Consider the following 98,995-nt stretch of genomic DNA (forward strand, 5'->3'; position numbering starts at 1 on the left):
TATATATCTCCGGGTTGAATAAAATTCAGAAGTAATGCTGGAACTGGGAATATTGATTCCAAAGGTCCAGGTAGAAGAAGTACCGAGGGGATTATATGTATAAACGGAGCATATTACAATATCTTTTAAAGTACTGGATTCGCGTTTAAAAATAATATGTTTTTTATTTTTAACCCCTTCTATTAGTTCTTTACTTCCGGTAGTTTCTTCTACAAACTTTCCGTTGTACACATCTTTCTTACTTCCAATAACCATCCCATTTGAAATGTAAACACTTAGATAACCTTCTCCTGCAACCTCAACACTTGAAACAATTTTTTGTATCATTTGCAATTCTTCTGTGTTGAGTTTTTTCTGAATCAGGTCTGTTTCAATTTTTTTGATAAGGTTTTCTTTTTGCCCTACTTCTTTATGCGTATGGAAATAATTATCTAATAGAAAAGAAGCGTTGGCTGCTGTTTGTTTCGAGAAAAGACGGATATATTCATCGGTGGCCCTATTCAAACGAAAACTGATAATACCAATGATAGATGCAAACATAAGGCTAATAGCCAGTGCAATGAAAATAAAAACCTTCGTCTGAAACTTCATTTTAGGGAGAAAGTATATTCAAGATTTAAAATTTGTAAATCGGAAAATTTATATCAGTAAAAAAATTATCTTCTATAAACCTGTTTGATTAATGTATTCACCTGCATTTACACTCAGAGAATGTCAGGTAAAAGCATTGATATCAAAATCTGCAAAATCTCTAAGCAGGATAACCTTATACTGCAAAGCTATTTTATTTTCTGGATCCAGACTGGTTAAGTCCTCCAACACTTCTTTAGCATTTCCTTTATCATCCAGTATATAGTAAAGTTCCAGTAAATTACTCAGATTTTTGATCATATCCGGAGAACGAAGGCGTATCCTTTCTCCCAATTCCAGTGCTTTCTCCAGATAACCTGTTTTTCTATAGGAATAGGAAATTGCATAAATATAGTCCAGCTCACCTGGAAAATTTTGCAAATACTCCTCTCCATACTCGACAACTTTTTCATAATTCGATAAGTATAAACAGGTATACATCAGATTTTTGAGTAGAATTTCATTTCCCGGATTTGATAAATAAGACATTTCCAATATATCAAGACAGGATTCCCAGTCCTTTTTCTCCCTGGCTTCTGCATATTCATCCCACATTAAGATTGAATTAGCGGAATTATCTACAATATCTTCAAGAGGTTGGTATTGAATTCTTAGAAGAGAAAAATCATCTATTAACTCTCCCTTCAAGACTATATTTTCAAACACCTTTTCTAACTTACCCTCCGAACGTTCTAAGATATGTAAAAAGGTGTTTCTATCTTTATTATAAATTTTTCTTGTTCCAACTATATCGGTTAATATTTTATCTTTTCCATCTGAACCAAAAAATAGAACTTCCCCCGGTTTCATTTTATATGTATTTATTTGTATTTTTTTAGAATTTAAACCAGGAATTCCCAGCTTTTTATTGCGATATTTAGGAAATATATACTCAGCTTTTCCTTTAATATAAGAAGTTGGTTCAGGGTATTCAGAGAAAACATAATAAATATATCCGCTTTTCTCTTCAATAATACCCAGAGTACAACTAACTCTTAATAATGAATTTAATTTGAGTGTAAAAGAATTTAGTTTTATATACAAAATCTCAAGATATTTTTCCGGATATAACTCATTCTCTTTTTGTTTGAGTTCTTCCATAAAAATCTTATATATCGATGAAATGATAATTGCAGCACCGGCTCCCTGCAAGGAACGACCGAGAGGATCCACACAAAAAAATAAAAGCATATTCTTTTCTTTTAGTTTTATTTTTTCTGTCAAAATCAGATCCCCACCCAGTTCAATTTGCTTTTGCCGACGGGGAAATTTATATTTCTGTAATACTTTCTTTTCTAATTGAAGAGATGAAAAGTCAGGAAGCGGAGGATTTAATTCTGAATAGAAACGAGATATAATAAAATGCTCTCTCTGTTGTTTTCTTATAAGCTTACGATGTTCTTTTAATAGTTTATAAAAATCATCTGAATTTTCTTTTTTACGTGTATTTGACGTTTTCAACTGAGTACTCAAGGAAAACTGTTTTTCACTCATTCGTATAGCCATATCATTAAAAGAAGAAAGTAAAATACCCAGTTCATCCTCCTTTCCATTTTTTATAGCTACATCAAAATTACCGGAATGTATAGAATTTAAACCATTTAAAAGTGGAGAAAGTCTTTTTATCAGAGTGAAATGAAGAAAGGCTTTACTTGAATAATAAATTAAGACAATAGAAGCTAAAAGTATATAGATAAAATAGTTAGAGCATTCATTAATATAGGCTCGATAGCTAATATAATAATAACCTGCCTCATAGACAATTCCATTCTCTGTATCAATTTTCAAAAAACAAATATAGTGTTGAGATTTTTCATCAAGGGAACTTCTGTAGAATGGCTTTCCTTCAAATCTGATAGCCTGAATATAGGAGAGAATTTCTTCCTTCAAAACCTCTCCTTCTGAAGAGCTTTCAGCAAGATGTTTTTTGAGAATATTTTGAATGCTCTGAATATTTTCTATCGGTAATTCTAAAAACTTGGCAAAGGTCTGTCGAAACGAAATAGCTTCCATCTTTTCAATGCGATAACGAAAAGGCTTTAAACTCGTTTCAAGTATTTCTAATTGTTTAATTACTTTCTCTTTATTTATTTCTATCTTTTCCGGGTTCGTAAAAAGCTTCTGTATAAGGTAATATTTATAAGCAGCAAATTCCTTAGGAGTATTGTTGAATAATTCCAACTTATCAAAATCATTTTCATGACTTAAGCTATCAAGAATCTTTTGAATATAAAAAGAAAAGCGGAGTTCTCGTTTTGGATTCGTTTTTCCAGGAAAAGGATCTTCATCCTCTTCTCCATTTAAGGAAGTATTAAGAGAGTCATCCGAGAGATTATATCCATATATATATTCAATATTTTCCGGCAGACTTATTTTCCTGGATATTTCATCGAAATTACGATTATAGAGTAATTCAAACTGAGATTCGTGATCAATATAATGAAATTGATATACGATTCGAAGCAAAAGCATCACCGTAAAAATCAATGCCGTACAAATCCTATCTATATAAGAAATTCTCTCTTCTGTAGATTCAGTAAAAAATACGAGAAGAAGGATAGTTCCTATAAAGCTTAAGACTTCAAAAATTTTAAGAAAAACAATCCTATCAATAATCCACTCACGACTGAGAAGATTGGCTACTGCCGGTACCAGGCTTACAATGAGAATAGAGAATAGAATACCACTTAAGGCCAATCGAGTTCCGTTATTATTCAGTATAATTCGAATAATACCCGTAATAAAAATAAACCCGAGTAAAAACAAAATCAGAATTCCAAGTTTCTGATAGGAATCATTCAGATTATATTCCCAAAAATGTACTGTAAAATCATAAAAGAGAGAAGAACTTCTAAATTCCCTGAAAAGGATAATAGAAGTAGCAATAGATAAGGCCCAACCCATAAACAGAACAAATTTAGGAAAAAGGGAATTGTTTTTCTCAGGATAGTGCAAGAAAAATAATATAATATGAATCCCTGCAGGAAGAGGAATTAAAGCTCCAATCAAACGAAATATGGAGCTATTCGGATTATACAGACTCGAACTTAAAAAGTAGCTGAGCGGTAATAAAGAAAAGAATCCGACTGCAAGAGCCAGGTGGGTTGTAGCTGTTGATTTTTTCTTTATTGTGATAAGGTAAAGAAACGTAATAAGAAATACGAGACTTGTAAATAAAGATCCAAATGAGATAGGTGAAAAGTATATATCTTTCAGTAGTTCCATTGTAAAGTATAGGTATTAATTTAGTTCTTTTCCTATATACATCTCACCTGAAAATAAATTCAAGTAATAAAATATAGTTTTTATGGATGGCACTGTTATGTGCCCTCCTATGCCAGTGATAACTCTTAAAACGTGTATTAAAATAGACTTATCTATTAAAGAAAAGCAAGCTGCAAGAGCCTGTAGCTTCATTATCAGACAGGCTCTTATATTTGCTGTGCCAGATAATTGGGGAGACCAATATCATTGATGAGTTGTTGTTGAGTCTCAATCCAATCGATATGTTCTTCTTCCGCTATAAGAATGGTCTCTAATAGCTCTCTGCTAGCATTATCATGGTGTTTAGTACAGATTTCGATTCCCTTGTTTAACCTTTCCACAGCAGCAAGTTCTACATCCAGATCAAATTTTAGCATCTCCGGGAAAGTTTTCCCTACATTGATTTTCATATAACGCTGCATGTCCGGGACGCCTTCTAAAAAGAGAATTCTATCGATTACAACATCAGCATGTTTCATTTCTTCAATAGATTCACCTTTTAAAAAACTGGCTAATTTATTATAGCCCCAATTTTTTGTCATTTTTGAGTGAATAAAATACTGATTAATAGCTGTTAATTCAGCAGCCAGAACATCTCCTAAAATCTGAATGATTTCTTCGTTTCCTTTCATTAAAATCTCCTTTGCTTATACCTTTTCTATACTATAATTAGAATCAACCGATTTTATAAAGAAGAGTAATTTTGTATAAAAAAATCCTTCTAAGAACGTTCCCGAAAAAAAGACTGAAACTCTTTTTTATAGCTTCTCTGAATATTTTCTATAAGTTCTTTTTTTCCCGCTAATAGGCCATTTAAAACAACAGGAGGGTAAGAATTAAATAGAATAGAATCAAAACTTGTCAGTTCAAGTGCTTTCATTCCAGCGGCTTCTAAAAGACCTACTCCGGCGCAGATATCCCATTCATTTTTTGGATACACCGAAAAAACCAGATCGCATTTACCGGCAGCCAGAAGACCTAATTTATAAGCTACTGAACCTACCGGTTGAATGTAAAATAACTCATTCACCAGTGGAAGTTTTTGAAATATACCTTCTTTAGATTCTGAGAACGAAACCATACAAACCGGTTTTTTCTTTGGTTCATCTGAATTTTTCGAAAAGTGAAGGGGGATAGAACCATTCGGAAAGGGTTGTTTAAGTACTCGGTAAAAAACACCTTCGTTTTGAATCCCACAAATAAGCTCTCCTGTTGCCGGATTGAAAATGACCCCTAATACAGAACGGCGGTCTTCAACCAGGGCTATGCTAATGGCAAACTCGGGATTTTTCGTAACAAATTCCCTGGTTCCATCTATGGGATCGATAATCCAGACCCGCTTCGCATGGAGTCTATCCTCAATATCAGCGGATTCTTCTGAAAGTATAGCATCATCCGGATAATTCTGATGTATAAAGTTGGATAGAATCGAATTCGCTTTTAGATCGGCCTCTGTAAGGGGATCCCCTTCCTTTTTCCAATTGACATGAAAATCTGAATTATAGATTTTCATCACTTCTTCAGCAGCTTCAAAAACTTTAGGTAAAAGCCGGTCTAAAACATTTTTATATATGGATTGCATTTTCAATCCTCAGAGGAATTTTTTTATAATAAAAAAAGGGTGGTTTTAAACCCCACCCTTCTTGACTCATTCTTAGTCGGTGCCATCCGGTTTTTTGGATTTATCACTGGCCGGAGTATTTCCGCTGTTTCCGGGTGCAGAATCACTACTTCCGGATCCCTGATCACCACTGGAGAAAGTTTGCTCCTGTTCTTGCTTATCTACCTGGGCTTGCCTTTCCATTTCTTTATCAGAAGGTTTCAGATAAACTCTTTCATCCACCGGATCTTGCAGAAACAGTTCCGGGTTGGTTGCAAAGTTATAGAAAATAAGATATGTCTGGGCTCCGTCACCTTTTGTACTGAAACTTAAATAATAGTTATAGGTTCCTTTTTCCTGTTCAAAAGTAATATCTTTCATGCCGAGTCCCTTTAAAAGAGCTTCTCTTTCTTTTGCAACATACTTTTTTGTAAAAGAAGAATTAATTGCACTCAGAACATTTTTCTCGAGGGTCATTTCTCTGTATTGTCTGGATGCGATCGAATTACTTCTGTATTCTTCTACCTTGTTGAAGTCGTTAATTACACCTAACTTTCTATCAGCCAGAAGAGATGTTGCAATTAAAAGGCCAGCTGAAGCCAATAAAACACTTTTAAAATTCATAATACACAACCTGTCATTCGAAATTTTGTACCATTATCGGATTTAGGTTTTAAAAGAAAACTTTATTTTCTTCCCTGATTGAGAATGGAGCATTTTCCTAATTTTCTTTTTTCAGTATCTCTCCAGGGTTTCTTTCTATCGACAGGATACTTTGCTCTACAAGCGGAAAAAATAAGAATTTCTTCTATACTGACAATTTACATCGATTTTATTCGTTTCACGACAAATATTTAGTTGACTTCTGAGCTTTAAGTAGTAAAAAAATTTCTCATATAAAAGGTGAATATGGACCTGAAACTTAGTGAAATAAAGATTCCTCCTCTACCTACAGTAACAATAAAAGTTATGTTATTTGACATAACCGATCCGGCCAACGGAATTCATGAATTAGAAAAGCTCATCAATCCGGATAAAGGAATAACTTCAGAGCTTCTTAGAATTGCAAACTCAGCGTTCTATGGTCGCTCCGGTTCTGTAAAAAATTTGAGAGATGCCATTACTTTGATGGGTATTAAAACCGTGAAAAACCTGGTAATCCTGCAAAGTACTAAAAATATTGCTGCGAGGTTAAAGGGGGATGTCTATAAAACCCACCTGCAAATTTTGTCGATTCTTACTGCTTTAATTGCATTTGACCTTGGAACTCCTCTCGGTTTTAAAAAAACTCGCGAAGATCTGTTTCTTTGTGGCCTTTTACACAAGATAGGGATGACGATTCTAGCGGTGAATTATCCCAAAGAATACCAGGAACTATTAAAGGATTCAGAAAGTGGAGATAAAACACTTCTCGCCCTGGAAACCGAAAAATTAGGGATAAACTTCATTGAATTATCTCTGAAAGTTTTTGAATTCTGGAAGATCCCTCAAATGCTGGCAGATGTGGTAGCAGCTCAAACCTTTTCAAAAGAAGAAATTTCTAAAGTCAGCGATAACGATCGCCTGGTTCGATTAGCCGATATTTTAGCAAGAAAAATGTTAAGTCTTCATGTCAGTCCTGAAATAGAAGAGTTGGAACTCGCTCTCTTTAAACATTATGAAGCACCGGAAGAGCTAATAAACCTATTCCACACAGATTACTTTGAAAACATACAGGATCACCCTTTCTTCGAATTAGCCACCTGATGCAATTAGGTGAGTTTTTAATTGAAGACAGGCTGGAAAAATACCGACTAACAGCTAACTGTAATCTGGGAGAAAGTGGTTTGCGCAATTTTACGCTTTCTCAGCTTTTACGGGATCTCGAAATGGAAGCCTCCGAACTCGAGCCTCTATCCCTGAATGACTCCCCGAACCGGGGAAGAGAGGATTTGCGGGAAGCCGTCGCTGAACTTTATCCGGGCATCACAAAGAATGAAGTTTTGATTACTACAGGAACAGGAGAGGCTTTGTTCATCCTATTCCACTTATTGTTAAAAAAACAGGATATTGTTCGGATTTTTTTACCGGCTTTCCAGGCCTTATACGAGGTTCCCAAAATGCTCGGAGCCAGAATTCAAGGAGTCGATGCAAGCTATTTAGATATAGAAAAATTGTTATCCGAAGAGGCAAGATTGTATATCATCAACCACCCCCATAATCCGAGCGGTCAGATTTTAGATGGAAAGGCAGAAGAAAGAATTAATCGAATAAAAAATCAAAAGAATCAGGCTTTTTTCCTTTTTGATGAACACTACAGATTTCTCGACTATCAAAAAGATCTGGGTTTTTCAGGAGCTTCCCCGGCAGCAAATTGTTTTTCTACCGGTTCCATTACCAAGTGCTTCGGAGTGATGGGTTTGAAAATTGGCTGGTTGATTGCTTCTGAAGAAATCATTGAGAAAGCTCGCTCCTTTAAAGATTACCTGTCTCATACGGTAAGTCCGATATCAGAGTATCTGAGTCTGATGGTTTTGAGAAAAAGACAGAAATTAATAATACCCATAAAAAAAAGGATCACTACGAATCTTTCTTTTTTTTCAGAGCGGGTTCGAGAAATCCCTTCTATTGCTGAATTTATCCCTCCGGGAGGCGGGCTGGTTGCCTTCCCCCGCTTGCAGGAAGGTATTTTATCAGAAAATTATGCTGATGAACTCCTAAAGAATTGCGGTGTTTTTACCTTACCCGGTGCAAATTTTGAAAGAGAAGGATTTCTTCGAATAGGTTTTGGTGAAGAGGAAGAAAGGTTTCAGAGTGGAATTGAGCGCTGGATTGACTGGGAAAAAAAGCGAAGAATTTAAGTCAATTGCAGTTGGGAATCAATGGCTTTCTTTAGAGAATCTGTTGGATAAGGTTTGGTAATATAATCTACAAACTCTGTCTTTTTAGCCCTTTCATAGGTTAAATTATCATCAGAAGCCGTTACATAAATAATCGGAACTTTTAGTTGCTCATGAATTTTCTGGGTAACCTCGATACCATCCATATCATCGGCAAGAAAAATATCCATAAGAATCAAATCAGGTTTGGATTCTAAAGCAAACTCTACCGCTTCCCGTCCGTTCGCAATTATTTCGAGTACTTCGTATCCCCATTTTCGAATGAGATGTTTCATCTGAAGAGCAATGATGGCTTCATCTTCCACAATTAAGACTCTTTTCGCTTCCATCGTTCTTTCTCCTTTTCCAGCATTTTAAAATGAAACAAATAAGATGTTCCCCTATTCCTACTCAAAAAGCAATTGGCATTTAGTTGCCTGGTGAGAGTTTTAATAATCTCGGTACCCAGTCCACCCGGCCCGGACCATTCCAGGCCGATACCATTATCATAAATCCTGAGATGAAAACCTTTCCCTGAACGATAAAACTCCAGGCCTATCATTCCTTTATCTCTATTTCGAAATCCATGTATTAGAGAGTTAGAAATAATCTCGTTTACCAGCATACCACAGGGCATTGCCGTTTCAAGGTTTAAAACTATATCTTTAACATTAAAGTTGAGTTCTAACTGAAAATTTTTAGGCGCATAGTTAATTTGGAGTTGTGAAATAATGTCTTGTAAATACGCTTTGACGTTTATATTTTTAAAATTTTCACTTTGATACATTTTCTGGTGTAATATTCCCATAGTCTGTATCCGGGAGTTAATAGTCTCTAAATTTTTCCTGGTTTCCTTATGATTTGTGAAATAAGATTGCATTCCTATCATCGAAGATATGATTTGCAGGTTATTCTTGACCCGATGATGAATCTCAGCGAGTAGTATCTCTTTTTCTTCAAGACTGGAACGAAGTTTTTCTTCAGCCTGCCTTTCTTCAGTAATATCGTTAAAGGTAACAGCAAAATATCCCAACTCCGGCGAAAAAGCCTTAACCGAATAGTGCTTATTTAGTGCTTTAGAGTAGTTTTTCAGTTCGACCGGTTTTCCGCTCAAAGCTACTTTTCCGTATTCTTCCACCCAATATTTTTCAGAACCGGGTAATACCTCGTATAAAGTTCTATTTATTATAGTAGCTTTTTCCAATCCGGTTAGCTTTTCAAAGGCAGGATTAATATCGAGAAAAAGATAATCATCAGGCTTTCCGGTTTTATCTGTAATGATTTTGTGGTAGGCAAAGCCCGAGTTCATATTTTCAAAGAGTTGCCGATATTTTGTTTCACTTTTATTTAAGCTGTTGTAGGCATCAGAAAGCTCTATTCCCATGTGATTAAACTGGAAAATAAGCCTTGAGATTTCATCATTATAAGTATCTTCTAAAAATGTATTTTTTTTTTGACTGGCAAAGTCTTTCATGGCCTGTTCGAGACCGGAAATCCTTTTGACTATCAGGTAATTTAGACTGAGACCCAGACCCAGAATAGCAAGAATCGACACAAGAGTAAAAATTTGGAAATTCATTAAAATCACATTCTTACTTTCACTTAAAGGTAATTTTAAATCATAAAAAAAGAAAAGGAATCCGTCTTTATTTACCCGGATACTCGTTTCTTGCAAGGGAAGGCTTATCGGCAAACAAAACCAGGCTTTGCCTTCCTTTTTCAGAAAAAGCGATTGGATTTTCTGTTCTGTTTGGGTTTGAAAGAAGAGTTTCTGAATATCATTTTTGTGTGCCTCTAAAGAAGGATCTATCTGAAAGAGGGATTGATTTTCCCAATCAGATTTGGTTCCTGCCAGAATTTTTCCATCCTGGTTCAGATATAATACGTATTTCAGATCAATATTCGAGCCAAAGGAGAGAAGGAAGGATTGCACTACATCTAACCTGTCTTTTAGAATCCAATTTTCCACTAAGGATTGAAAGCGGGAAAGTTCCTCTGTTTTATTTTCCTGAAATTGATTAAAGAACTGAGTTTCGCTCAGATGTGTATAAAAAATGTAAAAAACCAGGCTACTGATACTGATAAAAAGAAAAAGCACAAGGGGAATACTTATACGCAGTGAGTTGATCTTTTTTAACATTCTCACTATCATCTGAACCCCTTATACATCAATTTATTTTATAAGTATTGCCCTCGGAAATGCCGGGCAGGATTGAACACAAATTCCGCAGCCGGTACAGGAACGAGAGAAAGAGGGTTTCCCATCTTTAAATTTAATAATATCTTCTAAGGGGCAGGATTGCAAGCAAATATCACAGGAAGCTTCCGGATTCTCGCTATTTAAGCAAAAAGAAAAAAGAGAAACCGCCTGCCCAAATTTTGGTGTTTCTTTTTTCTTGAAGGGTTTCAAAGCTTTTGGTTTGCAGGAAGTAATACAGGGCCAGTCTTTACACATCAGACAGGGATTATGATTGAGATCCATGTAAGGAATGCTTTTTCCATATCTATTTTCAAAAACCGGGAATATGGCATTGTACGGACAATGATGAATACAATCTCCACAACCGGTACAGGTCTCTTTGAAGGCTTTTTTCCCTTCGATAGCTCCCGGAGGCAATTTCAGTTTCTTATTAATGGGTTTATCTTCTATTACCTCCGGCATTTGCATCATTTCAGCGCCCATATCATCCAGAGGTTTCATGGTTTTACCAACTTCCCCCTTGATATCTTCCACAATTTCATTTGTCTCTTTTACAACTTTACCGATCAGTTTGCCGAGACCTTTTATAAACTCTTTTCTATCCATTATCCCTGAACTCTTTGGATGTCGGCTCCGATATTTCGTAACCTGCTGTCGATATCCTGAAACCCCCTATCTATTTGTCCAATATTATAAATACAACTTTCTCCCTCCGCACAGAGCGAGGCGATAAGCATAGCCATCCCGGCTCGAATATCCGGGCTATTGACCTTATTTCCGTACAATCTCGAAGGCCCCACTACCACGGCCCTATGGGGATCGCAAAGAATTATCTGGGCTCCCATGGAAATGAGATTATCTACAAAGAAAAGTCTGGATTCAAACATCTTTTCATGAATAAGAACGGTTCCCTTGCACTGGGTTGCCGTTACCAGGGCTACAGAGGTCATATCCGCCGGAAAACCCGGCCAGGGGGCATCATCAATTTTTGGAACAGCACCATGATAATCAGGGGTAATACTCATCTCCTGATCGGAAGGAACCAGTATTCCTCCTTCCACCGGTCTTATTTCAATTCCGAGACGGGAATATACCATACGTATCATACGAATATCTTCGAGGTTCACATCTTCTATAATAAGCTCTCCCCGACAAACAGCGGCCAGACTGATGAAACTTCCAACTTCGAGGTAGTCGGAACCCAGACGGTGAGAAGAATCAGGTGGATGCAAAGAACTCACACCTTCAATACTGAGAATATTGGAACCTATTCCGGAAATTTTTGCTCCGCAGGAGTTTAAAAAATTACAGAGTCCCTGAACATGGGGTTCAGAAGCTGCATTTCTCAGAATAGTCGTTCCTTCTGCCAGGCAGGCTGCCATGACTGCGTTTTCGGTAGCAGTTACAGAAGCTTCATCCAGCAGAATATCGGTGCCGAAAAGACGCTTAGCTCGAATTTCATAGCCATCCGGAAAAACTTCCACCTGGGCACCCAGAGCTTCAAGAGCCAGCAAATGTGTATCCATACGTCTTCGTCCAATTTTATCTCCACCGGGTCTCGGTAAAAAAACTCGACCTTCCTTTGCTAAGATGGGACCGGCCAGAGTAACCGCTCCCCTTAAGCGACTACAGAGCTCACCGGGAAGATCGGAGGGAAGCGTAGCGGGAACAGTGAAAAGAAAAGAACCATTGCCTTCGTCTTCTACCTGTATTCCTAAAACTTTCAGGACATCGATTAACATTAAAACATCCTGTATATAGGGTAAATTTTGCAGACGAACCTGCCCGTGCAAAAGGCAGATAGCTCCTAAGAGGGGAAGAGCTTCGTTTTTATTCCCCTGTGGTCGTATTCTTCCATGGATGGGATTTCTACCGCTAATTTTAAAATAGGCTGAACTCATGGGATTCAGCCTGACTTTTGTGATTAGATTTTCAATAGCAATTTCAGAAGCTTGAAAATAATTTCATCGGCTTAAAACCTATCATCATCTTCCGAATTCGAGCTCCGTTTTTCCATTTCAAGTTTTGGCTCTCCCAGCAATTTTACAAAGTCACTTTCTCTCGGAAAATGGAATAGCATAACGAGAACTCCCAGAAGAATGGCACCCAGATGATCCTGCCTGCCGGTCATAAAGAACACGACTGCATTTAGCATACAGGCTCCTTCGATAAGTGCTCCCTGTATGATTTTTAGGGTCTGATAAACACCGGCTTGCTTGGAAGCTTCCAGTTGTTTCTGATACTCTAAAGACTTAAGTAAAAGCTTTGGAAGAACAAAGCTGAGTCCTATACTAACAAAAAGCATAGCATAAGCAATGAGATTTAAAATCTCATTGCTCTGGGGTTTTTTTTCTATAACAAAAAAAACTCCGGTAAGCATCAAGACTCCCATGATTAGAGCGGCATAAATAATTTTTATTGTTTGAGGTACCATGTTGTAAAAACTCCTTAATTTCTATTAGTCAGGGATTATTTTTTGTAAATAAGCTTTTCTTTCCTTCTCCGGAAATTTTTCAATGGCATAACGAAGCATGGTCCTCGGCATCTTTGAATACCATTTTTTTAAAAAGGCTTCTTCTTCAGCTTTGTCATTTTTCCCAATTTCTCTAAGCATCCAACCTACAGCTTTGTGGATCAAATCTTCTTTGTCTTCTAATAGAAGTTCCGCAATAGCTAAAGCATCGCTGTAGTCGTTTTGCTTTATAAAATAAAAACAGGACATCATGGCTATTCTTCTCTCCCAAAGACTTTTGGATCTGGCAAGTTTATAGAGTATATCCCGCTTCTTATCAAAGAGGTACGCACCCACAATATAGTGAGCAGAAGAATCAACCAGGTCCCAGTTGTTGATATGCTCTGTATGTTTCAAATAGAAATGATATATTTCTTTTTTCTTACTCTCTTCAGCCTTAGTATATTGTAATACGAGAATAAACAGAGCTAGCTGCCTTTCTTCGTGTAGAGAAGAATTGAGAAGTTTTTGAATTTCCAAGAGAGGAAGAGTCTTATACAATTTGGCTTCCTTTCTTAAATCGGGAACCGGAATTCCTAAAAAAATATCACCTTCCCCGTATTCACCCTTAGCGGTTTTGAAATATTTTTGCAGATCCTTCGCTTTTTTTGGATTGGCCAGTTGCTTCAACTTTTTTTGGATTTCTTTTGCATTCACGGGTTTTGTCCTCTTTTGTATAAGAGGAGATTATATAGAAAAATGAGCAAGTAGTTTTCATAAGAGCAGATATAATAAAGGAAGGGTAATAAAGCCCAAAATAATTCCATAACCCACAAGAGAAGCTGCAAGACCGGGTGATAAATTGTAAAGCATAGCCAGGGCTCCTGCTGAAACCATAGGCGGCATCCCGGCTTCAAAAATAGAAACCAGGGCAGCTTTCCCTTTGAAACCAAATAGCTTACAAAAACTGAGGGCAACAAGAGGAGCCAGGATAAGTTTTATAAAAAGACCCGTTCCTATAAAACCAAGTTGACTCTTATTCGGACGTAGTTCCAATTGAAAACCCACAGCTATCATAACCAGGGGAATTAAGGTGGAGGATAAGTTTTTAAGAATCGATTGAAAAATAGCAGGATACGAGAACGGTTTTAGAACGAAGGCCAGGCATAAAAAAATCAGGGGAGGAAAACTGAGGATCTTTAAAAGAACTTGTTTCAGGGAAAGATTACTTGGTGAATTAGAATATACAGATATGATAATACTTCCGTAAGTAGAGAGAAGCAAAAAAGAGCCGAGCTGGTCGTAAAGTAAAACATAGGGAATGGCATCCTTACCGAAGAAGGATTCCACCATCGGAATTCCCAAGAAAGACGTGTTACCGAGAGGTATAAGTAAAAGCATACAGGCTGTGACTTTTCTTTCCCATTTTCGTATTTTAGAAATAATATATATACTTATAACACTAAGACCGAGCATGAAATAGGGCATAAAAATGGGAATCCAGAGTTCGGAGGAAAAATGCAACTCCTGGATTTTATAAAGAATCAGGGCCGGAAGAGAAATGTAAATTACAAAAAGGTTCAGAACTTTCGCCGTGTTTTCCGGGAAAAACGAATTTTTTCTGATTAGAACTCCAATAAAGAGTAAGAAGATGATATAAAAAAAGTTTTCCATTAAAAGCTTAAACCTGTTGAAAAATAATTCTTCTGCAGAAAGAAAAGTGTGTTCTTATTAGTGTTTATATAGGACATGGTAGAGTAAATCTGAATTTGGTGCCCTGATTTACTTTACTCTCAATGAATACTTTCCCCTCATGTCCTTCAATGATACTTTTTACGATTGCCAGTCCCAATCCGTGAGAACTTTCATTGCCGGTAGGTAAAACACTGGACTTGTTAAAATAGTGGAATATTTTACTAAGATCTTTTTCAGGAATTCCCTGCCCTTCATCTATTATTTCTGTTAGTAATAAATTATTTTCTTTATATATGTTTATTCTTATGCTTGTATTATTGTGAGAAAATTTAACGGCATTACTTAAAAGATTATCTATTACCTGCTCGATTTTCCCCTTGTCCAGCAATATATAGAATTCATCTCTAAAAAAATTTGACTGTATGACTATATTCTTTTTATTTGCATAATACTCACAAAGAGAAATTCTCTGCTTTATAATAGAAATATAATCGATTCGAACTTTAGTTAGAGTCATCTTACCACTTTCAATTGTAGTAACATCTAATAGATTATTTAATAATTCTAACATACCTGTACTTGTTTCAAATATAAGATTAATCAAGTTTTTGTTCTCTCCGGAAAGTTCCTCGAGTAATATTTTAGTTACTCCATTAATTGAACCTAATGGATTCCGTAAGTCGTGTGCGGCGATGCTTAGTATTCGATTCTTCTGTTCATTAGCTTTATATAATTCTTCATTTTGTTTCAATAGTTTATTCTTGAGAACTAAATGTTCTGTGATATCATAAGAGATCCCTACTAAAGCATTAATTTTTTCATCGGAATATAATGGAATTTTTATTGACCAATAATGTCTGGCAATTCCGTCTCGAGAAATAAAAACTTCTTCACCTTCTTGTTTATCTCCTGATTCAAAAACTTTCAGATCCATATTATTAAAATGCTTCGCTGCTTCTGAAGATAAAAAATTAGAATCTTTTCGACCAATTAACTGTTCCCGGGATAAACCAAAAAGTTCCGCTGTAACCCTGTTCGCATATAAATAGGTGAGTTCCCTATCTTTTACATAAACATATAAAGGAGCATTATCCAAAACAGCATGAATTAGGTCATTCGTTTCTTCTAACTTTTTCTCCATATTTTTCCTTTCGGTAATATCTGTTGAAATTCCGCAAAGTCCGATTACATTTCCTTTCGAATCCAATAAAGGCTCTTTTACTGTCCAATAGACACGTTTTTCTCCACTGGCCTTTATAAAATTAATTTCTTCCCTTTCTATCTTTGTACCTGTATCCAATACAATTTTGTCGTTCGTTTTTAACTCATGAAATTCTTGCAAATCAAAATATTCTTCGTCTGAAGTTCCTATGATCTGAGATAGCGATTTACCAAAAAGCTCACAAACCAGTTTATTTGCATAGGTATAATTTCCCTTTTTATCTTTTGTAAAAATATAAGCACCAACATGATCTAATATGGCACACAAATTATGAATTTGAGTCTCTAATTCATTTATCTTCTCAAGCATTACTCTTAGCCCCCGTCAGATATAAGGATATTTCTTATTTCGGATCATGAAAAAGAATCCTTATGGAATTAATTTATCCAATGGTAAAGGATCTACTCGACATTTCTTTTAAAATTTATTTTTTTTCCATTCATCCCCCTATACTACCATCTATCCCAATAAATTTGAACCTTACGTCAGGATGTGTTAGGCTAAAAGTATGAAGCGGGAGGGGATTTTCTTCCTGCGGAAAAAGTAAACAAACTGAAATAACCGGAGAAAGAAAATGAAAACTTTAAAATTAAAACTTATCACCCTGATGGCCTTTGGACTGTTCTTTGCAAGTTCTATCTCAGCCGGGACTATCTACGTTTTTGTTCATGGCAAATCAAGCAAGAACCATAACGGAACCAGCACTACCGATGTAAACAGCTACTGGGGTTCTTCTGCTAACACAGTAAGCGGAACCAAATACTTTGTAGGCTATGACGGAACCACAGACCCCCGCACATACGGAACAGCAAGAGCTCAAACCAACCTTACAACCGTCATGAACCAGAGATGTAAAGGTGCTGATACCTGCAAAATTATCTGCCACAGTGCCGGCTGCTATGCCACTGAATACTGGTTAGATAAGTTAGGCGGAAGTGCTTCCAGCAAAGGTTACAAGATTTCCGGAGTTACCGCTCTCGCTGCGGCTTCCGGTGGTTCTGAACTGGCCAGTGCTCTGAACGGAGTTACCTTTGGCTATGCCGGTAATGCAATGGATAGAGCTCTGATAGTAAATACTGCCCGTTCTTCCTTCAATCATAACGATACAGCCAGTGTAACAGTTTCTCATGTTCCCGGTTATAAAGGAATGGCCGGAGCTTCTGCTATCCTTCCCGGAGAAGATGATTACGCTGTAGCCTACCACTCCTCCTGTGCATATAATACCGCCGGTGGCTTAAGCAAGTGTCAGAGTTCTTTAACTCAGTATGAAGGAATCTGGCCTTTTGGTTCTAACAAAACTTACAAACAATTTACCGGACATACAAGAGCTCCTTCTGTAGGTTCTGCCGGTCTTTATGAAAACCATGGTGAACTTACTAACGATGGTTGGAGATAAGATAAGCAAAGGATAATAAAGAGAAGAAAAAGGTGAAGTAGAAATACTTCACCTTTTTTATGTACAAAAGCTTTCTATTGAAACATGCATTTGGTTTTAACAAATTTTTCCTTGCGAAAATAAGCAAATCATACTAAAATAGAATGATGAAACGACTCTTCACCTGTCTTTTTCTATTCACTCTCATCAGCTTTCCACTCTTTTCCGGGGATAATCAAAGCACAAAGGAAGAAAAGCCCAATACCTTTACCTATAAACCCTTCGAGACCAATGCGAAGGGCATGGCTATCGTGCCGGCCAAGAAGTTAGGTGTCTGGAACCAGTCGGTTCGGGTGGCACTCGTGGTGGGAGTCAGTGCCTATCCGAGTACCAGCGGGCTATCGAGTCTGAAGTTTGGTGCCGGTGATTCCAAGCAGATGGCCGAGGTTCTCCGTCAGGTGGGGAAATTCGGCGAAGGGAATATTATAGTTCTCAATGATGATTTAGGACAGACCGATGCCTCCCTTAAGCCTACGAAGGAAAATATCCTTCGGGCTTTCAAGACACTCGTAGACAAGAGACCGGAGGTCTTTCTTTTCTACTTTTCCGGTCACGGCTTCGAGATAAACAACGAAAACGTAGTGGCTCCCTTAGATGCTCTCATGGGCAAGGCTTCGGATACTCCTCAGAACGTTTTAAACGTAACAAAAGAAATCATTGAGAAAGCGACCCTGAAAGATGTACGCCAGACTATGGTTTTTTTAGATGCCTGTAGGGAAACTCTTCGAGCCGGCAAGGCCGGTGGGGGGAAGTCTTTCTCAGCTGACTTCTTGCCAAAGAGTGTGAAGGAAGGACAGGGTGTGGGAGTCCTTGTTGGCACCAATCCCGGTGGCTATTCTTATGAAGACCCGGATCTGGGTGGTGGAGTATTTACGCACTTTTTGATTAAGGGTATTTCCGGTGAGGTGCAGAACCGGGGCGGAGAATACGTGACCTTTAATGACCTCAAGACCTACGTGGAAGAGAAGATGAAGTTCTATACCCGGAACACGAAAGACCGTCACGAACAGATTCCTTACTTCAAGGGAGATTTGACGGGGGATTTTCTGATTGCTGTGGGAAGACCCGATAAAACTTTCCGGGTAGTATCGAGAAAGTTTCGGAATTCGGTGGGTCTTGCCATTGATGCCAAGGTTTTACTCGATGGCCAAAACCGTATGCAGAGACTTTCTTTTCACAGTATCACCGAGGGAGGCGAGATTCTACCCAATAACCTCGATGGCATCTCCTATATGATTTACGAACACAGCAAAGATACATTTGTCTCGAAGCAGTTCAATGCGGAAGGTGAATTAGAGTTTGTGCATGGAGTGAAGAAGACCGAAAAAGGCTGGGAAATCAAACGTGTGTATCAGGCCGATGAATCCGGTCTGATTCGAAATGCGGTTTTTTCTGAAGATAAAGATAAGCAGAGTGGCATCCTTTACCAGAGATTGGAGTTTGACTTTAACGGTAACCCCATCCTGAACGAGTACCAGGGAAAATTTATCAAATCTCCCGATGGAGTTTTTATTCCGGGACCCTTAGAAGATAAGGAAGGCATTTCCCGCATCGTGCAAAACTTTGATTTATTATCAAATAAGACCTTAGAGGAATACTATAATGCTTCGCGAGAACTAAAGCCCAATAAATTTGGAATCGCCCGCTCAGTCTATGCCTATGATTCCTACGGCAACCCCCTACTCGTTTCCTATTTGAATGAGAAATCAAGAAGGGCTGAAAATGAATATGGAATTTCTAATATTTCGTATGTATATGATTATACTATAAACTCTATGGGTATACTCCTACAAAAAGAAAGCTTTGATAAGTCAGAGAAACTAAAGTCCGGAAAAGAAGGGATCTCCAGATTCGTATACAAGTATAATAAGGCCTGTCTGGAAAAGGAACGAAAACAGAGGGGAGGTTTTGATACTCATTACAAGGAATGGGGATTGGACAGAAAAGATGTAGGACTTCGTGGAAAAAGAGAGTGTCTCGAATCGGAGGAATATTTTGAAACAGAAGACAAAAGAAGAGCGAGAGATAAAAGAATCGCCAGCCGTAAATATAGTTATAACCAGGAAGGCTACCTTATCGGGGAAGCCTATGAATCGGTGCTTTCTGAGCCAACACCGGTTCAACAGGGTATCAGTCAGGTAAAATATACCTACAACGAAAACTGCCTTCTTCTTACGAAACCTACAGATAAATGTAGCTTCTTAGATACTCCCTGTATGGAAAAGGAAAGAAAAGAAGATACTACCTGTATTCAAAAGATAGAATATTTCGGAGAACTGAAAGATGCTCCCGCTTCCGACCAGTACGGAGTCGCTGTTTATGAATATGAGTATGATAAGAATTGCTTACTAAAGGAAAAAAAGCAGAGTTGGAAAAATAACGAAACTTTAACTTCCTGTCGCAAACTGACAAAAGCCCTCTCTGCCGGTGGCAAAGAAACCACTCCTACTATCGAACCCTATACCTATACCCAATACGATGAGAGGGGAGATGTAACTCTCAAAGAGTATTACGATAAAGACGGAAAACTAAAAGAGGATGAAAATGGCATCGCACGCTATGTTTTCCGGTACGATGAGAGGGGAAACTTAACTCTCATCGAGTATTACGATAAAAATGGAAAGCTCAAAGAGGATTGGCGAGGCATTGCACGCTTTTTCTACAGGTACAATGAAAGGGGAAAGCAAACTCTCACCGAGTATTACGATAAGGATGGAAAACTAAAGGAGGATGGAGATGGCACCGCAAGCTCTGTCTACCAATACGATGAGAGGGGAAATAATACTCTTACTGAGTATTATGACAAAGGCGGGAAACTCAAAGGGGATAGTTTCGGCATCGCACGCTATGTCTACAGATACGATGAAAGGGGTAACAGAACTCTTGAAGAATATTACGATAAAGAGGGAAAGCTGAAGGAAGATAATGATGGAATTGCACGCTATGTTTACAGGTACGATGAAAGGGGTAACAGAACTCTTGAAGAATCTTACGATAAAGACGGAAAGCTGAAAGAGAAATATGGCATCGCACGCTTTGTCTACAGGTACAATGAAAGAGGAAATAAAACTCTCACCGAGTATTACGATAAGGATGGAAAACTAAAGGAGGATGGAGATGGCATCGCACGCTTTGTCTACCGATACGAAGAGAAGGGAAATAAAACCCTCGAAGAGTATTACGATAAAGACGGAAAGCTTAAAGAGGATAGGGATGGCATCGCGCGCAAAGTCTACAGGTACAATGAGAAAGGAAACCTAACTCTCACCGAGTATTACGATAAAGAGGGAAAACTTAAAGAAGATAGTTCTGGCATCGCACGCAAGGTTTACAGGTACGATGAGAAGGGAAATAAAACTCTCGAAGAGTATTACGATAAAGAGGGAAAACTTAAAGAAGATAGTGAAGGGATTGCACGCAAAGTCTACGGGTACAATGAGAGGAGATACACGACTCTCGAAGAGAATTACGATAAAGACGGAAACCTAAAAGAGAATGAAGATGGCATTGCAGGCTATGTTTACAGGCACGATGAGAGGGGAAGTCTAACTCTCATCGAGTATTACGATAAAGAGAGAAAGTTGAAGGAAGATAAATATAGTGGCATTGCACGCAAAGTCTACAAATACGATGAGAAGGGAAATAAAACTCTCGAAGAGAATTATGGTAAAGAGGGAAAGCTGAAAGGGGAACATCGTTATGGTATCGCACGCAAAATATTCCAATATGATGAAAAAGAAATCTTCGAGCTGTGTTTCAATGAAGAGGAGATAGAAGTTAGTCAAAATGGACGTAACATAGATAAACCAGGTAGGTTCTGGTTTTCTCCTGAGCAAAACTATGTGTTTCAGGAAAACCTGGAAAAAGCTTTCGAGGAAAGGTGGGTTTCCCGGCCAGAGAGCAAGCACAGAACTGAAGAGGCTCAAGCTGAGGGCAACAGTGAAGATTCAAAACAATCTCCCCCGAAAAAGGATAAAGATATGGTCAAGGAAAAGATTGAATACTACGTTGTCACCGGGGGAGAACACCATATCTATTTTGACTACGAATGGCAGGGCAAGAAACGAAAAGTCGATGTGGTGACAGATAAGTTCTATAGGCCGGTCAAGCTGGTGTTTAGGGATTAGAGGTTGGCTGTTGGCTGTTAGCGGTTAGCGGTCTGTAATGATACAGAAAAAGGTTTTCGCAATAATAACCAATATTATAGTCTAATGTAAAAAGGATAAAAAATGAGTAATGTACAGGTTTCAATTCCGGATAGCATGGATTTTGTTATGGATAATTTCATCAAAGCGGGTATTTTTCCTTCAAAGGAAGAAATGCTTCTTGCTGCTTTATCTAAATTTGTTCAAAAGAATCAAATAGAATTATTAGATTACTTTGCAAATCAAGATATTGATTGGGCTTTAAAAGAAAAGGAATCGATTTGAAAATTATCGTAAGTGATTCTGGCCCCATTATTCACCTGAACGAAGTTAATGCATTGGAAATGATTGTAAATATGGGTGAAATTTTTATTCCACTCGCTGTAGCAAAGGAAGTAGAAAGACATAAGGTATCACTGCCTGATGAATTTACAATTATCGAACTGGGTCCTGAAGAGCTGGAAGAATCCAAAAAATACATGACCTATGGAAATATTCATATCGGAGAATCTGAAGCTATTATTCTTGCGAGGCAATTAAAAGCCGATCTCTTTCTAACAGATGATGCTTCAGCAAGACTTTTTGCAGAAACAAAAGTTCTAAATGCTAGAGGCTCTCTTGGTGTAGTCTTATGGAACTTAGTTCACAAAAAAATAACTAAAGAAAACGCAAAACAAACATTAATTGGATTGAAACAAAGTTCTTTATGGGTATCTGATAAAGTATTTCAACGGGCATTATCTATAATAGATGGATTATAATTAAGATCTCCTACTACGTCGTCACCGGGGGAGAACACCATATCTATTTTGACTACGAATGGCAGGGTAAGAAACGAAAGGTCGATGTGGTGACAGACAAGTTCTATAGGCCGGTTAAATTAGTGTTTAGGGATTAGGGGTTAGGGATTAGCTGTTGGCTGTTAACGGTCAGCTGTTGGCTAATGCTTCACCTTCTTTATGTACCAAGAGTTACTCGATACTGCATCTCAGGCAGCCCTCTCAAATACAGATTCAATTCCCCGGCTAAAATGTAGTGCTTCCAACACATGCTCTTCCCGGATATATTCACTTGCATCCATATCGGCTATCGTACGGCTTAGTTTACGAATTTTATTCATTTTACGTATTCCTATCTCCATAGACTTTTCCAAATTCTCCCAGACTCTCAGAGCTTTCTTATCTACAGTGAAATAATCAAGACATTCTTTTCCACTCATAAGACCGTTAAAAGCCTTTGCTGAATAATTAAAGCGAATGTTTTGAATCTCTTTTGCAGCACAAATTGTCTGAAAAATCTCAGCCAAATCGACTTCTACTTTCTTACCGGTTGCTGCTGTATAACTCATCTCAACCTGCAAATCTATCCTGTCTAAAAAAGGGCCTGAAAAACGAGATAGATACCTCTGAATTCTTGTTGCCGAACAAAGACAATTTTTCTCATTATTTCCAAAATAACCACAGGGACAGGGATTACTGGCAGCAATCAGCATAAAAGATGCAGGATACGTATAGTGTCCGTTTACACGGCTTATAGTTACCTTTCCTTCCTCTAAAGGTTCTCTGAGTGCCTGTAAAACTCCGGGGCTGAACTCTCCTAATTCATCCAGAAATAAAATTCCATTATGGGCAAGACTTACCTCTCCCATGCGTATGTCTCTTCCTCCTCCTACCATGGAGATGTCAGAGGCCGTGTGATGAGGGCTTCGAAAGGGTCGAGTAAATTCAAAAGCACTTTCCTTCGACATCAGTTCCATTTTAGACTTCACCCGTAATAGATCTAAAAACTCAGCTTCGTTCAGGGGGGGCTGCAATTCAGAGGACAATCTGGCCAGCATAGTTTTCCCGGTACCCGGACTTCCCAAAAAAAGAATATGGTGCTTTCCCGAAAGAGCAATACTCAAAGCCCGAAGTCCCAAAAGTTGCTTTTCAAATAAGAAAAATTTTCCCGGCTTTCGCTCTTCTTGCCTTGGTGTATAGTCAATGACATAGCTCTCTTTTTGTTTTGTAAAAATTTTTTCAAGCTCTAAAATATGAGAAATTGGAAATATATTAATATCTTTAACAAAGGAGGCCTCTAACTTATTTTCCTCAGGAATCACAACATTTTTTATTATGCTATCTTTGAGGTTTATCAAGATATTTATCAATCCTTTCATGGGACGAATACTTCCATCCAGACCCAGTTCCCCTAAAAATAAATATTCTTCCAGATTAATACTGACCTCGACAAATTTCCCCGCAACTAAAATTCCGGCACAAATCGGTAAATCAAACCAACTTCCCTCCTTTCGAACACCGGCAGGAGAAAGATTCACCAGTATCCGTTGCATAGGAAATTCAAATCCACTATTTTCCATCGCTACCCGGATTCTATCCGTAGATTCTTTAATACAGGTTGCTGCAAGTCCTATAATTGTAAACGTAGGAATCCCACGACGAATATTAACCTCCACCCCGGTTATTGCAGAGTGTATACCCTCGAGATTTGCACTAAATAAGTAAGTATTCATTTCCATTAGCTCCTACTATATAAGGTTTGAAAAATGCAACTTGGAACAAAAATTTTTATATTTTTTTAAAGAGGAAGTGGATATTCGGGATAATTATTACGATTTTTTTATAAGTCCTCCCTTTTTTCTCTGACACTCCAGGGGGCCGTCTAAATTTTAAAAGGATAAGGTTTTTGTATCTTTTTTTCTTGCATAAATAATGCTTAGTAAGCATTATTAGGAAATATAATGGATTTTGCCTTTGTGAATAGAAAAGAAGAATCATTAGTATGAAGTGACTTACTCAGCAATTCAAAAACAATGACCTATCAGGAATATTATAAAAAGTTAATCTACTGCTTCACGTAGCTTCTTAAAGCCAACGATTAAATATCTATAAATTGCAGGATTTAATAAGCTCATATTCGTTTTCATTTTTTAAATTTCTTTTTTGAGTGAGAAAATATCTGTTCCTCGCTCATACTGCCGTCCTTTTCAGGTTTAAAAACCTCACTCATTTCATTGAAAGCTTGAGCAGAACGATATTTTTCCAATTCACTTTGCTTACTCTTTAACAAGTATAATTTTATCTAAATTATTGAAAAAGTTCCAGGCCTTCTGGACAAAATACAGGAATGCCAAAATCACACTAATAAAAAAAGTAATTTACGGAAAAACCAATCAGGTTATTTTATAATCAGGTAGTATCCGCTCAAAAAATCAGGGAGAAATTTCCTTGACTACCGATTTAAACCGGTAGTCAGTAGAGTGTCCCGGAAAAATTGAGTGAATACATCAGGTATTAAAATGGAAAGTGTAATAAACCTCGAACTGGCCAAAATTGCCAGCCTTACCCATAATGCAGTCGTGATTACCGATAAAAATAGAAAGATCCGATGGGTAAATACAGGTTTCACAAGGCTCAGCGGTTATAGCCTCGAAGAAGTCTACGGAAAAACTCCTAAAGAGTTTTTACACGGTCCTCAAACCGATGATACTTTATTATACCACATTCACCAAAAATTGGCAAAAGGTGAAGGTGTAGAAAATATTGAACTTTTAAACTATACCAAAAACAAACAGCCCTATTGGATAAACCTGGAGATAAAACCCATCTTTAATGAAAATAAAGAAATCTACCAGTACATGGCTATAATCATCGATATAACCAATCAAAAAAATACCTTAAATGCAGTAAGTGCATATAAAAAGGCCCTGGAACAATCAGCCATCGTTTTTTATTCAGATATAGAGGGTTTTATTACAGAAGCCAATGAAAAATACTTCTCCTACTTCGGACTTCCCAACTTGAAAAAATGCAATTTTCGTTGTAAGTCTCTCTGGGAAGAAAAATCAGAAAGACCCGTCTATGATTCCATGCTTCCGATTCTAATGAAAGGAAATGTATGGAAAAATAAAATCCAAGTTTTTACATCCAAAGAAGAAGAGTGTTGGTGGGATATTACAATTATTCCATTTTTAGATGATGAGCTAAAACCCTTTCAATTTCTCCATATCTGCTTTGATATAAGTCTTCAACAGAAATTTAACAGAGAGCAAGAAAAAGCCTTTCGAAAAGAAAAGGAACTTAGTGAACTCAAGTCCAGCTTTATCACCACGGTTTCACATGAATTTCGCACTCCCCTGACTGTCATACAAAGTAGTATTGAATTAATAAATGATATGGTAGTCACAAAAACAGAAGAAGATAAACAGATATATGCAAACCTCCAATCCAAAATTAAAACAGCGCTAACGCGTATGGAAAATCTTTTGGATGATATTGGCTTTTTAGGAGACATCAAAGATAGTAATATAAAATTTAATCCTCAGAAAATAAATTTCCCGGCTTACATACATAATATATTAAATAAATACTATAAAACTCATCCATTGGGAAGTAAAATTCAACTACAGGTCAAAAATGGAATTCCCCAAATAAGTATAGACCCATTTTTATTCAGCCATATTGTCATTAATTTACTTAATAACGCCATAAAATACACATCCTCAGGAAAACCTCCGGAGATCATCATTGAAGAAAGAAATAATAAATTGATTTTCATAATCCAGGACTATGGAATCGGCATTCCCGAAGACGAAATAAAAAAAATATTTGATAATTTTTACAGAGCAAAAAATTCTAATCAGTATAGTGGTAATGGTATAGGTCTTTCGATCGTCAAAGAAATGGTGCGATTACATAACGGGAAAATTACCTGTAAGTCTAAACTCGGGGATGGTAGTTTATTTATTATTAAGCTACCGATAAAATAATATGGTTTCAATATTAGTATTAGAAGATGAAGAAGCTTTAAAAGAGGTTATTACGATCCTTTTAAGCCGTGCTGGTTACAAAGTAGAAGCAGCTTCTAATGGTATTGAAGGCTTAGAAGTTCTGGAAAATTTCAAGCCGGATCTCATTATTTCCGATATCATGATGCCGGAAATGGATGGCTACAGTTTTTTAGAAAAGATTCGGCAGAGTGAAGAATTCAAAAATATTCCCTTTATCTTCTTAAGTGCCAAAACAGAAAAAGCGGATATTCGAAAAGGTATGAATCTCAACGCAGATGATTACTTAACCAAACCCTTTATGAAACAGGATATGTTAGATGCCATAGATGCAAAATTGAAACGAGCATCCCAATCAGAATCAAGAATCAAACAAGAACTGGAAAAATTCGAAAAAATGGCTTTTGACGCTTTAGATAAGAAAAAAAATGAACAAGAAAACTCTATAGAATTTTATAAAGAACTAAAAACCTTACAGGATACCTTATATTCCAAAAATGAAATAATAGATAAATTACGTTTTATAAACTCCCACCATCTCAGGGCGAGTCTCAGTAATATTTCAGGTCTTTTACAACTTATAAATCATGACTTATATAAAGATGCAAATCCCTATCTGAATGATATCCAACAAACAGCTAATGAGCTGGATAGTATCATAAAAGATATTTCAGAAATTTTATCTGAAGAAAATATAAGCGATTTTATTATAAAAGAAAAACAGAAAAAAACAATTTCCCAGATAATGGTAGTCGATGATGATCCCTTATCTATTCTTATATTAGAATCTACTTTAAATTGCTTTAATAAAAATTGGGTTGTACAGTCTTATTCTGATTCAAAAGAAGCTTTATCTTTCCTCAAAAAGTCTCCTAAAAAACCGGACATTCTTTTTTTAGATATCAACATGCCCGGACTAAATGCCTGGGACTTTCTGGAACATATTAAAGGAGACAATAACCAGTATTCAGTCTATATTGTAAGTTCTTCGGTTGATTCAGGAGATATAAAAAAAGCACATTCTTTTTCCTGTGTCATGGGCTATATTACAAAACCTGTATCTGAAGAAAAACTTCAAGATATTCTATTACAAGTAGATTAAATACAAGTATTAAATCTACTTAGAAATATTAAAGAATATGAATATAAAAATATTAGTTATCGGTAGCGGGGCAGTTGGAAGTTTCTATGGCGGGATCTTAAACCGTTTGGATAATTGCAATGTAAGTGTTCTTTGTCGTTCTGATTATTCACATATCCGGCAATATGGTATAGACATTAAAAGTCCCTGGGGCGATTTTCATTTTCAACCCGAACATGTGCTACAGGAAGGCGAAGGTAAGCATCTTTCCTTTGATTATCTGCTCATCTCCCATAAAGTACTTCCTGATATTGATTTAACAGGGCTCTATTCACCTTATTTAAAAAAAGAAACTGCTCTTTTCTTATTACAGAATGGAATCGGCATAGAAAAAAAAGTTCAGGAACTCTTTTCGGAAAATGAAATTATCAGTGGACTGGCTTTCACCTGCATCAACCGTATAAAACCCGGTTTGATTCACCATATTGACTATGGCCATATAAACATTGGTTCTTATCCACACGGAAAAACAAAGAGTTCCAAAAGACTCGCTGGACTTTTCCAAAAAACAAAAGTTCCCTGTGAATTATCTGAAGATATCCTCTTCTCACGCTGGAAAAAGCTGGTCTGGAATGCACCTTTTAACCCAATTTCAGTTTTAAGCGGAGGGATGAATACCAGAGAGATACTGAAAGACCCGGTAAGCCGTCAACTGGTGCGAGAAATCATGGAGGAAGTCTGCCTTATTGCAGAAAAAGAAGGTCATAGACAGGCCAATGAACTGATAGATAATTATCTAGACATGACCTTAAAAATGGAGCCCTATAAAACCAGTATGCTTCTGGATTATGAATCTAATCGAGAAATGGAAGTAGAAGCTATTCTCGGAAACCTTCTCGATATTGCCAGGCAGCACAATCAGAAACTTCCCCATAGTTTCAGTTTATACACCCTTCTTCGTGCTTTAAATAAAAAAAATATTGCCAACTAAAAAGCTTTTCTATATCCTTTTTCAAAAAGGATATATAGGGTGCCTGCATTAGAAAAACTCCTGATTTGCTCTCTTTCTCTCTTTGGAGGCTATTTTTTATATAAACGAAATCAATCGAGCTATAAATTCTTTTTCTTTATCGATTCATTTCTTTACGGTATCATCTTTGCTTCCTGTTTGCTTCTATTTAATTCTCTTATAGAACCCTACATCAATCTTTCTTTTCGGTATATAGGCTTTTTCCAGGCAGCACTGCCCGAAAAACTCTGTGCTTATATCTACCTTTACATATTCATAAAAAAGAAAGATATTCGGGATATTCCTGCCTTAATCAATGTCGCAATTTTTTTTGCTTCCGGTTTTGCTTTCTTAGAAAATATTATTTATGCTTATGCCATTTCTTCCTCTGTTATTTTCATGCGTCTATTTAGTTCGGTTATAGTACATATTGCCACCTGTAGCCTGATTGCTTACTTCATGGGCCAGTACCATCTACATTCCTTTAAAGCAGAGCGAATCTTATATCTTCTCCTCGCTTTTTTCATTCCTTTTTTCTTTCACGCAGCTTACGATACACTTTTAATTTCGGGAGGAAATTCCACTTATCTCATCGCTCTTGAACTGGCAGGTTTAATTGTATTAATAGAATATACAATTGCTCATTCTCATTATTTTCCAAGCCGGGATGAACTCCTTCAAAAGAAAATTTTCTTTGATGATTGGAAAATTCTTCAAAAACAACCTCAGTATGAACGCTGGATTTTGAAATCTATGAAAAAACGAAATGAAGATTTCACTCCGCTTTTCCGTTTTCACATGAGCCATGCCCGCTGGCTTTTATTTTTAATCACACTCTTCACGAGCATTTCAGCTGCAACTTTTCAAAATGAGGTGACCAGTTCTCTGGGACTACATCTTTCCCGAGAAGAACTCATTACCTTACTTATACTATACCCCGCGCTTGTTTGCTTACAACTTTTCCTGAATGGTTCAATTAACCCGGAATATTTTCGTTATAGCCGAATCAGCATTCCGGTTATGTCCGAAGTACAATTTCTATATCCCAAATTAAAAACTCATGTACTTTCAACCGATATAAACCCCTTAAACTCTTTTTTTATAACCTTTGAACCCCTTCCCATACAGGAGGAAATTACATTTCGCTGCGTTTACTCTGAGCGAATATCACCTCCTATTCGTGCCAAAATCACCTGGCAAAATCATGAGGATATAAGTCTTCCTTTTGGAACCCTTGTACATATTCAAAAACCGGATCTGAAAATTATCCGCTTTCTATTCAGATACGCTCTATTCAAATTAAGAAAAGGACTTATCTTTAACTTAAAAATACCGGGTTTTGAAAACATTCGCAAGTTCTTTGTAAAAACCAGTACGGTAATGGAGTCACTTGAATACATTGAAAAAGGAACCGTACTCTTTAATGAGGGGGAATCCGGGGAAACTTTTTATCTTTTAAAGAAAGGGGAAATTGAAATCTTTAAAACCCTCGAATCCGGGGAAAAAGTTATTATGGCGAGAGTGAAACCCGGAGAAATTTTTGGAGAAATGGCCATACTCGGCAATCAACCCAGAGCTGCCGGTGCCATCTGTAAAGAAGATTCCGTTTTGGCTGTTGCCAGTCGTAATAATTTAGAAGGTCTTTTGCAGGGAAATCCGGATTTTGCTTATAAACTCATGCAAACCCTGGCCAGTAGAATTCGAAATTCAGAGAAAATCCTATCCTCAAAAATAGAAGAACTTGAGCTTAAAACACTGAAATATGATTTTCTAAAAAATGAAGAAGTAAAACTCAAAGATAAGCTTTTTCAACTTTTATCGTCTTTCTCCTCAGACTTTCTCCTGCTGGATAAGGAGGGGAGAATTCTTCATAAATCGACTTCCTTTATAGAATCTTATCCTCAGGTGCCTGAAAAAGCCGAGAGATTTGAAGAAATATACACTCTTTTTTACAAAAAAGACCTGAGAGCTGAGCTGTGGAAAGATTTAAAAAAGCAGAAACTTTTGAGATTACCCCTAAAATCCAGAAATAAATCAGCAAAATATCTACATCTTAGATTAGAAACATTTGAAAGTATGGATATTACATTTTTTTTATTGCATCTGGAAAAAAATAATTTATAATCCTTTTTTTTCGTCTATACTTGAGGAGAGAGAAATCTGGAGGAAAATATAGCTATGAAAAAGTTACTTATTTCTATTTTACTTGTTTTTTTGACTGTGCAGTGTGCTAAAAAGAAGAAGATACCCGTACCTTTAGCCAGTGTGCTTGAAAGCACAGAAGAACAAGTTACATCAAGTGGTAGTTCTACCACCCCCTCAAATGACAATGCCAGTGGAGGGAGGGCCAGTCAAACCGATCCGGGAATAACAGAATCCAATCCGGTAATAATTGATCCATCTACTACAATTACCGGAAGCAATAAAGAGGAATATAAAGTAGAGCCTTCGTCTGGAGGTCAATCCAACACAGGAGAAGTGATCATTTCTAAAAAAGTAGAAAATGAAAATACTTCTTCCGGAGACAATAACAACAATACTTCTTCCGGAGACAATAACAACAATACTTCTTCCGGAGACAATAACAACAATACTTCTTCCGGAGACAATAACAACAATACTTCTTCCGGGGATAATAATACAACATCTAATGAAGACAAGAGCCCTGGCAGTTCCGGTTTAAAATCTAAAGATATCAGCGTAAATGTTCTTGTAGATACTTCCTCATCAGACACCTTTGCATACGAAACCTATAAGACTTATAAAGTTGATTCCAGCGTTCTGGATAAGGACGGAAATATACTGAGCGGAATCCTTGTAACCATTACAGAAACAAATTCGAATGGAGAAAAAGTAATTCTTTTCCAACAGGTAAGCGATGAAAATGGTAAAGTAAGCGGTTCTATCAACGTCAGCACTTCCACTTCACAGGTTGAAGTATATGTGAGTCTGGGTAATGATAGCTCTAATTCGACACCGGTTCCTTTGGAAATTAATGGAACACTCAGTAATTGCAGTTCGGATAAAGACAAAGGACACGGAAACGATGCCGATGGGATCGATGAAGATAATCCCGGGAAAAGTACCGGAGTCAACGAAAATGGAATGGAGAACCGTAAAGCTGATGAACATCGCAAACAAAAAGAAGATTCTTCCTGTACCGTTAAAAAGTCGATTAGCACAATCGGGAATATTACAATTTCTGCAAAAAAGAAACAACTAAATACCGTTTATAGTGATAGTGATAGTGATGGAGACGGAGTAAGTGATAAGCTGGATGCTTATCCCGATGATCCGAAAAGAGTAACAAAGTTACGTTTTCCTTCATCCGGGGTAAATACAGTTGCTTTTGAAGACCTGTATCCCAGTGCCGGTGATGCAGATTTAAATGATTATGTAATTCAATTTTATAACGAAGAAGATTTAAATGCAAAAGGAGAAGTCGTTGAAATTCGCGGTTTCTATCAACATGTAGCCCGCGGAGCGGGTTATGTCCATACCTTAAATCTAAGACTACCGGAAGGAACAGATATAAGCTATGAAACCACCATCACAGATGCAAGCGGAAGTAATGTAAGAACCGGTATAAACCGTTTCTATCCAAATGCCTCTCAAATTCAAGATGGACTCTTGATATTAGATAAAAGCAATACAACAATTCCTTCTTCAAATTCTTATTCAGGTCAGATTTTCAACCCAGGCCATATCGCCAGTGTTAAAATTAACTTTAATACACCCGTAAGCCGTGCTGCTCTTGGAAACGCACCTTATGATCTATTTATAAAGATTCTTAGTAAAAAAGTAGATAATAAATATCCGGTTCTTGCTCCAAAGTCTCTGAGTGCAGATGCTTCTTATTACGAAGTTCATTTTCCGGGAAAATACTTTAATGCAGAAAAGGCCGACTTATATCTCGACTCAAAAGGCTTTCCCTGGGCTATTATGGTTCCAGGAATCTGGGCATGGCCTTTTGAAAAACAGGACATCAGAAATAGCAGTGTAAGTGGTTATCCCAAGTTTACTGTCTGGGCAGAAAGTAAAGGGACACTGGAAAAAGAATGGTATAAAGAATTTATCGCCGATAAAGTTTTTCCTGTAGATACAGAGAAAAGCGGTCTACTTGCATTTTTAAACGCAGGAAGTCCCGGAATGAGTGTAAGCATTTCCTTAATTTCTTTAATAGTACTTGCAAGCTTCATGCTGTATATGAAAAATAAGTTTCTCTCTAACAATCAAAAGATTTAAGATCTATAGGAATGTTATTCAAGTCTCCTCCTCTTTGAATAACATTCCTTTTTTCTAATCTACCGCAGATTCTTTTTCGACACCATATTTTAAAGCATATTCGCACTGTGTTATATATTTTTTTGTGGTTTCATCTTCAGCATATTCCTTTAAAATTTCCTGGAATATTTTTTTAGCTCCCTCGTAATCTCCGGCATGATATAAAACAATAGCATTCTCAAAACGGCTTTTGGTTTCTTTCATCATCTCCTTTTTCTCATTTGAATAATAATCAAATAATTCAATGATAAAAACTTCCTTCACCTTCCCTTTCACTTTCACATTTCCCAAAAAACGATAATTATATTTTTCCGTATCGCCTAACTTGATAAATGCTTTTTCACTAATAATAATAGGAGCCGAATATAGCTTTGTTAAACTCTCTAACCTGGAAGCAAGATTTACACTATCTGAAATAACAGTACCTTCCATCCTTTCATTTTCTCCAATAGTTCCTAACATTAGATTTCCAGTATGTATTCCAATTCCAACGGCAATAGGACTGTAACCAACTTTTTCCCTTTCTTTATTATAAGTTTGAATAGAAAGCTGCATTTCAATAGCAGCATCAATTGCATCTTCCACGCTATACGGAAAAAGAGCCATTATGGCATCACCAATGTATTTATCCACAAAACCATTATGTTTCCTAACAATAGGTCCCATTCTCTTGAAATAGGAGTTGATAAAATTGAAATTCTCTTCCGGGTTCATCTGTTCGGAAAGAGTAGTAAAGGAACGTATATCCGAAAACAATATGGTCATTTCCTTCTGAACCTGATCTCCTAATTTAATGTCGAGTATACTCTCTTTCTCTAAAAATTTTACAACTTCCATAGGTACAAATTTTTGATACGCTTGGATATAACTATTTTTCAAGGAATCTGCTGCCTCAATACTTTCTACCATGGTATTAAATGCATTTGCCAGCTTGCCCAGTTCATCTCCGGATTCCAATTGAATCCTATGACTAAACTTTCCTTCACTAAATAATTTTACAGCTTCTGATAGAGAATTTATAGGTCTCGTAAATAAGATAGAAGTAATAATCGTAAAAATTAAGGTTATAAAAAATACTCCAAGCCCTAAGAGTATGGCAAAATATTGAATTTCCTCTACAGGTTGATACAAATGTTTTTTATTAAAATCTAATACAACCATTCCGATTCTTACTAATTTTTCTTCATCTAAATATACGGGATAACTGAATCTCAAAAGTCTTTTCTTCTCGAGCTTAATTTCTTCTAGCTTACTCTCATCAATTTTTTTAAAATAATCAACCTCTTCCATTGAAATATTTTTTCCCATATGCACGTCTTTCATCTCTACTACATATTTGCCGTATACATTAATTATATATATATTATCCAGGGCTTTAATCTTTGATTGTTTAAGGCGTTGAATTAAATTAGCTGTATTCTGATAAGTTGCATCCAGAAATAATTCATCTCTCGCTATAGTTACAAGGTTAGAAGCAATGTTCGTACAAACATCAAGAGTTTTATTTAAAATTATCTCCTGGCTTTTATTTATCATAAAATAAGATATAGGTAAAGTACCCAAAAGAAGAACAACAGAAATAAGAAGAATAAGTTTATAAAATATTCTCATCAAAATATCCTATTTCTTTTCCCAGCTATCCTTCCAAAGTTTACACTTTTCATTCAAATCAGACTTGCAATCCATTAAACGTTCATAAGCCTCTTGTTTTAAAGTCGATGAATGCAAATATTCTCTTGCTTCTTTATTTGCCGGTTCTACTAAAAGTACATTATTAAAAATAACAATAGCTTCTGTATATTTCCTATGTTTATATTTTTCGATTCCCTTACCAACATAGCTTTTCAATTTTTTCTTTTCAGTACTAATCAGGATTGAATACTGCTCTTTTGCTTTTTGATTTCCCGGATAAATTTTTAAAGCTTCCTTGTATGCCTTGATTGCCAGATAAGGCTCATTGCGAGACTGATACTGCATACCTTTTTTCCTAACATATTCACTTTTTTCAAAAACAGAACTATCTATCTTTTCCTGAATATTCTTCAAATTCGGATTCAAACTAAGAATTTTCTTATAAACAGAAATTGCATTTTGATAGTCATTCTTTTTTCGATAATCTTCAGCTCTAAGTAACATACTATTAATTTCATTAGAAGTTTGCAAATTTATTATTTTATTATAATATTCATATGCTATTGTATCGTTCGGATATAATCTTATTACATTTTCAAAAACAGCTCGTGATGAAGTATATTTTTTCTTATTATATAGATTTATAGCAAATGCTAATAATCTCTCCTTTTTTTCTCTGTCCTGAACCTCTTTAGAAATAAGAATACCGGAAGCCTCGATATATGCCTTATTTAGATAAAGAAATGGATTCTGAGGTGAAATAATAGGACCCGAACTACATGAAAGCTCCTTTCCTATGACTTTATTAGCAAATTCTCCAGCATGAATTCCTACATTTGTATAATTCGGTGCTAATGCAAAACTGGCACCCAGATCAGCAAGCCCGGGATAATATGTCATAAGAATAATCCCTTTCTTTTTACAAAACTCAGAGACTTGCTCAAAAGTATCTTTATCATAGAGTGTATCAAAGACCATATAAAAAGCATCTGCATCTTTTTCGATCTCTTTTAACTTTGACTCGACTTCCATGCGATGTTTAATCTTAATTACTTTTAGATCTAAATTCATCCAGATATCGTAATACTTACCTTCTCTTGCAAAATAAGCTCCCTTTTCATCCATATAAAAAGAATATACTTTTTTTGCAGAAGGTTTAATTCGCTTCAATACATCGAAAAAATACTGAATAGAAACATCGGATGTAAATCCACAAACATTCCCCTTATGAACTTCAAGAGAATGCGGATAGTTCTGAATTATAAACAATATAGGAATATCATTTATAAATTTTCTTGTTTCTTCTGTTGCCGTATTACCTATTGTAATTATTATACCTGCTGCATTTTTTCTCAATCGATTAAAAAAAGCTGATTTATCCTCTATAGAACTAATAAAAAATATTTCCGAAGGAGACTGTAAGGAATACTCCAGACCCGATAAGGTTTTCATATAAATCGAATGGTTCGAACTTAAGATAATAGGGATTTTTTTTGACCCTTCCGGGCTCAGAACAAAAGTTGGGATAAGAAAAAATATCGAAACTAAATATTTAAAAACCCTCTGCATCTTTTATAACCTGTAAGATAATCGCAAATAAACTTCTCTTCGCGGTTGCGGGTGATAGGGACTGACAAACCCTTCAGGGTTAGATACCATAGGTTGTAGTTCATCTATAGGTCTTGTAGCACTACCGGCCTGTCGCCCCACTCCCATATATTCTTTATTGAAAAGATTTCGAATAATCAACTTTGATATAAGCCCTTGAATACCAAATAGATTGTGATAAGCCAATGTAAGGTTGACAAGAGTATAAGAAGCGAGATAAGAATCTGGCTTTCCTTCCGTAACATAAGGATATTTTGTAAAACTATAATCGTATGGTTGAAAATAACGATTGGTGGAAGGAGCCTTTCGCTTACCCACCCAGTTCATTCGTAAATTCATACTTACTTTACCTAATAGTATATAATATATTCCTATATTAGCTTTTCTTGCTGCTATATTATCTATTTCATAACCATCATTAAGGGTTCGAATGTTATTTATTTTTCCGCTCAGGGGATCCACATCCACTTCAAATAGACCTTCTCTCTTTCTTTTTCCTGTATAAGTATAGTTAGTAAAAAAAGATAGATATCGGTAAGGCTTCCAATCTAATTCAAAAGACGTTCCATATATATGAGTATTTGCAAGGTTTTGATAATAACTGGCTTTCTGGCTTTCCGAACCTATCAGGTAAGTTCCATCATTCGGATTGGGAGCCTCATTTATTTGACCGATTAACTGGCTGAAAAAATATCCTCCTTTAAATGTTATATTTGTAAAAGGTTTATAACTCAATTCCGTTTCATAGGTTTTTATCTTTTGTGGTTTTAAAAATTCGTTTCCTCGAAATTCATCATACAACTGAAAGACTGTAGGAGCTTTAAAAGCTTCTCCATATAAAAGTTTAAAATATATGTTTTTTATAGGGTTACCAACAAGTCCTGAACGAGCTGTCCACACATAACCATAGTCGGTATCATAATCTCTCCTGATACCGATAGTAATACCATATTGATTATCATAAAATTTCTGTTCATCTTGTATATAAAAGGCAGCATTTGTAGAATAAAACATTGCAGCAACAGAAGATTTTAAGCCTCGACTATCCCAGCTTTTTTCCACGATTGTGGAACGTAAATTCTGTCTCTTTCCTAAAGAAATTCCTCCCAACTCATCCCCTGAAGCCGCACGTATCACTCTTTCCAATTGCATTCCCCAGATCAAATGGTTTGAGTTTGAAAGATCATAATTAAATTGCTCTTGATAACCCGAAAGATAGCTTTGAGCGTGATATTCTTTAACTTTATCCGGTACCGGTGGGTATTGAACTCCGTTGATTACAGGAGTTTCAACACTCTGGTAACGATAGGTATACACAAAACCGGTATCCGGATGAATATTCGTATTTCTTGTATATAATTTTATAAGAGAACTAAATTTTCTTCCGACATTAAAACCATAATCTATATGGAAAAAGTATCCGTTATGCCTTTTGGTATAAGGGATATCATCTGTATTCGTAAAATATTCATAAGAAGGAACGTAGCTACCCAGACCTTCAGTCAAATCCCAGATAGTAAAACCAAAATTAAACTCTTCCTTTTGGATAGCTCCTCTGATAAATACATTTTCTTTATCAGTTTTAAAGCCATCTTTTATTTTTTTTCTTACTCCCCCCGGATACCTATCATTCTCAACACTGGGTTCAGAACCACCAAATTTTCCATAATCATTTATCTGAACCTTATCCGGTTCATAATTATTGTTAAAATAATTCCCGGGATCCGGCCTGCCCTTACCTCCATCTCCTGGTGTTTCCATGTATCGTCCTGCTAACCTAAGATTTAAACCATTCGAAAAGCGGTAGGAAAAAAAAGATTCTATCAGTTTTGTTTGAAAAGAACCATAATCAATATGAGTTTCTGAGAATATTTTAGAAGAAGAATTTTCCTTATATATATCTTTTGAGCGTTTCGTAATAATATTAATTAAGCCGGCATAGGCATTGGCTCCGTAAAGAGCAGAACCCGGACCCAGAATAATTTCGATTCTTTTCACATCTATCAGGCTTATATCATATTGCATATGCCTCATCCAACCATTTCCGATGTCATTCTGGATGATACCATCTTCCATGATTAAAATCTGGGTCTGCCCTACATCTCCAATACCACGTAAAATTACATCAGTTGTATATTCCCCGGAATCATAAAAAGTGGAAAAGTCAAACCCATTTACATCCTGCAAAACTTCCGTCAAAGTTCTGTAGGCCCTTTCTTCTATTGTTTTGGCATCAATCACGATTACTTTTGCCGGAGACTCTTCGATAGCCTGCTGCCTTCGTGAAGCAGTAATAACCTGGTTTTCCTCAAGCAAACGATAGGCTTCTTTCTTTTCTTTATTTCTGTCTACATCAATTAGCTTTTCTTTTTTACCACTGCTTACCGGGCGGTTTAAATAATGTTCAATAATATTATAGGTAAGCTTTTCTCTTTTCGGGTTCACTTTTAAAGAAACCTCAAGTCGCTTTGCAAATTCTTCTAACCTTTCCTCTTCCTCGAACTCTTCCGGTTTCAACTCAATTCCCTCGATCAGTTCAAAATCAATTTCCTGAGAAATAGCGTCTATAATCTCCTTATTTTTTGGGTGATATATTTGTGCATATATATCCGGAGGAAAAGATTCATTTGTTTTATAGGATATATCAATTATTAGATAATTTTGATTCTCCTCAGTATCCTTGGTTTCGACTCCAAGTGCTTCGTTTCGAAACTGTATATTATAGTCTTTTAATATACCTTCCAGTTTCTGTTTTATTCTGGTTTCAAGAAGCCTGTTAGAAGCCGAATGAAAAGGTCGAAAGTGAATGAGTAAATCTTTTTTATCTGAAGCCTGCAAGAAAGAAGTGATAAATAACATAAAACTGATATACAGACATCTTTTTAGAAGAGATCTACACAAAACATGAACCTTCAATGAATAAGCTTAAATTTGTATTTAGCAGGATACGAATAAAGACTTAAATAGAAAGCATTTTTTCTTTGATAGATCAAATTTTTACGTAAAAAAGGCGAACTAAAAAAGCTCGCCAATTTTCAAAAATCATGAATTTATCTGGAAAGAATATTCGCGGTAATAGTGGCAGCCGGTGCAACTTCCCCATTGCCTGTCCAGGCAGCTATTGAACTGGAATGACCGCTAATCGGTGCGATACTGCTTCCATTTAAAATATTCAAAGCTCCAACTCCGGTATTGGTAAAGTCTCCTCCATCATCAGTATTTTTACGGACAGAATCTGCCGCAAAGGTGGTATTCTTTTCGTAAGTAGCAAAAATACCCTCCGGATCTGTCAGACCGCTGGTATTCTCCTGTCCAACCAAATCATTGACAGTTCCGTTTACAGCAAAATAAACGGGGTTTTTAATTCCGGTTATGGCCTGAATAGACTTAATCTGGGTCTGGGCATTGGTGTTTGAAGAAAGGGCAGCGCAGGACTGATAAGTTGTAAGAGCAGAACTTAAAGTCGCCTGGTTAGATGTATTGGCTAAAGAAGTACCGCAGGCTAAATTTAAGCACTGTAACATATTACTTGCACTAGAGCAAGTCGAAACAGAAGTCGCTTCCATTTTCTTTAAAAATCCATCGGTAAAAAGTTCTCCGAGACTCCAATTCTGTGCATCTGCAAAAGGAGTAGAACTCAGAGTTTCCGTACTTAAAGGAAGGATCACCTTTACGATACCTTTATTAGTTACAGAAGAACCAATTGCTTTATAAATATAGGTTCTTTTACTTGCACTTCCCCAATTGGTTGTATCGCTTGTATTGTCTTCCATAAAGGGCATCTTAATTCCGATATACTCGATAGCTCCATCAATATTCACAAGACCATTACTATCTTCTGTCATATAAGCTACTGCATTTCCCTTGTTATTCAGAGCATAGACAACATCCGGTAAATTGGCAATGTGAAGCAATGTCGTTTTTAAAGAACTTGTTATATCTTTTTTGAATTCGGCCCGAACCAGGGTGAATTCCGTTTTGCCACTCGGTACATGACGGAAAAATAATATACCATCTGTCACAGTACTCCCTGTTTTTAAGAATTCGAATTCTAATTGTTTTACATCCCCGGCTTTTAGTTCGGTGATAGTGGAAGATGTATTTTGTTTCCACCAGATTTCAAGCTTTTTACCACCACTTCCGAAATTTGTGCTATTTGAAATACGAATCACTTTTCCATTAGTCACATTATAGTTCGGATCCGTTGTATCGTTTTTTTCTGTAGTGCTAAATACAACCGTATTATTACTGCTAAGAAGCTTTGAAATTGCAGTACTATCCAAAATCTTTACAAAAACGTCTCCGATCTTCACAATATCACTTACTGCTTTAACAGAAGCCCGAACCGGTGAGTAAACTTTTTTCAATACAGTTAAAGCTTCTGTATCGGTAATGACCGTTCGTTCACTGGTGGCGGTCGTGATACTCGAACCGGTCAAAACACTGGGTATTACCACAAGAGAACCCGAACTCTGGGTTCCGGATGTTGTAGTAGAATTACCGGCAGATAGCAGGGCCAGTGCTGCCACGTTTTTATCTTTATCCTTATCCTCTTTCTTACAGAAAAGAACCAGGCTAAAAATCAATATAAACCAAAAAAACCTTTTAAAAAATTGTTTCATCTCTTTACTCCAAGTTACCTATAAAACTATAACACTTAGAATCCTTTTTTTTGTCTATCAAAATATACTCGTTTTTTTGATATTTGATTCGACAAAAAACTTTAAGATAAGATATCGTTGATTAGTATAAACTTTTATGAACCTGCTCAAACCAATAGAAATCAATCAAAGTCTGAGTTTGAAAGACTATCTTTCCATACCTTTTCTAACAGCCCCAATTCAAGAACTTATAGAAGATGCCAGACAAAAAAAAGACCCTCTCCATAATAGAACTATCTGGATGATAAGTCAATCTGACAGAGGAGAGGGAGTCTCCGAACTTTTATCCCGCAAGGTCTGCTTATTTAAAGATTTAGGCTTTCATGTGCGCTGGCTATCCATCTCAGAAGAAAATAAAGATTTCTTAGCCCTCAACAACCGACTTAGAAACCTCATCTACGGTAGAAATGAAAATACGATACAGGAAAGTGAAAGAATTTTATATGAAAGCATTAACCTAAAAATCGCAAAAGAGTTAAGTCTTCTTTTTAAGCAAAACGATATACTTATTATCCATGATACGGCTGCTATGGCTACACCACATTTCATATCAAAAAAATACCAGATTAAGTTTATCTGGCGATGTCATGCAGGAACTGATATAGAAAATGAATTCACACGAAACGCCTGGGAATTCTTAAAACCTTATTCTGAACATTATAATACAACTATCTTTTCAGCTCCTGAATACATTCCTTACTATTTTTCAGGTCGGGCTCAAATCATAAGTCCTTCAATAGACCCCTTAAGCCATAAAAACCGAGACTTAAGCATTCATAAACTTATCGGAATTCTTTGTAATGCAGGTCTAAGTGTAGCCCATAACCCTATTATCACTCCTGAATTTAACAATATCGCTTTACGCCTACAAAAAAATAGAACTTATGCACCGGCAAAATTTCCTGATGAAATAGGCCTTCTTTATAGACCTATTATAAGCCAGATTTCTCGTTGGGAAAAAATGAAAGGATTTCTTCCCCTTCTGGAAGCTTTTAAAATATTAAAACAGGAATACAGGGATAAAGCTCAAACAGAACGTCAACAAAAGCGAATAGACTTTGTTCGAATGGTGCTTGCCGGACCGGCACCGGAAGAAACACCTGATAGACCCATTTCAAGTTCATTTTTAAAGGAAGTAGAAGATAGTTATCTTACCTTACCCGAAGATATACAAAGAGATATTGCCATCATAAAACTTCCCCTGCAATCTGTAAAAGAAAATGCTTTAATGATCAATGCCTTACAGCGTTGCAGTACCCTGGTAGTGCAAAATTCACTTCAAGAAGCATTTGGATTAACCTGTACAGAAGCTATGTGGAAGTCTACTCCCGTCCTTGTCTCAAATAGCTGTGGTTTACGACAACAGGTAAGGGATAAATTAGATGGCTGGGTTCTAAACCGTGCTGACGACCCAAAAGAAATAGCAAAAGCTTTCTATCATATTTTGGACAATCCTAAAGAAAGAGAACGTCTGGCTCTTTCCGCACAAAAAAGAGTCATGGAAGAATTTTTAATCTTCACCAACCTCCGCAAATGGTTACGCACGTTCTCTTTACTATCATCCGAAACTCAAACGTAATTTAGCTTTTCCCAAAACCAAAGAAGCGCTGAATCTTCTGTTGTAAACTTTCCTGCATCTGGTTCTGCTTGTCCATCTTGGAAGCAAGGTGCTGATCCTTTTCCGATTCGGTTTTCATCTTACGGCTGATAAGAACCTCACTTAAATGCTGCATTACCTCCGGTTCTTTTTCGATGAGTGGAGCTATATCTTCCTTGGTAATCTGGTATAGATACGTGTCTGTTCCTGAAACAATACTCGCAGTTCTCGCTTCCCCGGTTAAGAGAGACATTTCTCCAAAAAAGTTTCCGGCACCGAGTCTCGCGACCTCTATAGTATTGCCTTCACCCACATCGACTATCACTCTCACCATTCCTTCTACAATCACAAACATAGAATTGCCGGCTTCTCCCTGTTGCACAATGGTTTTATTCGGTCTATAGTTAAGCTTGTGCATTCTTTCACTCAGGTATTTCTTAGATTCATCGGAGAAAGGATGGAAGATATCAATCTCTTCCAGAAGCACGATAGGTCTGGTAGCAGCTTCTTCTCCCCTGGCCTTCACTCCTTTAAACATGTGAAGTTCCTGTCTCTGAATGGCCGGCATAATCCCGGCTCGATTCAAATGTGACCAGACCCGTTTCCAGACCACTTCTTCGTGAGCATATCTTTTTCCGTAGTCGTCCAGTATAAAATACACCCCATATTTGGCTGACCATTCGGTAAAACCTTTAAAACGAGTGTAAGGAATAGCCCCTTTTGCAATCACTGTAGTGGAAAGCACGGCGTCCATTAAAATCTTTTGGACTCTTTCCGGTGTATGAGAAGGATCTACATGCACAAAAAACCATAATTCAAACTGTGTATCCGGATAATTAAAGTTCTTCACCACCGATTCAGAAGCAATAGCGTTCGGTATGCTTAAAACGTTATTATCTCGTGTTTTTATCCGGGTAGTTCTCCAGGTAATGTCAATGACCTTACCTTCATCATAACTGCCCATTTGAATCCAATCTCCGACGTTAAACGGGCTCTCCATGTTAATCGCAATTCCGGAAAAGATATTGGAAATGTTAATCTGGATAGCGAGACCTATAATCATGGCAATTACACCGGAAGTTGCCAGTAAGCTGGTAAGCTTTTGATCAAAAACATAGGCAATAATTCCAAAAAAAGCGAGGACATAGATAAGAAAGGAAATAAGCCTTCTGACCACCGTAGGAATTTTTCTACCCGTATTTTCCTGTAGTGGAGTCCAGATAAAGCGATTAATGGCCCAATTCAAAAAGATAGCCGGAACGAGCCACCAGAGAATGTCAAAAATTGTGACCATCACCTGAAGCTTGTTTATACTGGTTTTTTCTACAAATAAATCGACCAGAACCACTTCGGCACAGAGAATCAAGAAAAATGTAAAGCATACCTGTAAAAACCAGGTTACAAAACTTAAGTTTCGTAAAATAGCATTTCGTTTCGAAAGAACCGGAAAGGAAACCACGACAATAAAACTCATCCCCAGTAAATAGGGAGCCAGAAAATTCGGAATACTCGATTTCATACTGATCTGACTTTTCTTAATACGAAGAGCCGAGTTAAATTTGGAATACTCCACCTTTCCGCCCGACACATTGAGATAGCGGGGAACTCCGAGAGAGTCTTCCTCCGAAACATCCTGATAGAACCAGACCCTATCAATTTCCCAATCCGGGTTACTTAATACCTGGCTTTTTTGCAATCTATCCGTGAGATCTTCTGAATGTGCAAATCCCATTCCTAAAACATCTGTTACATAGATCAGGTTATTACGACTTAATTTACGGTGTCGAAAACTCAAACCCAGAACGTGTTGACCCATAGCATGACGACCGGGAAGAGAATCCAGTTTAAAAGTTCCCTTAACGTGATATAAACGATAAATAATTCTATCCTGTCTTTCTTCTTCGAGGGGAGCACCGAGGTTAATGGCTTCCAGGGCATTTGTAAAAATAATATCTTCCGGTTTTATATCTTCCTGGAATCGAAACCAGAGAAAGAAATCCATAAAGAAACTACCCTTACCCGGGTTTAACTCACTCAACTTGTTCATCTTAATCCCGGTATACACCACATTGGTCTTATACATATAACGGTTATCAATGTGCAGGATAAGCCCATCTTTTAAGGAGCGTTCTATATCTGAAAGCTCAAAGAGGTTACGAACCGATTTCAACTGGGTCAAAGCAGAGATTACACTTTTATTCTTATAAACACCTATGGAAACCGGTTTGGGTGCATCTCCATTGGCATCAAAGTAATTAAAGCCCGTGACTCCTTCCACAGAATTTTCAATACTGTTCATACCGGAAAGATAATCACGTATTCTCTTTCTATCTTCTTTCAGATTTTCTAATTTTCCGGAAATCCCGGCCTGCTCAATAGCGTGCATTAAAACAAGAGCTGAATCATAAGCAAAAGCAGAAAGCCAGTCCGGCTCTTTTCCATAGGCCTTTCCAAAATTATCATAGAATTCGAGAGCTTTTTCGGAAGCTGTATCGAAGATAAGAGGAGTCGTTGTGAAAATATCCGATACACTGGCAATCGTATCGGAAAACGCTGAAGAATTTCCGGGAAAAACTTCAGAAGCAAAAGAATCGGGAGTAATGATGGGGTTTTTGATTCCCTTTTCACGAAGAAGTTTTATAAAGATAACCGCTTCCTTTCCGTGCATAGCAAGAAAAATAGTGCCCTCACGTTTGAATCGGGTAAAGTCTTTCACTATCGTCTGGATTTTTTCATCCAGAGCGGGATCCTTAATTGCAAAACTCCATTTTTGTTGAAGAAATACTCCGAGTTCTCTGGAAGTTTCAGCAAAGACCTGAGAAAGATACTTTCCATAAGGTAAATCTTCTTCTATGATAAACACTTTCTTTTGTTGAAGTATCCGCCTCGAGTAATTGGCCAAAAAGCGTCCCTGTAAATTATCATTAAATACAGTTCGAAAATACCAGTCCCTTCCCTTTGTAACACTTACATTCGTAGAGGCCGGGGTAATGGCCGGAATAAAATTCTTTTCGTATACATCTCCCCCGGCTAAAGAACAGGTACTAAAGCGGTGACCGATAACAGCGAGAGCTTTCCCGTCCCTGACCAGTTGTTCGGCTACAGCACGGGCTTTATCGTCTTTATCTTCATCATTGTAGATATCGAGTTCGACCCGCATACCCTTAATCCCACCCCGTCGGTTAATATTATTAATATGCAAAAGAATGGCATCCCGCATATAGGAACCGGCACGGGTATTTTCATTTCCCATGAATGCAATATGAATTGTCCGGGAACTCTGGTTGGGTATATACAGGTATAAAAGGTATAAAATAAAGGCAGCAAAAATAACGACTGTTAAGTGCTTTTTCTTCAAGCAGGAAACCCTCCCCTGAATTAAAGTACCAAAGAAAAGGATAAGCCTTTTTAGAGAAGAAATTTTTTACATATAAGCCCTTTCAAAATAAATCCTTGTTAGATATCTTTATGATGAGGTACTGGTTTTAGGACAGGTGACTATGAAAAAAAAGCTCTCCATTCAAAATCAGATACTACTCGCAATGCTCATCGGCCCGGCTTTAGGCCTCGTTTTAAGCTATCTCGGATACTCCTCCCTCTCTAATAACTGGATAAAGCCTTTCGGAGACATTTTCATAAACCTTCTAAAACTCATCGCCATTCCCCTCGTTCTGGTTTCTGTTACCAATGCCATCGCCAGCTTTCGGGATGACCCCCAGAATCTTACCCGCAAAGGTTTAAAAACCCTCGGCATCTACATGTTCACAACCATTTCAGCCGTGAGTATAGGTCTATTAATTGCCAACGTAACCAAACCGGGCAGTAAGGTTTCACCGGAAATTAAAATTCTGCTTCGAGAGAAGTTTGAGAAAAAATACGAAGAAAAGGCCAAAACAGCCGAGGAAGTAAAAAAACAGAGTCCCATTCAACCAATTGTAGACATGTTTCCCTCCAATATCTTCAGTTCTCTAGCAGATACCAAGAACATGCTACAGGTAATCACCTTCGCCATTCTCTTAGGACTCGCCATCATGTTTACCGATCCCAAATACGCAGACCCGGTAAAAGATTTGTTTCACGGTTTAAACGAAGTTTTAATCACTATGGTAGACCTCATAATGAAACTCGCTCCTTACGGAGTATTCGCCCTGCTCTGCTCTCTTGTCACAGAAATAGGTGGAGACAACCCGATTATGGCCATCAAAATTCTCGCTGCCCTCGGATACTATTCTCTCATAGTAGTTCTGGGGCTTGGCATTATGATATTTTTATTCTATCCTCTCATGATAAAAATTGTAGCGGGCTATGATCCAAAGAAATTCTTCAAAGGCATGATACCTGCCATGACCACAGCTTTTTACACCAGTTCCAGTGCTGCCACACTATCAGTCACCATGAAGTGTGTAAAAGAAAACCTCGGAATATCCAAGAAAACTGCCGACACAGTCCTTCCCCTCGGTGCCACCATCAATATGGACGGAACCAGTCTCTACCAGGCAGTTGCCGCCCTATTTATTGCCCAGGCCTATAACCTCGATTTGAGTATTACCCAGCAACTGGGAATCCTCGCCACTGCAACCCTCGCATCTATAGGTGCCGCTGCCGTTCCCGGCGCCGGAATCGTAATGCTGGTAATAGTGTTGGAACAGGCACAGGTTCCTACAGAAGGAATTGCCCTCATTTTTGCTGTAGATAGGATCCTCGACATGTGCCGAACCATGGTAAATGTAACGGGGGATGCCAGCGTCTGCATTCTTGTTGATAAAAAATAATTCCAACCTATCCCCCATACCTTAGCAAAGATACCTTAAAAATAAAACTTCCCCCTTTCCTGCGCAATTAACCTAACCCCCGCCTTCCCCATTTCGACAGGCTCAATGACCGGGGAAGGAGCCGCTTCGCGAAGATGCTCTATTTTTTCCTCAGTAGTCGAAGTACGTTCACAGAGCCCGCCGGCTGAGCGATGACGTAAGTCTGAGCCGAAGCCAAGGTAGGGGTAAAAGGTTTTTTTTTACAAAACCGTAAAAAAAATAAAAGTTAGTATTGACATAATTTTAAATAGAGTCCTTTTATTGACAAAGTGCTCTCTAGTTTGTGTATTTCCAGATCCATACATTAGAGAATAACAATATTCTATTCTTACTAAAAAAAGGGGATTTTCATGATTAGAAAGATCAGTGTATTTCTTTCTCTATCCATTATTGGACTTGTCCTTGGCACTTCCCTGTCTGCCAAGCCAAGGGTTATAATTGGTGCAGGTTTGCAGTTCGACCCGAACTCTCTGGGTGGAACTTTCGTAAAAGATGGTCTTGATTCCGGTGTTACTAAAAAAGACGATTATGGTAACTATGCAGGTGTTCAAAAAATCTTTATTGCAGAAAACAAGTTACAGACCCTCGAAAACCTAACCGGAGGAATGTTCAACTATAAAACAAACGGACCGATGACAGCTGGAAGCTTAACACTCGGTTTTGAAAATGATTTATACGATGAAGGTAAAAATGGCGGTTTCTTTTACAGGGTAGGACTGAACTTATCGACCGTAGTAAGTGGCGGACACAAGACAGCTACTTTCATGGGATATAAGTGGTATGACGCTCGCTGGTTCTACAAATCTATGGTGATTCCGGCCTTCTTAGGTATTAAATTAGATGCCGGTCCAGGAAGTTTCTACATGGCTCCCGGTGTTCATTGGTACAAAGCTGAATGGCAGGTAAAAGGAACTATCGACGGTTATGGCATTGAACAGGCTACCGGCGGTATGTCCAAAAAACTTCCTGTAGTAGGAGATGCAATGAATCCTTCTGCTTACAATGAAGACGCTAAATTTGATGGAAGTGGAATGGGCTTTAGCTGGTTAATCGGGGTTCAAACCAAGATTACTGACAGTGGTTATGCGTTCTTTGAACTGGAAACCCACTCTTCTTACACCATTGGAAATGCAGGAACCAAGTCTGCCGGTGGTATGGCCGGACTTAGCCCAATGCCTGCTTATCCCGTAACTGTAGGTGGAACTGTTTACCGTTTCGGTTACAAACACGAGCTTTAATCTGGAGGAATCTAATTTATGAAAAGAATAAAACAATTATTATTAATTTCGATCCTGGGAATTTCCTTAAGCCTCGGGACTGTAGGTTGTAAAAAAGAACAGTGGGGAGGCGACGCCATGACCGGTGCCCTCATGGCATCTATGGTAAAAGGTCTCGCTACCGGAAACTGCTTAATCAGCATTAACGCCGCCGGCCTCTGGAATGGAACAGTTGTTCAAAAGGCTATTGCTTCCGGTGCTTCCGGTACTACAGATAGTGCTAATACATTTGATAAAGTTGACTATCAGAATGCCACCGGCAAAACCCTGACTGACACAGAATGGGGACTTGTTTCCTACAATGAGAAATACGATGCTTTCATGAATCCGGTAGATGCTTCAAAATTCACTGTGGAAACTAGAAATAAAATTTTAAAATACGGTCATGGTGCTACTTTGGCTGGTGTTTATCTAAGTGGACCTGCAACGGTTTGTAAAGCAGATGCTACTACAGCAGGAGCCACCTTAAAAGCCGCTGCTGATGCGGTTCTGGCAAAATTAACAGATGCTGAAAAAACAGATTTAGATGATTTCTTTAAAACAACAACAACATTTGCATCTACCGGTACAGCAGGCGTGGGAGCAGCTTTATCCGCTGTAGTAGCAGGTGCTTGCTCTGCCACTCTCTCCAGTCTTCTAAGTGGTGGTCTTACAGCTCTGCATATAAATTACACACAATATTTATCCTCCAGTGCCGCTGCTGTAAGGTTTTCAAAAGGTTCCGGGATTGCAGCCTGTGCACAAATTCCTAAAGCCAGTTGTAGCTTTGGAGGTTTAACTACAGCCAATCGATTAGCAGATGTAAAAAATGCTATCGCGGTTACCCAAACCTTAAAAGCAAATAAGGACTGTCCGGCTTATAATGGAAACCTTTACAAAGGAGTTCTCTCTAACCTGATTAAAGGTCTACCTACCGATGCTACAACTGAGAATGCGGAATTAGCAAAATCCGGTTTAGGACTTGCTATGAACGGTGCCGGAAATACAGGAGAACTCGCAGGATTTTCAAAATCAACCGATCTGTATAGTATGTCTGGTACTCTACAAACAGTAACAACGACAACAAATAGTGTATTGGCATCATCAGCCTATCCAAAATTTGGCTCTCTTGTAAGTATGGGCTTTGGTTCTCTTCATCCGATGAAAGAAGGAAATACAGCTTACAATACAGATTCCGCCAGTACAAGCGCACTTCTGGCAACCGGTGGTTCTAATATCGCGGTAACTTCTGTAGACTCCTGTGTAGCTCTCGGATTATCAGAAGGACCCTATCCAAACGCAAAACAGGGAAGTAGAAAGCCCCTTGCAGAACCCAGAGAAATTGCTTACCAATTTAGCACAAACGGTCAAGCTTCTACTGCTTATGCAAAAATCGCTTCTAGTTCAGCAGTATTTCTTACAACTGTAACCACTTCCACTGCAGGAACTGATGTAACTTCATCGGAAGTACTCATTAATGGAATGTCGGTTAAAGTAAACTTTACAACTCCCGCAGCAGATGGAAGCATGAATTCTAAATCAATTGTTGTTGATGGACAAACAGCAGTAGCAGGAAAGATAACTTTAAATACTTCATCGGGAGAAAAACTAACTTTCACCGTTGATCCTATTACTTATTCAACAGCTACTACAAGCTATCAGGTTGTCGTTAGAGTATCAGCAGATACTTCAACCACATTTCTTGCAGCAGATGGAACAGCTTTTCCTGGAAAAATAACTGGTGGATACCCAATGATACCCAGTGGTAGTGATATGATTGCCTGTAACAGCTCATTCAGAGAAAAAAGTCCGGTTTCAGCAGCTTTAGCCAACGCACAGTACAACGGAGACCAAAAGCTTCCTGTTGACATCTCAAGCACAGGTGCAGATAGCGGCAAATCCAGCCTTCTTTCCCTCTGTGTATACGGAAACGATACTACAGCTAACACCACCCTTGGAACTGTATTATCTACAGCTCTGGGAGGCTATGTTAGCACCGGTACATCTCCCGATCCAGTTCAAGCTTGTTCAGAACTGGCAAAAGCAGCGGCTTCCAGTTTTGCTGAGGTAACCAAGTAAAAAAAAACAGTATCTAGAATTTTTTCCTTTACCACTGCCGGGTGCAGTGGTAAGGTAGAAAACAATTTACGTTCTCATTTCTGAGATTCTCCTATTATCTCCACAGCCGGGCTTCTCCTCCCGGTTTTTTTTTGTCCTTCGGCTACGCTCACCCTTCGGCTCACTGCGTTCGCTCAGGGGTCGCTGCTATCACATACGCCGGCTGAGAGAGTGTAACGAGCCGAAGCCAAGCACCGGCTGGATGAAGCCTAATAAAAAACTTGCATTTTTTTGATTTTATCCGGAATATTGATATATGATTTCCTGGGAAAGTATATTAAACCTATCAAAGCAGATTGAAGAACTGTTCTTTCCTGAAAAAATTATTTTATTTGGTTCCTATGCCTATGGAGTTCCAACAGAACATTCAGATGTTGATATTCTTGTAATCTTACCTTTTAAAGGCAAAAACTTTCGAAAGTCTTTAGAGATTTATCAAAAAGTAGATGTCGATTTCTCTGTAGATATAATTGCTCGAAACCCGGAAGACACAGCAATGAGATATAAATATGGTGATCCCTTGATTCATCAGGCACTTGATAATGGTAAGGTTCTATATGAACGTCATAGTTAAGGTCGAGCATACTCATAATTTAGTAAGCTTGCAAAACACTTTATTATCCTTAAATCCTGCTTTTATTTTTGAGATAAATCATTTAAAATTTCTTTCAAGAGCAGCAGTAGACTTTAGATATCCGGGAGAAAATGCAGATCAAGAAGAAGCCGATGAAGCTTTAATGTATTGCATGAGTCTAAGAGAGAAATTAAAAGCTTCATTAGGAAATGAATACTTTATATTCAAATAAATACTTGCTAATGAACTCATCCGCTTGCTGTCCTTCGGCTGGGGTCAGGGGTCGCTATGCGATAGCTCGTACCGAAGCACGCCATCTCTTTACCTATAAGTTTTTTACCTATCCCCCTCAATCCCCCTTTCCTAATTCGCTTTGCTTCGGACTCAGGCTAAGGTCTCGCTCAGCAAAAGTCGCAGGAAAGGGGGAAGTTTGATTTTTAAGGTATCCTTGCAATGTTTGATAACCAGGAAAAATAGAGCATCTTCGCGAAGCACTATTTCCCCAGCCGGTGAAATAGATACTTACCCCAAAAAAAAACTTGCATTTTAGGCCTAAAACTTATATTTTGCTTAGCATACACATGAAGATACCCCAGAATGCTCATGTCCCTAAAGACAAGTTAAATAAATACCTATTGGTTCCTAAAAAAGAAAATGACAAATCGAAATTTCTGTCACAGGCTGGTTTTTCCCTTCAAAATCCGGAAGAGCTTGAAAAAGCTTTAAGAAAACATATAGAGGAACATGATGCAATCCCGGATAAAGAAAATGAATATGGAGAATTTTATACAGTTAAAGGGGATTTAGAAGGTTCGAATGGAACTTTTTTAAAAATAATTTCTATCTGGCTGAAAAGAAGAGTAGATCAAATCTTTAGCTTTATTACCTTAAAACCATGGAAACATTAATACACTCATTTGAACTCTATACAAAAGTATCTCTCAATCAGGACTTTCCGGAGTATAACTTGAAAGCTGGAGATGTTGCCACTTTAATCGACTTTGTCCCCCACCCTGAAAACAAAGAAGAAGGAGTTGTTCTTGAAATATTTAATACTCTCGGAGAATCACTTAACGTAGTTTCTATCCCTATATCCTCTATCGACTCCCTCAAAGAAGATGAAATTTTTTCTGTAAGAAAATATTCGTAGGCCCTTCGGCTGGGGTCAGGGGTCGGTATGTTTTTTTTGCTTTACAATTTAATCCCGGAGCATCAACCTTAACACTTGCTTATTATGGAGACAAAATATTATCACGAACTACTCAAAGTCGTAGAAGCACAGGATCTGGGTGCCATGCACTTTAAGATCATCGACGAACAAATTCTCTTCCAAGACGAAAAGGGGGATTTTGTCCTTACCTGCATTTCTCCGGATAAGGAATACAATGAACACCATTTGGAACTTCTGCCGGAAATGGCACCGTATCAGCTTATCGAAGGAAGGATAATATACATGGGAGCACCAAGCTTTAGACACCAACAGATTTCAAGCAACTTGCATTATTTCATTAAAGATTTTCTTATGAAAAATCCTATTGGAGAGGTTTGCTATTCTCCCTGCGATGTCCGTCTGGATGAGAAAAATATAGTGCAGCCGGATTTACTCTTCATCTCCATTCGTAGATGCAATATTATTGAGAAAATGATTATGGGTGCTCCAGATTTTGTTATCGAAATACTTTCTCCGAGTAATACCAATTATGACAAGAAGCACAAGTTGGGTTTATATGGTCGTTTTCTTGTACAGGAATACTGGATTGTTCACCCGGAAGAAGAATGGATAGAAGTCTATCATAACAAAGCAGGTTTTCTGTTCAAACAACAGACCGCCCGTGCGGGTGATACCATCAATAGTAAAGTAATAGAAGGCTTTTCTCTGGATTTAAGCCGGGTGTTTTAGTCCTTCGGCTATGGTTGCTGCCCTTCGAACTCTATGTAAAATTTTGTCAACCAGTTTTAAAATTTTTTGGATGAATTGAGACAAAGTTTTTAATATAGGGTTTGTTTGATTTAATAAGAGCTATAATTATTTTTAATAATTTATTTCCTATGTTATTAAGAACCAGTTTTTTGTTTTTTCCTTCCGCCACTTTCCTTAGAAAATATTTTTCCATGTTTTTATCATACTTTCTGGAAGCCATAGAAACTAAATATATTACTCGTCGCAAGTTACCCGGCCCGATTCCGCTGGAAGAAGTTTTTCGTCTTATTGATTTTCCACTTTCATATTGCAATGGTACAATACCCATATAAGAAGCAAGCTTCCTGTAATCCAAATGTTCTTTGAAACCATTAGTAGTTACTAATAAATAATATGTAAAAATATTTCCCACTCCGGGAATAGTCTTGATATTGTCCATTGTCTGTTTCAGTTCCGGTTCTGATTCAATTAGAGTTTTTATTTTATCTTCAATTTTACTTATCATATTCTTACAGTTTAAAATCATTTCTTCATATATCATCATCGCTTCATTGACCTGGTAATGTTTCTTTTTTAATGCTTTCAGTGCATTCGTATTACTTGTTTTTTGTTTGGTTATTTATTCCCTCTGTACAAGCAAAACACTGATTTCTTCAAGAATTTCACTATTAGGAGTCCATTTAGTAAGTTCATCTAAAAATCTGAAAGCATATTCTGCTATCTTCCTACTATCTACCTCATCAGTTTTATGTTGTGATATTTCAAAAACCCTTTTGACTTTTAAAGGATTTTCTACAGCAATAAAAAAACCTAAACCAGAAAAATAATAAGCTAATTGTTCCCCATATACACCTGTTGCTTCCATACAAATAACTGAATTTTTATTTGTAATTTTAGGACTTGCTTTCTTGAAATCTTTGATTAGCAATAAATATCCATCAGGGTTATTGTTATAATTTCCCAATGATATATACGTTTCCTCTTTCTTTGAATAATAAGAAACAGTAATAAATTCAGAAGAGATATCGATCCCAATAAAATACTTTACATTTTTCATCATCTGTATCCTCTTAAAGTAACATGTATTTTAAGTGCCGAACCGGTGTGATTGAACTTTGCCCATAATTAATGAGTTCTAAACTCAAAAGCTCTATTTAGTTTTATCACATACAGAAATGGGGCCTTATTCGAAGGATGGATTTAATATCCTGGCTCGCTGATAGGCTTCTTCCATTTCTGGTTCGGTGCTACTTTTTCAGAAAAAGAAATCCTTAAAAAATAGCCACTTATTTACTAATGGGCTCTCTGCGTTCGCTCAGGGGTCGCTATGCGATAGCGCGTTGAAGTACGCTCAGGGGTCGCTGCAATCAGATGCGCTGGCTGAGCGATGACGTAAGTCTGAGCCGAAGCCAAGCTCAGGGGTCGCAAGCGATAGCTAAGCCATTATGATAGTTCAGTCTATAACAATTTCTTGAATACTATATCAAAGGTTTTTACAATTTCTTTAACTGATTTTGGTTCTATCGGTTGATGCAGCTTTGGATTTTCTAAAGGATGCACATGCCATCCGGTTCTACTATCTTTATCCAGACCCCATATTCTTTCATTGGAAAATAGCAAGGTAAACGAAAGTGAAAAATTATATTTCCTATCCATTTCCGTAAACCGGACTTCTAATCTATAACTTTTTTTTAATGAGATTTTACCCTTAATGGATACTTCATTGACTTTGAAAAATGAAATACTTTCTACATAGTCATAAATCGATAGGGACTCTCTTAATTCTAACTCAAATTGCTGGATGTCCATTGTTCTTTTAAAAAGGTAAAATGATTAATTGCCGCTATTGCAGCTTCCCAATCTAAAAATTCTTCTTTTTTATCCCAATCAATTCCATCCCATTCGTTATATTGAGTATCCTGGTATTCCTGAAAACTCATTCCCTTGGAGATTTCCATTTGCTTATCAATTATCTTCCAATAGCTAAGTTTTATTTCAATATACTCCTGTATAAGTTTTGAGATGGAATTCTCCAGATCCGTGTCTCCGGTAAGTTTTTCAAGTTGAGTTTTAATTTTATCTGAAATCATAAACAAAGTTCCAATGGATAATAACTAAATATAACAGAAAGCTCATTTACTGTCAAGAAAGAAGTTAAGATTGATAAACTCATCCGTATACCGTCCGGCTGGACGAAGCCAGCCGGTGAAATAGATACTTACCCCAAAAAAAAACTTGCATTTTAGGTCTATAACTTATATTTTGCTTAGCATACACATGAAGATACCACAGAATGCTCATGTCCCTAAAGACAAGTTAAATAAATACCTATTGGTTCCTAAAAAAGAAAATGACAAATCAAATCTTTAGCTTTATTACCTTAAAACCATGGAAACATTAATACACTCATTTGAACTCTATACAAAAGTATCTCTCAATCAGGACTTTCCGGAGTATAACTTGAAAGCTGGAGATGTTGCCACTTTAATCGACTTTGTCCCCCACCCTGAAAACAAAGAAGAAGGAGTTGTTCTTGAAATATTTAATACTCTCGGAGAATCACTTAACGTAGTTTCTATCCCTATATCCTCTATCGACTCCCTCAAAGAAGATGAAATTTTTTCTGTAAGAAAATATTCGTAAGCCCTTCGGCTGGGGTCAGGGGTCGCCCTTTTCTCCAGCCGGATGGTTTAGCGTCCGGCTGAAAAAGGTATGTTTTTTTTGCTTTACAATTTAATCCCGGAGCATCAACCTTAACACTTGCTTATTATGGAGACAAAATATTATCACGAACTACTCAAAGTCGTAGAAGCACAGGATCTGGGTGCCATGCACTTTAAGATCATCGACGAACAAATTCTCTTCCAAGACGAAAAGGGGGATTTTGTCATTACCTGCATTTCACCGGATAAAGACTACAATGAACACCATTTGGAACTTCTGCCGGAAATGGCACCGTATCAGCTTATCGAAGGAAAAATAATTTTTATGCAATCACCTACAGACAACCACCAGAGAGTTTTAGGAAATCTTCATTATTTTGTAAAGGACTATCTGATGAAAAATCCAATAGGCGAGGTTCGCTTTGCTCCGCTCGATGTTCGTCTGGATGAGAAAAATGTAGTGCAGCCGGATTTACTCTTCATCTCCATTCGTCGTGTTAGTATCATCGAAAAAAAAATCATGGGTGCTCCAGATTTTGTTATCGAAATACTTTCTCCGAGTAATGCCAATTATGACAAGAAGCACAAGTTGGGTTTATATGGTCGTTTTCTTGTACAGGAATACTGGATTGTTCACCCGGAAGAAGAATGGATAGAAGTCTATCATAATAAAGCAGGCTTCCTATTCAAACAACAGACCGCCCGTGCGGGTGATACCATCAATAGTAAAGTAATAGAAGGCTTTTCTTTGGATTTAAGCCGGGTGTTTTAGTCCTTCGGCTATGGTTGCACCCTTCGGCTTTTTTTCGGTTACTGTCCTTCGACTCATTTCATTCGCTCAGGAGCTGCAAGCGTAGCGCGCCGAAGTACGCTCAGGGGTCGCTATGCGCTGGCTGAGCGATGACGTAAGTCTGAGCCGAAGCCAAGCACCGGCTGGACGCACAGGCTTATCTACTCCAGAGAAATAGTCCTACAACAAGTAAAATGGAAACAATCAAAGGAACTGAGGTAAACCAGATGTTCCAGAGTTTTCGAGCTTCCTGTTCATCTTTTGGATTCTGAGTATGTTTCTTACTATATTCATGAAAATGAGTATGACAGTTCGGGCATAGTTCGACTGTATTCCCCTGATTACCAAAAATACTCCTGGGTAGGATATGATGCTCATGTACATAAAAGTATACTCCGCATTTTTTACAATTTCCCTTTTTTGCTTCTCTCATTTTTCCCCCTAACTCACTCAGGAATTATTCTAAAATGAATATCATGCTTATCGATCTCTTCTGTATAAAACACCGGAATGAAATCGAGCTCGTATTTCTCAGGCGTTTTTCTTTCCATCCTTTCCAGACATTCATATACCGGGGGGAGCTTGCGGACATCAGCTCGAAGCAGGTATTCTAACATGAGTCTGTCCCATTCGAGTTTTGATAGGTTTTCCTGTGAAAGAGGCTTGGACACATAGATACTGAGTCCCACAGAATTCTTTTCCTCACTATAATCTGCTGATACTAAAACTTCACTTTCTTCAGAAGGATATAGCTTTAAAAGCTCTTCCTCAAGTTTGGATAACTGCTCGGACTTGAAACCCCGACAAACCTTTGTAAAGATTTGTGCCAGTTTTTGAAGGCTGATGATTGTATTCATATTTTCCATGACTATCCAAACTCCAGAGAACTAAACTATATCTTTATGTAGTTTCTTGCAAGTTCTTTTTGCCCTTCGGCTTTTTTTCGGTTGCTGTCCTTCGACTCATTTCATTCGCTCAGGAGCCGCAAGCGTAGCGCGCCGAAGCACGCTCAGGGGTCGCTATGCGCTGGCTGACAGGCTGTGTGAAAAGGGCTTTTTTCACTTATCAATTTATTTCATTTGGTCTATAACTGCATTATATTAAATAGAATTTATTGCTTAAATTACTTTCCACACAGTCTGTGAGCGATGACGTAAGTCTGAGCCGAAGCCAAGCACCGGCTGAAAAGCAGCAAAGCAACTCATAGATTTCAAAACCTAAATAATTTTCTTATTTACAAAACTAGTATTTTGTCCAAAATAAGGGTATGACACCTGAACTATTACTGGAGAAAGTAGCTAATTTACCTGCATTTGCCCAGCAGGAACTATTTGATTTTGTCGATTTTCTTTCTATACGGTATCTTAAAAAAAAAGAATCTAATATCTCTGTTACTTCGGAAGGTGAGCGTTTCATTGATAAAAGATTAGAACTTCTGGAAAAGAATCAGGAAAATTTAATATCCTGGGATTCCTTGAAAGAAAAACTGAAAGATAAATATGACTGGAAAATTTAATTATAAAATATTACTTTCTCCTGAAGCTGAAATGGATATTGAGGAAGCTGTAGAATGGTATGAGAATCAAAAAGAAACCTTAGGTTTAGAATTTGCAATGGATTTTGAAAACGCATTAAAATTCTTATACAGCAATCCAAAATTATATGCTATTATTTATAAAGAAGTAAGAAATGTATTATTAAAGAAGTTTCCATACGCAATATTTTATGTTATAAAAGAAGAAAAGAAGGAAGTCCAGATCTTTGCTGTTGTTCATGAGAAAAGAAATCCAGAAGTCTGGAAATTTCGTTTAGAACTTATAGATTAAAGCACCCTTCGGCTTTTTTTCGGTTACTGTCCTTCGACTCATTTCATTCGCTCAGGAGCCGCAAGCGAAGCGCGTCGAAGTACGCTCAGGGCGGCGCCCTTTTCCCCAGCCGGATGGTTTAGCGTCCGGCTGAAAAAGGCATGTTTTTTTTGCTTTACAAACGCTTATGCCCGGGTTCATCTAAGATATTATGCAAAAGGCTTTAACCATCGCTGACTTACATAAGCTCTACGAAGAAGATGAGCACCTCTGGTATTTCGAAAATGCAAAACTTATCAGGGAAGGTAAAGTTGATTTTCTGGACTTTGAGCATATCGCGGAGGTTTTGGAGGACATGGGAAAACGAGATTATAGAGAAGTATTCAGTCGAATGAAAGTTCTTCTCGTTCACTTACTTAAATGGATATTTCAAAAGGAATACAGAAGCAAAAGTTGGAACCTAACAATGATTGAACAACGAGACATTCTGAACTTTGAATTCCAACACAGCCAAAATTTGGAAAAATATGGTAAGGAAAACTTTCAGGAAATCTATAGTAAAGCGAGAAAACAGGCTTCAGTAGAAACAGGACTTCCGATAGATACATTCCCGAAAGAACCACCCTTTACTTTCAATGAAGTCCTCAACGAGGACTACCTGCCGGATTAAGAATTAATATCCCACCTTTTTCCCCAGCCGGATAGTTTAGCATCCGGCTGAAAAGCAGCAAAGCACCCAATTAACGAAAAGCTTACAGCTACAGTACTAAGGATTAGGGATTGCTTGTCTATGTATAGTGTCAAGTTTTTCAGCTAATCCTATAAGAAGTCCTTCTGTTCCACGAATGTAGCAAAGCCGATAAATGTTTTCGTAGTTGACTACCTCTCCAAGTACTTCGGCACCATGTTTCATAAGTCTGAGCAGCAATTCGTCAAGATTATCAACTCTAAACATAATACGAAGATACCCAAGCGAATTTACTGGAGCGGTCCTATGGTCAGCTACAGTTTTAGGAATGAGAAACTGCGAAAGTTCAAGTCGGCTGTGTCCATCTGGAGTAACCATCATAGCAATCTCTACTGACTGATTCCCAAGTCCTGTTACACGCCCTGCCCATTCGCCTTCAACCATCATTCGTCCTTCAAGTTTTAGCCCGATTTCTGAGAAAAAGGAGATTGCTTTGTCGATAGACTCCACAACGATGCCAACGTTGTTCATTTCTATTAATTTACTTTTTGTCATATCTTTTCCCTTCACATGCTTGATTTTTTTGTCCATAATATTATCTTTAAAAAATTAAATTTATTTTCAAATTGCGTATAACGTCCATAATATAAGTAAAGTTGCACAGAATCATCCCTGGTACAATTCCATTTTTCCATTATAAAATTGGAGAAATAAAAAAATAGCACTATAGAGCTTATTTTGATAAGTAGTGTATCTTAAATAATACGGTTCCGCAGGGATCGGACATTTCGAGTTTGTATTCATCTTCTTTTATATAACCATATTCATCTTCAACAAAAGGTGCTTCTCCTGTCATTCGATTCAGTTTCAATGCAGAGTCACATCTTTTTGAGCCTCTTGTTTTAATACGTACCGCAGGTGAAAGACTTATTTGGGATACTATATTTCCCTCTTTATCATATTTCAGGTTTATATCGATTCTTTTTATGGTTCCATCCTTTCTTACATTTGTATCATATACCACATATACATCGGATGTTTTGCAATCAAAACGGAAACCGGAATGACCATCATTATAAGTTTTTGTTACAAGTGCTTTTTTGCAGGCATAGAGTATTTTCGTATTATGGCTTATTTTGATATTAACATCCGGGTGTTTATACGAATAATCGCAGCCCGAACTAAGACTTAGTAAAAGTAGAAGAAAGAAAATCCTGATTATATACATATTCTAATTTGAAGAGCAGGATGGCTTTTTGGCAAACCTTTTTGTGAGTGATAAAAATCCGGAGTTTTTTTATCGCAGACTCTTCCAGCAACCGGAAAAATGAGGGCTTGTACTAATTGTAAATTATTCGTTTGACAGTATTCGAAAAATAATTCTCTTTTGCAAAATGAGACTTTTCCTGATACTTTTATTCCTGATTCCAGCCTCTTTCTTATTGGCAGAAACCTCTTCCCTGAAAGCTGATTTAAATGGGGATGCAAAACCGGATGTGGTAGAGATCTTTCAAAAAGCTGAGCAATCTTTCTTAAAAATAAACCAGACAGAAATTTTGCTAAAACAGGGTTCTGAATCTATAGAAATTATTGATATTCAAAAAAAAGACAAAAGAAAAGAAGTGAAAGTCCATGTCGGGGAAGGACTGGATAATGATCCCTATGAAATTTATAGTTATGATGGAAAAAACATTTATCAAATAGGAACCATTTTTTCTCCCCAATACTCCGGTAATGGGATCCTATATTCGAATGAATGGATGGGCTTCTGGTCAAAGAAAGTTAAATATACCCTGAATCCGGATAAGAAAACTCTAATGCAGGCTCCACAGGAATTATTTTCTGTAAATGTTAAGGCAAGGATAAAAGAGAGTTTCCCTATCTATCAAAAGCAAAATTCGAAAACAAGAATAGCTTATCTTCGCAAAGGAAGTCAGATAGAAATTTTTGCAGCCTATACGGATGGCCTAAAAGAAGAAAATTATCTTTACCTCATTCGTTCTTCTGAAGGTCTCATTGGCTGGATTGAAGCAAAGGATATTCGGGATAAAATGGAGGATATTCCCTGGGCAGGCTAGGAATAAATGGTATACCCTAAAAAAAGCCATGAGATTTGAAACCAATGCTTCTTTTCCTTCCCAAAAAACATTAAGGCTACTCTGTCATAAAAAATTTGTCTTGAAATTAATTTGAATGTACATAAATTGTATTCGTATTTTTTACTAACTGCGTTCGATAATAATAAACTTTTAATTTGACAACGCGTTCATTTTTCCATATACTAATAAAATCGGTAATTATAGGGACCGGGCAATTTTAATAAGAAAAGGATTAAAAAATGAAAAGACAGGGAACCGCATTAGCAGGTATCATTTTTCTTTTATTCTACAGCAATCTTCAGGCTGGAAATTACAGTGATGTTTATGGAGCCCATGCGAGAGCAAATGGAATGGGAAATGCAGTATCTTCTTTTGTAGACGATTCTTCAGCGGTCAATTATAATGTTGCCGGCCTGGGAAGAGTTTCGAGGGGAGAACTCTTAAAAGCGATTATTGAAACCAAAACTGCGAGTCCGAATCCGGAACCTGCACCGGAAGGAGCAAGTGAACCCTCTCCGGAAACAGGTGCTACTCCTGTGGAAACGGATGCAGGTATTGTAGAAAATTTTAAAAGTGATTTTAAGAATTTTCATAAAGGAGCTTTTACCTTCGTTCCCTCACTTCGTCCGACAAAACCCTTACATGAGCTTCATTTTATGGCAAATTACGCCAAACCGAGGATGACAACCAGTGCTCCTTATAACCAGGACCTGGCGAAAACAGCAGATGATTATGCTTCCATTAGTCTGGCTATAAACCTGAATTCGATTTATAATATCAAGCGAAACATACGCTTTGGTCTGAGTATCCAGGCTCCTCTTTCCGGGAATTTGATGGTCATCAATGATTTAAACCCAACTGTACACCGTTACCTGCAATACGGGATGACAAATCAAAAACCCACTATTATGGGAGGTCTTGGGATCGAGCTATGGAAAGACAGGTTATTCGCCGGAGTTGGTTTTAATGCCCTCGCCAAGGGAAGCGGTGCCATGCTCTTAAAAGATGTTCCGATTTCTCCGGATACAGTTACTCCGGATCAACAGGCGGTTATTGAAATCAAGCCTCTGGTGACGCCAACATACGGATTGCAGTTCTCCTATGGAAAGTTAAATTTAGGTGTAGCCTATCGCCGGGAAGTGGCAATGGCAGTTGATAGGCTCAGTGCCCGTGCACAAACTACGATTTTATCTATTCAATTAGATATGGATGTAGCCCTGCTTCAATTTTTTTCGCCCAGGATGTGGACTTATGGAATTGCATACAAGGCCAGCGACAGACTCCTATTATCCTTTGACCTCAATCGTGAGCTCTGGAGTGGTTATAGACTTTCGAGGGCAAAATCTACTTATTCGGAAACTCTATATTTAAATGATACAACCAATTACCGGGCCGGTGTTGAATACGGTCTTTTAAAAAGTTTAAAACTCAGGATGGGTTATACAAAACGTCCTACACCCGTTCCGGATAGTCCCGGGAGAAATAACTGGATGGATTTTGACCGCCTGATTGCCACAGGTGGATTATCTTATTTTTTATTTCCATCTGAAAGCGGAATTTTGTCAAATCTTGTAAACCCTGTTGTATTCGATCTGGTTGTGGAATACCAAAAAATGCACGGGAGGCATGTTTATAAGTATGAAGCAACGGATAAAAACCCTAACTACTCCTCCGGAGGGAATGCCTGGCATTTTGGTGCTTCGGTTTCAATGTTTTATTGACAGAAAAGATTTTTCAGGTAAAATGGGGTAGTATTACAGAGAATAATACTATCTATATACGTAACTTTTATAGGATCTGTATAGTCAGATAGTTTATACAGGTATATGATAGAAATTACCAAAGGAGTTGATGATGAAAAAAGGATTCGTGGTGCTACTGTGCGTATTCATTTTTACCGGGCCTCTTTTTTCCCGAGAAAGTGTGTATGTTACCAGTCCGGCCGCAAAAATAATGACTGCTCCCAAGATTTCCGGAAAGGGTACACCGGTAACAAAGGGAACTAAATTGGATGTTCTGGCCAAAGAGGGTTTGTTTTATAAAGTAAATTTTGAAGGACAGACCGGTTATATACCCTCTATGTTTGTTTCCCAAAATGCTCCTGCCAAGAAAAAAATAGACCTTGCCGGGCTCAAGGACAAGAATGCTGATAACCCGAGAAGAAGAGCTTCTTCTTACGCTGAAACGGCTTCTGCCAGAGGTCTAACTGCATCTGAAAAAATTCGAGCTCGTGGCGATGCAAATGATTACGATTATGATTCGGTCAAGTGGATGGAAGAGCAATCCAGTAAAATTGAAGAAAGTGAAACAGAGCTATTTACGCAAAATATTCAATAAATTTTATAGTGAGTAAAAGATTGAACCGGATGCTTTCTTTTACTCTCCTCTTTTTATTATAAGCTATATTCCTGGTTCTTACATTGTTTTATTGACAATAATAAAAAAACTGGAATAATAGAAATAAACAGGGAGTTGGAATGTAATATATAATTGTAACTTTTTTTTCAATTAAGAAGTCACAATATATGAGTAGATTAGAAGGAGTTTTAATCATGAAAAGAGTTTTAGTGGTAGTGTTTGCTATCTTATTTGTAGGTTCATTGTATGCCCGTGAGAGTGTTTATGTAATTAGCCCTTCCGCCAAGTTAATGGCTGAACCTAAAATCGCGGGTGCCGGTACTTCTCTGGAAAGAGGAGCAAAATTATCAGTTCTGGCAAAAGAAGGCATGTTTTATAAAGTCAGTCACAACGGAAAAACAGGCTATGTAGCGAAAGTGTTTACATCCAGTCAGGCACCTGCCAAAGAAAAAGCGAGTGTAAATGTTGCTGATTCCGGCTCTCAAACTCCGAGTGCCAGAAAAAGAGCTTCCGGCTTTAGTGAAACGGCTTCTGCGAGGGGTTTAACCGCTACTGAAGAAGCAAGAATTCATGGCTCGGCTAAGGATTATGATTTCATGTCTGTAAACTGGCTTGACGAACAATCAGATAAAATTAATTCAAGCGATACAAACGAATTTACCAGAACTATAAAATAAAAAGAGTGTAAACTTGAGAAAATTTAAATTTATTTTACTGGCAGTAGTTCTTTTCACAGGTTTTAGTTTCTGTTCTTCTTCCGAGGAAAAGGAAGGTTCTCCTGATGAGGCCGTTGTAACCGACGAATTAAAACAGGAAGTGAAAATTGGAAAAGCACTGGCTGCCCGCCTTGTAAAGAAATATGGAATTGTTAAGAATGAAGGTGTTACCCGCTATCTTAACTTAATGGCCAATAGCCTGGGATCCGTTTCCCAAAGACCTAACCTGAAAATGCGTGTGGGAATCCTCGATACCGATGAAGTAAATGCCTTTGCCTGTGGAGGAGGATACGTCCTCGTTACAAAAGGAACTTTAAAAAGGATGAAAAACGAAGCTGAGTTGGCTTTTGTAATGGCACACGAGATGGCGCACATGGTACTCGGTCACTCAGTTAAAGTAAAAAAACAGGGTGGCTTTGTAGAATTCATTGCCAACTTCCTCGGTGGTGGTGGTGCCCTTATGAATATGGCTATAGAACAGGCTTCTGCAGAAATGGAAAAACAGCTTCTGGAAACCGGTCGTTCTAAAGAATACGAATTAGCCGCGGACAGGGATGGACTCATTTTAGCTTCCATTTCTATGACTTATGACTATTCAGCAGGAATTGAATACATTAAACGTTCCGGAGCAGCAGCCTCAAAAGAAGATGAACTGAGAAATAAAACTCACCCTCCCTATTCAGAAAGGGTGGCTCAAATGGAAGGACTCGTGAAAGAACAGGGCCTACCTAAAAGTGGGAAGTTCAACGATGCTCGTTTTCAAAGAGAAATGGCTACTTTATTCAGTGACTCAAGTTCCAAGTAATTTTATTAGACCTTGAAACCAGGTAAGCCTTCATTTTTTCCGGGAAGTAAGCGAGTCACCAACGGCTCGCCTGCAATTTAAAGAAAACTCCTGACTTTTTGAAGGAATACTGTGTTGTCTCAAGGTCTTCTTCTAAATAAGAGGCTTGCTTTTTGAAAATACACAAATATGATTACATTCCAGAACCTGTTCTTATAGGAGAAAGCCTTTATAAGATAGTTCTTCCCCAGCCTTTTTATGCACCGAATAATATCTATCTTATCCTGGATAAAGAACCGGCTCTTATCGATACAGGTTTTATCCTGAGTCTCGGTCAACTCCAAAAAGCTTTATTGAAAATCGGATTGTCTTTACGGGATATTCATCATATTTTTTATACCCACAACCACATTGACCATATCAGTGCAGCACTCAGTCTTCGCAATTATACAAAAGCGAAGCTTTACGGAATGTCGGGAATGTCTACTTTTATCGGCCATTATATTGATCACCTGCACAGGTTTCAAAGAGGAGAAATTCGTCTTTTTTATAAGGCACTCTCTTCTATGGAAGAACGAAAGAAAAAAGTGCAAAAAATTAATAATGCCTGGAAACCCTTTTACTCAGCTTATGAAAAAGATAAAAAAACAAATCCTATTTTAAAAATGGATGTGGAACTGGTGGAAGGAGATGTCATAAACATTGGAGAGAGAGAAATTGGTTTTATCCATACACCCGGACACAATCTCTGGCACTTAAGTCCATACATACTGGGAGAAGGGATTTATTTCACAGGAGATATTGTATTAGAAAACATTTCTTCTATATATGCAGAGATAGACGGTAATTTGAATGAGTATCATAACTCTTTAAATAGGCTTTTAAAACTACCCATTAAAAGACTTCTTCCCGGTCATGGAGAAGAACCCAAGGATCCCAAACGTTCGATTAAGCTTCTTTCCAAAACTCTGCACATACTCGAACGAGGCGTCAGCAGGCGCTTACGTGAGGGTGGAGAATATGATCTGAACGAATTAGCCTGCCTTTCTATGGGAGAGAAGGTAAAGAATAGTCCTTATTTTGTTGTAGCTCTTGCCATTATGCACTCTATCGTTCAAAAACTTATCCAGATAGGTTCTGTTCAAATAAACGAAGTTGACCCTCCCTATGAAAAATATTTCTGGACAGGGTCAATGCAGGATTCAGGAACTTAAGACTTCAAAATAACTTTCCGAATATTGAACTATTAACTTTGCCTTGGCCGGATAACGTTCCAATTCCCTCGGATTCACTATCTTTCGAGCATTCAAGAAATCTCGTTTGGAAGCATTAATGAAGTCGGCCAGTTTTGCACGTTTGGTATAACTTCCATCCCTCATTCCTATCACGCAAATTTTTGCTGCAATAGATGGTTCCATAGCCTTATCTGGATTCTCGACAAGGTCGACTCCCAGTTTCTGTGACCATTCGGCATAATTTGCACGACCGGTTATCTGGACATAGCCACGTCCTTTAAACCTGGCTCCATCACCGGAAGCTTCATCTCCATTCCCGATAATGTTGGCATAAGCCGCATTGGCTCTCTCATCGGAAACTTTTTCCAGCATCAGGTTACCCATATTGGATTCTCTTCTTACAGTACCCAGAACATAGGCGATTTGCCCCGGGTCCGTTACTCCATGAGCTTTACAGGCATTTAGAAGAATTTTTATATGCCCCTTGGATTCTCGAAGTTGAGACGGCATAAAACGGTCGTTATTAGATGTATGATTTTTAGAAGTAGCGTCAACCAGTCGATTCACCAGATCGTCACTAACTACTGTTATTGGTTTATATGATGGTACTGCCATGTTTCCCCCTGTTTTAAGATAGTAAAGCTTCGTAATAGGCTTCTGCAAATTTTACAATCTGTTGATTTTTTCCATTGAGACTTTTATCTTCATTACTTTCCATCCATTTATTCGCATTAGCAAAGTCTCTTTTTGAGCCATTTATATAATCGGCAAGAGTTCCTTTTGAACCAGAAATACTTCCTTCTTTTATGCCCAATATCATAATTTTAGCAGCAATTCGTAGCTCGGCCGCCAGTTCGGGTTTCGTGATGAAATCAAAACCCAACCTTTTACCCCATTTCTCGTAGTCCGACTTGCCATTTAAGCGAATAAATCCTCTTCCCCTGTAACGATAGGCATCACCACTTTCTTGCTCACCATTACCTGATTTACCGGATCTATTTTTATTAGCTTCCTCTTCGGTTATGCTTTCCGTCATCTGATTTCCCAGAAGAGAGGTTCCGTGAGCGATTGCAATAAAAAAAGCTTTCTGAGCTGAATCAGTAATTCCAGCTCCTTCCATTGTATCCAATAAAACTTCAAGGCATTGTTTGGCCCGGGATTGCTGAGAAGCATTGGTAATGTATTTCTTACTTACAGAAAATAATTTTTCAATTGGTGAATTTCCATCATCTCCATCATCATTCAAGTTGGGAATATTGGGTGTAGGTACTGCCATTCCGTGTTCCTTATCTATTACTTTGCTATACAACCTCTTCTTCATGCACTATAGTACGAAAAAGGATATAATTAGGTAAATAATCATACAGGCAAAAATTTTTCAATATTATTCTCTAGAAGGATCGTTTCATTGCCTGTTTTTGAACAAACCAGCTTTTTAAATGAATTTCTACCCTGGCCAAAAACTCTTCCTTAATAAAAGGTTTGGTTAAATAGTCAGTGGCTCCTGATTTGAATATTTCCAGGATTTCAGCCTTGTCTGTAGCAGCCGTGAGAATGATGATAGGCAAACTTTTCAGTTTTTGAATTACCCGTAATCGTCGGCAAAGTTCGGTACCATTCATCTCAGGCATATAAAAATCAGAAATAATAAGGTCTATCGAGCCTGTATTCTTTACCACATAATCAAAAGCTTCCTGTCCATCTTCGACTTCTATAATATTCACATTCGGAGCCAGGAGCAGGTGTTGCACCATCATCCGGTTAATAGCCGAGTCATCCACAATTAAAGCATTTATGGTATCGTATCCCCAGGGGGGATTTTCTATATGGTGAATAAAATTTTGGAGTTCGCTTAAAATATCTTTTTTTAGCAAAAACTCGGTTGCCCCCGCTTGAAACCCATTGATTCTACCTTCAATAGTATCCTGGGACGTAATAAAAGCTATGTTTGCATTTCTACAGGAATAGTAGGGGTCAGATTCCTTTGCTACACGAAGTTTTGAGCAGAGCTGAAATCCGTCTGAGTCAGGCAAATATACCGCCATGGTGATGATGTCCATTTTAAATTTATTACATAACTCTATAGCATAAGCTGCTGTTTCCGATTCAAAAATAGTATATCCTTTTCCCTGTAATTCCCTGGCAATCACAGTTCTGGTTACTTTACTGGGTTCTACAATTAATATATTCATTTTTTCCTGAAAACAAGATAATAAGTTTTCTTAAATCCACAACTTTTTTATGTGTACGTCATGAATCCTACGATTGATAGGTTGAATAAAAAGCTGGGCTTAATAAAAATTCTTTCAGCGAATCCCGGCATGAAGTTAGAGGACCTGGCTCGTTTTACCGGTCATAATGGAATTGATAAACTAAAAAAAGATCTGGGTGAACTTTTTATGGTCGGTTCCTACCCTTATACACCGGCAGATTATATTGAAATTGATTATAATGGAGACAATATTAATATCCACCTCCCTGTTAATCTGGATAGTTCGACTCAGTTAAATATTAGCGAGTGGCTTGTGCTTTTAAAAATTATAGAAAGTGAGTCATCTGAGGCTATTGGTGAAGAAAAAGAAATTTTAGAAGGCATAAAATCCAAAATAAAACAGGTGATTCCCTTTGCAGAATACAGTGAAAATCGAGAGATAAGAAAACAAATTAATCAGGCAATTAAAGAGAGAACCTGTCTATGGATTTCTTATCTGGGTAGGAAAGATATAAAACCCGAAACCCGGAAATTAGAACCCCTGTTTATTTTTCAGCTCGAAAATCAGTATTTGGCCGCATATTGTCATACAAGAAAAGGGATTCGAAATTTCAGGTTAGAGTCCATTATAGAAGCAAAGCCAACTCAGGAAACTTTTACGTTTAAGGCAAATATTGATAACCAGAAATATATTGAGGATTTTAATCGATTTATTCAGGACTCCAGGCAAAATTCAGAGTATGCCGAAATTCTCTTTGATGAAAAAGCCTATTTTCATCTTTCCGGAAAGTTAGATATGGAATTATTGGGTGAGAAAACCTATAGGAACAGGCGACTTCAATCTGCTAAAGTAAAAATTTCAGATTCTCGCTGGTTTCTGAGTACGATTAAAGGTTTCGGTACAGCTGTAATCATTTTATCTCCGGAGAGCCTTCGAACTGCATTTTTAGAGGATGTAAAAAATTTAGCTGTTCCGGGTTTATTATAATGCTTTCTCCTGCTAAAATAAATATAGGCCTGGAAGTGCCCTTTAAGAGAGAGGATGGGTTTCACGAGATTTACAGTATCTTCACGAAGATAAACTGGGGAGATGAGATTGAGTTCGAAAGAACTTCTTCTTCGGGAGAGTTTCTTTTAGAATCCAGAAACGAGCTGATAAAAGAAAAAAAGCAGAGCTTCGAGGAAGTATCCGAAAGAGGGGATCTTACCAAAAATATTTTATATAAAGCCTATGAAAGAGCTCTAAGTTTTTCTCCTGATATTCCCGGCTTAAGAGTGAAACTGATTAAGCGTATCCCAACCGGTGGAGGTCTGGGAGGAGGAAGTTCAAATGCGGCTATGCTACTCAAGGTATTGTTCAAAGGTACAGATTGGGAGTTTTCGGAGAGCTTAAATGGTCTCGCAGCCGGTATCGGTTCCGATGTTCCATTTTTTCTCAGAGAAGAGCCGGCTTTCGTTTACGGAAGAGGAGAAAAGTTTTATTCCATAAAACTTGCCTCCGGACAGGGGGTTTTAGGAATTCCACCTGTAGAAATCAACACAAAAGAAGCTTACAATTATTTAAAAAAGCCTTTACAAAAAACTACCATAACTGAACCATGGAATTTCCTTACAGGGGAGCTTTCTCAGGCATTAAGGCTGGGAGATTGGCACGTTTTGCAACGCTTTCTTGTGAATGACTTCGAGGAGTTTGCCTTCAAGCAGTTTCCTTTATTAAAAAGTCTAAAGGAAGATTTCTATTCTCTGGGTTGCTCTTTTGCATCCATGACCGGTTCAGGTTCCTGTTTTTTTGGCCTGCTCAGGAGAGAAGAGGAATCGGCGAAAGTTCAAAACGGACTTATTGCCAAATACCCTGGGTATGACTTTATACCTTTTAGTTTTTAAAATTGGGCTGTAGCCAAGTGGTAAGGCAGCTGGTTTTGGTCCAGCCATCCCTAGGTTCGAATCCTAGCAGCCCAGCCAGTTTTATACATTTTTGGTATTCATAACTTGGATTCAACAAACACTAATATATGCGCTGTCATTCTCGCCGCTGGAAAAGGAACGAGGATGAAGTCCGAGCATCCAAAGGTAGCTACAAAGCTAAACGGAAAACCTCTCATTCATTATGTCATCGAAAGCCTTCGAAAAGCCGGGGTTCAAAGGATTTGCGTGATCGTGGGCTATAAAAAAGAAGAGGTTATGCAAATTTGTTCTTCCTTTACAGGACTTGAGTTTGTTGAGCAAAAAGAGCAACTCGGAACCGGCCATGCTCTTTTATGTGCAGAAAGTCTGTTAAAAGATTTTCAGGGTCAGCTTTTAGTCGCCTGTGGAGACACCCCTTTAATTCATTATACTTCTTTTAAAAATTTATTAGATACTGCTCGCAAAGAAGAGCAATTTGCAACAGTCTTATCTGCAAGAATTGAGAAACCGGATGGTTATGGTAGAATTATACGCAATTCAGATAGGGAGCTTTTAGCTATTATTGAGCATAAGGATGCAAAACCGGAAGAACTGAAGGTAGATGAGATCAATACCGGAACCTATGTATTCCGCTCACCTGAAGTTTTTTCTACCTTAAAACGGGTAGGAACAGAAAACGCACAGGGAGAATACTACCTTCCCGATGTTATAAAAATATATGTATCAGAATCTAAAAAGTGTGGTGCCGTTCAATTGGAAAATGCAGTAGAAAGTTCAGGAATTAATTCCGTTCAGGATCTGGAGACTATTGAGTCTCTTATAAAAAGTAGACAGGTGGTAGTATGAGAGGAGATATGGCTATTTTTTCAGGGAGTTCGAATGTCCCCCTGACAGATGAGATCTGCGATCATCTCCGCATCCGACCGGGAAAAATTACCAAGAAGAAGTTTTCTGATGGCGAAATCTATATCAAAATAGATGAAAATGTCAGAGGAAGAGATGTTTTTGTCGTTCAATCCATCAGCAATCCGGCAAATGATAACCTGATTGAGCTTTTACTCATTCTGGACGCTTTCCGAAGAGCCTCAGCCAGAAGAGTTACAACCGTAATTCCGTATTATGGATATGGTAGACAGGACAGAAAAGTTGAACCGAGAGTTCCCATTTCAGCACGGGTAGTTGCCGATTTAATCGAAACTCTGGGTCCTGATAGGGTTCTTACTATGGACCTGCACGCCGATCAGATCCAGGGTTTTTTCAATATCCCTGTAGACCACCTTTTCTTTTCAGCCGTATTAACAGAATATCTTCTTTCAAAAGACTTAAAGGATCTCGTAATTGTTTCTCCTGATTCAGGTGGGGCAGAAAGAGCGAGATTTTTAGGAAAAAAAGTGAATGGAAGCCTCGCAATTATAGATAAAAGACGTCCAAAACCCAATGTATCGGAAGTTATGAATATTATTGGGGACGTAAAAGGAAAAAATTGTATCCTGCTCGATGATATGATTGACACAGCGGGCACTATTACAAAAGCTGCTAAAGCACTCCAAGAACATGGTGCAAAATCTGTAATGTGCTGTGCCACACATGGAGTTCTTTCCGGAGAAGCCGTTGAAAGGTTGAATAGTATAGAGCTTGATGAACTCATTTTATCTAATACAATTCATCATTCGGAAAAGAAAAATATAAGAAATTTTACGAAGCTTTCTGTTGCCCCGCTTTTCGCAAAGGCAATAGAACGAATTCACAATGAAGAATCAATAAGTTCATTATTCGTTTAGGGTTTGCAAACTATGAGTGATTTAACAATAAAAGCGCAAAAAAGAACAGAAACAGGAAAGAACGCCAATAACCGGTTAACGGCCAGCGGAAGAATTCCTGTAAATATTATTGGAAGCGGACAATCCGCTCTGGCCAGTGTAGATAGAAAAGACGTTATCCACCTTTTAAACACGGGGGTTCGTCCGGCTACTCTGATAGATCTGGATCTGGAAGGAGAAAATGTTAGAGTTTTCGTTCAGGAGATTCAGAGAACTCCGGGTAGCAATGAAATTCGTCACATTGATTTTTTTAAAGTGACTCCGGGGAAAAAAGTAAAAACTAAAGTTGGAATCGTAACAACCGGTTCCCCAAAAGGTGTGAAAGCAGGTGGTCGTTTCGAACACATTATTCATGAACTTAAGGTGAAAACAACTCCGGAAGACCTGAAAGATGTAATTGAAGTAGATGTCAGCGATCTTGGTGTAGGAGATAGCATTAAAATTAAAGATCTACCCATTCCCCAATCCTGGGATATTCTTTTAAAAGGAAATCCGATTGTTACCTCAGTGAACATCACTAAGGCTCTTATTGCCCAGGAAAGAGCAGCAAGGGAAGCAGCGACAAAAGAAACCGGAGCAAAAAAAGGAAAAGGTAAGTAACATTACCTTTTCAGGGGTGATATTTGGCGGCTCCTTCAAATAAATCAACAGATATTAAACTCATTGTTGGCCTTGGAAATCCGGGTGAGAAGTATTATAATAACCGGATTAACATTGGCTTCAAAGTTCTGGATGTTATTGCCAATAACATCAATGTGGAAATAAAGACCAAAAAGAAAAAATCCATGATAGGGAGGGGTTTCTTTGAAGGAGATGAAGTAGTTCTCCTCAAACCCCAGACCTTTAGCAATCTATCGGGTGAATCGGTTCTCTATATTGCCTCCTTTTTAAAAATAAAGGTGCATAATATTGTTGTAATCCATGAAGATGTTACCCTTCCTCTGGGACAAATTGTAGTCGAAAAGGGGAATCTAGAAAATAAGCACCCCGGAATTAAATCAATCGCTCAATCTCTTCGATCCAATAATTTTATCTGTATTCGTATTGGTATCCGAAATGATAGCTTTAAACTTGCAAATCTTGATAAATTTTTACAGGAAGATTTTCTTCCTCTGGAAAATTTAAAGCTTATAGACATAATTAATGATTCAGAAGCTGCTATACGTTCTATCAGTATTGGTGACATTGAGGAAGTTATAGAAAAATATAGACTATAATGATCCGGAATAAGGGAATCATCATTTTATCTTGCAAGAATTATATGCCTTAAAAAACTAAACTTAGTGAGAAAGCCGTCTTATGAATAAAAATGTAAAGTATGTACTCTGGATTCTAGCTTTCCTTCTTGTTTTACTTATAGCTTTTAATCCACCGGGTAATATGAAAGGTCGAGTTGACGAAATAACCTATTCGCAATTCCTGAATATGCTCAAATCCAAACCCGGTCAGGAACCTATTGGAGAAATCGTAACGGAAAGTGGTAAATCTCCCCTTAAAAAACAGCTTATTATTGAAAGGGAGCAGATAGAAGGCTGGTATAAACCTAAAGGTTCTGAAAAAGTGATCCGTTTTAAAACCATAATCGCCCCTATTCATACTGATTTAACCCAGAAACTTTTGGAATCTAATATAGAATTCCAGGCCAAGTCAAACGAAGAAAATCGCTTCATTAGTATTTTAATGAATATTATCCCCTGGATTCTGGTGATTCTGGTTATCTGGTTTATCATGATCCGCCAGTTGCAGTCAACGGGGAATAAGGCCTTCAGCTTTGGAAAAAGCCGGGCAAAGATGAACGCAGATACAAAAGTGAAGGTTACTTTTAATGATGTGGCCGGTTGTGATGAAGCCAAGCATGAACTCACCGAGATGATTGACTTTTTAAAAGATCCGAAAAAGTTTCAGGCTATTGGAGCAAGAATTCCCAAAGGTGTACTTTTAGTCGGACCTCCCGGAACCGGTAAGACCCTTCTGGCAAAAGCTGTAGCGGGAGAAGCCGGAGTTCCATTTTTAAATATATCCGGTTCGGATTTCGTGGAAATGTTTGTAGGGGTGGGTGCCTCAAGAGTACGAGATCTTTTCGATCAGGGGAAAAAACATGCTCCCTGTATTATATTTATTGATGAAATAGATGCAGTAGGACGACTCAGGGGAGCCGGTCTGGGTGGAGGTCACGACGAACGTGAACAAACGCTAAACCAGATGCTGGTAGAAATGGATGGTTTTGAACCCAATGAAAGCATTATCGTAATTGCCGCCACCAACCGAGCCGACGTACTCGATCCGGCCCTACTTCGTCCGGGTCGCTTTGATAGGCAAGTAGTAGTTGATCTTCCGGATGTAAAAGGAAGAGAGGAGATTTTAAAAGTTCATACAAAAAAAGTGCCTCTTACCAGTGATATATCCCTGGAATCCATTGCAAGGGGAACACCCGGTTTTACAGGAGCCGATCTGGCGAATCTTGTCAATGAGGCCGCTTTGCTTTCTGCCCGGAAAAATAAAAAGAGAGTAACCCAGGAAGAACTGGAAGAAGCCAGAGATAAGGTAATGATGGGACCGGAAAGACGTTCTTTCTTCATCACCGAAAAAGAGAAGGAAGTAATCGCTTACCACGAGGCCGGACATGCCATTTTGGCTACTCTTTTGGAGCATACAGAACCCATTCATAAAGTGACCATTATCCCGAGGGGAAGGGCTCTGGGTCTAACTCAGTCTCTTCCGGAAGAAGAAAAGCATATTCATCCCAAACATTACTGGCTGGATCAAATTACCATGGCGATGGGAGGCTATATTGCCGAGGATTATTTTTTCGGAAACCCTTCCACCGGCTCAAGCAATGACATTTTACAGGCAACTAATATTGCCAGGAGAATGGTTTGTGATTGGGGAATGTCAGACAAACTTGGAACCGTTAATTATAATTCCAGTCATGATCAGGTATTTTTAGGCCGGGATATGTATGGTGGAAATAAATTCTACAGCGAAGAATTTGCAGCGATGATCGACGAAGAGGTGAAATCGATTATTGACTCCTCTCTAAACCGAGGTAGAACCCTTATCAAAGATAATAAGGAAATGTTAAAAGAGCTGGCAAGTTTACTTCTAAGTAAGGAAACAGTTACCCGGGAAGAGTTAGAGAATATAGTTGAAAAACTTTCTAGTTCTCCTCCTCCGCCAAAAGCTACCAAAAAAAGAGCAACTAAGAAGAAAGTGGCAACTTCTTAACCAGCAAATTGCAAGCGAACCACCGAGTTCGCCTGCTTCCCTGAAAAATTGAGCAGATACGAGTCTGCCGGAGAAATAAACTTTTTTTAGAAAAGATTGCTTGTTTTTTATTCACATAAAATTATAATTTAATAATTATAAGTGAAAGATGAGTAAACCAGTGAATTCGGAAAGCATCCCTTCATCCAGTAAAGATTTTAATCGATTTACTACTGATATTAACGGTGTATTATCTTTTCATCTGTCCACTCTCGACAATATCAAAATTTTAATTAATACGAACAGTGTAAGTAATGCAGGAAGAGAAATCATCGATACGCATTACTATGATTTAATGAATCCAATAAAGAGGATCGAATCTGCTTTTTCGAAATTTATTAAACCGATTTCTACTCAAAGCTTTCAACATGAAATCGAGAAGCAAAGTTATGAACTTTTTCCTGATAGTGAACCCGATGAAAATCAGATTAGCTATATTAAAGTAAAGGTTTTTTTTGAGTGGGTTTCTTCTTTTGCAAGGATTACCACAGAATCCTGGACTCTACTAAAACAGCTCTTTCAAATTTTAGCGGCCTATCCCGAAACCAAGACAATTCATGATAAAATTAACAATTTGTATATTTCAAAGATCGAAATTCTTCAGAAAGATACTCTCGCCTTTTTAGAAAGGATAAAAGCTCATTATAATGGAACGATAGTGGGAGCTTCTCAAAAGGATCCTGAGTATTTAGTGAGTAATCTCATTTATAATGAATTATATAATTATGATTTAAACAAACTTTTCTTGCCTACCAATGTGAGAGAAACCCCCGTATCTTCTAATACAGATGATATAATCGAGCAGTTAAAAAACAACGTAATGGAAAGGAGAACCGGTCAGGAGCAAAATTTAACCCGGACTCCCCGTTCCGCAGAAATTAAAAAAGAAAAATCAGGTGAGTTTTATTATACCGAAGTTATCGGAAGCAAAGACTGGAATCGTAAAGATGCCTATATTCTTTATGTGAGTGTCCCTGTTTTAAAAGAAGAAGAGAGTAAGTTTTATAATTCAAGTTTCATCTCTCTAAACCCTAATGAAAATATCAACTTAAACCTGGCAGCTGCCCTCGTGAGACAAAATAGTGGTTATTCAAATGCACTTAAATATCAAAAGATGATCCAAACCCTCATCAATTTTGCTGTGGAGAGTTTATTTTCTAAAGACTTTATAGATATTTGTAATGATACCCAGAGTTTTCTTTATCATATTGGCCCTATCGTTCTGTATCAGATTATACAGGAGGATCTTCAACGGAGAGAATTTGGTCATTGCTACTATGTTGAGAAAAATGCGGTCATAAAACTTTTCCCGGAAAATATGATAAAGAAAATGGTAATTGATTACTGGTCAGAAACCTTTCAGGAGATAAAACCGGATCAGGTGGATTCCTATATGAACTATTCCAAAGGGATACAGGGAGTAAAATCTTCTTATGCTTATTTTTTTGAGAAAGCAGCTGCAACAAGGAAAAGAGGCTATAATGATAGTCTCAGTATGGAAGATTATCTTAAGAGCAATGCAGGGAAGTTTTTTGGATACAGAAGAACGCAAGTTTATCGAAGATTCGTTTCGGATAATGTTTTCGGTCTTATGCCGGAAGTAAATTCAACCGAGCTCCTTAAAAAGTTTTTTGATAAGTAATATTTATTTTCTCAGCATAACCGTATTTCTCGGTTTGTATCTATACAAGAAAAACTGCAAATAGGAAATTTCTATAGCCCCGTGTGAATCATTAAAAAAAATGACACTTGATGAGTACGCAAGTCGAAGAAATTGTTTTAGATAAATTGAGTTTATTTACTCAGGAAATCAATGAATTAAGAAAAGAGATCAAGTCTTCTATAGGGATAAAAGATTATAAGCATCTTCTAAAAATTGAATGGTGGGGAAGAATCTGTGCGATACTGGGTTATGCTACTGCCTGGATTATACCGAATCCGATATCAGCTTTTTTTATCAGCACCGGCAATTTTGCCCGCTGGACTATGATCACCCATCATATTTCTCACAGGGCTTATGATACGATAGAAGGAGTTCCAAATCGTTATAAAAGTAAATTTTATGCAAGTGGTTTCCGAAGATACTTCGATTGGTTGGACTGGATGCACCCCAAAGCCTGGGATTATGAACATAATTTTTTACATCATTATCATACAGGCGAGATTAAAGATCCGGACTTAGTAGAATATAATTTAGAATTTTTACGGAAATCAAGATTACCCTTATTTATAAAATATATCATTATCTTATTTTTCGTTTTGACCTGGAAATATACCTATTATACACCGAATACCCTGATGGAACTTCAGAGAAAACGCTTAAAAGAGGAACATCGAAAAAATCCGGACTTTCCCTATGAATCTGAAATGGGAAAAGTTGCTCATATCTGGAATCTTTTTTTTCCGGTTCATAAATACGCAGTAGAAGTCTGGATTAAATGCGTCTTACCTTATATAATATTACGTTTTGGTTTTATTCCTTTATTGTTTTTGCCTCTCGGAGAAAGTGCTTACTTTGCGGTCCTAATCAATTCGCTTATCGCTGAATGCATGGCGAATGTTCATTCCTTTATCATTATTGCTTCCAATCATGCGGGAGAGGATCTATATCGTTTTGACGAGAAGTTTAAAAATAAACAGGAATTTTATCTCAGGCAGGTGATTACTTCCTGTAATTATAAAACCGGGAATGATGTATTAAATTTTATGCAGGGTTATTTAAATTTTCAAATTGAACACCACTTATTTCCGGATGTTCCCATGCTAAAATATAAAGAGTATCAGCCCAGAGTAAAAGCTATTTGCGAAAAATATAATATCCCCTACAAACAGGAAAGTTTCTCAAAACGTTTAAGGAAGATGTTAGACATAGCTGTAGGAAAAAGTAGTATGAAACGGGTAAAAACAATGGAATGGGTATAAAATAATTTAAAAAAATTATCCGGAAAATAGAAAAAAATCTTGTCACTATTTTTAAAAGGAAACAAACTGGTGCAGATTAAAACTTTTGGAGGAAGTATGAAAAAAATTATAGGTCTTAGTATCGCCGCTGCGGTTGCAGCTACTATTGCATGTTCAGGTGGAGGCTATGGCGCTCCTTCTGGTTCGATAATGCAAAATACTACATTGAACCTTACAAAAATGGAAACTGAAACTCCGGTAGGAGCTAAGTCTGGAGAAGCCTGCGCAACAGGATACCTTGGAATCGTGTCTTTTGGAGACGCTGGTATTAAAGCTGCTGCTGCAAAAGGTGGAATTACTAAAGTTTATTCCATAGACTATAAAAATGATAACCTTTTAGGTTCCGTAGTTCAATCTACCTGTACAATCGTACACGGCGACTAATACTTATCCGGATACTCAGGTTCTGCCTGAGTATCCTTCGCTTAGCTAATTCTACTCGCTATTTTCATTCTTATTAATAAAACTTTTCTTAATATTATCTATCTATGAAGCGTTTGTTCTATTTACCATTTCTAATCTATTGTTTAAGTTTTGTTCTGTTTGCTGAAGAAAAAAATCCTAAAGAGAGCTGGAGAAAAGAAAGTTTTCAATATTTTCTTAAAATGGTTCCCTCTTTATCGGAAAACCAAATTAAATCAGCAAAAGTGCAACTGGTAACGGTAAGCCCCGGAATAACCGTTACCACAGCTTTCGGTCATTCAGCTATTCGGGTTATCCTCGGAAAAGAATTTTCTAAGGAAGATTTCTATATCGATTTTGGAGAATACGAACCTTCTATTTCGTTTCTCTACAGTCTCCTAAAAGGTAATGCCAAATTTTTTGTAAATGTTCTACCCATGGAATCAGCACATAACGCCTGGGATTCTTCAGGTAGAGGAATGCTTGTCTCTGATCTGAATCTAAATGCCGAACAAAAAAAGAAATTCTTTCAGACGGTTTTAAAGAAGATCGAAGACAATAAGGAAGGTTATGAATACAATAATTTCACCAATAATTGTGTTACTTTTTCTCGCGATTTATTGGGAGAAGCCTTCGGAAAGCGAATTGAGTTAAAAGAGGTAAGTGATAAAACTAATACCTGGAGAAAACGGGTTTTACCTTATTCTAATCAGATTGTTTGGTTGCGTATTAATGAAAAGCTTTTGTTTGATAGGGATACAGATAAAATTCGGGATAAACATGATCTCATTTATTTACCCCTGGATCTTTACGAAGCCTTAAAGGATAATAAGTTTTTAAGCGGAGATAAAGTCTTGATTCAGGATAGATGGGGAACTCAATCCACTTTAGATATCAGCGGTAAAATGGGATTTATCCTGTTTATATTTGCTGTTTTGACTCAGCTTCCCATAAAAAGACTCTCCTCTTATGAAAGAACCGGTCGTATACTATTTGGTCTGATGTCCGGTTTGGGAGGACTTGTCGCCACATTTGTCTGGATTTTTACTACTTTTGATTTTATGGACGAAACCCTAATGGTTCTTGTATTCACTCCCTTTGATTTTATACTCGTAAAGCGTTTGCAATCTTCCAAACCGCTGCTGTATTATTCCGGTCTGCGTCTCGGACTTTTATTTTTGGCTTTGGTCCTTCGCTTTACAACTTACCCGCAAAATATTGATACTTCTCTCTTTTTCTCAATTCTGTTTTTTGCAGGTGTATTTTATAAGTCATTTATCTCAAACAAAACACCTCAGTCCGCATGAAATCCCTATTTACTTTATTTTTGATTTTCTTTAGTTCCTGCCATGTAGATAAGAAGTTAGAAGTAAATACAAGTGCTGTTCGAAAAGTTTCCTGTAAAGAAAATCTCTACCACATCTCCAATCTTTGCGAAGATGAAAAAGAGTATCTCAATTGGGCAGCCAGTCTAAAAGAGTATCCTCTTCTTTCTGATTTGAATCGGGAGGTTTTACAGAAAATCACAAAAGACAGTTTGGATGTGGATAAAGCCACAGCTCTTTTTTATCATAGGGTCACAGAAGAACCTTTAAATAAAAGCTTTCTTAGCTATATTGAAAAAAAAGAAATGGAATACATAGAAAAAATTCCGAACTATTCCGAAGAAAAAGTCCTACTGGCAGTAGTCCCCGGCATGTTCTATAAAGATAATCCTAATGTAGGAGCTGATGGTAAGGTTCTTAGAAATATAGCAAAAGAAATAGGTTTACTAGAAGAACTCATACAAATAGATCAGACCGGAACTCTGGAACAAAACGCAGAGACAATTTGTAACTTCATTAAAAATGAGAACAAGTCTAAAGGAATAATCCTTGCTTCAGTCAGCAAGGGAAGTAGTGATATTAAAGCTGCATTTAAAAAATGTGGTTCAGAAACTTACTTTCAAAAAGTCCAGGCCTGGTATAATATTGGAGGTCTCAATAAAGGAAGTAAGGGAATCAAAGTCGTTACCGATGACTTCTGGAAGAATATGGAAGGTCGGCTTTATTTCTGGTGGCATGGCTATAACTGGCAGGGTTTTTTGGACATGAGTTCTGAGAATAAGATTCTACAAGAACCCATGCAGAAACCACAGCATTTATTATTAGTTAATGTGATAGGCACTCCTTTTTTTAGACATGTATCAGAACGTGCAAAACCCTATTACATAAATCTTATACAATATGGACCGAATGATGGAATCACTTTATTAGCAGATAGCTATGTTTCAGGAAGTGTTACATATTGTGCTTTTCGAAATGATCATTACTTTCTATGGCCGATTGCGAAGCAACGAATCCAGGCTATATTTAGTTACATACTGGAGAAGAAGTTCTGTAAAAGTAAAAACTCATGTACTTCCTTTAAACCTGCTGAGAAGAATGAAAGCCTATGAACCGTAGAGAATTTTTAAAAAAAGCTCTTTTGTTTACAGGAGGTCTGGGACTCGGCTCTTATTCAACAGGTCTGGGCTATTCCTACTTTGCAAATTCCGAATATAAGAAACTCTTTCCGGAGGTTCCTGAAAACAAGGTTAAGCTTCCTTCCAACGATAAAACAGTCTGTATTATTGGCGGAGGTCTTGCCGGCATACAGGCAGCCTGTGAGCTTTCCGATAGAGGCTTTAAAGTCATTGTAATAGAAAAAACGAATTATGCTCTGGGTAAATTAAAAGCCTGGAGAGATACAAATTTTGCCTCAAAGTATTTCGGCAAGGAAGGGTACAGCCGAGAACACGGTCTTCACGGGATCTGGGGTTTTTATAAAAATTTACGGGAGTTTTTAGGTCGACATAAAATTCCTCTGAATATTACCCATGAAAACGATTCTTTTTATTTTTTAGTTTCTAACCGTGGAATACAGAATAAAATTCGGTACCCGAGCTGGCCTGTTCCTTTTGATAGATTCCAGATGCTATCGAGGGGCAATTTGTATATTCCTTCCAGAGAAAATATTCGGATTCCGGAAGAGGGACAACTAAGCTCTTTAAAAGCTGCTACTAAAATGTGGGGATTTGATTATCTGGATAAGGAACAGAGATTCTATCTGGATAGTATTAGCTTTTATGATTGGGCAAAGAAACTGGGTGTAGGAAATGAATTTATCAAGCATTATTACGATGGAATTGCCGAAATGGGATATTTTATGCTCAGCAAAGAATGTTCGGCTATTGCTATTGCAAATTTCATAAAACTTGGAAGTTTACCTGCCGATTCCCGTGTAGATTATTATAAGTATCCAATAGACAAAACTTTGATTGAACCACTTTTAGCTCATATTAAAAATAATGGGGGGGAAATTCATTATCAGCAGGAAGTAACGAGTGTTCGTAAAGAAAATGGAAAAATTCTTTCTGTTAATACTAATGAGCATATACAGGGAAAGAGAGTAAAGCGTTGCAGGGTCTGTGGTAATATCATGGGACCGGGAGAGTATGAACACTGCCCATTTTGTGGGGCTCATCCCTCTATGTTAGATCTACTGAATCCGGATGAATCCCATGTAAAAACTTTCCTGGCTGATTACTTTATCAACGCAACAGATATTCGGGGAGCCAGAGATTTAATTTTAAGAGTTAATTTAGAAGAAGAATATTTCCAAAAAATAAAGGATTTAAGTACAGCTTCCATACTCTGCGTCAATTTGCTCTATGAAAATTCGGATGCATGGTCAAAGCGTTTTCCTCCCGGTTCGGATTATAGTACAGCGAATTTTATGCCTACAGGCTTTGAATTTATAGGCTTTACTTCGAACTGGTCGGTTCGACAGATGCCGTTTTTAAAAGAAAGACATGCGGAGTTGATAGAAGTGCAGGTGGCAAAAGTTGAAGCCTTCAGGAATAAATCCTATAAAGAGATTGCTAAAATCATCCATGAAGAATTGAAAAAAGTTCTTCCTGACTTGAAGGATTTTTCTGAATTTTATATTAATCACTGGGATACTTACACAGGACATAGAGTGGGTGATGAGAAAAATAGACCTCAAATACAATCACCTATTGAAAACCTTTTATTCATCGGAGACTGGGTGAGTCTTCCACATCATGCCGTATTTATGGAAAGAACCAATGTGGCTGCAAAGATGGTAACAAATACCTTGTTAGACAAAATCGGAGAAAAAAAAGGTAAAATACAAATCCTTCGTTCCGGAACCCCGGATTGGCAAATTGATGCACTCGGTCTTATTACATCCGTTAAAGCGTAAGAGGTTTTATGAGTTGGATATTAACAGATTTATCAAGTCCTGTAAATATTATCAGATTCACAGGTTTTTTCATTCTTGGATTAATTGTTTTTTATTTAGAATATTCTAAAAGGTTTCAATTACAATACAGTAAGTTTAGAGGACAGGGGAATTTCCCTACACGAAGAGGGATGGTAATCATTTATACTGTACCTATCATTACCTACCTCTTTGTCTATTATTCTTCGGGGCATCCAAATAGTTTATACCATATTTCTCTTTGTATTTTTGTATGCTTCCACTTTTTAAAACGGGTTTTGGAAGCTATCTTCCTTCACAAATACTCAGGAAATATGGGGCTTTTAAGCCTTGGACTGATTACCTATGTATATTCGGCTGCTGCCTATACAATCGCGGAACCTGTTAATCGACTTGTAAAATCTGAGCAAATAAATCTTACATCAGCTTTGCTTCTGGGTGGATTTATTTTTATAGCAGGACAGATAATAAATTTATATCATCATATAATACTGGCCGGACTACGAAAGGGAGATAGTAAAGACTATGTAGTCCCGCAAACAGGACTTTTTTCTTATGTTGTCTGTCCCCATTATACAGGAGAATTGCTTTCCTGGTTGGGTATAGCGATTTCCTCCTGCTTTGTAGAAATCTACCTTATATTCTGGATCATGTTTTCCTATCTTCTCGCCAGGAGTATCAATACAAAAAAATGGTATGTGGAAAAGTTTCCGGATTTTCCTAAAAGTAGAAAATTTCTATTTCCATATATTCTATAATTCTAAAAATCAAAGTTTACTATCGGCAGAATAGGTATCCGATTTTCTTTAGCAATATTTAATATTCCAATCTGCAACTTTGCTTTACCTTTGGAGTAGTTAATTACTCCGAGCTGCCAGCCTTTTGAACTTTCAGCCCGATTGAGAAAACCAAATTGTAAGCTAAGACTAACTCCGGCAAGGTTAACTCCTCCAAATTGCATTCCATTCATATTAGCACCTGTTCGGTTAATAAGCCCCAGTTGTAAACCGGAAGAGTCTTTTGCAGAATAGTTAAAGCTGGAAAGTTGCATAAGTCCTTCAAAATTTTCCTTAGAATAATTTAATAGTGGAGCCAGTTGTATTCCTCTGTGAACTCCATTATTCATATTCGCTACTAAAAGAGACATTTGTAGGCCGGAATGTTCTCCATTATTCACATTCATAAGTCCCCCTACCTGCATACCTTTAAAATCCATCTCATTTATATTAATAAAAGTGCCCCATTGGAATCCGGAAAAGTTACCAAAGTTTTTATTGACACTTACCAGACTCAGACCGAGACCTATCTGAGCTCCGGTAAAATCTTCCGTGTTCCAGTTACCAATTAATCCGAGTTGAAAGGCTTTTGCTTTTGTACTTATATTAAATAGGCTTAGTTGTAAACCTGTCAGCTCCCCTCCCCCTATATTAATAAAACCTAACTGTGTTCCCCGAATAATAGATGGACGGGTACTTTTGTCGGAAAGTTCGGGTACTGCATTTCTATTGATTCCACCGAGACCAAAACCAAAAAGGTCTCTATTCTGTCCGTAAATCATATTGAATTGAAAATATTTGGGAGTACCTGTATCATTGATAGAAATAGGTTGGAAAAAGCTAAAACCAAATCGTTCACTTATAGGAGAAGGATTTGGACTGAAGTTTTTTTCTCCTTCCCATAAAATTGAGGTTTCTGAAATATTAAAAGAAAAAGATATATCTTCCTGCTTTTTTTTAACCCGGATGACTCTTTCCCTTATCATTCCATCTTTCTTTACCCGGATATGATACTCTTCGTTTCGCTTTAAAGTAAATTCTTTCGGACTTAGACCTTCCTGTTTTTTATAGTTTAACCAGATTTCAGCTCCTTCCGGTTCTGTTTTTATCTGAAAACTCTCCTGTTTTATTGAATTATCTGCATCATCACCTATTTCTTCTTTTTGATTCGAATGACTTAAATTTTGAACCAGTTTCGAAGAAGCTCTTCCCAGTTCTTCTTCGGTTTTTGCTTCCCCTCGATTGGAATGAACGACTTCCTTCTTTTGTATATCAATAAGCCTTGCCATTAAAAAATAAGAGGAACCAAGTTTTCTTAGAGAACCTGTGAGAACATAATCTGCATTTTCTTTTTCTCCTGCCTTTAAGCCGCAATCTAATTCAAAACAAGCTGCCTGTTTATTTCGGGGTTTTATGAGCTTATAAGAACTCTTGGATTCAAAATCTAAGTGAACAAACTCATTCACGATTATAGCTTCTTTGGAAAGAGAAGCCTCGGAAACAAAAGGAAGAATAAGAAGGGTCTTGTCTTTAGAGAATAAGCCTGTTGAAAATAGAAAACCAAAAAAAAGAAGAAATAGCTTCATAATTTTCCATATTTATCGTATAGAAAAATAAAACAGCTATTTTCTTCTTTTTTTTTACTGAGACCTCATTTTTTCCGGGAATAAAAACTCCGGATTTTATTGAGGGAAATACCCTATAAAGAAAACAAGAAATCCTCGTTGTTTATGGATTTAATTTTGTACTTACAAATAGATCCTGAGTTCCGGTTTTCGTTTGTGATTCAAGATCGGTATTTGTAAATCCGCAGGTATAGATAATACCACTCGCATCCCGATAAAGTGTTCTTCCTTCCACAACCTTGTTTGTAACTCCCAGTTGCTGGCTCCATTGCTTGGTGCCATTGGTATCAAATTTCACGACAAATGCATCCATGAGTCCTGTCTTGCTGCCAATCCCTCCACGTCCGGCTGCATAACTATTGCCACTGGAATCCACAACAACTCCATAACTGAAAGTTTGAATCCCGGTCAGCCCTTCCTGCTTAACCCATTGGAACGTACCACTGGTATCATACTTGGCTACAAACATATCATTATTCCCTACCTTGGTATTACCGGCAAATGCTGCATTCACCTCACCTGATATATAAATATTATTATTTGAATCGATATCAAGTCCCCAGGGATTAGCTTGACCTCCGTTAGCTCCCAACATCTTCGTCCATTGTTTCGTACCGGTACTATTATATTTCATAATAAAAGTGTCATAACTTCCGGTAAGTGCAACACCATCTAAAACTCCACTTGTAAAACCGATTATATAAACATTACCACCCCAGTCCAGGACTATATTTCTGCCGGTACTATATACATCCAAAGTATATTGGTCTGCCCAAACTTTTGTTCCATTGCTATCATATTTGGCTACTATAAATTTCTCACCTAATCCGGCTGCAGTTTTGTATAAACTTCCAGTTGTGCTTCCGGTTATATAGATGTTATTGTTAGAATCTACTTTAATTCCCATACCAGAAGTTTCTCTGGAAGCAACTCCAACTAACCTCGTCCATTGCTTATTGCCATCACTATCAAATTTTATTATAAACATATCTGTAGAACCAGTACGCGTAATACTATCCAGATCTCCATTCGTTCTTCCTACTATGTATATATTATTACTTGAATCGGTAGTTATATTGAAAGGATAAGTAGCTGCACTTGTTACACCCATTTGCTTTGTCCATTTTTTTGTTCCAAGAGCATCGTATTTAACAACAAATAGATCATAAGATCCTGCCTGAGAATTTCCATCCAGACCCTTATCTGTCCTCCCTGTTACATATATATTTCCATTTGTATCACCTATAATTCCAAACGCTTCCACTGTTCCTGATGCAACACCGGTTAATCTAGTCCATGGACTTGCACAAGATATGTTTACATTGGTAACGTCGGCACTTGCAGTTCCGCTGCTACTGGTCACGCTACAGAGTAAACCTGTTGGATTTGTTTTTACGGTTACGGAGTAAACACCTGTCACTTTAGTGTTAAAGCTAAACGAAGTGCTATTTGCAGCTACTGTCAGGCTATCTGCTGCACTATTCTGTAAAACGAGACCACTGGCAGTTAGTCCGGATATGCTTCCACCTATGCTGTAAGTCGGGTTTGCAATGGTGATACTAATGGTAGCGGTTGTGCTACCTCCGCTATTCGTTGCAGTTATAGTGTAACTTGTGGCCGCCTGTGAAGCAGTGGGAGTACCACTGAGTGCACAGGAACTACTATCAATCGAAATACCCGCAGGCAATGTGGGTGACGCTGTACAGGAAGTTACAGTGCCGGTAAATACGGGTGTTTGCGTAGTAATCGCTATATCTTTTGTAAAACTAAATGGACTTCCACTATAAGTCAAGCCGGAAGGTGCTGCTGTTCCTGATCCTGTACCAGTCCCTGTGGCTGTACCAGTTCCTGTTCCAGTGCTTGTGCCAGTTCCGGTTCCACTTGAACCTGCCTGAGAACTTTGCAATACTTGAAGAGCAACACCACATTCTAATACTGCGCCTTTTCGGTCATTGGTTTTACCCTGAATATGGTCATACCAGTTTAGCTGGTTTTGTTGCAAGGCACCTACACAGGGAAGTCCGCTTTTCTTCTTGCTGCTTCCACAATCGGATAGAAAAAATAATCCTAATAGAATAGGAATAATTAAGGTTCTCATTACTAAATCCTTCAATGTTAAATAATAATTTATGAGTTCTCTCCTGAGACAGAAGTAACTCTATTTGTAGAAGAAAAATCCATTTATTCTACGAATGGGCTGAATTTAGAAGGTCTACTTTTTTGAAAAGCTATTTATATTTGAAAAGCTAGTGATTTCCCTAGCTTTCAGGAAAAAAAGTAAATCTATAAAATTGTCTTGCAAGGTAACAGCGGTTTTCTTTCATTGCTCTGTTAATATTTAGCTTGAGGTTAAGATGTATAAGATAATTCTTGCAGATGATCATTCTGCGACAAGGAAAGGAGTAAAAGCTTGCTTGGAACAGGATAAATTATTCCGAGTGGTTTTTGAAGCAAGCAATGGATATGAACTCGAAAATATACTGGATAAAAGGTTATATGATATAATTCTTTTAGATATTAATATGAAAGATATGGATGGTATTGAGTTTCTGAAGAGATGTCGTAAAAAAATTATAAACAAAAGAATTGTCATATACTCCATGTTAACAGGATCCGGGATTTTGCAGGAAGCCATATCTTTAGGTATTCATGGCTTTATTTCTAAAGAAGAGGAAATTACAGAATTAAATAATACTTTAAAACGAATTATGAATGGAGAGTCCTATTTTTCCTCAACCCTTTATTCTGTTACAAATCCAAATGAGGATTATACTTTAAGTAAAAAGCAGAAAGTAATACTCAAGTTTCTTTTAGATGGAAAAAGTTATCAAGAGATTGCTGAAATTCAGCAGTGTTCTTATCGTACAGTTGAGTTTCATGTTAAAAAGCTAAAAGATATTTTTCATACTAATAGTCTGTTAGAGTTGATAAGTAAGGCCAGAGAAGTATACTTTTTTTAATCAGTAATAATTTGCTTTATTACAGAGAGTAAATCTCCAAAAAGAATAGGAATTTCCATTTCCTCATCCATTGAAACATGACTTTCTGAGTATATATAGATTTTCTTATTCCTTTCCTTGTATAAGGAGTTTACGAAGTCTTTCTCTTTATTAAAGGTAGCGAAGTGAATCAATATAAAATTAGGAGATATTGTATTTAATGTATTTTTTAAAAGGTATGAGTCCCTAAAGCAATAGAAAATCATTTCCTCTCTATATGTAAAGTCTACTTCTTTCTTTACATCTTTTTGAAAAATAAAAATCACTTCTTCGCTGAATGGCTGTTCGATAATAAATGTACTGCCTTTATCTTTTTGAGATTTAACACGAATACTTCCCTTATGAGCTTTTATAATATCATAACAGAAAGAAAGGCCAAATCCATGTCCGCCCTCTCCTCTTGTTCCTGTTTTTTGAAAACGAATATCTTTTCTGAATAAGATGGGAATATTTTCCTCTTCAATTCCGATACCTTCATCACGAATTTTAATCTTATAGAAAGACTTATGATATGTGCAGCCGATAAATATTCTTGAATTGGAGTGTGAAAACTTAATAGAGTTTGAAATTATATTCGAAATAGCTTGAATATATAATTCTTCATCTCCAATAAAGAAGAAATCTTCATCAATATTTAAATCTACTTTGATATTTTTGGATTCAATAAGGGGGTAATATTGTTTTAAGCAGTTTGTGAACATATCCTTTATACTTATATAATCATACTTTAGCTGTAAGGAAAAACTCTGCAACCTATCCATAGATAGAATTTGCTCAGCAAAATTTTTTACATTCTCAAGGCTTTCAATACTTACAGCAAGATTGCTTACTTTTTCAGGAGAAGAAACTTCTATTTCGGAATTTCTGCTTATCTTTAATAGGTTAATCACTCCTAAAATGGGAGAAATTAAATCGTGAGAAACAATCGATACAAATTTGTCTTTGAGCCGATTGGCATTTTCAGCTTTTTCCTTTTGTTTCTTGAATTCAATAGTTCGTTTTTCTACTAAGGCCTCCAATTGTTTATTAAATATAGCTAATTCATTAGATAGCACTTTTACTTTCTTGAAAGATTCAATGAATTGGTAGATCAAAAGATAAGACTGAAAAAACAGAAAAATAAAGGTTCCGTAATACAATAAGTAAAAAGATGAGATTATATGCATAGAGTATAAAACATCATTTAAAACGAAGCCAAATAAAATGATAAATCCTAAAATAGTAATTTTGGCATCTTTTCGTTTGTCTCTAAGCGCCAGAGCAATAGCGGTTAAACTCTGTAGAATAATAAGGAGAATGAGAATATTTCCGATAATTAATGTTCTGGTAAAAATCTCACTGGGTGTGAATAATACAAATGCTCCTAAAAATAAGGTTGAATATAAAGTAATTAGATAAAGTCTACGTGAAAAATATTTATCATATATAGAATTTATAAATAAAAGAAAAACACTCGCACCTATATTCTGAGTAAAGTATTCCAAACTTAGAATGAACTTAAATGCCCTGGGAGAAAACAAATTATACAAGAACAAGTTATTTTGATAGGACAGAAAAACAATTGATATGATGCAATAGATAGCAAAATATAGGGCTGAATTATTTCTTAAAAAATAGAATAATCCAAAGTGGTAGATTGCCATGAAAAACAAAGAACCGGCTAAAAACACCGTTTGTAATAGATTTCTATTATATTCTTTTTGAAGAACTTGTAAGTCTCCTAAAAAAAATTTTTCATTAAAACCACCTCTACTGTGATGATAATTAGCAATATGAATGGTAAGAGTAAAATTCTTTTTTCTTTGTATTATTTCGGGAATAGGGACAATACCTATAGTATAATAAGGAATTGTAGATTTTTTATCCATTCCCGGTTTTCCTGAACAATAGAGTAGGTTTGCATCTGCATAAGCACAGAAGGCTGAATTTGTCGCCATAAACTTTATCCCTAACTTCCTTTCAGTTTCGGGCAATATAATCTTCATCTGGTAGGTTGCATATCCGAAGCTTCCGAGCGCTTTTCCTTCCACCCGGAAATCGTTCCAATAAACAGAATTCATAAAATCGGTTCTTTTTTCTTTTGTGCAGTCTACTATTGTTTTCTTATCAAGTATAGGATGCTCTTCTGATGAACAAAAAGTTTTCCAGTAAAATTCCCATTCTCCATCGAGTCTGAAAATTTGCTGCGTATCAGGATTCCAGGTTCTTAAATCGAAAACTCCTTTTTTGGCAAGGAAAGCTTCCTCAGAAAAAAGAGAAGAACTAAAAAGGATATAAAGGAATATAAATTTATTATAAATCCATTTTATTCTATACATTTAATTAAGATACTCAATGCAATTTCTATGCCTTCCACAGTTCTTATTAAGGGAAGCAGAAGTTCCTTGTAAATTGTTTCATCTATCATAAGGAGATACTAAGCGTAGTTTAAGAAAGAAGGAGAAGTCAAGGATATTTTGGGTTCGGTATCGGCAACTTTGACATACCTCACTTAGTGTAAAAGTTTACTAAAAATAAACTCTAATAGTTGCCGGTTTAAACCGTGCTTTCTTGTTTTGAAAGGCTTCTTGTTCCCGAGTAAGCTGTGATTGGTTCTAAACTAAAGCCTGTTTTCTCCAAAGCAAAGCGTGGTTTGTCCCAAAGTAAAGCGTGCTTTGTCCCAAAGTAAAGCGTGCTTTGTCCTAAAGTAAAGCGTGGTTTGTCCTAAAGTAAAGCGTGGTTTGTCCTAAAGCAAAGCGTGGTTTGTCCTAAAGTAAAGCGTGGTTTGTCCTAAACAAGGGCGTGGTTTTTTAGGGAAGAAGGCGAGCCACCGGTGGCTCGCTTTCGTTTGCTGCTCCCTTAAAGCAGTAATCCTGTAAGAGAGCAGAGGTAAAATGAGGGGATACTGTAATTTTATTTTTTGCTAAACTTAAGGGAACCTCTATTAACTTCATTTTTATCCCTCTCAATAAAGTTAGCATCTTCAATGCTTTTCAAATACTCTTTGTTTTCACCCTATTTTTTTCTTAAATCGGTGGAATAGGGTAAATTCCACCGATTTTCCTGCTGTTCAGACGGATCTCGCCCGCAGCAGGAAACAAGTTCTTCTCAGGTTATACACAAAATTACCAAGAAAGATTTGCATCTTCGCTCTTTTTATTCCGATACTTCGAATTCTGTCAGCAGCAAATGATTTCATATCACCAAACACGTGTTCTACTCGAGCTCTTATTTTGGATACAGAGCGATTCCATTCTTTCTCTTCATCAGTCAACGGATGATTTCTTTTACCTTTCTTGCAGAATAGTGGATTTGCTTTTCGTGACCGGACTTCAACTTCTATTTCAGGAGCATTATAAGCACTATCTGCAAAACAATCTTCCTTTTCATGCAAGTCTTCTGCTAACTCAGGACCTATTTGAGAATCATGGACTGATGCTGATGTAACAATATATTTTCGAATAAGTTTTGTGGATGCATCTGCAATAATATGGTTTTTATAACCATAATAGGATTTACCGTGCTTTTTAGTCCATCTTGCATCAGTGTCTTTTTGAGAAAACTTACTCTGGTTATTTTTCCAATCTTCAGGAACTTCATCATTCTTTATTTGTGCATTCTCTTCTTTTGTATTTCGTTGAATCGGAACTTCTATAATAGTTGCATCCATAATAGCTCCTTCTTTTACTGTAAACCCTGATTTATGAATCCAGTATTGAAGTTTGGAGAATAATATATCCAGTAGATTTTCGGTAATTAAGCGTTCCTTAAATAACCAGATAGTCTTCTCATCTGGTAAGGATTCATAATCATTCACACCAATAAATCTCTGAAATGAGGCTCTATCGTTTATTTGAAATTCTGTCTGCTGGTCTGATAAATTGTAGAGCTTCTGTAATAATATGATCTTGAACATCTTCACCGGATCATAAGGAGGTCGACCACCCTTTTCTGTTCCGGAACGATACATGCTCTCTAATTCTTCTCGGTATACTTCAAAATCGATTAAGTCCGAAAGCTTTCTTAATGGATCGCCTATCTTTTCCAGCTTTTTCTTTCGTGATTGTGATTCAAAAATATTCATATTACCCATAAAACAAATATTTACTGACCGCTATTTTTGTTTACCTTTTTTTATGCAGGTTTTTAGAGGTTCCCTTAAAAGTATGTACGATATATTTCTGCACCAGAGGTTGCGGAAATTGCCAGTTTGCAATTTTTTTCTTCATACAAAGGTGAAAACTATTTTCCAACGGACTCAATATCACATCCGGGCTGAGAACTTTACCATCTGTGTCTATTTGCCAGTCCATTTTTACATCTCCATCCGTAATTTTCGGATTTTTATCCAGGTATTCTTTATAGCAATCCTGAAGTTCTGCATATCCTTTGATGATTCGGTTTTTTACCTGGTTTTGGAGATAGGGGTCAATGGTTTTTCCACCATCCTTTGTCTTTTGCTGCTGGCTCTGGCTAATAAGCAGTGCCATTTGTCTTTCTCTCATACTATCGCGATAGAGTAGGTAAGCAATTATCAGAACAGCTAAAAGTCCTATTGTGACACTGACAGAATGTTGTTTCATAAAAGTTTCCTTATTATTTTTTACCCCATACCACATCTGTAAGGACGTGTTGTCAGGCGTCCCTACAATCAACTTGGATGGATTCGCTTATTTTAATGTATACTAAAGGAAAAGTGGTTTTCGGATAAAATATAAAGAAAACGTGGTGTGTGTACGATAATTTTAATATGGAAATCCCACTCAGCGAAGCAGACAGAATCATAATAAAGAAGATCCACAGGACAACGAAGGATAAGAGAATAGCGGATCGTATAAAGATCATTAATCTCCTTGACAGAGGGTATAACTCAATAGAAATTGCAGCGATTTTAATGCTGGACGAAGATACGGTAAGTAACTGGAAAAAGAAATTTATTGAAAGTAAAAATATGGAGGATTGGTTGGCTTTAAATTTTATCCCCTACAAAGGAAAATTGCAGGAAATCCAGCTAATGGAATTGAAACAACATATATTAGAATCAATAATAACAGATTCAAAACAACTCATCCCGTATATTAAAGAAAAGTTTGGGGCAGAATATTCTGAAAGAGGAGTGAGGAATCTATTAAAACTGTTAAAATTTTCTTACAAACAATTAGTTCGAGTGAACCCTTCAGTAGAACCGGAAATTCAGAATCAATTTTATCAGGGCTTTGAGAGCTTAATCAAGAACCTGGGTAACGATGAAGCTGTTCTTTTTTGTGACGGAGTTCATCCTCAACACAATACGCATACTAGCAAAGCATGGATACAAATAGGTACGGAAAAACATATTCCCTGTAATACAGGGAGACAAAGACTGAATCTTAACGGTGCTTACAACCCTATTTCATCAGAAGTTTTTATAGTAGAGAGCGAAAAAGTTAATACACAATCTACTATTTTATTATTTGATAGAATACAAGCAGAATATAAAGATAAGGCTTATATTTACATAATTACTGATAATGCACGCTATTATCTTAGCCAGGAATTAAAGAATTATCTAAAAGACTCAAGAATCGTTATGATTCATCTTCCACCGTATAGCCCGAATTTAAATCTGATAGAAAGGCTTTGGAAATTTATGCGTAAGAAGGTAATCAACTCAAAATATTATCCGAATTTCTCAGGACAGGGTGGATTCAGAGAAGCTATACTGGATTTTTTTAAGAATATTCACTCCTTCAAGGATGAATTACAAATATTTATTGGTAAGAAAATGCAAATTCTTTACCCGGATTATCCGAAAACCACTATGCCGTGAGTATAAAAATATAAGCTGCTCCGGAGTCTGTGGCAGTTCCTGCATCGGTAATACTAGCATTGTCGGTATTGACTATAGAGCCGGAAGAATTGTCTTCTTTAAAAGCACCAGCAATGATATATTTTCCGTCGATAGCTATTATCGCTCCCATATAATCGCTTGCACCTGCATTAGAAGCCTTTAAGTAAGCATCCTGTATCCAATCGCCGGTAGTGCTATCTCGTTTGAATACATAAATGGCACCGGAGTCTGTGGCAGCTCCTGCATCGGTAATGCTTGCATTGTCGGTATTAACGATAGAGGTTGAGCCGTTATCTTCACCAAAGGCCGCGACTACTGCATAGTCACCGCTTATTGCGACAGTCCAACCAAAATTGTCACCTGCACCTGTATTGGAAGCTTTTAAGTAAGCATCCTGAGACCAATCACCGCTGGTACTATTTCTTTTAAAAATATAAGCTGCTCCGGAGTCTGTGGCAGCTCCTGCATCGGTGATGGTTGCGTTATCGGTATTATTGATAGTCGTGGAACTATTATCTTCAACAATGCTACCTACAATGGCATAGTCTCCACTAATAGCTACATGTTGACCAAAATTGTCACCTGCACCTGCATTAGAAGCTTTTAAGTAAGCATCCTGTGACCAATCACCGGTAGTACTATTTCTTTTAAAAATATAGGCAGCACCGGAGGCTGAGGCAGTACCTGCATCGGTAATGCTTGCATTGTCGGTATTATTGATAGCCGTGGAACTATTATCTTCCTCATAAGTTCCGACAATTATATAATCACCGTTTATGGCAACAGCTCCAAAACCAAGATTGTCACCTGCACCTGTATTGGAAGCTTTTAAGTAAGCATCCTGTGACCAATCGCCGGTAGTACTATCTCGTTTGAATACATAAATGGCACCGGAGTCTGTGGCAGCTCCTGCATCGGTAATGCTTGCATTGTCGGTATTAACGATAGAGGTTGAGCCGTTATCTTCACCAAAGGCCGCGACTACTGCATAGTCACCGCTTATTGCGACAGTCCAACCAAAATTGTCACCTGCACCTGTATTGGAAGCTTTTAAGTAAGCATCCTGAGACCAATCACCGCTGGTACTATTTCTTTTAAAAATATAAGCTGCTCCGGAGTCTGTGGCAGCTCCTGCATCGGTAATGCTTGCATTGTCGGTATTATTGATAGCCGTGGAACTATTATCTTCCAGTCGGGCTGCGACAATAGCATAGTTGCCACTAATGGAAACAAAGAGACCAAACCAATCATTAGTTCCCGGGTTAGAGGCTTTTAAGTAGGCATCCTGAACCCATTCATTGGAAAATACAGTAATACTTATGCTAGCTGTTGTGCTACCTCCGCTATTCGTAGCGGTTATGGTATAGATGGTTGCTGACAGACTGTGTGAAAAGTCTCGTTATTGAATATTTTTTGTTTGTCAGGAATGTAATGTATATAGAAAATTTCCTTATAACGATAAAGAGTTATAGGTGCAGCTATGAATTATATACAAGGAACTTCTCGAGAACAGATAGTATTATACAGTGAATGTTTGGATAACGTCATAAAAGAAGATAGTCCGGTAAGGGTTATTGATGCCTATGTTGATAATCTCGATCTTAAAAAATTAGGTTTTAAAATTCCAAAGTTAGAAACAGGTAAACCACCATATAATCCACATGATTTACTAAAAATATATTTATACGGATATATAGAACGAATCCGAAGTAGCAGAAAATTAGAGAAGGAATGTAATAGAAACCAGGAACTTAGGTGGTTAACAAAGAATCTCGCCCCGGATTTTAAGACAATAGCTGATTTTCGAAAAAATAATAAAGATGGAATAAAAAATATCTTCAAAGAGTTTTTATTCTTTTGCAAGAAAATGAATCTACTAACTCTTTCAATAGTTGGAATTGATGGAACGAAGCTAAGAGCACAGAACGGACAAAATAATGTATTTAAAAGAGAGCGTATTGAAAATATCGAGCAAAATATAAAATCCAAAATACAGGAATATTTGGAGGAATTAGAATTGAATGATATTTCCGAAGCAAATGAACTAAATCTTAAAGATGGAGATGAAGCCAGGGATGTATTAAATAAACTAAAAAGACTAACGAAATACAATGATAAAGTGAAAGGGATTCGGGAATTATTTGAAAACGACCCGGAACTACAGGTCTATTTTGCTAACGACACAGATTCAAGATTTCAAAGTGACAAAGGAAAAATTCGTCCTGGATATAATGCCCAAACTGCAGTGGATAATACAAATAAGTTGATTATTGCAAATGATGTATCGCAAAAGTCAAATGACCTGGAACAAATGACTCCTATGATTGAAAAAGTCCAGTCGATAAAAGAAGAACTTAAAATAGAAAATGAGACAAATGCAGTAATGGATTCCGGATATTTTAGTGAAAAAGAAATAATGAATAATAAAGATAAATCGGGGATAAATATTATAGTACCAGATACCAAATCTGCACTGGATAGTAATAATAAGCGTGAATGTAAAAGTAATCCTGATAAACTTCCTGCAAAAGGATATGAAATCCAGGATTTTGTTTATGATAAAGAGCGGGATATATACGTATGTCCGGCAGGAAAAGAATTAAATAGACAAAATGAAAATCCAAGACAGACGTCATACGGGATTTATGTAAATGAGTATAAATGTAAGGAATGTAAAGATTGTTTTCATAGAGCAAAATGTACCAATAGTAAAACTGGACGAACTATTCGGGTCTCGATAAACCGAGAGACAATGGATGATTTTAAAAAAGAGATGGGGAACGAGGAAAATAAAAAGCTAATTCGTAAACGTAAGGAGATTGTGGAACACCCATTTGGCACTATAAAGAGAAATTTGGGGTTCACTTACTTTATACAAAAAGGAATTAGAAGCGTTCAGGCCGAATTTAGTTTCATATGTTTTGCTTATAATTTTAAAAGAGTCATAAATATTCTGGGAATAAGGGCTTTTATAGATGCTGTAAATGCAAAATAGTAGGAATAATAGATTTTTATTTGATGGATAGCAATGAATTTTCTCTCTTTTATGACTTATAGTAAATTTATTTACTAAAAACCAATTTGGAATGATTGGTTTTTAGTTTTTTTAGTAAGAACCGAGTTCGTCAATATCTACAGGTTTTTTTTTGCTCACTTTTCACACAGTCTGTCAGGGGAGCCAGGGCTAAGAGAGGGTATAGTTCACTTTCTTTAAATCTTATTCTTTTTCAAATTCTACTTTTAAGGAATTATAATATTCTTTACTTACAACAAAAGGATAATCCGCTTCAAAGTCACTCAGGAAGTAATGAACACCGAAAGTTATATCACTATATTTAAAATATAAAAGTCCATCACAATCAGAGTTCAATTCTTCGATTCTTTTTGCATCCGGATGAGTTGTATATCCAACGAGCATAAAGTATTTAGCTTTAATATCTTCGCATATTCTATCGTATAGTTCAAGGTCGATGCTCTTCTCTTCTATAGAGTGCTTCCCACTTTCGGCTAAGCTGTTATAAAAATACATAAAAGAATCCTGGCAGTGTCCTATGTCGCTACGATTTCGCAGACTGATGAGAGGTATTTGTTCTATTTCGTAAAACTTTAGAACAACATAGCCCGGAACTGCTTCAATAAAATTCACCAGTTCCCTTGTTTCTTTGTGTAGGTCTTTAGGACTTTTCTTTTCCATCAGTTTCTCTTGTTATTCAATATGAATCTTGCGATTTTATAGATTCTGTGCATCATACTTAATTTGTCAAGAAAACCGAATTCTTTTTTAAGTTCAGCCAACTGTTCTTTTTCAAGTTGAGCGACAAGAATTGTCTCCATTCTATTCAAAAGCCTTTTTTCTGTTTTTTAGCTTCTGCTGGAAAAACCTGAAAACAATTTTTTACTTTACAGGCTATAAATACTATAAGAAATTTGAAGAATGGAACTTTTTAAAGATGACAGGCAAGCTGAGAAGTATTATAAATTTCAAGAAGCCAGAGAAGAGTTTACTGAGGAAGATAATAACATGACTAAAGCTATAAAGCGCCAAACTTTAGATCCGGAGAAAATACCCTATGATCAAGCTCATGTTGAAATTTATTCTCAGGTAGGACTCGGAGAATCATGGAGGATTGAACAATCTATAGAAGCAGGGGAAATAAAAACTGCTTCTGCCGGATTTCAAAAAGTAACCAGGGAGTTTGACAGCTATAGAAAAATGAATAAAAAAGTAAAAGCTAATTGGATAATAACAATAATTAAAAGAGTTTTCAGTCGTCAAAAATGAATCTTCTTAAAGTCAAAGGTTATCTGGTTTTATTTCTAAAAGAAATCCCTATATGCGATTTAGAGACTCTCAAGAAAGATCCTGAACTGGATTTTAAATCAGAGTATGCTTTTTATTTGAGCCATATAAAAACTTCTTTTTATGATCTAAATGATTCCTATATGCTCTCAGAGGAATTAGTTGGAAATATCTCCAGAGCATGGTTGCAAAGGTTCAAAAGACTTCAAATAGTTTCTTCCAGAATCTATTACGCTTCCCTTCATTATACCTCTGATAAAATTCCTAATATTGTAAACACCTGCAAAGAGGAAGAATATCATAGAATAATTATATTCCAATCTAATGATGTAGTTGCTCATTATGCGGAATTCATAGAAATTTTCCATCTAAATTCATTCTTATACCAGAGGTATACAAAACCCAGAACCTTAGAAGCAAAATATTCTTCCGGCGGTTTTATTAACAAGAAAAAATTGGAAAGGGTTTTAAGAGGAAAAGGAAGAGGAGTTTTTGAAGAAACATTTAAGCTCATTCGGCCTGTGGTTGATAAGAATATTCTAAATAATGTAGATTCTATTCATCCTTCGGTCTCCTACAGGGAAGCCTGATCCTCTCTTAGGGAGACGCTTATGGATCGATATACTCCCTCACCCCCTCTCTTAGGGTGACGCTTAAGCGTCACCCTAAGAGAGCTGCATGA

General features: G+C 37.2%; 88 protein-coding genes, 1 tRNA gene and 3 pseudogenes (1 of these 92 cut by a window edge). 51 read left to right on the top strand and 41 right to left on the bottom strand.

All coding sequences use genetic code 11. The features are described from left to right. The 5 genes from H7A25_19815 to H7A25_19835 all read right to left on the bottom strand — a co-directional run. On the bottom strand, window positions 1–591 hold the 5' portion of the coding sequence (locus tag H7A25_19815) for a methyl-accepting chemotaxis protein (protein MCP5502155.1). The gene continues 1,134 nt to the left of window position 1, outside the view; only the first 591 of its 1,725 coding nucleotides appear in the window; its start codon is at window positions 589–591; the stop codon falls past the left edge of the window. A 123-nt stretch (window positions 592–714) separates the two neighbouring features. Continuing rightward, complete coding sequence (locus tag H7A25_19820; GenBank protein MCP5502156.1) at window positions 715–3,855, bottom strand: SpoIIE family protein phosphatase; 3,141 nt, start codon at window positions 3,853–3,855, stop codon at window positions 715–717. Window positions 3,856–4,061: 206 nt separating this feature from the next. After that, on the bottom strand, window positions 4,062–4,526 hold the full coding sequence (gene bfr, locus H7A25_19825) for a bacterioferritin (GenBank protein ID MCP5502157.1): 465 nt from the start codon (window positions 4,524–4,526) through the stop codon (window positions 4,062–4,064). An 89-nt stretch (window positions 4,527–4,615) separates the two neighbouring features. Further along, entirely contained in the window at window positions 4,616–5,476 is an 861-nt protein-coding gene (locus H7A25_19830; GenBank protein ID MCP5502158.1) for a 3'(2'),5'-bisphosphate nucleotidase CysQ, read from the bottom strand. A 72-nt stretch (window positions 5,477–5,548) separates the two neighbouring features. Continuing rightward, window positions 5,549–6,118 (bottom strand): hypothetical protein, encoded by a 570-nt coding sequence (locus H7A25_19835; GenBank protein MCP5502159.1) that lies wholly within the window; start codon window positions 6,116–6,118, stop codon window positions 5,549–5,551. Window positions 6,119–6,403: 285 nt separating this feature from the next. Here H7A25_19835 and H7A25_19840 point away from each other — a divergent pair, with 285 nt between their 5' ends. Together H7A25_19840 and H7A25_19845 are read left to right on the top strand one after the other, a co-directional pair. Next, the gene (locus tag H7A25_19840; protein MCP5502160.1) at window positions 6,404–7,240 is read left to right on the top strand and encodes an HDOD domain-containing protein; all 837 of its coding nucleotides are present in this window, start codon (window positions 6,404–6,406) and stop codon (window positions 7,238–7,240) included. Further along, a complete protein-coding gene (locus H7A25_19845; protein MCP5502161.1) occupies window positions 7,240–8,334 on the top strand; it encodes a pyridoxal phosphate-dependent aminotransferase in 1,095 nt (364 codons plus the stop codon). Before H7A25_19840 ends, H7A25_19845 begins: the two co-directional genes overlap by 1 nt. On the opposite strand, the gene H7A25_19850 is transcribed toward H7A25_19845, so the two are convergent. The 8 genes from H7A25_19850 to H7A25_19885 all read right to left on the bottom strand — a co-directional run bounded on the left by H7A25_19850 (window position 8,331) and on the right by H7A25_19885 (window position 16,230). After that, a complete protein-coding gene (locus H7A25_19850; GenBank protein MCP5502162.1) occupies window positions 8,331–8,702 on the bottom strand; it encodes a response regulator in 372 nt (123 codons plus the stop codon). The two genes, H7A25_19845 and H7A25_19850, sit on opposite strands and share 4 nt — an antisense overlap. After that, a complete protein-coding gene (locus H7A25_19855) occupies window positions 8,681–10,504 on the bottom strand; it encodes a PAS domain S-box protein (protein ID MCP5502163.1) in 1,824 nt (607 codons plus the stop codon). Before H7A25_19855 ends, H7A25_19850 begins: the two co-directional genes overlap by 22 nt. Window positions 10,505–10,525: 21 nt before the next feature. Beyond that, on the bottom strand, window positions 10,526–11,158 hold the full coding sequence (locus tag H7A25_19860; protein ID MCP5502164.1) for a 4Fe-4S dicluster domain-containing protein: 633 nt from the start codon (window positions 11,156–11,158) through the stop codon (window positions 10,526–10,528). After that, window positions 11,158–12,453, bottom strand: a complete 1,296-nt coding sequence (murA, locus tag H7A25_19865) for a UDP-N-acetylglucosamine 1-carboxyvinyltransferase (GenBank protein MCP5502165.1) — start codon at window positions 12,451–12,453, stop codon at window positions 11,158–11,160. Before murA ends, H7A25_19860 begins: the two co-directional genes overlap by 1 nt. A gap of 71 nt (window positions 12,454–12,524) precedes the next feature. Next, window positions 12,525–12,986 (bottom strand): hypothetical protein, encoded by a 462-nt coding sequence (locus H7A25_19870; protein ID MCP5502166.1) that lies wholly within the window; start codon window positions 12,984–12,986, stop codon window positions 12,525–12,527. 24 nt (window positions 12,987–13,010) lie between these two features. Beyond that, window positions 13,011–13,721 carry a DNA alkylation repair protein gene (locus H7A25_19875; protein MCP5502167.1) on the bottom strand — a complete coding sequence of 237 codons (711 nt, stop codon included), beginning with the start codon at window positions 13,719–13,721 and terminating at the stop codon, window positions 13,011–13,013. A 57-nt stretch (window positions 13,722–13,778) separates the two neighbouring features. After that, complete coding sequence (locus tag H7A25_19880) at window positions 13,779–14,678, bottom strand: AEC family transporter (protein MCP5502168.1); 900 nt, start codon at window positions 14,676–14,678, stop codon at window positions 13,779–13,781. Between the two features lie 64 nt (window positions 14,679–14,742). Next, window positions 14,743–16,230 carry a PAS domain-containing sensor histidine kinase gene (locus H7A25_19885; protein MCP5502169.1) on the bottom strand — a complete coding sequence of 496 codons (1,488 nt, stop codon included), beginning with the start codon at window positions 16,228–16,230 and terminating at the stop codon, window positions 14,743–14,745. A gap of 265 nt (window positions 16,231–16,495) precedes the next feature. On the opposite strand from H7A25_19885, the gene H7A25_19890 reads away from it, so the two are divergent. The 4 genes from H7A25_19890 (at window position 16,496) to H7A25_19905 (ending at window position 22,262) form a co-directional block, all read left to right on the top strand. After that, on the top strand, window positions 16,496–17,317 hold the full coding sequence (locus tag H7A25_19890; GenBank protein MCP5502170.1) for a hypothetical protein: 822 nt from the start codon (window positions 16,496–16,498) through the stop codon (window positions 17,315–17,317). A gap of 146 nt (window positions 17,318–17,463) precedes the next feature. Continuing rightward, window positions 17,464–21,483, top strand: coding sequence for a caspase family protein (locus tag H7A25_19895; GenBank protein MCP5502171.1), 4,020 nt, complete (start codon window positions 17,464–17,466; stop codon window positions 21,481–21,483). A gap of 102 nt (window positions 21,484–21,585) precedes the next feature. Further along, a complete protein-coding gene (locus H7A25_19900; protein MCP5502172.1) occupies window positions 21,586–21,786 on the top strand; it encodes a hypothetical protein in 201 nt (66 codons plus the stop codon). Then, complete coding sequence (locus tag H7A25_19905) at window positions 21,783–22,262, top strand: hypothetical protein (GenBank protein MCP5502173.1); 480 nt, start codon at window positions 21,783–21,785, stop codon at window positions 22,260–22,262. The genes H7A25_19900 and H7A25_19905 overlap by 4 nt, the downstream gene beginning before the upstream one ends. Window positions 22,263–22,489: 227 nt before the next feature. Here H7A25_19905 and H7A25_19910 read toward each other — a convergent pair whose 3' ends face one another. After that, entirely contained in the window at window positions 22,490–24,013 is a 1,524-nt protein-coding gene (locus tag H7A25_19910; GenBank protein MCP5502174.1) for a YifB family Mg chelatase-like AAA ATPase, read from the bottom strand. 786 nt (window positions 24,014–24,799) lie between these two features. Between H7A25_19910 and H7A25_19915 the strand changes: the two genes are divergently transcribed. The 5 genes from H7A25_19915 to H7A25_19935 are packed head-to-tail and all read left to right on the top strand — an operon-like array spanning window position 24,800 to window position 32,622. Then, window positions 24,800–26,269: a PAS domain-containing protein gene (locus tag H7A25_19915; GenBank protein ID MCP5502175.1), complete on the top strand. Its 1,470-nt coding sequence runs from the start codon at window positions 24,800–24,802 to the stop codon at window positions 26,267–26,269. Window position 26,270: 1 nt separating this feature from the next. Next, entirely contained in the window at window positions 26,271–27,389 is a 1,119-nt protein-coding gene (locus H7A25_19920) for a response regulator (protein ID MCP5502176.1), read from the top strand. Between the two features lie 37 nt (window positions 27,390–27,426). After that, window positions 27,427–28,359, top strand: a complete 933-nt coding sequence (locus tag H7A25_19925; protein ID MCP5502177.1) for a 2-dehydropantoate 2-reductase — start codon at window positions 27,427–27,429, stop codon at window positions 28,357–28,359. Between the two features lie 39 nt (window positions 28,360–28,398). Next, window positions 28,399–30,501, top strand: coding sequence for a cyclic nucleotide-binding domain-containing protein (locus tag H7A25_19930; protein MCP5502178.1), 2,103 nt, complete (start codon window positions 28,399–28,401; stop codon window positions 30,499–30,501). Between the two features lie 54 nt (window positions 30,502–30,555). After that, window positions 30,556–32,622 (top strand): LruC domain-containing protein, encoded by a 2,067-nt coding sequence (locus H7A25_19935; protein MCP5502179.1) that lies wholly within the window; start codon window positions 30,556–30,558, stop codon window positions 32,620–32,622. Window positions 32,623–32,676: 54 nt separating this feature from the next. Here the strand turns inward: H7A25_19935 and H7A25_19940 are convergent, their stop codons facing one another. The 4 genes from H7A25_19940 to H7A25_19955 form a co-directional block, all read right to left on the bottom strand. Beyond that, window positions 32,677–34,272 carry an adenylate/guanylate cyclase domain-containing protein gene (locus H7A25_19940; protein ID MCP5502180.1) on the bottom strand — a complete coding sequence of 532 codons (1,596 nt, stop codon included), beginning with the start codon at window positions 34,270–34,272 and terminating at the stop codon, window positions 32,677–32,679. Window positions 34,273–34,281: 9 nt separating this feature from the next. Then, window positions 34,282–35,745 carry a tetratricopeptide repeat protein gene (locus tag H7A25_19945; GenBank protein MCP5502181.1) on the bottom strand — a complete coding sequence of 488 codons (1,464 nt, stop codon included), beginning with the start codon at window positions 35,743–35,745 and terminating at the stop codon, window positions 34,282–34,284. A 120-nt stretch (window positions 35,746–35,865) separates the two neighbouring features. Next, window positions 35,866–38,760, bottom strand: a complete 2,895-nt coding sequence (locus H7A25_19950) for a TonB-dependent receptor plug domain-containing protein (protein MCP5502182.1) — start codon at window positions 38,758–38,760, stop codon at window positions 35,866–35,868. A gap of 191 nt (window positions 38,761–38,951) precedes the next feature. Then, the gene (locus tag H7A25_19955) at window positions 38,952–40,523 is read right to left on the bottom strand and encodes a hypothetical protein (protein ID MCP5502183.1); all 1,572 of its coding nucleotides are present in this window, start codon (window positions 40,521–40,523) and stop codon (window positions 38,952–38,954) included. Between the two features lie 136 nt (window positions 40,524–40,659). On the opposite strand from H7A25_19955, the gene H7A25_19960 reads away from it, so the two are divergent. Continuing rightward, window positions 40,660–42,141 (top strand): glycosyltransferase, encoded by a 1,482-nt coding sequence (locus tag H7A25_19960; GenBank protein MCP5502184.1) that lies wholly within the window; start codon window positions 40,660–40,662, stop codon window positions 42,139–42,141. Window position 42,142: 1 nt separating this feature from the next. Here H7A25_19960 and H7A25_19965 read toward each other — a convergent pair whose 3' ends face one another. After that, window positions 42,143–45,517 carry a mechanosensitive ion channel gene (locus tag H7A25_19965; GenBank protein ID MCP5502185.1) on the bottom strand — a complete coding sequence of 1,125 codons (3,375 nt, stop codon included), beginning with the start codon at window positions 45,515–45,517 and terminating at the stop codon, window positions 42,143–42,145. A gap of 184 nt (window positions 45,518–45,701) precedes the next feature. On the opposite strand from H7A25_19965, the gene H7A25_19970 reads away from it, so the two are divergent. The 8 genes from H7A25_19970 to H7A25_20005 all read left to right on the top strand — a co-directional run bounded on the left by H7A25_19970 (window position 45,702) and on the right by H7A25_20005 (window position 52,818). Then, window positions 45,702–46,931, top strand: coding sequence for a dicarboxylate/amino acid:cation symporter (locus H7A25_19970; GenBank protein MCP5502186.1), 1,230 nt, complete (start codon window positions 45,702–45,704; stop codon window positions 46,929–46,931). Between the two features lie 389 nt (window positions 46,932–47,320). Further along, a complete protein-coding gene (locus tag H7A25_19975; protein ID MCP5502187.1) occupies window positions 47,321–48,208 on the top strand; it encodes a porin OmpL1 in 888 nt (295 codons plus the stop codon). 18 nt (window positions 48,209–48,226) lie between these two features. Then, entirely contained in the window at window positions 48,227–50,305 is a 2,079-nt protein-coding gene (locus H7A25_19980; GenBank protein ID MCP5502188.1) for a hypothetical protein, read from the top strand. A 295-nt stretch (window positions 50,306–50,600) separates the two neighbouring features. Further along, window positions 50,601–50,918, top strand: coding sequence for a nucleotidyltransferase domain-containing protein (locus H7A25_19985; GenBank protein ID MCP5502189.1), 318 nt, complete (start codon window positions 50,601–50,603; stop codon window positions 50,916–50,918). Further along, complete coding sequence (locus H7A25_19990; GenBank protein ID MCP5502190.1) at window positions 50,902–51,150, top strand: HEPN domain-containing protein; 249 nt, start codon at window positions 50,902–50,904, stop codon at window positions 51,148–51,150. The genes H7A25_19985 and H7A25_19990 overlap by 17 nt, the downstream gene beginning before the upstream one ends. Window positions 51,151–51,499: 349 nt before the next feature. Further along, on the top strand, window positions 51,500–51,826 hold the full coding sequence (locus H7A25_19995) for a hypothetical protein (GenBank protein MCP5502191.1): 327 nt from the start codon (window positions 51,500–51,502) through the stop codon (window positions 51,824–51,826). Then, window positions 51,814–52,068 (top strand): DUF4926 domain-containing protein, encoded by a 255-nt coding sequence (locus H7A25_20000; GenBank protein ID MCP5502192.1) that lies wholly within the window; start codon window positions 51,814–51,816, stop codon window positions 52,066–52,068. The genes H7A25_19995 and H7A25_20000 overlap by 13 nt, the downstream gene beginning before the upstream one ends. 84 nt (window positions 52,069–52,152) lie before the next feature. After that, window positions 52,153–52,818, top strand: a complete 666-nt coding sequence (locus H7A25_20005) for a Uma2 family endonuclease (protein ID MCP5502193.1) — start codon at window positions 52,153–52,155, stop codon at window positions 52,816–52,818. A gap of 46 nt (window positions 52,819–52,864) precedes the next feature. Here H7A25_20005 and H7A25_20010 read toward each other — a convergent pair whose 3' ends face one another. The 4 genes from H7A25_20010 to H7A25_20025 form a co-directional block, all read right to left on the bottom strand. Then, the gene (locus H7A25_20010) at window positions 52,865–53,383 is read right to left on the bottom strand and encodes an IS110 family transposase (GenBank protein MCP5502194.1); all 519 of its coding nucleotides are present in this window, start codon (window positions 53,381–53,383) and stop codon (window positions 52,865–52,867) included. A 75-nt stretch (window positions 53,384–53,458) separates the two neighbouring features. Continuing rightward, window positions 53,459–53,896, bottom strand: a complete 438-nt coding sequence (locus tag H7A25_20015; GenBank protein ID MCP5502195.1) for a transposase — start codon at window positions 53,894–53,896, stop codon at window positions 53,459–53,461. 401 nt (window positions 53,897–54,297) lie between these two features. Next, a complete protein-coding gene (locus H7A25_20020; protein MCP5502196.1) occupies window positions 54,298–54,648 on the bottom strand; it encodes a hypothetical protein in 351 nt (116 codons plus the stop codon). Next, the gene (locus tag H7A25_20025; protein ID MCP5502197.1) at window positions 54,624–54,929 is read right to left on the bottom strand and encodes a hypothetical protein; all 306 of its coding nucleotides are present in this window, start codon (window positions 54,927–54,929) and stop codon (window positions 54,624–54,626) included. Before H7A25_20025 ends, H7A25_20020 begins: the two co-directional genes overlap by 25 nt. A 298-nt stretch (window positions 54,930–55,227) precedes the next feature. On the opposite strand from H7A25_20025, the gene H7A25_20030 reads away from it, so the two are divergent. Together H7A25_20030 and H7A25_20035 are read left to right on the top strand one after the other, a co-directional pair. After that, window positions 55,228–55,482, top strand: a complete 255-nt coding sequence (locus tag H7A25_20030; protein ID MCP5502198.1) for a DUF4926 domain-containing protein — start codon at window positions 55,228–55,230, stop codon at window positions 55,480–55,482. Window positions 55,483–55,608: 126 nt separating this feature from the next. Next, complete coding sequence (locus tag H7A25_20035; GenBank protein MCP5502199.1) at window positions 55,609–56,274, top strand: Uma2 family endonuclease; 666 nt, start codon at window positions 55,609–55,611, stop codon at window positions 56,272–56,274. Window positions 56,275–56,449: 175 nt separating this feature from the next. On the opposite strand, the gene H7A25_20040 is transcribed toward H7A25_20035, so the two are convergent. Then, entirely contained in the window at window positions 56,450–56,725 is a 276-nt protein-coding gene (locus H7A25_20040) for a hypothetical protein (GenBank protein ID MCP5502200.1), read from the bottom strand. Window positions 56,726–56,738: 13 nt separating this feature from the next. Then, on the bottom strand, window positions 56,739–57,158 hold the full coding sequence (locus H7A25_20045) for a hypothetical protein (GenBank protein MCP5502201.1): 420 nt from the start codon (window positions 57,156–57,158) through the stop codon (window positions 56,739–56,741). 401 nt (window positions 57,159–57,559) lie between these two features. On the opposite strand from H7A25_20045, the gene H7A25_20050 reads away from it, so the two are divergent. From H7A25_20050 to H7A25_20060, 3 genes are all read left to right on the top strand, one after another. After that, on the top strand, window positions 57,560–57,808 hold the full coding sequence (locus tag H7A25_20050) for a hypothetical protein (protein ID MCP5502202.1): 249 nt from the start codon (window positions 57,560–57,562) through the stop codon (window positions 57,806–57,808). Further along, entirely contained in the window at window positions 57,792–58,118 is a 327-nt protein-coding gene (locus H7A25_20055; GenBank protein ID MCP5502203.1) for a type II toxin-antitoxin system RelE/ParE family toxin, read from the top strand. The genes H7A25_20050 and H7A25_20055 overlap by 17 nt, the downstream gene beginning before the upstream one ends. A gap of 190 nt (window positions 58,119–58,308) precedes the next feature. Beyond that, the gene (locus tag H7A25_20060) at window positions 58,309–58,767 is read left to right on the top strand and encodes a DUF29 domain-containing protein (GenBank protein MCP5502204.1); all 459 of its coding nucleotides are present in this window, start codon (window positions 58,309–58,311) and stop codon (window positions 58,765–58,767) included. Window positions 58,768–58,863: 96 nt separating this feature from the next. On the opposite strand, the gene H7A25_20065 is transcribed toward H7A25_20060, so the two are convergent. Continuing rightward, complete coding sequence (locus H7A25_20065; GenBank protein ID MCP5502205.1) at window positions 58,864–59,340, bottom strand: VOC family protein; 477 nt, start codon at window positions 59,338–59,340, stop codon at window positions 58,864–58,866. Window positions 59,341–59,518: 178 nt separating this feature from the next. Continuing rightward, window positions 59,519–60,013: a hypothetical protein gene (locus H7A25_20070; protein MCP5502206.1), complete on the bottom strand. Its 495-nt coding sequence runs from the start codon at window positions 60,011–60,013 to the stop codon at window positions 59,519–59,521. Window positions 60,014–60,179: 166 nt separating this feature from the next. Here H7A25_20070 and H7A25_20075 point away from each other — a divergent pair, with 166 nt between their 5' ends. The 6 genes from H7A25_20075 to H7A25_20100 all read left to right on the top strand — a co-directional run bounded on the left by H7A25_20075 (window position 60,180) and on the right by H7A25_20100 (window position 65,956). Continuing rightward, window positions 60,180–60,863 (top strand): hypothetical protein, encoded by a 684-nt coding sequence (locus tag H7A25_20075; GenBank protein MCP5502207.1) that lies wholly within the window; start codon window positions 60,180–60,182, stop codon window positions 60,861–60,863. 260 nt (window positions 60,864–61,123) lie between these two features. Beyond that, window positions 61,124–62,605 carry an outer membrane protein transport protein gene (locus H7A25_20080; protein MCP5502208.1) on the top strand — a complete coding sequence of 494 codons (1,482 nt, stop codon included), beginning with the start codon at window positions 61,124–61,126 and terminating at the stop codon, window positions 62,603–62,605. A 133-nt stretch (window positions 62,606–62,738) separates the two neighbouring features. Further along, window positions 62,739–63,221, top strand: a complete 483-nt coding sequence (locus H7A25_20085; GenBank protein ID MCP5502209.1) for an SH3 domain-containing protein — start codon at window positions 62,739–62,741, stop codon at window positions 63,219–63,221. A gap of 215 nt (window positions 63,222–63,436) precedes the next feature. Then, on the top strand, window positions 63,437–63,919 hold the full coding sequence (locus tag H7A25_20090) for a hypothetical protein (GenBank protein MCP5502210.1): 483 nt from the start codon (window positions 63,437–63,439) through the stop codon (window positions 63,917–63,919). A gap of 13 nt (window positions 63,920–63,932) precedes the next feature. After that, window positions 63,933–64,763 (top strand): M48 family metalloprotease, encoded by an 831-nt coding sequence (locus tag H7A25_20095; GenBank protein MCP5502211.1) that lies wholly within the window; start codon window positions 63,933–63,935, stop codon window positions 64,761–64,763. Window positions 64,764–64,915: 152 nt separating this feature from the next. Further along, window positions 64,916–65,956: an MBL fold metallo-hydrolase gene (locus tag H7A25_20100; protein ID MCP5502212.1), complete on the top strand. Its 1,041-nt coding sequence runs from the start codon at window positions 64,916–64,918 to the stop codon at window positions 65,954–65,956. Here the strand turns inward: H7A25_20100 and H7A25_20105 are convergent. The 3 genes from H7A25_20105 to H7A25_20115 form a co-directional block, all read right to left on the bottom strand. Then, window positions 65,945–66,592: a hypothetical protein gene (locus H7A25_20105; protein MCP5502213.1), complete on the bottom strand. Its 648-nt coding sequence runs from the start codon at window positions 66,590–66,592 to the stop codon at window positions 65,945–65,947. The two genes, H7A25_20100 and H7A25_20105, sit on opposite strands and share 12 nt — an antisense overlap. A gap of 13 nt (window positions 66,593–66,605) precedes the next feature. Then, window positions 66,606–67,298 (bottom strand): hypothetical protein, encoded by a 693-nt coding sequence (locus H7A25_20110; GenBank protein MCP5502214.1) that lies wholly within the window; start codon window positions 67,296–67,298, stop codon window positions 66,606–66,608. 70 nt (window positions 67,299–67,368) lie between these two features. After that, window positions 67,369–68,169, bottom strand: a complete 801-nt coding sequence (locus H7A25_20115) for a response regulator (GenBank protein ID MCP5502215.1) — start codon at window positions 68,167–68,169, stop codon at window positions 67,369–67,371. A gap of 60 nt (window positions 68,170–68,229) precedes the next feature. Between H7A25_20115 and H7A25_20120 the strand changes: the two genes are divergently transcribed. The 15 genes from H7A25_20120 to H7A25_20190 all read left to right on the top strand — a co-directional run bounded on the left by H7A25_20120 (window position 68,230) and on the right by H7A25_20190 (window position 83,562). Then, a complete protein-coding gene (locus tag H7A25_20120; GenBank protein MCP5502216.1) occupies window positions 68,230–69,177 on the top strand; it encodes a WYL domain-containing protein in 948 nt (315 codons plus the stop codon). Next, window positions 69,177–70,073, top strand: a complete 897-nt coding sequence (ispE, locus tag H7A25_20125; GenBank protein MCP5502217.1) for a 4-(cytidine 5'-diphospho)-2-C-methyl-D-erythritol kinase — start codon at window positions 69,177–69,179, stop codon at window positions 70,071–70,073. Before H7A25_20120 ends, ispE begins: the two co-directional genes overlap by 1 nt. A 3-nt stretch (window positions 70,074–70,076) precedes the next feature. After that, window positions 70,077–70,151 (top strand) — tRNA-Gln (locus tag H7A25_20130). Window positions 70,152–70,178: 27 nt separating this feature from the next. Next, window positions 70,179–70,940, top strand: a complete 762-nt coding sequence (locus H7A25_20135) for an NTP transferase domain-containing protein (protein MCP5502218.1) — start codon at window positions 70,179–70,181, stop codon at window positions 70,938–70,940. After that, on the top strand, window positions 70,937–71,875 hold the full coding sequence (locus H7A25_20140) for a ribose-phosphate pyrophosphokinase (GenBank protein MCP5502219.1): 939 nt from the start codon (window positions 70,937–70,939) through the stop codon (window positions 71,873–71,875). The genes H7A25_20135 and H7A25_20140 overlap by 4 nt, the downstream gene beginning before the upstream one ends. A gap of 12 nt (window positions 71,876–71,887) precedes the next feature. After that, a complete protein-coding gene (locus tag H7A25_20145) occupies window positions 71,888–72,514 on the top strand; it encodes a 50S ribosomal protein L25 (protein MCP5502220.1) in 627 nt (208 codons plus the stop codon). Between the two features lie 53 nt (window positions 72,515–72,567). Further along, window positions 72,568–73,131: an aminoacyl-tRNA hydrolase gene (locus tag H7A25_20150; GenBank protein MCP5502221.1), complete on the top strand. Its 564-nt coding sequence runs from the start codon at window positions 72,568–72,570 to the stop codon at window positions 73,129–73,131. A gap of 82 nt (window positions 73,132–73,213) precedes the next feature. Further along, on the top strand, window positions 73,214–75,139 hold the full coding sequence (locus H7A25_20155) for an ATP-dependent metallopeptidase FtsH/Yme1/Tma family protein (protein ID MCP5502222.1): 1,926 nt from the start codon (window positions 73,214–73,216) through the stop codon (window positions 75,137–75,139). A 148-nt stretch (window positions 75,140–75,287) separates the two neighbouring features. After that, window positions 75,288–76,820, top strand: a complete 1,533-nt coding sequence (locus H7A25_20160) for a hypothetical protein (GenBank protein ID MCP5502223.1) — start codon at window positions 75,288–75,290, stop codon at window positions 76,818–76,820. 110 nt (window positions 76,821–76,930) lie between these two features. Further along, window positions 76,931–78,100 (top strand): fatty acid desaturase, encoded by a 1,170-nt coding sequence (locus H7A25_20165; GenBank protein MCP5502224.1) that lies wholly within the window; start codon window positions 76,931–76,933, stop codon window positions 78,098–78,100. A 96-nt stretch (window positions 78,101–78,196) separates the two neighbouring features. Then, complete coding sequence (locus H7A25_20170; protein MCP5502225.1) at window positions 78,197–78,523, top strand: TRL-like family protein; 327 nt, start codon at window positions 78,197–78,199, stop codon at window positions 78,521–78,523. 104 nt (window positions 78,524–78,627) lie between these two features. Further along, on the top strand, window positions 78,628–79,848 hold the full coding sequence (locus H7A25_20175; protein MCP5502226.1) for a DUF4105 domain-containing protein: 1,221 nt from the start codon (window positions 78,628–78,630) through the stop codon (window positions 79,846–79,848). Beyond that, complete coding sequence (locus H7A25_20180; protein MCP5502227.1) at window positions 79,845–80,978, top strand: hypothetical protein; 1,134 nt, start codon at window positions 79,845–79,847, stop codon at window positions 80,976–80,978. Before H7A25_20175 ends, H7A25_20180 begins: the two co-directional genes overlap by 4 nt. Further along, on the top strand, window positions 80,975–82,786 hold the full coding sequence (locus tag H7A25_20185; GenBank protein ID MCP5502228.1) for an FAD-dependent oxidoreductase: 1,812 nt from the start codon (window positions 80,975–80,977) through the stop codon (window positions 82,784–82,786). Before H7A25_20180 ends, H7A25_20185 begins: the two co-directional genes overlap by 4 nt. An 8-nt stretch (window positions 82,787–82,794) precedes the next feature. Next, window positions 82,795–83,562, top strand: a complete 768-nt coding sequence (locus H7A25_20190) for a DUF1295 domain-containing protein (GenBank protein MCP5502229.1) — start codon at window positions 82,795–82,797, stop codon at window positions 83,560–83,562. 2 nt (window positions 83,563–83,564) lie between these two features. On the opposite strand, the gene H7A25_20195 is transcribed toward H7A25_20190, so the two are convergent. Together H7A25_20195 and H7A25_20200 are read right to left on the bottom strand one after the other, a co-directional pair. Then, window positions 83,565–85,166, bottom strand: a complete 1,602-nt coding sequence (locus H7A25_20195; protein MCP5502230.1) for a hypothetical protein — start codon at window positions 85,164–85,166, stop codon at window positions 83,565–83,567. A gap of 142 nt (window positions 85,167–85,308) precedes the next feature. Then, complete coding sequence (locus H7A25_20200; GenBank protein MCP5502231.1) at window positions 85,309–87,303, bottom strand: SBBP repeat-containing protein; 1,995 nt, start codon at window positions 87,301–87,303, stop codon at window positions 85,309–85,311. Between the two features lie 256 nt (window positions 87,304–87,559). On the opposite strand from H7A25_20200, the gene H7A25_20205 reads away from it, so the two are divergent. Continuing rightward, window positions 87,560–88,165 carry a response regulator transcription factor gene (locus H7A25_20205; protein ID MCP5502232.1) on the top strand — a complete coding sequence of 202 codons (606 nt, stop codon included), beginning with the start codon at window positions 87,560–87,562 and terminating at the stop codon, window positions 88,163–88,165. Here the strand turns inward: H7A25_20205 and H7A25_20210 are convergent. From H7A25_20210 to H7A25_20225, 4 genes are all read right to left on the bottom strand, one after another. Beyond that, window positions 88,162–90,522: a sensor histidine kinase gene (locus H7A25_20210; GenBank protein ID MCP5502233.1), complete on the bottom strand. Its 2,361-nt coding sequence runs from the start codon at window positions 90,520–90,522 to the stop codon at window positions 88,162–88,164. The two genes, H7A25_20205 and H7A25_20210, sit on opposite strands and share 4 nt — an antisense overlap. A 471-nt stretch (window positions 90,523–90,993) precedes the next feature. Next, window positions 90,994–91,137, bottom strand: coding sequence for a hypothetical protein (locus H7A25_20215; protein ID MCP5502234.1), 144 nt, complete (start codon window positions 91,135–91,137; stop codon window positions 90,994–90,996). A gap of 116 nt (window positions 91,138–91,253) precedes the next feature. Beyond that, the gene (locus H7A25_20220) at window positions 91,254–92,276 is read right to left on the bottom strand and encodes an IS5 family transposase (protein MCP5502235.1); all 1,023 of its coding nucleotides are present in this window, start codon (window positions 92,274–92,276) and stop codon (window positions 91,254–91,256) included. A gap of 31 nt (window positions 92,277–92,307) precedes the next feature. After that, window positions 92,308–92,766, bottom strand: coding sequence for an AgmX/PglI C-terminal domain-containing protein (locus H7A25_20225; protein ID MCP5502236.1), 459 nt, complete (start codon window positions 92,764–92,766; stop codon window positions 92,308–92,310). A 167-nt stretch (window positions 92,767–92,933) separates the two neighbouring features. On the opposite strand from H7A25_20225, the gene H7A25_20230 reads away from it, so the two are divergent. After that, window positions 92,934–93,992 (top strand): IS630 family transposase, encoded by a 1,059-nt coding sequence (locus H7A25_20230; protein MCP5502237.1) that lies wholly within the window; start codon window positions 92,934–92,936, stop codon window positions 93,990–93,992. Here the strand turns inward: H7A25_20230 and H7A25_20235 are convergent. The 4 genes and pseudogenes from H7A25_20235 to H7A25_20250 all read right to left on the bottom strand — a co-directional run bounded on the left by H7A25_20235 (window position 93,982) and on the right by H7A25_20250 (window position 95,394). After that, window positions 93,982–94,143 (bottom strand): hypothetical protein, encoded by a 162-nt coding sequence (locus H7A25_20235; GenBank protein MCP5502238.1) that lies wholly within the window; start codon window positions 94,141–94,143, stop codon window positions 93,982–93,984. The two genes, H7A25_20230 and H7A25_20235, sit on opposite strands and share 11 nt — an antisense overlap. Before the next feature lie 75 nt (window positions 94,144–94,218). Beyond that, a pseudogene (locus H7A25_20240) lies at window positions 94,219–94,551 on the bottom strand (FG-GAP repeat protein). A gap of 111 nt (window positions 94,552–94,662) precedes the next feature. After that, a pseudogene (locus H7A25_20245) lies at window positions 94,663–94,959 on the bottom strand (hypothetical protein). Window positions 94,960–95,109: 150 nt separating this feature from the next. After that, window positions 95,110–95,394, bottom strand: a pseudogene (locus tag H7A25_20250) (FG-GAP repeat protein). 99 nt (window positions 95,395–95,493) lie between these two features. Between H7A25_20250 and H7A25_20255 the strand changes: the two are divergent. Then, window positions 95,494–97,008 carry an IS1182 family transposase gene (locus tag H7A25_20255; protein MCP5502239.1) on the top strand — a complete coding sequence of 505 codons (1,515 nt, stop codon included), beginning with the start codon at window positions 95,494–95,496 and terminating at the stop codon, window positions 97,006–97,008. A gap of 222 nt (window positions 97,009–97,230) precedes the next feature. Here the strand turns inward: H7A25_20255 and H7A25_20260 are convergent, their stop codons facing one another. After that, window positions 97,231–97,707 (bottom strand): hypothetical protein, encoded by a 477-nt coding sequence (locus tag H7A25_20260; protein MCP5502240.1) that lies wholly within the window; start codon window positions 97,705–97,707, stop codon window positions 97,231–97,233. A 240-nt stretch (window positions 97,708–97,947) separates the two neighbouring features. Between H7A25_20260 and H7A25_20265 the strand changes: the two genes are divergently transcribed. Further along, a complete protein-coding gene (locus H7A25_20265; protein ID MCP5502241.1) occupies window positions 97,948–98,295 on the top strand; it encodes a hypothetical protein in 348 nt (115 codons plus the stop codon). Beyond that, window positions 98,292–98,903 (top strand): hypothetical protein, encoded by a 612-nt coding sequence (locus H7A25_20270; GenBank protein ID MCP5502242.1) that lies wholly within the window; start codon window positions 98,292–98,294, stop codon window positions 98,901–98,903. Before H7A25_20265 ends, H7A25_20270 begins: the two co-directional genes overlap by 4 nt. Window positions 98,904–98,995 lie beyond the last annotated feature (92 nt).

The organism is Leptospiraceae bacterium, from assembly GCA_024233835.1.
Taxonomy (GTDB): Bacteria; Spirochaetota; Leptospiria; order Leptospirales; family Leptospiraceae; genus JACKPC01.

What these genes read in the sequence shown, in the direction of transcription:
- H7A25_20160 (MCP5502223.1), top strand. Translation starts at nt 75,288, where the DNA reads ATGAGTAAACCAGTGAATTCGGAAAGCATCCCTTCATCCAGTAAAGAT.
- H7A25_20025 (MCP5502197.1), bottom strand. Translation starts at nt 54,929, where the DNA reads ATGATTTCAGATAAAATTAAAACTCAACTTGAAAAACTTACCGGAGAC.
- H7A25_19940 (MCP5502180.1), bottom strand. Translation starts at nt 34,272, where the DNA reads ATGAGAATATTTTATAAACTTATTCTTCTTATTTCTGTTGTTCTTCTT.
- H7A25_19900 (MCP5502172.1), top strand. Translation starts at nt 21,586, where the DNA reads ATGAGTAATGTACAGGTTTCAATTCCGGATAGCATGGATTTTGTTATG.
- H7A25_20115 (MCP5502215.1), bottom strand. Translation starts at nt 68,169, where the DNA reads ATGAATATATTAATTGTAGAACCCAGTAAAGTAACCAGAACTGTGATT.
- H7A25_19985 (MCP5502189.1), top strand. Translation starts at nt 50,601, where the DNA reads ATGATTTCCTGGGAAAGTATATTAAACCTATCAAAGCAGATTGAAGAA.
- H7A25_20005 (MCP5502193.1), top strand. Translation starts at nt 52,153, where the DNA reads ATGGAGACAAAATATTATCACGAACTACTCAAAGTCGTAGAAGCACAG.
- H7A25_19850 (MCP5502162.1), bottom strand. Translation starts at nt 8,702, where the DNA reads ATGGAAGCGAAAAGAGTCTTAATTGTGGAAGATGAAGCCATCATTGCT.
- H7A25_19970 (MCP5502186.1), top strand. Translation starts at nt 45,702, where the DNA reads ATGCTCATCGGCCCGGCTTTAGGCCTCGTTTTAAGCTATCTCGGATAC.
- H7A25_20105 (MCP5502213.1), bottom strand. Translation starts at nt 66,592, where the DNA reads ATGGCAGTACCATCATATAAACCAATAACAGTAGTTAGTGACGATCTG.
- H7A25_19945 (MCP5502181.1), bottom strand. Translation starts at nt 35,745, where the DNA reads ATGAAAACCTTATCGGGTCTGGAGTATTCCTTACAGTCTCCTTCGGAA.
- H7A25_20060 (MCP5502204.1), top strand. Translation starts at nt 58,309, where the DNA reads ATGCAAAAGGCTTTAACCATCGCTGACTTACATAAGCTCTACGAAGAA.
- H7A25_20210 (MCP5502233.1), bottom strand. Translation starts at nt 90,522, where the DNA reads ATGTATAGAATAAAATGGATTTATAATAAATTTATATTCCTTTATATC.
- H7A25_19860 (MCP5502164.1), bottom strand. Translation starts at nt 11,158, where the DNA reads ATGGATAGAAAAGAGTTTATAAAAGGTCTCGGCAAACTGATCGGTAAA.
- H7A25_19855 (MCP5502163.1), bottom strand. Translation starts at nt 10,504, where the DNA reads ATGATAGTGAGAATGTTAAAAAAGATCAACTCACTGCGTATAAGTATT.
- H7A25_19890 (MCP5502170.1), top strand. Translation starts at nt 16,496, where the DNA reads ATGAAAACTTTAAAATTAAAACTTATCACCCTGATGGCCTTTGGACTG.
- H7A25_20190 (MCP5502229.1), top strand. Translation starts at nt 82,795, where the DNA reads ATGAGTTGGATATTAACAGATTTATCAAGTCCTGTAAATATTATCAGA.
- H7A25_20265 (MCP5502241.1), top strand. Translation starts at nt 97,948, where the DNA reads ATGGAACTTTTTAAAGATGACAGGCAAGCTGAGAAGTATTATAAATTT.
- H7A25_20225 (MCP5502236.1), bottom strand. Translation starts at nt 92,766, where the DNA reads ATGAAACAACATTCTGTCAGTGTCACAATAGGACTTTTAGCTGTTCTG.
- H7A25_20015 (MCP5502195.1), bottom strand. Translation starts at nt 53,896, where the DNA reads ATGAAAAATGTAAAGTATTTTATTGGGATCGATATCTCTTCTGAATTT.
- H7A25_20255 (MCP5502239.1), top strand. Translation starts at nt 95,494, where the DNA reads ATGAATTATATACAAGGAACTTCTCGAGAACAGATAGTATTATACAGT.
- H7A25_20045 (MCP5502201.1), bottom strand. Translation starts at nt 57,158, where the DNA reads ATGGAAAATATGAATACAATCATCAGCCTTCAAAAACTGGCACAAATC.
- H7A25_20080 (MCP5502208.1), top strand. Translation starts at nt 61,124, where the DNA reads ATGAAAAGACAGGGAACCGCATTAGCAGGTATCATTTTTCTTTTATTC.
- H7A25_20230 (MCP5502237.1), top strand. Translation starts at nt 92,934, where the DNA reads ATGGAAATCCCACTCAGCGAAGCAGACAGAATCATAATAAAGAAGATC.
- H7A25_20220 (MCP5502235.1), bottom strand. Translation starts at nt 92,276, where the DNA reads ATGGGTAATATGAATATTTTTGAATCACAATCACGAAAGAAAAAGCTG.
- H7A25_19975 (MCP5502187.1), top strand. Translation starts at nt 47,321, where the DNA reads ATGATTAGAAAGATCAGTGTATTTCTTTCTCTATCCATTATTGGACTT.
- H7A25_20165 (MCP5502224.1), top strand. Translation starts at nt 76,931, where the DNA reads ATGAGTACGCAAGTCGAAGAAATTGTTTTAGATAAATTGAGTTTATTT.
- H7A25_19830 (MCP5502158.1), bottom strand. Translation starts at nt 5,476, where the DNA reads ATGCAATCCATATATAAAAATGTTTTAGACCGGCTTTTACCTAAAGTT.
- H7A25_19925 (MCP5502177.1), top strand. Translation starts at nt 27,427, where the DNA reads ATGAATATAAAAATATTAGTTATCGGTAGCGGGGCAGTTGGAAGTTTC.
- H7A25_19920 (MCP5502176.1), top strand. Translation starts at nt 26,271, where the DNA reads ATGGTTTCAATATTAGTATTAGAAGATGAAGAAGCTTTAAAAGAGGTT.
- H7A25_20195 (MCP5502230.1), bottom strand. Translation starts at nt 85,166, where the DNA reads ATGAAGCTATTTCTTCTTTTTTTTGGTTTTCTATTTTCAACAGGCTTA.
- H7A25_20155 (MCP5502222.1), top strand. Translation starts at nt 73,214, where the DNA reads ATGAATAAAAATGTAAAGTATGTACTCTGGATTCTAGCTTTCCTTCTT.
- H7A25_19845 (MCP5502161.1), top strand. Translation starts at nt 7,240, where the DNA reads ATGCAATTAGGTGAGTTTTTAATTGAAGACAGGCTGGAAAAATACCGA.
- H7A25_20140 (MCP5502219.1), top strand. Translation starts at nt 70,937, where the DNA reads ATGAGAGGAGATATGGCTATTTTTTCAGGGAGTTCGAATGTCCCCCTG.
- H7A25_19935 (MCP5502179.1), top strand. Translation starts at nt 30,556, where the DNA reads ATGAAAAAGTTACTTATTTCTATTTTACTTGTTTTTTTGACTGTGCAG.
- H7A25_19960 (MCP5502184.1), top strand. Translation starts at nt 40,660, where the DNA reads ATGAACCTGCTCAAACCAATAGAAATCAATCAAAGTCTGAGTTTGAAA.
- H7A25_20075 (MCP5502207.1), top strand. Translation starts at nt 60,180, where the DNA reads ATGAGACTTTTCCTGATACTTTTATTCCTGATTCCAGCCTCTTTCTTA.
- H7A25_20090 (MCP5502210.1), top strand. Translation starts at nt 63,437, where the DNA reads ATGAAAAGAGTTTTAGTGGTAGTGTTTGCTATCTTATTTGTAGGTTCA.
- H7A25_20050 (MCP5502202.1), top strand. Translation starts at nt 57,560, where the DNA reads ATGACACCTGAACTATTACTGGAGAAAGTAGCTAATTTACCTGCATTT.
- H7A25_20180 (MCP5502227.1), top strand. Translation starts at nt 79,845, where the DNA reads ATGAAATCCCTATTTACTTTATTTTTGATTTTCTTTAGTTCCTGCCAT.
- H7A25_20260 (MCP5502240.1), bottom strand. Translation starts at nt 97,707, where the DNA reads ATGGAAAAGAAAAGTCCTAAAGACCTACACAAAGAAACAAGGGAACTG.
- H7A25_19995 (MCP5502191.1), top strand. Translation starts at nt 51,500, where the DNA reads ATGAAGATACCCCAGAATGCTCATGTCCCTAAAGACAAGTTAAATAAA.
- H7A25_20200 (MCP5502231.1), bottom strand. Translation starts at nt 87,303, where the DNA reads ATGAGAACCTTAATTATTCCTATTCTATTAGGATTATTTTTTCTATCC.
- H7A25_20000 (MCP5502192.1), top strand. Translation starts at nt 51,814, where the DNA reads ATGGAAACATTAATACACTCATTTGAACTCTATACAAAAGTATCTCTC.
- H7A25_20065 (MCP5502205.1), bottom strand. Translation starts at nt 59,340, where the DNA reads ATGACAAAAAGTAAATTAATAGAAATGAACAACGTTGGCATCGTTGTG.
- H7A25_20175 (MCP5502226.1), top strand. Translation starts at nt 78,628, where the DNA reads ATGAAGCGTTTGTTCTATTTACCATTTCTAATCTATTGTTTAAGTTTT.
- H7A25_20010 (MCP5502194.1), bottom strand. Translation starts at nt 53,383, where the DNA reads ATGATGATATATGAAGAAATGATTTTAAACTGTAAGAATATGATAAGT.
- H7A25_20145 (MCP5502220.1), top strand. Translation starts at nt 71,888, where the DNA reads ATGAGTGATTTAACAATAAAAGCGCAAAAAAGAACAGAAACAGGAAAG.
- ispE (MCP5502217.1), top strand. Translation starts at nt 69,177, where the DNA reads ATGCTTTCTCCTGCTAAAATAAATATAGGCCTGGAAGTGCCCTTTAAG.
- H7A25_20185 (MCP5502228.1), top strand. Translation starts at nt 80,975, where the DNA reads ATGAACCGTAGAGAATTTTTAAAAAAAGCTCTTTTGTTTACAGGAGGT.
- H7A25_20270 (MCP5502242.1), top strand. Translation starts at nt 98,292, where the DNA reads ATGAATCTTCTTAAAGTCAAAGGTTATCTGGTTTTATTTCTAAAAGAA.
- H7A25_20030 (MCP5502198.1), top strand. Translation starts at nt 55,228, where the DNA reads ATGGAAACATTAATACACTCATTTGAACTCTATACAAAAGTATCTCTC.
- H7A25_19885 (MCP5502169.1), bottom strand. Translation starts at nt 16,230, where the DNA reads ATGCTTGAGAAGATAAATGAATTAGAGACTCAAATTCATAATTTGTGT.
- H7A25_20070 (MCP5502206.1), bottom strand. Translation starts at nt 60,013, where the DNA reads ATGTATATAATCAGGATTTTCTTTCTTCTACTTTTACTAAGTCTTAGT.
- H7A25_20040 (MCP5502200.1), bottom strand. Translation starts at nt 56,725, where the DNA reads ATGAGAGAAGCAAAAAAGGGAAATTGTAAAAAATGCGGAGTATACTTT.
- H7A25_19950 (MCP5502182.1), bottom strand. Translation starts at nt 38,760, where the DNA reads ATGTTATTTATCACTTCTTTCTTGCAGGCTTCAGATAAAAAAGATTTA.
- H7A25_19880 (MCP5502168.1), bottom strand. Translation starts at nt 14,678, where the DNA reads ATGGAAAACTTTTTTTATATCATCTTCTTACTCTTTATTGGAGTTCTA.
- H7A25_20035 (MCP5502199.1), top strand. Translation starts at nt 55,609, where the DNA reads ATGGAGACAAAATATTATCACGAACTACTCAAAGTCGTAGAAGCACAG.
- H7A25_19895 (MCP5502171.1), top strand. Translation starts at nt 17,464, where the DNA reads ATGAAACGACTCTTCACCTGTCTTTTTCTATTCACTCTCATCAGCTTT.
- H7A25_19835 (MCP5502159.1), bottom strand. Translation starts at nt 6,118, where the DNA reads ATGAATTTTAAAAGTGTTTTATTGGCTTCAGCTGGCCTTTTAATTGCA.
- H7A25_20055 (MCP5502203.1), top strand. Translation starts at nt 57,792, where the DNA reads ATGACTGGAAAATTTAATTATAAAATATTACTTTCTCCTGAAGCTGAA.
- H7A25_20235 (MCP5502238.1), bottom strand. Translation starts at nt 94,143, where the DNA reads ATGGGAGCGATAATAGCTATCGACGGAAAATATATCATTGCTGGTGCT.
- H7A25_19820 (MCP5502156.1), bottom strand. Translation starts at nt 3,855, where the DNA reads ATGGAACTACTGAAAGATATATACTTTTCACCTATCTCATTTGGATCT.
- H7A25_19980 (MCP5502188.1), top strand. Translation starts at nt 48,227, where the DNA reads ATGAAAAGAATAAAACAATTATTATTAATTTCGATCCTGGGAATTTCC.
- H7A25_19910 (MCP5502174.1), bottom strand. Translation starts at nt 24,013, where the DNA reads ATGAATACTTACTTATTTAGTGCAAATCTCGAGGGTATACACTCTGCA.
- H7A25_20085 (MCP5502209.1), top strand. Translation starts at nt 62,739, where the DNA reads ATGAAAAAAGGATTCGTGGTGCTACTGTGCGTATTCATTTTTACCGGG.
- H7A25_19990 (MCP5502190.1), top strand. Translation starts at nt 50,902, where the DNA reads ATGAACGTCATAGTTAAGGTCGAGCATACTCATAATTTAGTAAGCTTG.
- H7A25_19840 (MCP5502160.1), top strand. Translation starts at nt 6,404, where the DNA reads ATGGACCTGAAACTTAGTGAAATAAAGATTCCTCCTCTACCTACAGTA.
- murA (MCP5502165.1), bottom strand. Translation starts at nt 12,453, where the DNA reads ATGAGTTCAGCCTATTTTAAAATTAGCGGTAGAAATCCCATCCATGGA.
- bfr (MCP5502157.1), bottom strand. Translation starts at nt 4,526, where the DNA reads ATGAAAGGAAACGAAGAAATCATTCAGATTTTAGGAGATGTTCTGGCT.
- H7A25_19955 (MCP5502183.1), bottom strand. Translation starts at nt 40,523, where the DNA reads ATGAAACAATTTTTTAAAAGGTTTTTTTGGTTTATATTGATTTTTAGC.
- H7A25_20120 (MCP5502216.1), top strand. Translation starts at nt 68,230, where the DNA reads ATGAATCCTACGATTGATAGGTTGAATAAAAAGCTGGGCTTAATAAAA.
- H7A25_20215 (MCP5502234.1), bottom strand. Translation starts at nt 91,137, where the DNA reads ATGAAGTTAATAGAGGTTCCCTTAAGTTTAGCAAAAAATAAAATTACA.
- H7A25_20205 (MCP5502232.1), top strand. Translation starts at nt 87,560, where the DNA reads ATGTATAAGATAATTCTTGCAGATGATCATTCTGCGACAAGGAAAGGA.
- H7A25_20110 (MCP5502214.1), bottom strand. Translation starts at nt 67,298, where the DNA reads ATGAAGAAGAGGTTGTATAGCAAAGTAATAGATAAGGAACACGGAATG.
- H7A25_19870 (MCP5502166.1), bottom strand. Translation starts at nt 12,986, where the DNA reads ATGGTACCTCAAACAATAAAAATTATTTATGCCGCTCTAATCATGGGA.
- H7A25_20020 (MCP5502196.1), bottom strand. Translation starts at nt 54,648, where the DNA reads ATGGACATCCAGCAATTTGAGTTAGAATTAAGAGAGTCCCTATCGATT.
- H7A25_19915 (MCP5502175.1), top strand. Translation starts at nt 24,800, where the DNA reads ATGGAAAGTGTAATAAACCTCGAACTGGCCAAAATTGCCAGCCTTACC.
- H7A25_20170 (MCP5502225.1), top strand. Translation starts at nt 78,197, where the DNA reads ATGAAAAAAATTATAGGTCTTAGTATCGCCGCTGCGGTTGCAGCTACT.